This is a genomic window from Klebsiella sp. C349492, from assembly GCF_042055345.1.
Classification (GTDB): Bacteria; Pseudomonadota; Gammaproteobacteria; order Enterobacterales; family Enterobacteriaceae; genus Klebsiella; species Klebsiella scottii.
The window spans coordinates 1-113,586 of the sequence record NZ_JANQCE010000005.1 but is presented as its reverse complement, the minus strand read 5'-3'; the positions used below and the strand labels follow the sequence as shown (position 1 = coordinate 113,586).

The following is a 113,586-nucleotide window of genomic DNA, read 5'->3' as shown; positions in this document are numbered from 1 at the left end:
GCAAGCTGGGAAGTGCAGTCCGCGCCGGTAGGCATCACCCGTCTCGGCGAACAAATTGTGGTGTGGCGTAACAAAGACGGTCAGCTGCAGGCGCTGGAAGACCGCTGCCCGCACCGCGGCGCGCGCCTGTCGATGGGCTGGAACCTCGGCGACCGCATCGCCTGCTGGTATCACGGCGTGGAAGTGGCGGGGAACGGCGAAGTGAAAGATGTCCCGGCGGTCGACAAGTGTCCGCTGGTGGGCCAGCAGTGCGTGCGCAGCTATAGCGTTCAGGAAGCGCACGGGGCGATTTTTTTATGGTTTGGCGCGACGGCGAACCAGCAGCCGGATGAGCTGAGCTTCCCGGAAGAACTGGCTAACGGCGACAAATACAGCAACTTTCTCTGCACCGCCGCGTGGAAATGCAACTATCAGTACGCGCTGGAAAACGTTATGGACCCGATGCACGGCACCTACCTGCACTCCTCTTCACACTCGATGGCGGAAGGTGAGCGTAAAGCGGACATGGTGCTTCAGCCGACCAAAACCGGCTTTATCTTTGAGAAAAAAGGCCAGAGCGGCGTCAACTTTGACTGGGTGGAGCTGGGTAACAGCGGGGCCTGCTGGATGCGCCTGTCGATCCCGTACCAGAAACGCTTTGGGCCAGGAGGCCACTTCTTTATCGTCGGCATGGTGGTACCGGAAGATAATGACAACTGTCGGGTCTTTTTCTGGCGTATCCGCGGCGTACAGGGCTGGCAGCGCGATATGTGGCGCTTTATGTACCGCAACCGTCTGGAAAAACTGCACTGGGAAGTGCTGGAGCAGGATCGCGTGGTGCTGGAGAGCCTGGCGCCGAACGCCCGCGACCATGAATACCTCTATCAGCACGACGTCGGGCTGTCGCGCCTGCGCCGCATGATGCAAAAAGCGGCCAAAGAGCAGCTGGCGGCGCGGGATGAACAGCAGGGCGCCGCCTGATGAACGGACTGCTGAACGGAAAACGCATCGTCGTGACCGGGGCCGCGCGCGGGCTGGGCTATCACTTCGCCAAAGCCTGCGCGGAGCAGGGAGCGAAAGTCGTGATGTGCGACATCCTCGAGGGCCAACTGGCCGAGAGCGCGCATGGGCTCAGCGAACGGGGTTTTGCCATCGAGTCTTACGTTATCGATCTGGCCGATCCGCGCTCAATCGAGCAGGTTTTTAGCGCGATTGGCGAACGGGGCTCCATCGACGGGCTGGTGAATAACGCCGCAATGGCCACCGGCGTCGGCGGCAAGAATATGATCGATTACGATCCGGATCTGTGGGATCGGGTGATGTCGGTTAACGTCAAGGGCACCTGGCTGGTCACCCGGGCGGCGGTACCGCTGCTGCGTGAAGGCAGCGGGATCGTTAACGTGGCGTCGGACACCGCGCTGTGGGGCGCGCCGCGTCTGATGGCCTACGTCGCCAGCAAAGGTGCGGTCATCGCCATGACCCGCTCAATGGCGCGGGAGCTTGGCGAGAAGCGCATTCGCATTAACGCTATCGCTCCGGGGCTGACCCGGGTTGAGGCAACCGAGTATGTTCCGGCTGAACGTCATCAGCTGTATGAGAACGGCCGGGCTCTGAGCGGCGCCCAGCAGCCGGAGGATGTTACCGGCAGCGTGGTGTGGCTGCTCAGCGAGCTGTCGCGGTTTATCACCGGACAGCTGATCCCGGTCAACGGCGGATTTGTTTTTAACTAAAGAGGCGAGGCGGTATGGCAAACGAGCGGGAAGTGAAGTACCTGGTGCCGGGCCTGGAGCGGGGGCTGGAGCTGCTGCTGGCATTTGGCGAGCAGCATCGCGATCTCACCTTTGCCGAGCTGCATCGGCTGGTGGATATGCCGAAAGCGACCGCCTATCGCGTGGTGCAGACGCTGGAATATATGGGCTTTCTGGAGCGCAATCCGCGCACCAATACCTTTTCGCTCGGGATGAACGTCCTGCGTCTTGGCTTTGAATATATCGCCTCCCTGGATGTGGCGCAGGTCGGCCAGCCGGTGATTGAACAGCTGCGCGATACCAGCCAGTGCAGCAGCCACCTGGCGATCCGCGACGGGCGCGACATTATCTATATCGCCCGCGTCAGCGCCGCCGGCTCGCGCATTAATCAGGTCAGCATCGGCACCCGGCTGCCGGTCCACTGCACCTCGCTTGGCCGCATGCTGCTGACCGACGTCTCCCGCCGCGAGTTTGAACAGCTGTTCCCTGACGAACGGCTGCCGGGCAATACGCCGGGGCAAATTCACGACCGCGAGGCGCTGTGGCAGATGGTGCAGCAGGATAAAGCGCGGGGCTTTGTGATTGGCGAGTCCTTCTACCGTCACGGGATCTCCTCCATCGTTTACCCGGTCTACGATCGCAGCGGACGGGTGGCGGCGGTCGTCAGTATCCTGGTGCCGTCGGATGAGATCCCGCAGGCCGACCGCGAGCGGCTGCAAAACGATGTCAGCATGGCGGCGGACAAAATTTCAGGCTTCCTCGGGCATTTAGCTCAGGCTATTTAAATCAATACGTTAACTGCAGGCGCTTGGGTGCGTCGGGCATGTTTTACGCCCAAATCCGGGCGACAGAACGGTAAAGAGGCAACGAACGATGAGTGTAACCGGAATTGAAAAGCTGGAATTTGGCGTCGACGACCTGACCCATAGCGCCAAATTTATGCGTGATTTTGGCCTGACGAGCGATGCCGACGGCCGGCGTTTTACCACCCTGAGCGGCGCTCAGGTGCTGCTGAACCCGATCAACAGCCCGGATCTGCCGCCCGCCTTTGAGGCGGGTAATACCCTGCGCCGGATGACCTGGGGCGTGGCGGACCAGGCGGCGCTGGATGCGCTGCGTCCGAAGCTGGCGCAGCAGCCGGCCTTTCGCGAAGTGGACGGCGCTCTGGAGTGCCAGGACCCGAACGGCATGACGCTGCGGGTCCAGGTGAGCCGGCAGACGCCGGTCGCGCTGGAGGTCGAGCCGATAAACCAGTGGGGCGACGTGCGGCGGATCGATACGCCGAGCCCGGTTTATGACCGCGCTCAGCCGATCAACATCGGCCACGTGGTGTTCTTCGTTGAGGAGCTGGCGGCGGTAGAGACCTTCTACCGCGAGGTGCTGGGTTTCCAGGTTTCCGATCGCTATATCAACCGCGCGGTGTTCCTGCGCTGCGGCGTCCGCGGCGGTCATCACAATCTCTTTTTATTACAGCTGCCGACCCGCAAGCGCGGCCTTAACCACGTCGCCTTTACGGTGCGCGATATTCACGAAGTGATCGGCGGCGGGATCGCGATGAACAAAAGCCAGTGGAGCACCTTTATCGGCCCCGGCCGCCACCCGGTCTCTTCGGCCTATTTCTGGTACGTCAACAGCCCGACCGGCGGGGCGTTTGAGTACTACACCAACGACGACTATCTGACGGAAAACTGGCAGCCGCGCGAGCTGGAACACTCCCTGGTTTCCTTTACCGAGTGGGCGGTGGAGGGCGGTATCGACCACGATACCCGCCGCCAGCAGAAAAAGCCGGAGGCGGTATGACGGTGCGGATAGTGATTATCGGCGGCGGCCAGGCCGGCGGCTGGGCGGCAAAAACGCTGCGTGATGAAGGCTTTGACGGCGAGATTTGCGTCATCGCCGAAGAGGAGTGGGATTTTTACGAACGTCCGCCGCTATCGAAAGCGGCGCTGCTGGAGGCCGAACCGGCGCTGCCGCGTCTGTTTAGCGCGGAAGCTCAGCAGGCGCTGAACCTGAAGTGGTATCGCCCGCAGCGGGCGGAGGCCATCGAGCGCGAGAGCAAAACCGTGCGCCTGAGCGGCGGCGAGCGGCTAACCTACGACCGCCTGCTGATCGCCACCGGCGGCCGCGCCCGCCTGCCCGGAGAGGCCTGGGCGCAGCATCCGCAGGTCTACACCCTGCGCCACTGGCAGGATGCCCGGCGGCTGAAGCAGCGTCTGGCGGCCAGCACCCGGCTGGCGATCGTCGGCGGCGGCTGGATTGGCCTGGAGATTGCCGCCTCGGCGCGCAAAAGCGGCGTCGAGGTCACGCTATACGAACAGCAGCCGGCGCTGTGCATGCGCTCGGTGAGCGGCGAAGTGTCGCAGGAGCTGGAATGGCTGCACCGGGATCAGGGGGTCAACGTCCGCACGGGGTGCGGCGCGCTTGGCCTCGAAGATAGCGACGGCCTGCCGGTGATCCGCTGCGACGGCCGACGTCAGACCTTCGATGCGGTGGTGGTGGGGATCGGCGTCGATCTTAATCTGGAGCTGGCGCAGGAGGCGGGCCTGCCCGTCGATCGCGGGATCGTGGTCGATGCCCAGGGACGAACCGCCGATCCGGCTATTTTCGCCGCCGGCGATGTCGCCCGCCATCACCAGTACGGCCTGTGCATTCAGTCGTGGGCCTTTGCCCAGAATCAGGCGGTGGCGACGGCAAAAGCGATGCTCGATCCGCAGGCTGAGGGCTACGACGAAGCGCCGTGGCTGTGGTCGGATCAATACGCGCACAATATTCAGATCCTCGGTATTCCGCAGCCGGGAACCCGGACGGTGGTTCGCCGCGATCCCAAAGGGCCGCTGTTTTTCTCGATCGCTGGCGACGGCCGCCTCAGCCAGCTGGTGGCGTTTAACGATGCGCGCACCGTCAAGCTGGCGAAGCGCTGGATGGCGGCGGGGAGGGATCTTTCCGCCGTGCCGCTCGACGATCTGACCTTTTCGCTGATGTCATTGCGATAACATCCGCGCACCCTTAAGGGGGAGAGATGACCACATTAGAGACCAACACCGCGCCCTCCGTGGCGGGCGGTGAGGGCGTCCACGCGCCTGAAAAAGCGGTTCGCTGGGCCATTCCGCTGTCGTTACTGGCCTGCGTGCTGCTGGCGTTCTTCGACAAAATCAGCATCGCGGCGCTGTTTTCCGATAGCCATTTCCAGCAGGCGATGGGCATCGATTTTGATACCACCCGCCTCGGCATCCTGATGAGCGCTTTTTTACTGAGCTACGGTTTCTCCTCGGTTCTGCTCAGCGGGCTGGGAGACCGCATCGCGCCGCTGCGCCTGCTCACCGGCATGATGGTGGTGTGGTGCGTATTGATGGTGATGATGGGATTCACCCACAGCTACAGCGCCATGATCGTGCTGCGCGTGCTGCTCGGTATCGCCGAGGGGCCTCTGTTTCCGCTGGCCTTCGCCATCGTGCGCCACACCTTCCCGCAGCGTCTGCAGGCGCGCGCCACCATGCTGTGGCTGCTCGGGACGCCGGTTGGCGCGGCCATCGGCTTCCCGCTCTCCATCTGGCTGCTCAGCACCTTCGGCTGGCAAAGCACCTTCTTTGCGATGGCGATGCTGACGGCGCCGGTGCTGATTTTTGTCCGTATCGGCCTGCGCGGCATCCAGCTGGAGGGCAAAACGTCCGCAGCCGAGAGTTCGCAGGAAGAGCGGCGTAGCGCCCGCCGGGAGCTGTTTGTCAGCCCGCACTTTTGGATGATTTGCGTCTTCAATATCGCCTTCCTCGCCTATCTGTGGGGCATCAACGGCTGGCTCCCCGGCTACCTGATTAAGGGCAAGGGTATCCACCTGGAGCACGCCGGCTGGCTGTCGTCGATGCCGTTTATCGCCATGCTGCTTGGCGAAATTATCGGGGCGTGGCTTTCAGACCGGGTGGATAAACGCGCGGCCGCCTGTTTTATCTCGCTGGCCGGGGCGGCGGTGGGTCTGGCGGCGGTGATGCACTTCACCAGCCCGCTGACGGTTATTGCGGCGATGAGCTTTAGCACCTTCATGTGGGGAACCGGCGCCCCCAATATTTTTGCGCTGCTGGCGAAGGCGACCCATCCCCGGGTCAGCGCCACGGCGGGTGGGATTTTCAACGGGTTGGGAAACTTTGCCGGCGCCCTGTCGCCAGCGGTGATGGGCGCGCTTATTGCCTTCACCCATAGCATGGATTCCGGACTGATCTTTCTGGCGGTGATGGCGGTCGTGGGCTGTCTCCTGTTGCTGCCGCTGCTAAGACGTTACTGAGGAGAAGACGATGACAGATACAAGCGTAACTGCAAAACAGGGCCTCAAGCCTGAGCACCTGACGATGGAAGAGTGGATTGAGTCGCGCATCGCGCGCTTTGAGGGACGCAAATATGACTGGAACGCGCTGAAGTTTCAGGCCGATTTCGACCCGAAATACCGCCGCGCCCAGATGCGCTACATCGGCACCGGCGCCACCGGCGTCGCCAGCGATACCAATACCGTGGCGGCGGAGAATTTCACCTTCTCCACGATGGTGCTGCCGGCGAAGTGCGAAGGGCCGCTGCACCTGCACGACGATGTCGAAGAGGTGTTTTTCATGCTCAAGGGGCAGATAACCCTGATGGTTCAGGACGGCGATAGCTACACCGAAACCGTGCTGCGCGAGCGCGACCTGATCTCCGTCCCGCCTGGGATCTATCGCGGGCTGTTTAACCACGGCGAGGAGGAGGCGTTGATGTGCGTGATGCTCGGCACCCGCAAGCCGAATATCCCGACCTACCCGGAAGATCATCCCCTGTCGAAAGTGAAGCGGAATTAAGGAGGCGGTATGACGGGTTTTCGTCAACAGGGGAGCGGCACGCCGCTGATGCTGCTGCACGGCATCAGCTCCGGCGCGGCCTCCTGGCATAAACAGATGGCGCTGCCCGGCTATCGCGTGCTGGCCTGGGATATGCCCGGTTATGGCGAAAGCCCGATGCTGCCGGTCGCACAAGCCGATGCCGGCGACTATGCCGAGGCGCTGGCGCGCCTGCTGGACAGCGCCGGCGTTGAGCAGGCGGTGCTGGTGGGCCACTCGCTGGGCGCGCTGGTGGCCAGCGCCTTTGCGGCAAAGTATCCCGGGCGCGTTCTGCGCCTGGTGCTGGCCGATGCCGCTCAGGGCTACGGCCGGGCAGAAGCCGCGCAGCGTGAAAAAATCTGGCTGGGCCGCCGGCAGCAGATGGCCTCCGGCGGCGAAGCGATGGCGCAGAGCCGGGCCGCGAAGCTGCTGCACCCCTGTACGGATGAGGCCAACGTCGTCGTCGTCGCCGCCGGCATGCGCAGGCTGCGCGCCGAGGGCTATCTTGCCGCGGCGTGGATGCTGGCCCATGACGATATTCACCGCTGGCTTGGCGATTTTGGCGGCCGCTTTGAGGCGTGGTGCGGTGAGCAGGATGCCATTACCCAGCCGGAGCTGGTGCAGGGGCTGGCGCTGCGCTACGCCATGCCGTTCGTCGGCATCCCGCGAGCGGGGCACGCCAGCTATCTCGATAACGACATATTTTTCAATCAACAGCTTTTACGGGTAAGGGAAGAGGTGCGCGATGAATGCACAAATTGAAGGCCGCGTAGCGGTGGTTACCGGCGGGTCGTCAGGGATTGGCTTTGAAACGCTGCGCCTGCTGCTGGCCGAAGGGGCGAAGGTCGCCTTCTGCGGTCGCGATCCGGATCGGGTCGCCGGCGCCCACGCGGCGCTGCAAAACGAATATCCCGGCGCGGAGGTCTTCTCTTACCGCTGCGACGTACTGAAAGAAGACGAGGTGCGGGGCTTTGCCGAGGCGGTAGCGGCCCGCTTTGGCGATGCCGACATGCTGATTAATAACGCCGGCCAGGGGTACGTGGCGCACTTCGCCGATACGCCGCGGGAGGCGTGGCTGCACGAGGCGGAGCTCAAGCTGTTCGGGGTGATTAACCCGGTGAAGGCCTTTCAGGCGCAGCTCGAGCGCTCGGATATCGCCTCGATCACCTGCGTGAACTCGCTGCTGGCGCTGCAGCCGGAGGAGCACATGATTGCCACCTCCGCGGCGCGCGCGGCGCTGCTCAACATGACCCTGACGCTGTCGAAGGACCTGGTTGCCAAAGGCATTCGGGTGAACTCCATTCTGCTCGGCATGGTGGAGTCCGGACAGTGGCAGCGGCGCTTCGAGAACCGCACGGACAGGAGCCAGAGCTGGCCCGAGTGGACGGCGGATATCGCCCGCAAGCGCGGGATCCCGATGGCGCGCCTCGGCAGGCCGAACGAGCCGGCGCAGGCGCTGCTGTTCCTCGCCTCGCCGCTGGCGTCGTTTACCACCGGTGCGGCGCTGGATGTCTCCGGCGGCTTTTGCCGTCATCTGTAAGGAGTTGAGATGAAAAAGATCATGCTCATCGGCTATGGCGCAATGGCGCAGGCGGTGATTGAACGGCTGCCGCCGCAGGTCGCCCTGGGCTGGGTGGTGGCGCGCGAGGCGCACCACGCGGCGATCCGCCAGCGCTTCGGCGATGCGGTAGCGGTGCTGGAGGACCCGCAGGCCTGTACGCAAACCCCGGATCTGGTGCTGGAGTGCGCCAGCCAGCAGGCGGTGGCGCAGTTTGGCGAAGGGATCCTCAAGCGCGGCTGGCATCTGGCGGTGATCTCCACCGGCGCGCTGGCGGATAGCGAGCTGGAAAAACGTTTAACGAACGCCGGAGGCCGGCTAACCCTGCTTTCCGGCGCGGTGGCCGGTATCGACGGCCTGGCGGCAGCGAAAGAGGGCGGTCTTGAGCAGGTGACCTACCGGTCGCGCAAAAGCCCGGCCAGCTGGCGCGGCAGCTATGCGGAAATGCTCATCGACCTCAACGCGGTCAGTGAAGCAAAAATCTTTTTTGAAGGCAGCGCGCGCGAAGCGGCTCGTCTGTTTCCGGCGAACGCCAACGTTGCGGCAACCGTCGCGCTGGGCGGCATCGGGATGGACGATACCCGGGTACAGCTGATGGTCGATCCGACGACCAAACGCAATACCCATACGCTGCATGTACAGGGCGCGTTTGGCGAGTTCCACCTGGAGCTCAGCGGATTACCGCTCGCCAGCAACCCAAAAACTTCCACCCTGGCGGCACTGAGCGCGGTTCGCGCCTGCCGCGAACTGGCATAGCGCAAAGAGGCGGCGATGGATGAGTTAAAGATTTTTATCGGCGGTCGCTGGCGCTACGGCGGCGGCAACCTGATGCACAGCCTGTTTCCGGCCGACGGCTCGGTAAACGCCACGCTGCATGCGGCAAGCCTTGACGATCTGCATGAGGCGATCGCGCTGGCCGAAAGCGCCTGGCGCCAGCCGGCGTGGCGCAGCATGCTGCCCCATCTACGGGCAAAGATCCTGCATAGGGCGGCGGATATTATCGAATCCCGCCTTGAGGAGCTGACGCGGATGCAGAGCCGCGACAACGGCAAGCCGCTGGCGGAGGCGCGAGGCCTGGTGATGAGCGCCGCGGGCAGCGCCCGCTACTTCGCCGCCGCCTGCGAGCTGCTGGAGGGCGAACTGCCGACCCCCCGGCAGGCGGATCTGCTGACGCTCAGCCGCTACGAGCCGCTGGGCGTGGTGGCGGCGATTACGCCGTGGAACTCGCCGATCGCCAGCGAAATGCAAAAAGTGGCCCCGGCGATCGCCGCCGGTAACGCGGTGATCCTCAAGCCGGCGGAGGCCACGCCGCTGATGGCGCTGGAGCTGGCGCGGATCTTCGAACAGGCCGGCCTGCCGGCGGGCCTGCTCAGTGTCCTGCCGGGTAAAGGATCGGTAATTGGCGACGCGCTGGCCCGCCACCCTCTGGTGCGCAAAATTTCCTTTACCGGCGGCACCAGCACCGGACGTCATCTGGCGCACGTAGCGGCGGAAAAGCTGATCCCGGCGTCGCTGGAGCTCGGCGGAAAATCGCCGACTATCGTGCTGGAAGATGCCGATATTGAGCAGGCGGCTCGGGGCATCTGCTACGGCATCTTTAGCTCCGGCGGCCAGGCCTGCATCGCCGGTTCGCGGCTGTTTGTGCATGAAAAGGTCTACCCGCAGCTGATGGCGCGCCTGCTGGAGCTGACCCGCGGACTCAGAATCGGCCATCCGTTTAGCGCAGAAACCCACGTCGGGCCGCTGATTAATGCTAAGCACCGCGACAGCGTGCTGGAGTACGTCGAGCTGGCTAAACGCGAAGGCGGCCGGGTGCTGTGCGGCGGCGAGATCCCGGCGGACCCGGCGCTGGCGGCAGGCAGCTATTTTCAACCGACCATCGTTGAAGGGCTGACCAACGCGGCCCGCGCCTGCCAGGAGGAGATCTTCGGCCCGGTGCTGGTGGCGATGACCTTCAGCGATGAGGAGGCGCTGATCCGCGAAGCCAATGATTCCGTCTACGGCCTGGCGGCGGGGATCTGGACGCGGGACAGCGGACGCGCCCTGCGCTTAAGCGATCGTCTGGAAGCCGGGACGGTGTGGATCAACACCTACAAGGTTTTCTCCATTTCCACCCCGTTTGGGGGCTTTAAAGAGAGCGGCCTGGGCCGCGAAAAAGGGATTCAGGGGCTCAAGGCCTGGATGCAACAAAAGAGCATTTATCTGGCGACGGGTAATAGCGTCAACCACTGGTGCGACTAAGAGAAGGGTGTGCAATGAGCGAAATGATAACCGTCGGCGAAGCCATCGCCAGAACGCTGGAGCAGTACAACGTTGAGGCTATTTACGGCGTCATCTCTATTCACAACCTGCCGATCGCCGATGCGGTAGGCCAGCGCGGAAATATCCGCTTTGTTCCGGCGCGCGGTGAGGCCGGAACGGTCACTATGGCCGACGCCCACGGGCGCTTTTCCGGACTGGGCGTGGCGTTGACCAGCACCGGCGCGGGGGCCGGCAACGCGGTAGGGGCGCTGGTGGAGGCGATGAACGCCTGTACGCCGCTGCTGCATCTCACCGGCCAGGTGGAGAAAACCTGGCTCGATGCCGACACCGGCTTTATTCACGAAACCCGCGACCAGCTGACCTTCCTGAAGGCCAGCTCGAAGCGCGCGTACCGCATCAGCAACGCCAGCCAGGCGCTGGCTATCCTGCATAAGGCGATTCAGGAGGCGCAAACGCCGCCGTGCGGGCCGGTTTCGGTTGAAATCCCGATTGATATTCAGGGCGCTAAAATCCCGGCATCGCTGGTGACCGCCGCGCTGAAAGCGGCCCCGGCTGCGGCTGCCGATAGCGCCGCCGTCGATGCGCTGTGGGCGCAGCTCAGGCAGGCTAAACGGCCGCTGCTGTGGCTGGGCGGCGGAACAATAGGCAGCGCGGCGGCGGTGAAAAAACTGGCCGATGCCGGAATGACCGTGATCTCCAGCACCCACGGCCGCGGCGTGCTGCCGGATAGCCATCGCGCCAGCCTGCGCGCGTTCCACAATTCGCCGTCCGTTGAAGCGCTGATGGCGCAATGTGACTTTACCCTGGTGGCGGGCTCGCGCCTGCGCAGCAACGAAACCCGCTCCTGGACCCTGGAGCTGCCGTCGCCAAGGGTGCAGATTGATATCGATCCGGCGGCGGCCAGCCGTAACTATCTGATGGATAACACGCTGATCGCCGACTGTGCCACTTTGCTGGCGGCGCTGGCGGAAAAAGCGCAGGGGCGTGAATGGGGTAATGTCCAGTGGGATGCGCAGGTCAAAGAGGCGGTCGCGCTGGCGGATAGCGGGCTGCGCGAGCAGTGCGGCGCCTACGCGCAGCTGAACGACGCCATTGCGCAGGCGCTGCCTGACGACGGGATCCTGGTGCGCGATATCACCGTTTCCGGCAGCCTGTGGGGGAGCCGTCTGTTCCGCGCCCACGGCCCGTTAATGAACATCCATTCGCTGGCCGGGGCGATTGGGATGGGATTGCCGATGGCGATCGGCACGGCGATTGCCAACCCGCAGCGTAAGGTTGTCGGCCTCGTCGGCGACGGCGGGCTGAGCCTGAATCTGGGGGAGCTGGCGACCCTGGCGCAGGAAAAAGCTAACGTCACTCTGCTGATTATGAACGACGGCGGCTACGGCGTGATGCGCGGGATTCAGGATAAGTATTTCGGCGGCCGCCAGTATTACAACGAGCTGCATACCCCGGATTTCACGCTGCTGGCGCAGGCCATCGGCCTGCAGGCGTGGAGCGTTGAGCGGGCGGAGGATTTCCAGGCGGTGATGACCGAAGCGCTGGCGATGCCGGGGCCGTCGGTGGTGGAGATCAAAATGGGAGAGATTGGCGCCCTGCGCTTTGCCGGGCCGCCGCAGAAAACGCTGTATTAAGTCGTTCCCCCTCTCTGGCGCGTGCAGAGAGGGGCGCCGGGATTATTTAATGCCGTCCGCCTTCATGCGATCGCGGATGTGCTGAGCGCGCTCCTGCGATGCCGGGTGATCGTCAAACATGGTGCTTTGACGCCCGGCTTCCAGTTTAGCCAGCTTCTCGAAGCTGGTGGCCAGTCCCGACGGATTGATCCCGCGCTTACGCAGCAGATCGTAGGAGTAGTCGTCCGCTTCGGACTCCTGGCGCTGGGAGAACTGCGAGTTCACCAGCTTTTCGCCCAGAGCGCCCAGCTGAGACTGCGACAGGCTGCCGACGATACCGCCCGCCGACGCGGCGGCGGCGCGAACGGCGTTGGTGCCGAGCGCCACCTGCATGCCTTTCTTCACATGACCCAGCGCGACGTGGCCCATTTCGTGGCCGATAACCGCTTCCACTTCGTTATCGTTCATGATGTCCATCAGGCCGCTATAGACGCGGATGCAGCCGTTAGCCATCGCAAACGCGTTGACGTCTTTGGTTTCATAGACTTTGTAGTTGACCGGCTGGCCGTTGATATTGTCGCCCAGCGCGGCGGCGATTTTATTCAGACGCTTGCTGTATTCGCTGCCGGCCGGCGAAAGGGTAGCCTTGCTATCCATCTCTTTACAGGCCTGGTCGCTGAGGGTTTTGACCTGCGCGTCGCTCAGAGAATAAGCCTGAAAAGCTTCGGCGCCGGAGCTGAGGAGGGCGTTGGAGTCCATGTTCTGACATCCGGTAAGGGTTGCTGCAATCCCAAGGGCAAGAATAGTTGAGCGAATTTTCATTTTTATCTTCCACAATCTTACGATTTTTTGTCTGAAAAAGGCGACGATAAGCATGTCGCATCCTGCACAAATTATAAAGAGTATTGCGTGATACGGGCGAGAGGATTCCGGGGCAGCACAACGTGTTCCGGAGATTTCTTAAACCACAAAAGGATGCTCCATGTACATGCTTTGTCGCTTGGGTTACATTGTTGACACTTTTTTCTGGCGTAGCCCAAAACGCGCTCTCGTCAAGTCGTTAAGGGTATGGCCTTCAACAGTCCGAACTGGAGTCAAAATGTCCTCACGTAAAGAGCTTGCTAACGCTATTCGTGCGCTGAGCATGGACGCGGTACAGAAAGCCAAATCCGGCCACCCGGGTGCCCCGATGGGTATGGCTGACATTGCCGAAGTCCTGTGGCGTGATTTCCTGAATCATAACCCGAACAACCCGACCTGGGCCGATCGCGACCGCTTCGTGCTGTCCAACGGCCACGGCTCGATGCTGATTTACAGCCTGCTGCATCTCACCGGTTATGACCTGCCGATTGAAGAACTGAAAAACTTCCGTCAGCTGCACTCCAGAACCCCGGGCCACCCGGAAGTCGGCTACACCGCCGGCGTTGAAACCACCACCGGCCCGCTGGGCCAGGGGATTGCCAACGCGGTCGGGATGGCGATTGCCGAAAAAACCCTGGCGGCGCAGTTCAACCGTCCGGGCCACGATATCGTTGACCACTTCACCTACGCCTTCATGGGCGACGGCTGCATGATGGAAGGCATTTCTCACGAAGTGTGCTCCCTGGCCGGTACCCTGAAGCTGGGCAAGCTGGTGGCGTTCTATGACGACAACGGCATCTCCATCGACGGTCACGTTGAAGGCTGGTTTACCGACGATACCGCTAAACGTTTCGAAGCCTACGGCTGGCACGTGGTGCGCGGCGTGGACGGCCATGACGCCGACGCCATCAAACGCGCGGTGGAAGAAGCGCGCGCGGTGACCGACAAACCGTCCCTGCTGATGTGCAAAACCATCATCGGCTTCGGTTCGCCGAACAAAGCCGGTACCCACGACTCCCACGGCGCGCCGCTGGGCGACGCGGAAATCGCGCTGACCCGCGAGGCGCTGGGCTGGCATCACCCGGCGTTTGAAATCCCGTCTGACATCTACGCGCAGTGGGATGCAAAAGAAGCCGGTCAGGCAAAAGAAGCGTCCTGGAACGAGAAGTTCGCGGCCTACGCCAGCGCCTTCCCGCAGGAAGCGGCTGAATTCACCCGTCGTATGAAAGGCGAGATGCCGGCCGACTTCGGCGCGAAAGCGAACGAGTTCATTGCGAAGCTGCAGGCTAACCCGGCGAAAATCGCCAGCCGTAAAGCGTCGCAGAATGCGATTGAAGCCTTCGGCCCGCTGCTGCCTGAATTCCTCGGCGGCTCAGCTGACCTGGCTCCGTCGAACCTGACTATCTGGTCCGGCTCGAAGGCGATTAACGAAGACACCGCGGGTAACTACATCCACTACGGCGTGCGTGAGTTCGGGATGACCGCGATTGCCAACGGTATCTCCCTGCACGGCGGTTTCCTGCCGTACACCTCCACCTTCCTGATGTTCGTGGAATATGCCCGTAACGCGGTGCGTATGGCGGCGCTGATGAAACAGCGTCAGGTGATGGTCTACACCCACGACTCCATCGGTCTGGGCGAAGACGGCCCGACGCACCAGCCGGTCGAGCAGGTGGCTTCCCTGCGCGTGACGCCGAACATGAGCACATGGCGTCCGTGCGACCAGGTGGAATCGGCGATTGCGTGGAAATACGGCGTGGAGCGTCACGACGGCCCGACGGCGCTGATCCTGTCGCGTCAGAACCTGGCGCAGCAGGAACGTACGGAAGAGCAGCTGGCGAACGTCGCCCGCGGCGGCTACGTGCTGAAAGATTGTGCCGGCCAGCCGGAGCTGATCTTCATCGCCACCGGTTCAGAAGTTGAGCTGGCGGTTGCCGCGTGGGACCAGCTGTCTGCGGAAGGGGTGAAGGCGCGGGTAGTTTCCATGCCGTCCACCGATGCTTTCGACAAGCAGGATGCGGCGTACCGTGAATCGGTGCTGCCGAAAGCGGTTTCGGCTCGCGTGGCGGTGGAAGCGGGTATCGCCGACTACTGGTTCAAATACGTGGGCCTGAACGGCGCTATCGTCGGCATGACGAGCTTCGGCGAGTCTGCGCCGGCCGAGCTGCTGTTCGAAGAGTTCGGCTTCACCGTTGAGAACGTTGTCGCTAAGGCGAAAGCGCTGCTGTAGTTCTGAGCAACGCGCGCCGCGACGCGAGTATAAGAATGAGCCGGGCTAACGCCCGGCTTTTTTGTTGCTGTTATTCCCGATGCTCGTCATGAAGCTGCATATTATTCCAGTGAAAATGTGATGTAGGTCAGATTACAGGCTTCTTGTGCTGGACAAGCATTCCTTTTATTCCTCGTTTGGCTTATTCTAGCTGAAGCGTTTCAGTCGTCTAAATGTTCGACAATTAATCAATCAGTCGCAGTTTGCGACGGGTAAGGTTTCCCTCCGGGCGTTGCTGGATTACTCTGTCAGCCACCTCACATCAGGGATAACCTTGCAGGAGACCTATGACCATACGCATTGCGATTAATGGCTTCGGTCGCATAGGACGCAACGTGGTTCGCGCTTTATATGAATCCGGGCGTCGTGCGGAAATTACCGTGGTGGCAATCAACGAGCTGGCGGATGCTGCGGGCATCGCGCACTTGTTGAAATATGACACCAGCCATGGGCGCTTTGCCTGGGACGTTCGCCAGGAGCGAGAGCAGCTTTACGTTGGCGATGACGTCATTCGCCTGCTGCACGAAGCTTCAATAGAGGCGCTACCCTGGCAAGAGGTGGCGGTTGATATCGTACTTGATTGTACCGGGGTTTACGGCAGTCGTGAGCATGGCGAAGCCCATCTTCAGGCTGGGGCGAAGAAAGTCATCTTTTCGCATCCCGGGGGTAACGATCTCGATGCCACCGTCGTGTTCGGCGTTAACCATGATGAGCTACGTGCAGAGCACCGTATTGTCTCCAACGCCTCCTGCACCACCAACTGCATTATTCCGGTCATTAAACTGCTAGATGATGCCTACGGCATTGAGTCAGGGACGGTAACGACGATCCACTCCGCCATGCACGATCAGCAGGTTATAGACGCCTATCATCCGGATTTACGCCGTACGCGTGCGGCCAGTCAGTCAATTATTCCGGTTGATACTAAACTTGCGGCGGGGATCGCGCGTATTTTCCCTCAGTTTAACGACCGTTTTGAAGCGATTGCGGTTCGTGTACCGACGATAAATGTGACGGCGATCGACCTGAGCGTAACGGTGAAAAAACCGGTAAAGGCTAGTGAAGTCAACCAGTTGCTGCAAAAAGCAGCGCAGGGAACATTTCATGGTATAGTTGACTATACGGAATTACCGTTAGTCTCGACAGATTTTAACCACGATCCGCACAGCGCCATCGTTGATGGCACCCAGACGCGGGTGAGTGGAGCGCATTTGATCAAAACGTTGGTCTGGTGCGATAACGAATGGGGCTTTGCTAACCGGATGCTCGACACGACGTTAGCGATGGCCGCTCAAGGTTTCAGGTAAGACTTACCGTGTACGGAATCTTCAGGTTGCGTCGAGGCGGCAGCTGAATGAATCCCAGGCGTTTACAAAGTAGGTGACTGGGGTGAGTGGGGCAGCCAGCGAAGAGGCAGCTTGCAGGATGAAGCGCATGGCGTCTGCAAAACTTTATGAATCAAATTGAGAGGATTCACCATGTCTGTAATTAAGATGACCGATCTGGATCTGGCTGGTAAACGCGTTTTTATCCGTGCCGATCTGAACGTACCAGTTAAAGACGGTAAAGTAACCAGCGACGCGCGTATTCGTGCTTCTCTGCCGACCATTGAGCTGGCTCTGAAGCAGGGCGCTAAAGTGATGGTCACTTCTCACCTGGGTCGTCCGACCGAAGGCGAGTACAACGAAGAATTCTCTCTGCTGCCGGTTGTTAATTACCTGAAAGACAAACTGTCCAGCCCGGTACGTCTGGTTAAAGATTACCTGGACGGCGTTGAAGTTGCCGCCGGTGAACTGGTTGTTCTGGAAAACGTTCGCTTCAACAAAGGCGAAAAGAAAGACGACGAAGAGCTGTCTAAAAAATACGCCGCGCTGTGCGACGTGTTCGTTATGGATGCATTCGGCACCGCCCACCGTGCCCAGGCTTCTACCCACGGTATCGGTAAATTTGCCGACGTAGCCTGCGCCGGCCCTCTGCTGGCTGAAGAGCTGGACGCGCTGGGTAAAGCGCTGAAAGAGCCGGCTCGCCCGATGGTTGCCATCGTCGGTGGTTCTAAAGTTTCCACTAAGCTGACCGTTCTGGACTCCCTGTCTAAAATCGCTGACCAGCTGATTGTCGGTGGCGGTATCGCCAACACCTTCGTCGCCGCTCAGGGCCACAACGTCGGCAAATCCCTGTACGAAGCTGACCTGGTTGACGAAGCTAAGCGTCTGCTGACTACCTGCGACATCCCGGTTCCGACCGACGTTCGCGTAGCGACTGAATTCTCCGAAACTGCGACCGCAACCCTGAAATCTGTTAACGACATCAAAGATGAAGAGCAGATTCTGGACCTCGGCGACGTTTCCGCGCAGAAGCTGGCTGATATCCTGAAAAACGCCAAAACCATTCTGTGGAACGGCCCGGTCGGCGTGTTCGAGTTCCCGAACTTCCGTAAAGGGACTGAAATCGTGGCTAACGCCATCGCCGACAGCGAAGCTTTCTCCATTGCAGGCGGCGGCGATACCCTGGCTGCAATTGACCTGTTTGGCATCTCGGACAAAATTTCCTACATCTCTACTGGCGGCGGCGCGTTCCTCGAATTCGTGGAAGGCAAAGTACTGCCAGCAGTAGCAATGCTCGAAGAGCGCGCTAAGAAGTAAGTTTGTACAGGCGGGTAACACCGCCTGTTTTTCAAATTCTATTCAATTGTCGCTCTAAATAATTCGCGTTGCCGGAAGGCAGCGACACGGCGAACCCCGGCGGCTTACGCAAGTTAGCGGCGGCGGTAAGCGAGAAGAGCCAACGCACTGGCAGCACGAATTGTGACGAGCAGAAACGGCCGAAGATACAGGACTACGTAACATGTCTAAAATTTTTGATTTCGTAAAACCTGGCGTGATCACTGGTGATGACGTTCAGAAAGTGTTCCAGGTAGCTAAAGAGAATAACTTCGCACTGCCAGCGGTTAACTGTGTGGGTACTGACTCCATCAACGCCGTTCTGGAAGCAGCTGCAAAAGCTAAATCTCCGGTTATCGTTCAGTTCTCTAACGGCGGCGCTGCGTTCATCGCGGGCAAAGCGGTTAAAACCGACGTTCCTCAGGGTGCGGCAATCCTGGGCGCTATCTCTGGCGCGCATCACGTTCACCAGATGGCTGAACACTACGGCGTGCCGGTTATTCTGCATACCGACCACTGCGCGAAGAAACTGCTGCCGTGGATCGACGGTCTGCTGGACGCGGGTGAAAAACACTTCGCCGCTCACGGCAAACCGCTGTTCTCTTCCCACATGATTGACCTGTCCGAAGAGTCCCTGCACGAAAACATCGAAATCTGCTCTAAATACCTGGCGCGCATGGCCAAACTGGACATGACCCTGGAAATCGAACTGGGCTGCACCGGCGGCGAAGAAGACGGCGTGGACAACAGCCACATGGACGCTTCTGCCCTGTACACCCAGCCGGAAGACGTTGATTACGCGTACACTGAACTGAGCAAGATCAGCCCGCGTTTCACCATCGCTGCTTCCTTCGGTAACGTACACGGCGTGTACAAACCAGGCAACGTGGTTCTGACCCCAACTATCCTGCGCGACTCTCAGGAATATGTTTCTAAGAAACATAACCTGCCGCACAACAGCCTGAACTTCGTCTTCCACGGCGGTTCCGGTTCTTCTGCTCAGGAAATCAAAGACTCCGTAAGCTACGGCGTGATCAAAATGAACATCGATACCGATACCCAATGGGCAACCTGGGACGGTATCCTGCAATACTACAAAACTAACGAAGCTTACCTGCAGGGCCAGCTGGGCAACCCGAAAGGCGAAGACCAGCCGAACAAGAAATACTACGATCCGCGCGTATGGCTGCGCGCTGCTCAGACGTCCATGGTGACTCGTCTGGAGCAGGCATTTAAAGAGCTGAACGCGATCGACGTTCTGTAAGAAAATTCCGTTTCTTACCCTGAAGCCCGCTTAATTGCGGGCTTTTTCGTTTCTACTCAAAAGGATATTCCAGGGAGAAACTGTGATCGGCTTGGCAAAATACGTGCTTATTGTTTACCCTTAACCTACCTGCCGTTTTGCAGGCCTGGTTTTTTATTTCCCGCCCGGGTATTTATAAGGAATGTTAAATGGAAGATTTGAACGTTGCCGATAGCATACACAACGCCAGCTCATGGCTGGTGCGTAATCAGGAGCTGCTCCTGAGCTATGCCGTCAACATCGTCGCGGCGATCGCGATTATTATCGTCGGGATGATCGTGGCGCGCATGGTGTCGAACACGGTTAATCGTCTGATGCTGGCGCGTAAGATTGATGCCACCGTTGCCGATTTTCTTTCCGCGCTGGTGCGCTACGCCGTTATCGCCTTTACCCTGATTGCCGCCTTAGGCCGCGTAGGCGTGCAGACGGCGTCGGTGATTGCCGTACTCGGTGCCGCCGGTTTAGCCGTTGGTCTGGCGCTGCAGGGCTCGCTGTCTAACCTCGCCGCTGGCGTGCTGCTGGTGATGTTCCGCCCGTTCCGCGCGGGTGAATACGTCGATCTCGGCGGCGTGGCCGGTACAGTGCTGAACGTGCAGATTTTCTCCACGACCATGCGTACTGCCGATGGCAAAATTGTGGTGATCCCGAACGGTAAAATTATCGCCGGTAATATCATTAACTTTTCGCGTGAGCCGGTTCGCCGCAACGAATTTATTATTGGCGTTGCCTACGATGCCGATATTGATAAAGTGAAACAGCTGCTGACCAATATTATCGAATCAGACGATCGTATCCTGAAAGATCGTGAAAGGACCGTACGCCTGAATGAGCTGGGCGCGTCGTCGGTTAACTACGTGATCCGCGTCTGGAGCCAGAGCAGCGATCTGCAAAGCGTTTACTGGGATGTTCTGGAGCGTATCAAACGCGACTTTGATGCCAACGGCATCAGCTTCCCGTACCCGCAGATGGACGTGCACGTTATCCGTCCGCAGGAGCAGGCGGAGTAGCTCAGCGCCAGCAATAACCTAAGGCCAGCACCTGCTGGCCTTTATTGTATCTGTATTATTAGTCTGGCTTATTAATGATTAATATTATCAATTTCCTCTAATGATTTGTTCGCGCTATATTCACCTGCATTAACGACCTCATCGGAAAAACCACTATGTTATCGTATTACTTTCAGGGGCTTGCCCTGGGAGCGGCTATGATTTTGCCGCTTGGCCCGCAGAATGCGTTTGTAATGAATCAGGGGATTCGCCGCCAGTATCATCTGATGATTGCGCTGCTGTGCGCCATTAGCGATCTGCTGCTGATCTGCGCCGGTATCTTTGGCGGCAGCGCGCTGCTGATGCAGTCGCCGTGGCTGCTGGCGCTGGTAACCTGGGGCGGCGTGGCCTTCCTGTTATGGTATGGTTTCGGCGCGCTGAAAACGGCTTTTAGTAACAATCTGGAACTGGCGAGCGCGGAGGTGATGAAGCAGGGGCGCTGGAAAATTATTGTCACCATGCTGGCGGTAACCTGGCTGAATCCGCACGTCTATCTCGATACTTTCGTGGTGCTCGGCAGCCTGGGCGGGCAGCTGGCGGTTGAGCCGAAGCGCTGGTTTGCGCTCGGCACCATCAGCGCCTCGTTCCTGTGGTTCTTCGGCCTGGCCCTGCTGGCGGCCTGGCTGGCGCCGCGTTTACGCACCGCCCGGGCGCAGCGGATCATTAACGTGCTGGTTGGCCTGGTGATGTGGCTGATCGCCGTCCAGCTGGCCAAAGACGGCTTTTTACACGTACAGGCGCTGGTCAACCAGGCTTAGTCCGATGGACTTTTCGCTTATACGCGTTAAGCTTGCTGGCATGCGTCCGTATATGGGCGACCAATGTAGATGGAGAAACGACAGTGAAGTTAAAGCTCATGGCCCTGGCGGCAGCGATCGGATTCAGCTCAATGGCAGCTCAGGCAAATGAATTGCCAAATGGCCCCCACATTGTGACTTCGGGGACCGCCAGCGTTGCTGCGGCGCCCGATATTGCGACCCTGGCAATTGAGGTCAACGTTGCCGCGAAAGATGCCGCATCGGCGAAAAAGCAGGCCGATGACCGCGTTGCGCAATACCTCTCTTTCCTGGAAAAGAACGGCATCGCCAAGAAGGATATCAACTCCGCGAACTTACGCACCCAGCCTGACTATGATTACCAGAATGGCAAAAGCATCCTGAAAGGCTACCGTGCCGTGCGCACTGTCGAAGTGACGTTGCGCCAGCTGGACAAGCTTAACGGTCTGCTGGACGGCGCGTTGAAGGCCGGTCTGAACGAAGTTCGCTCCGTATCGCTGGGCGTTGCGCAACCGGATGCCTATAAAGATAAGGCGCGTAAGGCGGCGATCGACGACGCCGTGCACCAGGCTCAGGAGCTGGCTGCCGGCTTCCATAGCAAGCTGGGCCCGGTTTATAGCGTTCGCTACCATGTCTCGAACTATCAGCCGAGCCCGATGGTTCGCATGATGAAAGCCGCCGATGCCGCGCCGGTTTCCGCCCAGGAAACCTACGAGCAGGCGACGATTCAGTTTGACGATCAGGTGGATGTGGTCTTTGAGCTGCAGCCAGCCCAGCCAGCCCAGCCAGCCCAGCCAGCCCAGCCGGCGGCGCCGGAGAAACCGGCCGCCGCGGCGCAGTAAGCCAGATGCAAAAAAGCCACTTCAGCTGAAGTGGCTTTTTTTATGCCCGGCGTTTAGTCCTGGCGCAGCACCTTGTGACCGTAGGCAATCAGCGCATCGGTGACCCGGCGCATCATCCGGCTTTCCGGCGCGAAACGATGCCAGTAGAGCATCCGGCGCTGGAACAGGCCCGGCGTTAAATCGATAAGCTCGCCGCTGTTCAGCTCTTTCTCAATCTGCAGATGCGGGATCATACAGCAGGTGGTGCCCTGACGGGCGAGCTGCACAAAGGCCTCCGATGAGTTAACGATATGACAAGGCACGCTGCCCGGCGGCAGATCGAAGTTCTGCTGCAAAAACGCCTGGTGCATGTCGTCGAGATGATCGAAGGCCACCACCGGCGCTTTGAGCAATGCCGAGCGGGTTACGCCATTGGGAAAATAGCGTTGCGCAAACTCTTTCGAGGCGACAAACAGGTAGTCCAGCGCCCCGAGCTGATCGACCAGGCAGCTTGGCAGCGCCTGCGGCTGAATACTGACCGCCCCGACAACCTCGCCGCGGCGCAGGCGCTCCTGGGTGCGGGTTTCGTCTTCCACCTGCAGGTTCAGGCGAATAGGGGAGTCGGAAAGCACGCTGGAGAGCGCCGGCAGCAGCCAGGTCGCCAGACTGTCGGCGTTCACCGCCAGCGACAGCAGCAGCGGCGTGGATCCGGTTTGCTCATCGCCCAGCCACTCTTCTTCCAGCAGCTCAACCTGGCGCAGCAGGGCCAGCAGCTTCTGCCCCTGCTCGGTAGGACGCGGCGGTACGGTACGCACCAGCAGCGGCTGGCCGAACATGTTTTCCAGCTGTTTAATACGCTGAGAGACGGCGGACTGTGTAATGCATAGCTTCTGCGCGGCGCGCTCAAACCCACGTTCTCTTATCACCGCGTCCAGCGCTTGTAGTGTTCTGTAGTCCGGTCGTTTCATTGCTCTGGCGTACCCCCATAACTTTTCATTAACTTGCACTATGACATAAATTTCTTTTTGATGAAGACGAAAATAGTCTGCTCAGATGTGTGATCCCCGTCGCAGGGACAATAACACCCCCGATGTTCTATAATGCGCCTCAGGTATTCACATCTCGGACCATAATCATGACGCAAGATGAACTGAAAAAAGCAGTAGGCTGGGCGGCATTGCAGTATGTACAGCCGGGCACCATCGTCGGTGTCGGCACCGGCTCCACGGCCGCGCATTTTATTGATGCGCTGGGCACAATGAAAGGGCAGATCGAGGGTGCCGTTTCCAGCTCCGATGCCTCCACCGAAAAACTGAAAAGCCTTGGTATTCCGGTTTTCGATCTCAATAGCGTCGACCGTCTGGGAATTTACGTTGACGGCGCCGATGAGATCAACGGCCATATGCAGATGATTAAAGGCGGCGGCGCGGCGTTGACCCGCGAGAAGATTATCGCCTCGGTTGCGGACAAGTTTATCTGTATCGCCGACGCCTCCAAGCAGGTCGATATCCTCGGCAAATTCCCGCTGCCGGTAGAAGTTATTCCTATGGCTCGTAGCGCCGTGGCGCGTGAACTGGTGAAGCTCGGCGGCCGTCCGGAGTACCGCCAGGGCGTGATCACCGATAACGGTAACGTTATCCTCGACGTTTTCGGCCTCGAAATCCTCGACGCGATCGCGCTGGAAAATGCCATTAACGGTATCCCTGGCGTAGTGACCGTGGGGCTGTTTGCCAACCGTGGCGCCGATGTCGCGCTGATCGGCACCGCCGATGGCGTTAAAACCATCGTAAAATAATCCGCTCGGAGGGAGCGCGAATCGCTCCCTCGCAAATATTTTTTCTCCAGGCTGAATTTGGTGACTTCTGTCACATTTATGCAACTAGCCTGAGTAACAATCTACCTTTCTTTCCCTTTCTGGTTTTTTGTCCTGCTATTTCCCTCTGAGTGATATTTCTTCAGGACGTCGACGCAAACGTTCATATTGCCGCGATAGTTTTTTTTGATATGTTGCTGGGATGAAGTGTCGTTCCGCACGACATCAGATAAGACAAAAACAGGACGGGGAAATGGCTAAGGTATCACTGGAAAAAGACAAGATTAAGTTTCTGCTGGTTGAAGGTGTGCATCAAAAAGCGGTGGATAACCTCCGCGCTGCAGGCTATACCAACATTGAATTTCACAAAGGCGCGCTGGATAGCGAAGCGCTGAAAGCATCGATCCGTGATGCCCATTTCATTGGCCTGCGCTCCCGTACTCATTTGACGGAAGAGATTTTCGCTGCCGCAGAAAAACTGGTCGCCGTCGGCTGCTTCTGTATCGGAACCAATCAGGTTGATTTGGACGCTGCGGCCAAACGCGGTATCCCCGTTTTTAACGCCCCGTTTTCTAACACCCGCTCCGTTGCCGAACTGGTCATTGGCGAGCTGCTGCTGATGCTGCGCGGCGTCCCTGAAGCTAACGCCAAAGCGCACCGCGGCGTGTGGAACAAACTGGCGGTCGGCAGCTTTGAAGCGCGTGGCAAAAAGCTGGGTATTATCGGCTACGGCCATATCGGTACGCAGCTGGGCATTCTGGCCGAATCGCTGGGGATGCACGTCTATTTCTATGATATTGAAAGTAAACTCACGCTCGGTAACGCCACCCAGGTGCAGCATCTCTCCGACCTGCTGAACATGAGCGACGTGGTGAGCCTGCACGTGCCGGAAAATGCCTCCACCAAAAATATGATGGGCGCGGAAGAGCTGGCGCTGATGAAGCCTGGCGCGCTGCTGATCAACGCCTCTCGCGGCACCGTGGTCGATATCCCGGCCCTGTGCGATGCGCTGGCAAGCAAGCATCTGGCAGGCGCGGCAATTGACGTCTTCCCTACCGAACCGGCGACCAACAGCGATCCGTTCACCTCGCCGCTGTGCGAGTTCGACAACGTGATCCTGACGCCGCATATCGGCGGCTCTACCCAGGAAGCGCAGGAGAACATCGGTCTGGAAGTGGCGGGCAAGCTGGCGAAGTATTCCGACAACGGCTCAACCCTTTCTGCGGTTAACTTCCCGGAAGTGTCGCTGCCGCTGCACGGCGGCCGCCGTCTGCTGCATATCCACGAAAACCGTCCGGGCGTACTGACCGCAATCAACCAGATCTTTGCCGCTCAGAGCATCAACATCGCGGCGCAGTATCTACAAACCACCCCGCAGATGGGCTATGTGGTTATCGATATTGAAGCCGAAGAGGATGTGGCGCAGCAGGCGCTGCTGGCAATGAAGGCGATTCCGGGCACCATCCGCGCGCGTCTGTTGTTCTAATCTTTTTGCGACTGGCGGGCCGGCTAGCGGCCTGCCTGAATCAGCTTAAAGCGTCATCCGCGTCGGTTAACCCGGCGCTTTACCAGCTCCAGGTTTTCGACGGCGTAACCACCGCGGGCAGCGGGATATCCCACTGCTCCGTCGGCAGCGCGTCGACCTGCTGGCAGTCGTGGGCGTAGCCGACGGGCTGCAGATGATACTGCCGCCAGTTTTGCAGCGTCCTGTCGTAAAATCCCCCACCCATTCCCAGGCGCTGACCGAGCGCGTCAAAGGCGACCAGCGGCGTAATCAGCACATCAAGCTGGGACAGCGGCAGAACGTCGCGCACGTCAAGCTGTGGCTCGTGAATTTTCAGGCGGTTTATCACCAGATCGCTTTGCGGATGGTAGTGCAAAAACAGCAGGTTTCCCGGGCTGAAAGGGTGGAGCACGGGGAGATAGACGCGTTTTCCCGCCCGCCACAGCTGTTCAATCAGCGGTTGGGTATCCAGCTCGCCGTCAAATGAAAGAAACAGCGCGACGGTTCGCGCGAGGGTCACCGGCGGATAGGCCATCATGCGGTTCGCGCCAAGCCCGGCGAAGCGTGCCTGCTGTTCAGGCGTCAGCGCGCGTCGAAGCTGGCGGATGTGTTGGCGAATCTGCTGTCGGGTTGAGCGGGTATCAGAAATTTGGGTCATGATAGATCGCCTGATTTGGCATTATCACGTCACGACGTGAGCCGGTTATGCATGTAGGCGTAGTGTAATACACAGAAGGTGAAATGCTGAAAGCGAAGTCGTGCGAAATGAAGCGCTAAAAGAAGGGAATCTCCGAGATGCCGCCGCAGGCTGTAACCCTTGAACCCTTGGTTCAAGGTGAATGCGTCGTCACAGTTTTAAGGCTTCTCGGACGAACCGAGCATGCTCACCAACCGTGGAGCGCCACATTCTTGTGGTATGAAATATCGGCTCAGGGGACTGGCCCGCTTGCAAACATCTCAGAGAAATTTTGTTCTTGCGATTACTCTAACACAGTTAATTGCAAAGTGTTATTCAAACTTCGGCCCGGTTCTTTCGCTTATGCGACCTTGCTCAAGCAACGCTTGTTCGATGGTCTGCTGAAGCATCCGAATACGCTGTTCCATACTGGAGGCGTAGTCGCGGGTTTTCGCTTTTTCCTGAGTTAACTCATAGCTGATGTTCAACGCGGCGATGAAGACCAGCTGCTCAGTATTTGTGACTCTAGTGCGTTCTTTTAAATCTTGCAACCGCTGATTCAGGTCGTCAGCTGCCTGACTCAAGGCATCCCTTTGTTCAGGCGGGCAATTCACGCGGAGTGAACGGCCAAAAATTTGGAGATCGACGGGTTGTGCAGACATGCCACCTTCCTGCTGATTGACTGCGCGGCCTTCACGCCCATACCCCGGGCTACGAAGGGGCGACACTATAGCTACCCTGATGCGAAGGTACAAGCCCTATTCTGGTTCACCAGGGTCCAAAGTGGTAGCATATCATGAATATTCCTCCCAACGATGACGAATGCGCATGTCTATACAGAACGAAATGCCTGGTTACAACGCCGTAGACCAGTTACTGAACCAACAGGGCGTGGGCTTAACCCCGGCCGAAATGCACGGTTTGATCAGCGGTATCCTGTGCGGCGGCAATAAAGACAGCAGCTGGCAGCCGCTGGTGCATGACCTGACTAACGAAGGTCTCGCGTTTGGCCACGAGCTGGCGCAGTCTCTGCGCAACATGCATTCCGCAACCAGCGACTCGCTGGAAGACGATGGCTTTCTGTTCCAGCTCTATCTGCCGGAAGGGGATAGCGTGACCGTATTTGAACGCGCCGATGCGCTGGCCGGTTGGGTTAACCACTTCCTGCTAGGCCTTGGGGTGACTCAGCCGAAGCTCGATAAAGTCAAAGATGAAACCGGCGAAGCTATCGACGATCTGCGCAACATTGCGCAGCTGGGCTACGACGAAGACGAAGACCAGGAAGAGCTGGAGATGTCGTTAGAAGAGATTATCGAGTACGTACGCGTTGCCGCGCTGCTGTGCCATGAAACCTTCTCGCGCCAGCAGCCAACCGCACCAGAAGTACGCAAGCCGACACTACACTAATTACAATTTGTTGAGGGGGCGTCATGACACAGCAGGAATTTCTTTCTCGTCGCCAGGCTCTGTTAGCGCAGATGCAGCCAGGCAGCGCGGCGCTCATTTTCGCCGCGCCGGAAGCGGTACGCAGCGCAGATTCAGAATATCCCTACCGGCAGAACAGCGATTTTTGGTACTTCACAGGCTTCAATGAGCCTGAAGCCTTGCTGGTGTTGATTAAAAGCGACGAGACCCATAACCACAGCGTGCTGTTTAACCGCGTCCGCGATCTGACGGCGGAAATCTGGTTCGGCCGTCGCCTTGGGCAGGACGCCGCGCCCTCGAAGCTCGGCGTCGATCGCGCTCTGGCATTCAGCGAAATTAACCAGCAGCTGTACCAGCTGCTGAACGGCCTTGACGCCATCTATTTTGCGCAGGGCGAATATGCCTACGCCGATAAAATCGTCTTCACGGCGCTGGAAAAGCTGCGTAAAGGCTCGCGCCAGAACCTGCAGGCGCCAAATTCCGTCATCGACTGGCGGCCGATAGTGCATGAGATGCGCCTGTTCAAATCGCCAGAAGAGCTTGATGTGCTGCGCCGCGCCGGAGAAATTTCCGCGCTGGCCCACACCCGGGCGATGGAAAAATGTCAGCCGGGGATGTACGAATATCAGCTGGAAGGCGAAATCCTTCATGAATTCAACCGCCACGGCGCCCGCTTCCCTTCCTATAACACCATCGTTGGCGGCGGTGACAACGGCTGCATTCTGCATTACACCGAAAACGAGTGCGAGCTGCGCGATGGCGATCTGGTGCTGATCGATGCCGGCTGCGAATACCGCGGCTATGCGGGCGATATCACGCGCACCTTCCCGGTGAACGGCAAATTTAGTCCGGCCCAGCGCGAGATTTATGACATTGTCCTCGAATCGCTGGAAACCGCGCTGACGCTCTATCGCCCGGGAACCTCTATTCAGGAGGTAAATCAGAAAGTCGTGCGGATAATGGTCGTCGGCCTGGTACGCCTCGGCATCCTTAAAGGGGATGTTGAAGAGCTGCTGGCTAACAATGCGCACCGCCCGTTCTTTATGCACGGCCTGAGCCACTGGCTGGGGCTGGACGTGCATGATGTCGGAAACTACGATGTCGACCGCTCGCGGGTTCTCGAACCGGGCATGGTGCTGACCGTTGAGCCGGGGCTGTATATTGCGACGGACGCCGACGTGCCGCCGCAGTATCGCGGTATCGGTATCCGCATCGAAGACGATATTGTGATAACCGCTGACGGCAATGAAAATCTGACCGCCGGAGTGGTGAAAAGCGCGGACGACATCGAAGCGCTGATGGCCGCGGCACAGCGATCATGAGCGTGCTGATCGTTGGCGGCGGAATGACCGGCGCGACCCTGGCCCTGGCTATCTCCCGGTTGACCGACGGCGCGCTGCCGGTTCATCTGGTGGAAGCGGCGGCGCCGGACTCCTCGCAGCATCCTGGATTTGACGCCAGGGCGATTGCGCTGGCGGCAGGCACCTGCCAGCAGCTGGCGCGCGTCGGTATCTGGCAGGAGATCGCCGACTGCGCGACGCCGATTCAGCGCGTGCACGTCAGCGACCGCGGCCACGCGGGGTTTGTCACTCTGGACGCGCAGGACTATGGCCTGGCGGCGTTGGGCCAGGTCGTCGAGCTGCACGACATCGGCCAGCGCCTGTTTGCGCAACTGCGCGATGCGCCGGGTATTACTTTGCACTGTCCGGCAAAAGTAGAAAACGTCAGCCGATGGGAGGAGGGCGTCAGCATCACGCTGGACAGCGGCGAAACGATCGACGGCAGGCTGCTGGTGGCGGCGGACGGATCGCGCTCGACGATCGGCGCCCGCTGCGGTATCAGCTGGCAGCAGCAGCCCTATCAACAGCTGGCGATTATTGCCAACGTCAGCACCGCTTTGCCCCACGAGGGGCGCGCCTTTGAGCGGTTTACCGAGCACGGTCCCCTGGCGATGCTGCCGATGTCGCAGGGCCGCTGCTCGCTGGTGTGGTGCCATCCTCAGTCACGGTATGACGACGTCCTGAGCTGGTCTGATGAACGTTTTTGCCACGAGCTGCAGCAGGCGTTTGGCTGGCGGCTGGGGCGTATTACCCACGCCGGGGCGCGCAGCGTTTATCCGCTGGCGCTAACCACCGCCACCCGCGCGGTTTCCCATCGCCTGGCGCTGGTCGGCAACGCGGCGCAGACGCTGCATCCCATTGCCGGGCAGGGGTTTAACCTTGGCCTGCGGGATGTGATGAGCCTGGCTGAAACTGTGGCCCAGGCCAGCGGCCGCGATCCCGGCGATTATGCTTTGCTTGACCAGTATCAGGCGAGGCGAGCGGATGATAAGTCCGCCACTATCGGCGTGACCGATGGCCTGGTTCATCTGTTTGCCAACCGCTGGGCGCCGCTGGTAGCGGGGCGCAACGTCGGCCTGATGGCGATGGAATTATTTACTCCGGCGCGCGATGCGCTGGCGCAGCGTACCCTCGGTTGGGTCCCCCGTTAAGGAGTTGAACGTGCAAAGTGTTGATGTGGCCATTGTGGGCGGTGGCATGGTGGGGCTGGCGGTGGCCTGCGGATTGCAGGGCAGCGGGCTGCGCGTAGCCGTACTTGAGCAGGCTGAACCACAGCCGTTGAGCGCCGATGCGCGGCCAGCGCTGCGGGTCTCAGCGATTAACGCCGCCAGCGAGAAGCTCCTGAGCAAGCTTGACGTCTGGCCAACAATTATCGCCCGGCGCGCCAGCTGCTATCACGGTATGGAAGTGTGGGATAAAGACAGCTTTGGCCGCATCAGCTTTGATGACCAGAGCCTGGGCTTCAGCCACCTCGGGCACATTATTGAAAATGCGGTCGTTCACCACGCGCTGTGGCAAAAGGCGCAGCGCTGTTCTGACGTCACGCTGCTGGCCCCGGCGCAGCTGCAGCAGGTCGCATGGGGTGAGAACGAAGCGTTTCTCAGCCTGCAGGACGGCAGCATGCTGACCGCCCGGCTGGTGGTCGGCGCCGACGGCGCCAACTCCTGGTTGCGCAACAAAGCCGATATTCCGCTGACCTTCTGGGACTATCGCCATCACGCGCTGGTGGCCACTATCCGCACCGCAGATCCGCATCAGGCTATTGCGCGCCAGGCCTTCCACGGCGACGGTATCCTCGCCTTCCTGCCGCTCAGCGATCCGCACCTGTGCTCTATCGTCTGGTCGCTATCGCCGCAGGAAGCGGAGCAGATGCAGCAGGCGGATGAGGCGGCGTTTAATCAGGCGCTGAGTATTGCCTTCGATAACCGCCTTGGCCTGTGCCAGCTTGAGAGCGAGCGCGAAGTGTTCCCGCTCACCGGCCGCTATGCGCGCCAGTTTGCCGCCCATCGGCTGGCGCTGGTTGGCGATGCCGCTCACACCATCCACCCGCTGGCCGGGCAAGGGGTGAACCTGGGCTTTATGGATGCCGCAGAGCTTATCGATGAGGTCCGGCGCCTGCATGCCCAGGGCAAGGATATTGGCCAGCATCTGTATCTACGTCGCTATGAGCGCAGCCGCAAGCACAGCGCCGCGCTGATGCTGGCGGGGATGCAGGGCTTTCGCGAAATGTTTGCCGGCAGCCATCCGGCGAAGAAGCTGCTGCGCGATATCGGTCTCAAGCTGGCCGATACGCTGCCGGGCGTGAAGCCGCAGCTGATCCGCCAGGCGATGGGGCTAAACGACCTTCCGGCCTGGTTACGTTAAGCGCGTCACACTTCTCTCTCCCGGCCCTCGCGCCGGGTTTCCCCCTCTCATTTGAAATAATCTAATCTCACCCGTTTTTTCGCATTAGTTTTATTAATGCCTCTCTTTTTTTGTGAAAGAAATCAGGCCCGTTTATTCGCATAAAATATCATCATCACCTGCTTTGTTCTTTTGTTATGTTAATTTTATGTGGCATAAATCGCTTTTTGCCAGTCAATAATTCTGTAGAGTTTTCGGCGAGATTTGGTCATAAGCTAATGTGATGTCCTGATTTACCTTATGGTTTAACGCCGGTTTCGGTGGTAAGTTCAGGCAAAAGGTAACGTTTGCGTCGGCGCCAGCGAAGGGCGTCGATGCCGGATTTCGCGGGGCGAAATCGCCGCCAAAAAAAGTAGCTGGTTCCGTTTTATTCGACGAGGAAAAGATGGCTCAACAGACTCCGTTGTATGAACAACACACGCTGTGCGGCGCTCGCATGGTGGACTTCCACGGCTGGATGATGCCGCTGCACTATGGTTCCCAGATTGATGAGCACCACGCGGTGCGCCGCGATGCCGGCATGTTCGACGTCTCGCACATGACCATCGTCGACTTCCACGGTAGCCGGGTTCGCGAGTTCCTGCGCTATCTGCTGGCTAACGATGTGGCGAAGCTCACCGTCCCGGGCAAAGCGCTATACAGCGGAATGCTGACCGCTTCGGCGGGCGTTATCGATGACCTGATTGTCTATTTCCTGACGGAAGACTATTTCCGCCTTGTGGTTAACTCCGCGACGCGCGAAAAAGACCTCGCCTGGATCGGCCAGCAGGCTGAACCTTATGGCCTGGAGATAACCGTGCGCGACGATCTGGCGCTGATCGCCGTTCAGGGGCCGCAGGCGAAAGAGAAAGCCGCCACCCTGTTTAACGAGCAGCAGCGCCAGGCCGTCGCAGGCATGAAGCCGTTCTTTGGCGTGCAGGCGGGGGAGTTATTTATTGCCACCACCGGCTATACCGGCGAGGCGGGCTATGAGATTGCGCTGCCGAAAGAGCAGGCCGCAGATTTCTGGCGCAGCCTGCTGGACGCGGGCGTGAAGCCCTGCGGCCTCGGCGCTCGCGATACGCTGCGTCTGGAAGCCGGGATGAATTTGTACGGCCAGGAGATGGACGAAGGCGTCTCCCCGCTGTCGGCAAATATGGGCTGGACCATTGCCTGGGAACCTGCCGATCGCAACTTTATTGGTCGTGAGGCGCTGGAGCTGCAGCGTGAAAAAGGCACCGAGCAGCTGGTTGGCCTGGTGATGACCGAGAAGGGCGTGCTGCGCGGCGGTCTGCCGGTGCGCTTTACCGACGCTGACGGTAATCAGCAAGAGGGTATTATCACCAGCGGGACGTTCTCCCCTACGCTGGGCTACAGTATTGCACTGGCACGCGTACCGGCAGGCATCGGTGAAACGGCCGTCGTACAGATCCGCAACCGCGAAATGCCGGTAAAAGTGACTAAACCCGTTTTTGTTCGTAACGGCAAAGCCGTTGCGTGATTCCCCCTTTTGGAGATGAATTGATGAGCAACGTACCAGCAGAACTGAAATACAGTAAAGAACACGAATGGCTGCGCAAAGAAGCCGACGGCACCTACACCGTTGGCATCACCGAGCACGCGCAGGAGCTGCTTGGCGATATGGTTTTCGTCGATCTGCCGGAAGTCGGGACGGCCGTTGACGCCGGCGATGACTGCGCCGTTGCGGAATCGGTAAAAGCGGCCTCGGATATTTATGCCCCGATTAGCGGCGAGATCCTTGCGGTGAACGAAGAGCTGAACGACTCCCCGGAGCTGATTAACAGCGAACCGTACGCCGCTGGCTGGATTTTCAAAATCAAAGCCAGTGATGAAGCTCAGGTCGCGGCGCTGCTGGACGCGACGGCCTACGCCGCGCTGTTAGAAGACGAGTAAGTACCTCCATCCTTCACGCCGCAGGCTTTTGTCAGCACCAGGGGTGTCGCTGCCCGCCGCGTGAATGATTTTGCGTATTAAAGCCCGGCGAGCATTAGTGCTCCACCGGGCGAACCAGTCAGACAATTACGATTCACTGCACGTTTCAGGAACCATCGCTCATGACTCAGACTGTAGGTCAGCTTGAAAACCGCGGCGCCTTTATTGAACGTCACATCGGTCCGGATGCTCAGCAACAGCAGGAGATGCTGAAAACCGTTGGCGCCGATTCGCTTAACGCCCTGATTGGCCAGATTGTGCCGCAGGATATTCAGCTGGCAACGCCGCCGCAGGTCGGCGATGCGACGACGGAATTCGCCGCTCTCGCGGAACTGAAGGCGATCGCCGGGCGTAACAAGCGCTTTAAGTCTTACATCGGCATGGGCTACACCGCCGTGCAGCTGCCGCCGGTTATTCAGCGCAATATGCTGGAAAACCCGGGTTGGTATACCGCGTATACCCCTTATCAGCCGGAAGTGTCGCAGGGCCGCCTGGAATCGCTGCTGAACTTCCAGCAGGTCACGCTCGATCTGACCGGGCTGGATATCGCCTCCGCCTCGCTGCTGGATGAAGCAACCGCCGGCGCAGAAGCGATGGCGATGGCGAAGCGCGTCAGCAAGCTGAAGAACGCGAACCGCTTCTTTGTGGCTGCCGACGTGCATCCGCAAACGCTGGACGTAGTGCGCACTCGCGCGGAAACCTTCGGCTTTGATGTTATCGTCGATGACGCGGAAAAAGCGCTCGATCATCAGGACGTTTTCGGCGTGCTGCTGCAGCAGGTCGGTACTACCGGCGAAGTGCACGATTACTCAGGCCTGATTGCCGAGCTTAAAGCGCGCAAGGTCGTGGTGAGCGTCGCCGCCGACTTTATGGCGCTGGTGCTGCTGACCGCTCCGGGCAAGCAGGGGGCCGATATCGTCTTCGGCTCCGCCCAGCGTTTCGGCGTGCCGATGGGCTACGGCGGTCCGCACGCGGCCTTCTTTGCAGCAAAAGATGAATTCAAACGCTCCATGCCTGGCCGTATTATCGGCGTATCGAAAGATGCCGCCGGCAACACCGCGCTGCGCATGGCGATGCAGACCCGCGAGCAGCATATCCGCCGCGAGAAAGCGAACTCCAATATTTGTACTTCCCAGGTGCTGCTGGCCAACATCGCCAGCCTGTATGCGGTCTTCCACGGACCCGCTGGCCTGAAGCGTATCGCCAGCCGCATCCATCGCCTGACGGATATTCTGGCCGATGGCCTGCAGAAGAAAGGGCTCAAGCTGCGCCACGCGCACTACTTTGACACCCTGTGCGTCGACGTTGCCGACAAAGCCGCGGTGCTGGCGCGCGCCGAGGCGCTGGAAATTAACCTGCGCAGCGACATTCACAACGCGGTCGGCATCACCCTTGATGAAGCGACCACCCGCCAGGATGTGCTGAACCTGTTCCGCGCGATCCTTGGCGACGCGCACGGGCTGGATATCGATGCGCTGGACAAAGACGTGGCGCTCGACAGCCGTTCGATCCCTGCCAGCATGCTGCGCGACGATGCGATCCTGACCCACCCGGTATTTAATCGCTACCACAGCGAAACCGAGATGATGCGCTACATGCACTCGCTGGAGCGTAAAGATCTGGCGCTGAATCAGGCGATGATCCCACTGGGATCCTGCACCATGAAGCTTAACGCCGCGGCGGAAATGATCCCGATCACCTGGCCTGAGTTTGCCGAGCTGCACCCGTTCTGCCCGGCGGAACAGGCGGAAGGCTACCATCAGATGATCGCCCAGCTCTCCGACTGGCTGGTGAAGCTGACCGGCTATGACGCCGTCTGCATGCAGCCGAACTCCGGCGCCCAGGGGGAATATGCGGGCCTGCTGGCGATTCGCCACTACCACGAAAGCCGCAATGAAGGCCATCGCGATATCTGCCTGATCCCAAGCTCGGCGCACGGCACCAACCCGGCATCCGCGCAGATGGCAGGGATGCAGGTAGTGGTGGTGGCCTGTGATAAAAACGGCAACATCGATCTCGCGGATCTGCGCCTCAAGGCGGAGCAGGCGGGGGAAAATCTCTCCTGCATCATGGTGACCTACCCGTCAACGCACGGTGTTTACGAAGAGACCATCCGCGAAGTGTGCGAGATTGTGCACCGCTTCGGCGGCCAGGTTTACCTCGACGGCGCGAACATGAACGCTCAGGTGGGGATCACCTCTCCGGGCTTTATCGGCGCGGACGTGTCGCACCTCAACCTGCATAAAACCTTCTGCATCCCGCACGGCGGCGGCGGCCCGGGCATGGGCCCAATCGGCGTGAAGGCGCATCTGGCGCCGTTCGTGCCGGGCCACAGCGTGGTGCAAATTGAAGGCATGCTGACCCGTCAGGGCGCGGTTTCCGCGGCACCGTTCGGCAGCGCTTCTATTTTACCTATCAGCTGGATGTATATCCGCATGATGGGCGCGGAAGGGCTGAAGCAGGCCAGCCAGGTGGCGATCCTCAACGCTAACTACATTGCGACGCGCCTGAAAGAGGCTTTCCCGGTGCTCTATACCGGCCGCGACGGTCGCGTGGCGCACGAATGTATTCTGGATATTCGTCCGCTGAAGGAAGAGACCGGCATCAGCGAGCTGGATATTGCCAAGCGTCTGATCGACTTTGGTTTCCATGCGCCGACGATGTCCTTCCCGGTGGCCGGTACGCTGATGGTTGAGCCGACCGAATCGGAAAGCAAAGTTGAGCTGGACCGTTTTATCGAGGCGATGCTGGCGATTCGCGGCGAGATCGACCGCGTGAAAGCGGGCGAGTGGCCGCTGGCGGATAACCCGCTGGTTAACGCCCCGCACACCCAGGGCGAGCTGGTTGCCGAATGGGACCATCCGTACACCCGCGAGCTGGCGGTGTTCCCGGCAGGCCTGGCGAACAAATACTGGCCGACGGTGAAGCGTCTGGACGATGTTTACGGCGATCGTAACCTGTTCTGCTCCTGCGTTCCGCTGAGCGAATATCAGTAATTAGCTGATTAGACTATCTTTTAAAGGCGCTGCGGCGCCTTTATTTTTTGGGAGAATGCGATGACGGTAGCACTGATTAGCGGCGCGAGCCGCGGAATTGGCAGGGCGACGGCGCTGCTGTTGGCGCAGGAAGGCTATACCGTGGCGGTGAATTATCATCACAACGTGAGCGCGGCGACGGAAGTGGTGAATGAGATTATTGCCCAAGGCGGCAAGGCTATCGCGCTGCGCGCGGATATCAGCGACGAAGCGCAGGTGATGGCGATGTTTGCCGGCATCGACCGCCTTGGCGAACCCCTGGGCGCGCTGGTGAATAATGCCGGTATTCTGTTTACGCAGAGTTCTGTTGAAGACCTGACCGCCGAGCGGATTAATCGGGTGCTGAGCACCAACGTCACCGGCTATTTCCTCTGCTGTCGCGAGGCGGTGAAGCGGATGTCGCACCGTCACGGCGGCAAGGGCGGGGCCATCGTCAACGTCTCTTCGGCGGCGGCGCGTCTGGGCTCACCGGGGGAATACGTTGATTACGCCGCGTCGAAAGGGGCGGTCGATACGCTGACCACCGGCCTGTCGCTGGAGGTGGCGGCGCAGGGCATTCGCGTTAACGGCGTGCGTCCGGGGTTTATCTATACCGACATGCACGCCTCCGGCGGCGAGCCGGGGCGCGTAGAGCGGGTGAAAGCGGCGCTGCCGATGCAGCGCGGCGGGCAGCCGGAAGAGGTCGCCCAGGCGATCGCCTGGCTGCTGAGCGATAAAGCTTCCTACGTGACCGGCAGCTTCCTTGAGCTGGCCGGAGGAAAATAACCTCCGGCCAGTGCGCAATACGAGCGGCGGCCTGCGCTTTGCCCGGGTTCATGAGGTTATGACGCCAGCCATAGCCGCAGGCGCACTCCCCAGCCGCTGCTCCAGCCGGTGGCGATGGATTTCACCTCGCCGCGAGAAATCACCTCCAGGGCTGGCGTGACCTGCACGTCCCGCTGGCCTGAAAGCCGCCCGTCGGGGTCGTTAACCGTCGGCAGCGCCATTTTTTTGCGCGCCAGCCACCTCTCCAGCCCCGCCATACGCTGCGCATACCAGCACCACCAGACAGGCAAGGACTACAAGAAGAATGGCTTTTCGCTGTCGCTTAATCATGATCGCCTCAGTTATTCACATGGCCTATCTTCGCAGGTGGAAGCGTTTTGGCAATGCGAAGCTGTAACGACGTGTCCGGGCGGGGCGTGACTCCTCTCCCGGCAGGGGGAGAGGAGGAGGCAGAGCATGAAATCAGAGCTTTTCGCCGTTGCTGGCAATCACTTCTTTATACCAGTTGAAGCTCTTCTTACGCGAGCGGGACATATCGCCGGTACCGTCATCGTGCTTATTGACGTAGATAAAGCCGTAGCGCTTGCTGTACTGGCCGGTAGTGAAGGAGACGCAATCGATGCAGCCCCACGGGGTGTAGCCCATCAGCTCGACGCCATCGTAAGTGACCGCTTTTATCATCTCTTCAACGTGGGCGCGCAGGTAGTCGATGCGGTAGTCATCGTTGATGCTGCCGTCCTCTTCTACCTTGTCATAGGCGCCAAAGCCGTTTTCAACGATAAACAGCGGCTTCTGATAGCGTTCGTACAGCTCGCACAGCGAGTAGCGCAGGCCCACCGGGTCAATCTGCCAGCCCCAGTCGGAGGCCTTAACGTGCGGGTTCGGTACGCTGCCTTCAAAGCCGGAAATGGCATCGCCGCTGCCGCCTTCGGCCTTCACCGCGTTGGTCATGTAGTAGCTGAAGCCGAGGTAGTCGCAGGTGCCTTCGCGCAGGATCTGCTCATCGCCCTCTTCCATCCTGATGCTGAAGCCGCGTCGCTCCCACTCGTTCAGCACGTAGGTTGGGTAGTAGCCGCGCAGCTGCACGTCGGTGAAGACGTAGCGTTCGCGCATCGACTCCTGAGCGAACATCACGTCTTCCGGCTTGCAGGAGAACGGGTAGAGGGCGACCATCGCTAGCATGCAGCCAACCTGCATCTCCGGGTTGATGCGTCGCGCCGCCTTCACCGCCAGCGCGCTGGCCACGAACTGATGGTGCAGCACCTGGTACATGGTCTCTTCCGGGTTTTCATGCTCGGTATAGACCACGCCTGAGCAGCAGTAGCCGAACAGCGGCGCACGCCAGTTACGCTGGTTGTTGATCTCGTTAAAGGTCATCCAGTATTTCACTTTGTGCTTATAGCGCTCGAAGACCACTTCGGCAAAGCGCACGAAGAAATCGACGACTTTACGGTTCGTCCAGCCGCCGTACTGCTGCACGAGGTGCAGGGGCATTTCAAAGTGGGAGAGGGTGATAACCGGTTCGATGTTGTACTTCAGCAGCTCATCGAACATGTCGTCATAGAATTTCAGCCCCTCTTCGTTCGGCTGAGTTTCGTCGCCGAGCGGGAAGATGCGGGTCCAGGCGATGGAGGTGCGGAAACATTTGAAGCCCATCTCGGCGAACAGCTTGATGTCTTCTTTGTAGCGGCCGTGGAAATCAATGGCTTCGTGGTTCGGGTAATATTTACCCGGTTCTACCTGGTGGGTAATCTCGCGCGGCACGCCGTGGGCGCCGCCGGTCAGCACGTCGCAAATGCTCGGGCCTTTGCCGTCTTTATTCCAGCCGCCTTCCACCTGGTGCGCCGCGACCGCGCCGCCCCATAAAAAATCTTTCGCTAAAGGTATTTTTTTCATTGTTGCTAATCTCGTCTGATGTTTCGTTGTTTTCGAGTCTAGCAAAGAGCATATAAATGTCACGATATAACAATTTCCCGCGCCTGGAATATGTTACATCGAAAAAACAGGGTGTTATTTTCAGGCTATTTTGCGGGCTAATTTACGCCCCAGACTTTCAAGAATATAAATAACCGGAATTTGCGTCGTAATATCGTAGACGCCGCCGATGCGCGTTTGCGGTATGTGCCAGGAGAGGTTGAAATCAGCCAGCTTCGCCAGCCGCGAGTGTTCGTGGCTGGTTATCGACATCACTTTACAGCGATGCAGGCTGAACTGGCCGGCAAAGCGCAGGATCTCTTCGGTTTCACCGGAAACGGAGAGGACGATTGCCAGCGCGTTGCGCGCCATATCGTTAGTCACCGGAAAATAGGGATCGTCGATATGGTTGCTGAATTTCCCGACGTTGGAGAAGAACCGTGCGCCATATTTCGCCAGCGCGCCGGAGGTTCCGGCACCGACGAAAATAATACGCTCTGAGGCGAGGATAATATCCACAGCGCGTTCGAGTAAATCATCAAATTCATCGTTATTGACGCTTTTAAAAAAGCTCATAATTTCGCTGGCGCCGATATTTGCCTGTTGAGGCTCATTCTGCTCCAGATATAATTTAAAGCGTATGCGAAACTCTGAGTACCCCTCACACTGCAGCTTGCGGCAGAAACGCAGCACGGTGGTGGTGGAAACGCCGGCGGCTTCCGCCAGCTCGCGGATGGTCATATACATCACTTTGTCACGATTCTTAATGACGTAGTGGTAGACCATCATCTCAAGATTATTGAGACTGGCAATAGCGGCGTGGGAGAACATACTCACAGTAATAACTCACAATTCAGAATGACCAGGACGGAATTATATCATGCAGCCGAATGACATAACCTTTTTTCAGCGCTTTCAGGACGACATCCTTAGCGGCCGCAAAACGATCACCATCCGCAATGCCGCGGAGTCGCATTTCAAAGTCGGGGACGTGCTGCGCGTCGGGCGCTATGAAGATGACGGCTATTTTTGCACGATTAGCGTGGCCGCAACCTCAACGGTAACCCTGGCGACGCTGAGCGAACGGCACGCGCAGCAGGAAAATATGACCCTTGCGCAGCTGCGGCAGGTCATCGCGGAGATCTACCCGGATGAAGACCAGTTTTATGTCATTGAATTCAAACTGCTTTGATAAATAGCGAACGACTGTTAGGTGAAATTTTGATGTAACGTTATGATTTTAAACTACTTACAAATATTCATCGTTTTATTTTAGCTAACAGGTGTTCACTGGAATCATTCTCAGTTACCCTAGGTGAGCGTTGAAAGCTTTCACGTTTTCGGAGTCAAATATGGTTCGCAAACCATTAATCACCCAGGGATATTCTCTGGCAGAGGAAATTGCCAACAGCATCAGTCACGGGATTGGGCTGGTGTTTGGTATCGTTGGCCTGGTGCTGCTGCTGGTGCAGGCGGTGGACGCTAACGCCAGCGCTATGGCGATTACCAGCTACAGCCTCTACGGCGGCAGCATGATTTTGCTGTTCCTCGCCTCTACGCTTTATCACGCGGTTCCGCATCAGCGGGCGAAGCTATGGTTGAAAAAATTCGACCACTGCGCCATTTATCTGCTGATTGCGGGTACCTATACTCCTTTTCTGCTGGTGGGGCTCAACTCGCCGCTCTCGCGTGGCCTGATGATCGTTATCTGGAGCCTGGCGCTGCTGGGGATCTTGTTTAAGCTGACCATCGCGCACCGCTTTAAAATTCTGTCTCTGGTCACCTATCTGACGATGGGCTGGCTGTCGCTAATCGTGGTTTATCAGCTGGCGATTAAGCTAGCGGTTGGCGGGGTGACGCTGCTGGCGGTCGGGGGGATCGTCTATTCGCTGGGGGTTATCTTCTACGTCTGCAAGCGGATACCCTACAACCATGCCATCTGGCACGGCTTTGTTCTCGGCGGCAGCGTTTGTCACTTTCTGGCGATCTATCTGTACGTCGGGCAGGTTTAAATAACTCAGCCTGCCCGGGCGCGGCGAAGGTTTTGTCGCGTGGGTCGCGTGGATAGTAGCGTCAGCGCAGAGCGCTGGCGCCATTATCCGCGAACGGAAAGCTACTCTTCTTCCAGCGAGTACGGCAGCGGGGTGATGCTTAACGTTCCGGCATCATCGCGTACGCGGAACACGCTGTCCGCCTCCATGTCGTTATTCATCACCACCTGTACCAGCAGATGACCATCATCTAACTGTACGGCGGCCAGCACGGTGCCGGTTCGGCGCCAGTTCTCGCCCATCTGCAGCTCAAGATCTTCCCCGGCCTGCGGAACGCGGCTGGCTTTCCCGGTTAGAGACCACAGCGCCCGCTTGTTGGCTCCGCGGAATTTTGCCCGGGCGACCATCTCCTGCCCGGTATAGCAGCCTTTTTTAAAGCTGATGCCGCCCAGCGCCTGCAGGTTGGTGGCCTGCGGCAGAAACTGCGCGCTGTTGGCGCTATCGATGACCGGCAAACCCGCTTCAATATTCAGCGCCAGCCACTGCTGGCTATTATTCAGCTGCGCATCGCTGCGCAGGGCTTCGGTCACCCGGATGGCGGTCTCAGCGTCGGTAACCAGCAGGAAACGTTCCGCCGGATGCGCAAACCACAGCAGGCTGGTCGCGCCGTCGGTAACCACCTGCTTATCGGCATTCGGCAGTTCGCTGAACAGCGGAGCCAGCGCGGCGCGGGCCTGGAAACCGGCGACGCCCAGCAGGACGTGTTCATCATCCGCGGCGATGGTCACTTTAGAGAACACCGCGTACTTTTTCAGTTCGGTCAGCTGCGCGTCGCGCAGGCTGCGGCGCTCAATCCACGCGAAGCCACCGTCGCGGTGAAACACGCGCAGGTTGCTCCACATTTTACCCTTGGCGTCACAGTGCGCGGCCAGCAGGTGGCGATCGTCAGTCAGCGCGCTGACATCAGCGGTGATCTGCCCCTGCAGATATTTCTCCGCATCCTGACCGGTGATTGTCGCCAGCGCCCAGTCATCCAGGGTCATCAGCGTTAACGGCAGCCGCGCGGAAGAAGAGGGCTGACGTGGAGGAAAAGGTGTAAAAGCCATAGTCATGTCCTGAATAGCTTAACGCAGAGTGAATGACTAATGGTAAAAGAGCTATGGTGCAATGCAAGCGCTTTCGGCAGGCCATTTGTGCCCTAAGGACGTAAGGAGGCGAACGAAGGAAATGGATAAAACCATAATAAATTTACGGTTTTTGTGGAATGCTGCTCGCGCTTCTCGATAATGCTGTAAAGTAAGAGCTAAAAACGGGTTAAACTAACCTATAGCCTAAATAATTCGAGTTGCAGGAAGGCGGCAAGTGAGCGAGTCCCCAGGAGCTTACTCGGGTAAGTGACTGGGGGGAACGAACGCGGCTAACGCACATGCAACTTGAAGTATGACGGGTATATCCCTTTACGCTGGAAGGATAACATGGACATTACTAACAAAGCCCGCATCCACTGGGCATGCCGCCGGGGTATGCGTGAACTCGACATCTCCATCATGCCGTTTTTCGAGTATGAGTACGATACGCTCAGCGATGAAGACAAGCTGCTGTTCATCCGGTTGTTAGAAAACGACGACCCGGATCTGTTCAACTGGCTGATGAATCACGGCGAACCCTCCGACGCGCAGCTGCAGCGGATGGTAAAATTAATCCAGACTCGGAATCGGGAACGTGGTCCTGTGGCAATCTGATTTACGCATTTCCTGGCGTTCGCAGTGGTTCTCGCTGCTGCTCCACGGCGTGGTGGCGGCTATCGTCCTGCTGATGCCCTGGCCGCTCAGCTACACCCCGCTATGGCTACTGCTGCTCTCTCTGGTGGTGTTTGACTGCGTACGCAGCCAGCGACGGATCCACGCCTGCCAGGGAGAAATAAAGCTGATGACCGATTCCCGACTGCGCTGGCAAAAAGCGGAGTGGGAGATCGTCGGCATACCGTGGGTGATCAACAGCGGGATGCTGCTGCGTCTGCGCCATACGCAAACGCGTCGCAGCCAGCACCTGTGGGTGGCGGCTGATAGCATGGATGCGAGGGAGTGGCGCGATTTGCGCCGGCTGGTGTTGCACAAACCGGCGCAGGACTAAGAGCCTGGCGCGTCAGGCTCGCCGCTAAACTCAGGCGAACTGTTCGGCCATTTCCCCAAGGATTTGCTCGCACCAGCTCTGGATACGATCGTCGCTCAGGTCATACTGGTTCGTTTCATCGAGCGCGAGGCCAACGAACAGTTGGCCATCGGCGACGATCGGCTTCTGGCTGGTGAACTCATAGCCTTCGGTCGGCCAGTAGCCGATAAACTTCACGCCCCGGGTAGCCAGCCTGTCGTGCAGCATGCCCAGCGCGTCGAGGAACCACTCGCCGTAGCCCAGCTGGTCGCCCATGCCGTACAGCGCCACTATCTTATCCTGCAGATCCAGCGTCCCGAGCTGCGGCCAGATAGCCTCCCAGTCTTCCTGAATCTCGCCGAAATCCCAGGTCGGGATGCCGAGGATCAGCACGTCGTAGCGGGTCATCAGCTCAGGGGAGTCATCTTTCAGATTGTGCAAGGTCACTAATTCAGGGCCGATAATATCGCGGATTTTCTCCGCAGCCATTTCGGTGTAGCAGGTACTGGAACCGTAAAAAAGGCCTATGTTCATTGCGTAAACATCTCAATTCATGCTGTGACTTTGCGTCTAGTCTACCAGAAAGGTGATGATACCCGTCATACTTCAGGCAGCCCGTCGCCGCCGTTTTTGTCCAGTCGTGCGGCTTATTTGGGTATACTGGGGACGATTTAACGAGCAAAGAGGCCGATGTGGAACAGGATCTGGCACAAATCGAACAGTTTCTTGATGCCCTGTGGCTGGAGCGCAACCTCGCGGAAAATACGCTGAGCGCCTACCGTCGGGACCTGACGATGGTCGTGGAATGGCTGCATCATCGCGGGCTGACGCTTGTCAGCGTCAGCGGGGAGGATCTCCAGTCGCTGCTGGCCGAAAGGCAAACCGGCGGCTATAAGGCCACCAGCACCGCGCGTTTGCTAAGCGCGGTGCGCCGTTTTTTCCAGCATCTGTATCGGGAAAAAATCCGTACCGACGATCCCAGCGCGCTGCTGGCGTCGCCAAAGCTGCCGCAGCGTCTGCCGAAAGATCTCAGCGAAGCGCAGGTGGACCGCCTGCTGCAGGCGCCGCTGGTGGAGCAGCCTCTGGAGCTGCGCGACAAGGCCATGCTGGAGGTGCTGTATGCCACCGGCCTGCGCGTCTCGGAGCTGGTGGGCCTGACGATGAGCGATATTAGCCTGCGCCAGGGCGTGCTGCGGGTGGTGGGGAAAGGCAACAAAGAGCGGCTGGTGCCGCTCGGCGAAGAGGCGGTGCTGTGGGTTGAGAACTACCTTGAGTACGGACGTCCCTGGCTGCTGAACGGCGTAGCTTCCGATGTGCTCTTTCCCAGCCAGCGCGCGCAGCAAATGACCCGACAGACGTTCTGGTATCGAATTAAGCACTACGCGGTGCTGGCGGGGATCGACAGCGCGAAGCTCTCCCCGCACGTTTTACGTCACGCGTTTGCGACGCATTTGCTAAATCATGGCGCTGACCTACGCGTGGTGCAGATGCTGTTAGGACACAGCGATCTCTCGACGACGCAGATTTACACCCACGTGGCGACCGAGCGTCTGAGACAACTTCATCAACAGCACCACCCGCGGGCGTGAGTGCTGAATAAAAAGGATTGAGTATGAAAAAAGGTTTACTGATGTTCACCCTGCTGGCGGCAACGCTCTCCGGCGCAGCGCACGCCGACAGCGCGACGATCAAGCAGTCGCTGGCCAAGCTGGGCGTGCAGAGCACGGACATTCAGCCTTCGCCGGTTAGCGGCATGAGCACCGTACTGACCGACAGCGGCGTGCTGTACGTGACCGACGACGGTAAGCACGTAATTCAGGGACCGATGTATGACGTCAGCGGCGCCCAGCCGGTTAACGTCACTAACTCGCTGCTGGTGGGTAAGCTGAACGCGCTGGAAAAAGAGATGATTATCTATAAGGCGCCGCAGGAAAAACACGTCATCACCGTCTTTACCGATATCACCTGCGGCTACTGCCACAAGCTGCATGAAGAGATGAGCGACTACAACGCGCTGGGCATCACCGTTCGTTACCTGGCCTTCCCGCGCCAGGGGCTGCAGAGCCAGACGGAGCAGGATATGCAGGCCATCTGGTGCGCCAAAGATCGCAACAAAGCCCTGGATGACGCGATGGGCGGCAAAGGCGTACAGCCGGCCAGCTGCGGCGTGGATATCAGCAAGCACTACACGCTTGGCGTGCAGTTCGGCGTCAACGGTACGCCGGCAATGGTATTGAGCAACGGCTACGTGCTGCCGGGCTATCAGGGACCGAAAGAGCTGAAAGCCTTCCTCGATGAGCATCAAAAACAAACCAGCGGTAAATAATTCGCGTGAAACAACAGACACAACTGCGCCGCCGTGAGGCGGCCGATGGCGCGGAGCTTCCCGCCGACCTTTCGCCGCTGCTGCAGCGGCTCTACGCGAGCCGCGGCGTACGCAGCGCGCAGGAACTGGAGCGCGGCGTTAAAGGCATGCTGCCGTGGGCGCAGCTGAACGGCATCGATAAAGCCGTGGAGATGCTCTACGACGCATTCCAGCAGGATCTGCATATTACGATCGTCGGCGATTTTGACGCTGATGGCGCCACCAGCACCGCCCTGAGCGTGCTGGCGCTGCGCGCGCTGGGCTACGGCAACGTCTCCTATCTGGTACCGAACCGTTTTGAAGATGGCTACGGTCTGAGCCCGGAAGTGGTCGATCAGGCCCACGCCCGCGGCGCGCAGATGATTATGACCGTCGACAACGGCATCTCCTCGCATAGCGGCGTCGATCGCGCGCACGATCTGGGGATCCCGGTGGTGGTTACCGATCACCACCTGCCGGGCGACACGCTGCCGGCGGCGGAAGCTATCGTCAACCCGAACCTGCGCGACTGCGGCTTCCCGTCAAAATCGCTGGCCGGAGTCGGGGTGGCGTTTTACCTGATGCTGGCGCTGCGCACCTTCCTGCGCGATAAAAACTGGTTCGAAACGCGGGGAATTGCCGCGCCTAACCTCGCGGAGCTGCTGGATCTGGTCGCGCTGGGAACGGTGGCTGACGTGGTGCCGCTGGATGCTAATAACCGCATCCTCACCTGGCAGGGGCTGAGCCGCATTCGGGCGGGCAAGTGCCGTCCGGGGATTAAGGCGCTGCTGGAAATTGCCAACCGCGACCCGCAGAAGCTGGCGGCCAGCGATCTCGGCTTTGCCCTTGGCCCGCGGCTGAACGCGGCGGGAAGGCTGGACGATATGTCGGTCGGCGTGGCGCTGCTGCTGTGCGATAACGCCGGCGAAGCGCGGGTGCTGGCCAACGAGCTGGATGCCTTGAACCAGACGCGCAAAGAGATTGAGCAGGGGATGCAGGCGGAAGCGCTCACGCTGTGCCAGCAGCTTGAACGCAGCAGTGAAGCGCTGCCGGGCGGGCTGGCGATGTATCACCCGCAGTGGCATCAGGGCGTGGTCGGTATCCTGGCCTCGCGAATTAAAGAGCGTTTTCACCGCCCGGTTATCGCCTTCGCGCCGACGGGCGACGGGCTGTTAAAAGGCTCCGGCCGCTCTATCCAGGGGCTGCACATGCGCGATGCGCTGGAGCGTCTCGACACGCTGAACCCGGGGCTGATCCTCAAATTTGGCGGCCACGCGATGGCGGCAGGGCTGTCGCTGGAAGAGGCCCGCTTCGAGGAGTTTCAGCAGCGCTTCGGCGAGCTGGTGACCGAGTGGCTGGATCCCGCGCTGCTGCAGGGGGAGGTGGTTTCCGACGGCCCGCTGGACGTCGGGGAGATGAGCATGGAGGTGGCGCAGATGCTGCGTGAGGCCGGGCCGTGGGGGCAAATGTTCCCGGAACCGCTGTTCGACGGCCGTTTCCGCCTGCTGCAGCAGCGTCTGGTGGGCGAGCGACACCTCAAGGTGATGGTCGAGCCGGTTGGCGGCGGGCCGCTGCTGGACGGGATTGCCTTTAACGTCGATACCTCGATTTGGCCGGATAACGGCGTGCGCGAAGTCACTCTGGCCTATAAGCTCGATATCAACGAGTTTCGCGGCAACCGCAGCCTGCAGCTTATCATTGACCATCTTTGGCCGGTCTGATGAAAAAACCGTCAACAAAGAGGCCGCCTGAAGGCTGAAGTGTGTATAAAAGAGAGCGGGGATCCGGTACAATTCCGCTCTTATCACCGCATTTTGACCAATCCATTAAAAGAAAATCGATCATGTTTGAAATAAATCCGGTAAAAAACCGTATTCAGGACCTCACGGAGCGCTCCGACGTTCTCAGGGGGTATCTTTGACTATGATGCTAAGAAAGAGCGTCTGGAAGAAGTAAACGCCGAGCTGGAACAGCCGGACGTGTGGAACGAACCCGAGCGCGCACAGGCGCTGGGTAAAGAGCGTTCTTCACTGGAAGCCATCGTTGACACCCTCGATCAGATGTCCCAGGGCCTGGAAGATGTTTCCGGCCTGCTGGAGCTGGCCGTTGAAGCTGAAGACGAAGAGACCTTCAACGAAGCCGTCGCCGAGCTTAACGTGCTCGACGAGAAGCTGGCTCAGCTTGAATTCCGCCGCATGTTCTCCGGTGAGTACGACAGCGCCGATTGCTACCTCGATATTCAGGCCGGCTCCGGCGGCACCGAAGCGCAGGACTGGGCCAGCATGCTGACGCGCATGTATCTGCGCTGGGCCGAAGCGCGCGGCTTTAAGACCGAAATTATCGAAGAGTCTGAAGGCGAAGTGGCGGGCATCAAGTCCGTGACCATCAAGATTATCGGCGATTACGCCTACGGCTGGCTGCGTACCGAAACCGGCGTTCACCGCCTGGTACGTAAGAGCCCGTTCGACTCCGGCGGCCGTCGCCATACCTCCTTCAGCTCCGCGTTCGTTTACCCGGAAGTCGATGACGATATCGACATCGAGATCAACCCGGCGGACCTGCGTATTGACGTTTACCGTGCCTCCGGCGCGGGCGGTCAGCACGTTAACCGTACCGAATCCGCGGTGCGTATTACCCACATTCCAAGCGGGTTAGTTACGCAGTGCCAGAACGACCGTTCACAGCACAAAAACAAAGACCAGGCCATGAAGCAGATGAAAGCCAAGCTTTATGAACTGGAAATGCAGAAGAAAAATGCCGAGAAGCAGGCGATGGAAGATACCAAATCGGACATCGGCTGGGGCAGCCAGATCCGTTCTTACGTGCTGGATGATTCCCGCATTAAAGATCTGCGCACCGGGGTGGAAACCCGCAACACTCAGGCGGTGCTTGACGGCAGCCTGGATCAATTTATCGAAGCAAGTCTGAAAGCAGGGTTATGAGGAACCAACATGTCTGAACAACAAGCACAGGGCGCTGACGCGGCAATTGACCTTAATAATGAACTGAAAAGCCGTCGTGAAAAGCTGGCTGCGCTGCGCGAGCAGGGTATTCCGTTCCCGAACGATTTTCGTCGTGACCATACCTCTGACCAACTGCACGCTGACTTCGATGCGAAAGAAAACGAAGAGCTGGAAGCGCTGAACGTTGAGGTCTCGGTGGCTGGCCGCATGATGACCCGTCGTATCATGGGTAAAGCCTCCTTCGTGACCCTGCAGGACGTCGGCGGCCGCATTCAGCTGTACGTGGCGCGTGACGATCTGCCGGAAGGCGTCTACAACGAGCAGTTCAAAAAGTGGGACCTCGGCGACATCATCGCCGCGCGCGGCAAGCTGTTCAAAACCAAAACCGGCGAGCTGTCTATCCACTGCACCGAGTTGCGTCTGCTGACCAAAGCCCTGCGCCCGCTGCCGGACAAATTCCACGGCCTGCAGGATCAGGAAGCGCGCTATCGCCAGCGCTACCTGGATCTGATCTCCAACGACGAATCCCGCCACACCTTCAAAGTGCGCTCGCAGATCCTGGCCGGCATTCGCCAGTTCATGGTCGGTCGCGGCTTTATGGAAGTTGAAACCCCGATGATGCAGGTGATCCCAGGCGGCGCCTCCGCCCGTCCGTTCATCACCCATCACAACGCGCTGGATCTGGACATGTACCTGCGTATCGCGCCGGAACTGTACCTCAAGCGTCTGGTTGTCGGCGGCTTCGAGCGCGTGTTCGAGATCAACCGTAACTTCCGTAACGAAGGCATCTCCGTACGCCATAACCCTGAGTTCACCATGATGGAACTCTATATGGCGTATGCGGACTATAAGGATCTGATCGAGCTGACCGAATCCCTGTTCCGTACCCTGGCGCAGGATATTCTCGGCAACACCGCGGTGCCTTATGGCGATCAGACCTTTGACTTCGGCAAGCCGTTTGAAAAGCTGACCATGCGCGAGGCTATCAAGAAATACCGTCCGGAAACCGAGATGGCGGATCTGGATAACTTCGACTCTGCGAAAGCGATTGCCGCCGCCGTCGGCGTCAAGGTTGAGAAGAGCTGGGGTCTGGGCCGCGTTGTGACCGAGATCTTTGAAGAAGTGGCCGAAGCGCACCTGATTCAGCCGACCTTCATCACCGAGTACCCGGCTGAGGTTTCTCCGCTGGCGCGTCGTAACGACAACAACCCGGAAATCACCGACCGCTTTGAGTTCTTCATCGGCGGACGTGAAATCGGTAACGGCTTCAGCGAGCTGAACGATGCTGAAGATCAGGCGCAGCGTTTCCTCGATCAGGTGAACGCCAAAGCCGCCGGCGACGACGAAGCGATGTTCTACGACGAAGACTACGTGACCGCGCTGGAGCACGGCCTGCCGCCGACCGCTGGCCTGGGCATTGGTATCGACCGCATGGTGATGCTGTTTACCAACAGCCATACGATCCGCGACGTGATCCTGTTCCCGGCAATGCGCCCGGTTAAATAAGACCGATCGCGAATGATAAAACCCCGGCCTGCGTGCCGGGGTTTTTTATTGGTGCGCCGCGATCCTGCGCGATGGCCGTATGAGGCGAAGCTCAGCTCAGTGACGCAACGTATTTTTGCAGCGCCGCGCGGGCGTCCTCATCCGTGGCCTCCAGCACCATCCACGGGCTGAAGGCCCACGGCGTTATCGCCAGCGCGTTTAGCAGATCCTCCAGCCTGCACCATTGATAGTCCATAACCTCATCGCTATTCGGCCGCAGCGGGCCGGTGACGCGGGCGGCGTATACCGGGCAAACTTCGTTCTCGACGATGCCGTTGGGGGCGACGGCCCGGTAGCGGAACCGAGGCGCGACCGGCGCGATGCCGGTAATTTCGATGCCGAGCTCAAAGCGGCTGCGCCGCGTGACGGCCTGCTCGAACGTTTCGCCCTCCTGAGGGTGCCCGCAGACCGAATTGGTCCACACGCCCGGCCAGGCTTTCTTCTCCAGCGAACGCCGGGTGACCAGCAGCTGGCCCCGTTCATCAAACAGCCAGCAGGAAAACGCGAGGTGTAGTGGGGTATCTAAGGTGTGAGCGGCATACTTTTCCAGCATGCCGGCTGGCTTATCCTGTTCGTCCAGCAAAATGACGTGTTCCCCGGTCATGACGACTCCTGAAAATAAAAAATGACCCGGTACAAACCCGCCGGGCCATGTACTCAGGCCGTTAGGGTAGATCATTTGCGGACGAAAGGCATTATCAAAACAAGCCCAGGCTCCTCGCGGACGGCGGGAAGGCGCTATATTGGCCGCTCTCCGCCGGGCGTTTAATCCTTAAGGATAAGAGGCGTATCGATTGGGGATCCGGCTATGGGCTGGTATGATATTCGTCCATTCTGACGAGGTGAGAGTTTGTGTTGAGTGCAGGACGCCTGATGAGAAAACGCTTTTATATCACGATGATGTTGGTTAGCAGCCTGGTGATTGCCGGATGCTCCAGTTCATCTGATTCTGGTTCCGCCTATACCGTCAAACGCGGTGATACGCTGTACCGCATTTCCCGCACCACCGGCACCAGCGTCAAAGATCTGGCCCGGCTGAATAATCTTTCGCCGCCTTATACCATTGAAGTGGGACAGCGCCTGAAGCTGAACAGCGCGTCGGGAGCGAGCGCCGGAAAGGCCGCTAAGAAAAGCAGCGCGACCCGCACCGCTGCGGCTAAGCCGCCGGCTGCCCTGCCGCCGGTATCGTGGCCGCCGGTAGGGCAGCGCTGCTGGCGCTGGCCGACCAGCGGTAAGGTCATCCTGCCTTATTCCTCAAACGATGGTGGCAATAAGGGAATTGATATCGCCGGTACGCGCGGCCAGCCGGTGTATGCGGCCGGAACGGGGAAGGTGGTGTACGTCGGCAGCCAGCTGCGCGGCTACGGTAATCTGATCATGATTAAGCACAGCGATGATTACATCAGCGCCTATGCGCATAACGATAAAATGATGGTCAATAACGGCCAGAGCGTGAAGATAGGCCAGCAGATCGCCACGATGGGCAGCACCGATGCCGACTCCGTGCGTCTGCACTTCCAGATACGCTACCGGGCAACGGCCATCGATCCGCAGCGCTATTTACCGCCGCAGGGCAGTAAGCCTAAGTGCTAACGGGTTATTTTATCAGCAGTTAGCATGGTTCAGTCTTGTCAGACGGTGCGTAAGGTCTATAATGACCCTCGCACCTCTTTGCGGGCGTAGTTCAATGGTAGAACGAGAGCTTCCCAAGCTCTATACGAGGGTTCGATTCCCTTCGCCCGCTCCAGATCTCCTGAATCATCAACAAGTTAGATTATTCAGTTAGTTACGTTGCCCTGCTTTACAGGTACAACTTTAACTACCCGTTGAACTACGCCCGCACCTGTCGCGTGATTGGTCTGTGGTATATGGGGAGCATACCACCACGCTGGCGGTGGTTCCGGGTTCTTACCGCGATAGCACAACAACGAACAAAAAGCCGTATACCTGGCCTGGCACAATTCCCGAAGCAGATTGATTACATGCATTTAAGCCCGATGTGTGGCTCTATGAGCCACGTAAACAGGTGAATAGTGGAACGCCCCGGTAGCTACAGAACCGGCTCTGCCAACGCTTCGCTCACGCTCCTAACGGTACACGAGCACCCGATAAGGCGTGATCCCTCTGGCAATCTGATGAAGTCGCTACGCTCCACTTGTCTCCTTACCACTAACGGGGCTTTATGGCTTCTATTGCCTAAAATCAGAAATTTCTTTGAAGATATCTTTCCCGTATCCGATTGCGTAGGTGTACGATTAACGATCAATACCTATGTTAAATAAAGGGTTATTGTGGCTCTACAAGGAAAGTTGATACTGAACGGGGCAGATTATGCACCTTTCAACCTGTACGGCGTGGGTGTGTTCATGGCCCACTCTGGCAAAGGCATATATCGCAATAAGGGTGGCTGTGGAGCCGTACCCGATAATGGCCCGATTCCACCTGGCAAATACTGGATAGTTGAACGTGGATCAGGTGGTTTAGGATCGTGGGCGAAGGCTAAAGCGCAAGACTTATTCAATAAGATGTACTACGGAACCGAGTTTGGGCGTGATGAATGGTTTGCTTTGTATAAGGATGATTGGGGCATTGATGATGGTACCTGGATAAACAATGTTCACCGTGGATTGTTTCGGCTTCACCCTGGCACTGTCTCTGAAGGTTGCATAACGATAGCTCATAGCTCAGATTTTGCCACCATCCGAAACGCGCTATTAAATAAACACATCCCCTATTCAGGTTCCCTGTATGCATTCTCTTATGGCTCGTGGTTGGGTTGAGGTGGTAGCCAATGACTCGAACACTTGCCCGTAGAGTTATCAAAGTAGCATTTTACATCCTTTTATCTTTGGTTGTTGGTCGCACACTCGGAAATCCTGAAACATGGATGAGCCATGAACTAGCCAGCCAGATTGGGCATATAGTTTACGGGCCTGGAGAGGTTGGAGCCGACAACTTTTATGATCTCTATTTTTATATATCTGTAATCGTTGTTTTTTCTATAACAACTGTTCTTTACCGTTTAACAATGATGTTACTTAGAAAAATAAGGAGCAAATAAAATGCCAATTCCCCCGTATATGTGGCTTAAAGACGATGGCGGTGCAGACATAAAGGGATCTGTTGACGTTCAGGATCGTGACGGCAGCATTGAGATCATCGGACTGAGCCACTGAATCAACTTACCTGTAGACAATGCCAACGGTAAGATCACCGGGACCCGTCAACATTCATCAATGATGATTGAAAAGGAAGTTGATAGCTCTACTCCGTATCTTTATAAGGCCGCTACAACTGGTCAGACACTGAAAAGCGCGGAGATTCGTTTCTAGCACATCAACGACGCAGGGCAGGAAGTACCGTATTACTCTGTGCTGATGGAAAACGTGAAAATCACAGGTGTTAACTGCGGTGTTCCTAACTGCAAACTTGCAGCTAATGACAAAATGAACCACGTTGAAAGTGTCAGCTTGCAGTACGAGAAAATCACATGGAAGATTCACGACGGGAATATTCAGTTCACGGATGCCTGGAACGAGCGACCAACCGCATAACCTCAGAGGGGGGGTAATTAAATTTTGCTGAGACTGTTACGCGGCAGATCGGTTTGTCTTTGGCCCGGTTGCTGTCAACTTCGAAGAGATATTCATGCCCTGGATTATCAGCGCGGCGCTGTGCAACTAGTTCGAGCGCTCTCGCTGCCAGCATAATAGAACGGGTTTTCCCGGTCTTTTGCTCCTTCAGGTTCAGAATGTTGCCTTCCAGATGATTAAAATCTGCATATCGTAATTTGAGTGCGTCACCAGCTCGCGCGGCTGTCTGGTTCAGGAATACCCACAAATCACCATAAATAGGGCTGCTATTACCTCAGCGCTTTATAGCTTTCAAAACCGTGTCGGCACAAACAAACGCAGCTCCAGGAAAGCCCTTGAAATGCTATGCCATCACAGACCCTGTAAATAATTCTGTGTAACTGCCACCGTATTAAAGGCGATCGCTCAGGCGGTCACCGAACTCGATAATAAAACGGCTCATTGCCAACCGCCAGTTCTGGAGCGGCATACTCCATTTTTGACGCATCCCGGCGCCATCATTGATAACGCCGCACCTTGCGACTGGTTTCTTTTGACGTTTTGTTATTTTGCGCAAGATCGGTCAGGCAAATCAAATCGCCTTTGCGCATATTAAGAGGCACGGAGGAAGCCATGTGTGATAACAAAACCGATAGTTACGCCAGACGTTTTAATCAGGTTTTCGATTATATTGACCGCCATCTTGACGACGCGCTGTTGCTGGAAAAACTCAGCGAAGTGGCTCACTTCTCGCCATTTCATTTCCATCGTCAGTTTTGCAGCTATTGTGGGATGCCCCCTGGTCGTTACATCCAGATGATGCGCTTAAAACGCGCCTCTTATCGGCTGGCTTTTAATCCGTTAGAGAAAATCACCGATATCGCGTTCGACGCCGGTTTTCAGCACTCTGAATCATTTAGTCGCGCTTTCAGACAAATGTTCGGTCTATCACCGACGCAATTTCGCCAGCAGCCTCCTTGGATCGATTGGCATAAGCGCATATCCGAACCCTATAAAGCCAGGAGACAAACGATGCAAGGCCAGGTCAAGATCGTCAATTTTCCCGCGACATCAGTCGCCATGCTGACTCATTATGGGCAGCCGGAGCTCATAAACGAAACTGCGGCCCGCTTTATTGAGTGGCGAAAAACCACGGGTTATTCGCCCGTTGCCAGCAGCCAGACGTACGGTCTTGCTCCGGACGATCCGGCTACAACGCCGTCGGATGAATTTGCGTTCCATATTTGCGGAACGGTAACCTCACCGATTGCCGAAGACAATCGCTTCGGGGTGGTTAATAGCGACATCCCCGCGGGTCGATGCGCGGTGCTGCGCCATCAGGGATCGCACGATGCGTTAACCGGGCTGGCGCAGGCCCTGTATCGCGACTGGCTGCCCGGCAGCGGAGAAGAGCTGCGCGATTTCCCGCTCTTCTTTCACTACCACAACTTTGTCCATGAGGTGGCGGAACATGAATTGCTCACGGATATCTATTTGCCGCTGAAATAAGCCGATCCTGCTTACCGTCGCCGCAGGAGTGAGACTTCCCCCGAGCAGCTCTCCCATCTTTCTTTCGGCCGGGAGAGCTTCTTATCGGTTCGTCTCTCTCTTATCCCCGATTAAAGCGCGTTTTCGCTGCTTCCGTTACCGGAGTATAAAGTGAAATCAACGAGCCTTCGGGATCGCGAAACTGTGCCGTCCTGTTTCCCCAGGGTAAATCTTTAGGGGGATGAACCACTTCAACTTGTTCTTTTAAAAGATTAAATTCGGCATCGACATCTTCGACCCTGAACTCCAAAATTACCGAGCGATTCAATGCGGGCTGGGCGCTGCCCTCTTTGAACAGAGCTACCGTCTCAACGCTACCTATGGCGATAACGGCTACCGGCGTGACGATTTCCGCAAAAACCGGGGCTAACCAGTCAGCCTTGCTGCGGGTAACTAATTCATAAAACTGCACAACGTCTTTGATGTTTTGCGCAATCAGGCGGACAGATACGAATTTCATAGCGAAGCTCCATTATGGCGGCGAATAGCGCGGCCTCTGAAAAATATCTTCACTCAGGTATGCTGACAGCGTGGTGGCAACAGGATGAAAAAATGCGACGTGCAGACAGGCTGTTTCAGATTCTCCAGATACTCAGGCGTTCGACGCTTCCGGTCACCGCGGCGAAATTGGCCGAAGAGCTTGAAGTATCAAAGCGAACCATTTACCGGGATATTGCGGATCTCGCAGGGCAAAGGGTTCCGGTAGAGGGGGAGGCGGGTTGTGGCTATGTTTTAAGTGCAGATTACGACATGCCGCCTTTGATGTTTACGGCCGAGGAGCTGGAAGCCATCTTTCTTGGCGCAGAGCTGGTGCGGCGCTTACCGGATGCGACTCTGGCGAATAACGCCAGCGACGTGCTGGCAAAAATCGCCTCGGTAGTTCCCGCGCGGCTGCTCGGTTGTTTATCTTATTCGGCAGTAGGGATAAAGCCGGATGAGTCTGACAGGTTCAAACCCGATACGCGGAATATACGCATCGCCATTCGGGAAGGCAAAAAGCTGTTGCTGGATTACTGCTCCAGCTCCGGTGACATCACTCAAAGAACCGTTTGGCCGGTGGTGTTGGGCTATGACCAGAACTGCTGTCTCCTTATTAGCTGGTGCGAGCTACGCGGCGGCTTTCGTCACTTCCGGGCTGAGCGCATACGCCAGGTGACGATATTGCATGAAGATATTGGCACCAGCAGGAGTGAGCTCAGGAACCGTTGGGAACGCTGGCGGGATAATGAGATGAGACAGCTCAATGCAGAGTAATGTACAGGCACCCTCGGCTATTCGAGGACAAGAAGGTTAACTCGCCGCCTGGGAAAAATCAGGCCGATCTCCGTTCGCAAATATCTCTCATCATCCCCGATAGGTCCGGGCGACGGCTCCGCTATCATTTTTTGTGCGGGCCCTTTTCCCGGTTCAGCTAAATCCTAACGCACGCTACCAGCAGCCTCTCCGCTACCTGTCCATTTCCCATCTGCCCGCCGTTGCTCAGTTCACCACAACCTTTTGTCAGCCAGCGGCTAAGCATTTTCTTGTTCCGTCCAGCTTTCTCCACTCATTGTTGCTTACATCACAAAAACAACTGATCAATTAACGATCAACATCACGTTAATATTTCACTAACACATCTACCATTGGTATTACCACTACAGACCACTGGTGAGATCACATGGAAATCAGGCGCGAAAAGACAGAAGCCGGCAGCGGCTACGACCGAGTTGTAAAGTTTTTGCGGGATCAGCTACTCAATGGCGAACTGAAAGCCGGAGATAGCCTTCTGCCGGAGCGTGAGCTTTCGGCAAAGTTAGGCGTGAGTCGCCCCGTACTTCGCGAGGCGCTGCGGGCGCTCGCCATGGTCGGGGCGGTGGAGATCCGCCACGGCATTGGTACCGTGGTAACCAAACCTGATGTCTCAATTCTCGGCGAATTCTTTACTTTCGTTCTTGCCCACCAGCCCAACGTGGTAGATGACGTCATGCAGGCACGAATCGCTATTGAGCGTCAGGCCGTTCGTTTAGCCTGTCGCCGCGCGACACAAAGTGACTACGATCGCCTGGCCGCCTGTCTCGGTGAAATCATCGAAACCATTCGTACCCCCGAACTCGGTGCCTTGGCGGATTTCAGGTTTCATGAAAGCATCGTCACCGCATCCGGTTCGCCCACGCTTATCAATATTTACCAGTCCATCAGCATGTTGATGCGTCGTTCACACCTTGACCGCCGCGAGCAGATCATTCAGGTCGAGGGGATTGAGGAATTCCTCATTAACCATCACCGCGCCATTTTTTCCGCCATCGTCGAACGTGATGAGAATAAAGCCGATGAGTTACTTGGCCGTCACTTTGAGATTGGCTCAGATTTTCGCCGCCGCGCCACCATCCTCAAGGCCAGCAGCAGTTCATCGACCTTCACTACTCCGTAAAAGGAAAACAGCAGATGCAGATTGTGATTGGCAGTGACCACGCAGGATTTCACCTCAAGCAGGAGCTTAAACAGTGGCTGCATCAAGCCGGATATCAGATTGACGATGTCGGCAGCCACGACCCCGAACCGGTTGATTTTCCGGATATCGCCTTAGCGTTATGCAGCAAGGTGCGCAGCAGCGCAGATCGGCGCGGCATTCTGGTATGTGGCACCGGCGTCGGGGCGGTTATCGCCGCTAACAAAGTAAAAGGTATCCGCGCGGCGGTCTGCCACGACGTGCACTCCGCGCACCAGTCGGTAGAGCATGACGATGTCAACGTCATGTGTATGGGGGCGCAAATTGTCGGGCCGTGGCTCGCTCGCGATCTGATTATGGCTTTCCTCGAAGCGAAGTTTGTGCATGACGACGACTTTGTTCGTCGCGTCGCGAAGCTCGCTCAACTGGAACAACTTAACTAACCATCAACCTGGAGCATAACGATGAGTAACAGCACTTCCGGCATTGTCGGGTTTATTGGACTTGGCGTCATGGGCCGCGAGATGGCGCGTAATCTGGCTCAGGCAGGTTTTACCGTTCGCGCGTTTGATGTCGTCACAACAGCAGGTGATGCGCTCCGCCAGTATGGCGTGGACGTAGTCAGCGATCTTTCCAGCGCTATCAGCGATGCCGATATCGTCATCTCCATGCTGCCCGACACCCCGCAGGTTGAAGAGATAGTGCGCGGTGCCGGCGGACTGCTGAGCAACCCGCCGCGCGGGAAACTGTTTGTTGATATGAGCACTATCGCACCCGCCGCGACGCGTCAGCTAAGCGAATCTCTGGCAACAATTGGCGTCACGATGCTGGATGCACCGGTTTCCGGTGGCCCGGTCGGCGCAAAAAACGGCAATCTGACGATCATGGTGGGCGGCGCCGCCGAGGGCTTTGCTCAGGCTACTCCTTATTTGCGCGCGATGGGCACCACGCTCAATCACGTTGGCGCATCCGGCGCGGGGCAGACGGTAAAACTATGTAACCAGCTGATTTGTGGCATCAATATTCAGGCGATTTGTGAAGCGTTAGCGCTGGCGCGCGCCTGGGATATCAATCTTCCTCAGATGCGCGAGGTGCTGATGGGCGGTTCGGCAGCCTCCTGGATGCTCGATAAGCTGGGGAGCGCCATGATTGACGGTGATGTCTCCGCAGGATTTCGCATCGACCTGATGATGAAGGATCTGCGTCTTGTGCTGGAGGCCGCTCAGAAGCATCCGGTCCCACTGCCCGCTACCGCGCTGGTCGCCTCACAGTATCAAAACGCGCAGGCCTATGGCGAAGGTGCCAACGGCAATCAGGCGCTCTTTAAAGTTTACGACCGCCTGACCGGCCAGCAAAACAGCGTAACAAAATAACCGGGGTTGACCTTATGATGCTCGATTTCACAGCAATTCTCGCGCAGTGGCAGCTTCTGTGGAGTGGCGCGCTACTCACCGCCAAACTGGCTTTGGTGACGACGTTAACCGGTTTTCTGATCGGCACGCTTTGCGCAGCGGCGCGTCGTTCTGATTCGGTTTGGTTGGCGCGCCTGACGGGCGTTTATGTCGAGTCGATTCGCAATACGCCTTTTCTGGTGCAGATCTTCCTGGTCTATTTTGGTCTCTCCAGTCTGGGCTTCTCATTCAGCGCTTTCACGGTTTCAGTCATTGCACTCACCATTAATGTCGGGGCGTATACGGCAGAGATTATGCGCGCCGGCTTCGAGTCGATTCACAAAGGCCAGTGGGAAGCCGCCGAAACGCTGGGGCTGAATCGCTGGCAGCAATACTGGCATGTGGCGCTGCGCCCGGCGATTGAGCGCGTTTACCCCTCGCTAACCAGCCAGTTTATTTTGCTGATGCTGGCATCATCGGTGACATCGCAAATTTCAGCGGAAGAGCTCACGGCAACGGCCAATTTTATCCAGTCAGAAACCTATCGCCCCTTTGAAACGTTCTTCATCGTGGCCTGTATTTACATCGCGCTGTCGCTGTTGATGCGAGTGATATTCTGGCTATTTGGTCAGGTGATTTTCCCTCGCCGCCGCCGTCTTGGCACGTCGATTTAAGGAGAGTCGTAGATGAATATTCCTCTTAACTTTGCCCATCTACAGTTTCTGCTTGATGGCACGCTGTGGACGGTGATTTTGTCACTAATGGCCTTTGGCGGTGGCGGTCTGGTGGGGTTCCTCATTGCGCTGGGACGCATTGCGCCTTTGAAGCCGCTGCGTCTTCTGGTCAGCGCATGGGTGCAGCTAATTCAGGGTACGCCGCTACTGATCATCATGTTTATGGTCTACTTCGGCTTACCTCAACTCGGTTATTCGATAGCTCCTCTGCTGGCAGCAGGTATCTCTCTTACCATTTATGCCAGCGCCTATCTCGGTGAGATCTGGCGCGGCTGCATACAAGCGGTTCCACGCGCACAGTGGGAGGCGGCCGAATGTCTGGCACTGTCGCGCACTCAGCGCATGTTCAAAGTGATTATGCCGCAAGCAATCAAGCTGGCAACGCCACCTACCGTTGGATTCTCGGTACAGATAATCAAAAACACCTCGCTGGCGTCGGTGGTGGGTTTTGTCGAGCTGGCGCGTGCTGGCCAGCTCATCAACAACTCGATTTTCCAGCCCTTTATTATCTATCTGATCGTTGCCGTCATTTACTTCTGCCTGTGTTTTCCGGTTTCAGCATTAAGCCGCAGGCTGGAACGCGGAGCACCACAGAAACAGGCTAAGCGCCTGCAGGCCATTGCGGCGCGCGTTAATCGAGGATAAGGATAAAGTTATGTCAATCATTACCTTAAGCAACGTACAGAAGAGTTTTGGTCATAATTCAGTGCTGAAAGATGTCTCGTTTTCAGTGAATCAGGGCCAGGTCGTGGCGCTGATTGGTGCCAGCGGCTCGGGCAAAAGCACTGCGCTCCGCTGTATTGATCGGTTGGAAACCATCAATGGCGGCAGTATCGAAGTGTGTGGCTATAAAGTGGAGGATCCCAAAGTCGATTTGCGTAAGTTACGCCAGGACGTTGGCATTGTATTTCAGAGCTACAACCTGTTTCCCCATCTCACCATTGAGCAGAACGTTACGCTTGGTCCGGTCGCGGTGAAAAAAATGCCGAAAGCAGAAGCCAGAAGGCTAGCGCTCTCTGTTCTGGAACAGGTCGGGCTCGCGGATAAAGTGGACAGCTATCCTGAGCAACTCTCCGGCGGGCAGCAGCAGCGTGCCGCTATCGCCCGCTCTCTGGCGATGAAACCAAAAGTGATGCTTTTTGATGAGGTCACTTCGGCGCTGGATCCTAAATTAACCGGCGAAGTGCTGCGCGTTATTGAGCGGCTGGCTGGGAGCGGCATGACGATGATCATGGTGACGCATGAAATGAATTTTGCACGCAAAGTCGCCGATAAAGTGATCTTCATGCATCAGGGAAAAGTGCATGAAAGCGGCAGCGCCGCCATTTTGCAAGCGCCGGAAACCGAGGCCTTAAAGGAGTTTATTGCCAACGATCTGTAATTCACCCGATACCCTGTACCCATCCTCATCAGGAGAATAATAATGAAATACGCAAAATCGATTGCCCTACTCGCCAGCATGGTAACAGCACTTATCGCCCAGCCGGCCTCGGCAAACGCGCTGGAAGACATTCAACAACGCGGCGAACTGCGTGTCGCCACCGATATGTCACTGCCGCCTTCAGGCATGCTGGACGCCTCGATGAAGCCGGTCGGCTCCGATGTCGAAACCGCTGAACTGCTGGCGAAGGATTGGGGCTTAAAGCTGAAGTTTATTGAAACAACCGGACCGACGCGTATTCCGAACCTGCAAACCGGTAAGGCAGATATCGTCATTTCAACCCTGTCCGTCACGCCACAGCGTGCGCATGTGATTGATTTTACTCGTGCTTATGCAGGCTTGCGCTCTGTTATTGCGGCACCTGCCGCCACCAAAGTCAGTGACTGGGCCGATTTAAAAGGGCATGCAATTACCGTTACGCGCGGCACCACTCAGGACTCAATGCTGAGTCAGGATGCGATGAAAAAGGGCTATAGCATTCAACGCTATGATGATGATGCAACCTTAGTCACCGCCGCCGTTAGCGGTCAGGCATATGCGGTCGCCACTTCCGCCACGCTGGTTAACCAGATTAAAAAACAGAATCCTAAATTAAGCTTTGAGCCCAAATTAACCCTAACGGTATTTGATTTAGCCATCGGAGTTAAAAAAGGTGAACCGGAGTTGAAAGAAAAATTAAATGAATGGATTGTCACCAATCTTAAAAATGGAAAACTAAACGCCATTTACGAAAAATACCACGGCGAAGCTATCCCGGCGGAAATAATAAACCGTAAATAGTTTATCGCCCCTTGTCACAGGGTAATTGCAGGCAGCGCATCCATTTAGCTAACCCGGGTGGAGGAGGGGGACTTGCCGACGAAGCTAACGGCTCCAGGCTGCAACCCGGGGAGGTAAGGGCCGCTTACCGGCCCCGATAGCGCGCCTGCCTGCCCCTGGTTAAACCAGCCGGTTCTCCCCATCCTCAGCGGTGATTTTCCTCCACAGCGCTTCGCCAACGGGAGGATCTTGCTGAAAATAGTCCATCAGGAAATCGATGCATACCTTCAACCCCTGTGCGATCCCCACACCAGCGCCATGCCTTCGCTCCCCGGGCGCACCAGCTGAAAGCCAAATTTTTTATACAGCTCGGGAACGTCGGCGACCAGGCTGACGTAGGCGCCCGCCGGCGCATGCAGCTCAAGCCAGGCCATCAGATGCTCCATGATTTTTCGCCCCAGCCCCTTTCCCTGATGCGCCGGATCGACGGCAACATCGACGATCTCGAAGTTAAGCGCGCCGTCGCCAACGATGCGTCCCATGCCGACAATCAGCCCGGAATACTCCACGTATACGCCGTGGCAGCTGCGGGGCAGCGCGCGTTTAGCCGCCTCAAGAGGGCGGGGCGTTAAACCGGAGATGACGCGCAGGCGACAAAAATCGTCTGCCGGGGGAACGGTTTCCACAAAAGCGTATGCTGCTGACATGTATTGATCTCCGTATTAAGCGTTCCCCTGTTTACCATCAACAACTCATTCGCTCAACCGCTACGCGCGTCGCCGGCAAACCGGCTCATTACCGATCCGCCGGCAAAAATAGAAATGAATAAAAACGGATCCAGGCGCGTTTACCGGCTATCGACACTGAGGATAACCCACTATGACGCGCACTGTTTCCGCTATGGCCTTCGGGCTCTTGCTCGGCCCGGCGCCGCTGTACGCGATGCCGGTTAGCTACGGCATCAGCACCCCCGACACCGCTATCGGGCTTTCATGGCACGCTTTCGGCGGCACCTCGCAGGCGCATCTTGCCGGCGTAACGGGGGAGCTGACGCTGGATATGGACAATGACATGGACGATCGTCTGAGCGTCTCCATCCCGGTCGCCACCCTCGCGGCCTCCAATAACCTGCTGACCTGGCAAATGAAGGGCCGTCTCTTTTTCGATGCCGATCGCTATCCGGCGATCCGCTTTACCAGCAGCCGCGTGGTGGCGCTGGGGGGCGGACGCTTTCGGGTCTTTGGCTACCTCGGCGTAAAAAATATTCTGCGCCCGGTCATTCTCGAGGCGACCCTCCAGGAGCCGACGGGCACGCCTGCCGGCCGGGAGGGGCTATCGCTGCATGCGACGACCGCCATCTCACGTGCGGCTTTTAATATGGCCAGCATGGCGGCGCTGGGGGGGGATACCGTCACCATTGATATCGCCATCGAGGCTAAAGTCCGGCATCGGGCCTAAACTCCCCCGCGCGCTATTCGCGCGGGAGGGCAGGGATTAACGACCGGGCAGCATGCGGGACAGCACGTTATCGCGAAACAGGTAGTGGTGGGCCAGCGCCGCCAGGGCGTGGGCGCAGGCGAGAATAATCAGCGCCCACGCCACGTTGTTGTGCCACTCCCCCAGGCTATGCCTGAGCGCGGGATCGATGCTTACCCAGCCGGAGAGATCGAGCCCGCCAAAAAAGCGGAACGGCTCCTGCTGAGCCCAGCGAAACAGAAAGCCCAGCGCGGCCTGGGCGAACAGCAACAGGTACAGCGTCCCGTGGACGGCGTGCGCGGCAAGCTTTATCGGGCGCGAATCCCGGGTCGGCGGCAGGGCGTAGCGCGGGGAGCGCTGGCTGATAATACGCCACAGCAGGCGCACGACGATCGTCAGCGCCAGCACGATGCCGCATGAGATATGCAGGGCCTGCAGCTCTTTTCGCAACGGCGTGCCGCGTTCCAGCCACGCCCAGATGTGGGCGCTGGAAAAGAGAAAGATGACGCAGGCGGCGGTCAGCCAGTGCAGCGTCAGCGTCAAGCCGTCATAGCGCTGGCGCTGCGCGGTGGGGGATAGTTCTGTCATAACAAGGGACTCCATCAGCGGTGTTGGTGATGGGTAAACGCGGCAGGGGGAACATCTATTCGGAAAATTTTTCTATCGGGCGATCTTCTGTACGGAGCGGTTTATTGCAATTTTGTTACATGCATTACATAACGGCGGCTGCGGCATTGCCTGCGCCGCGGTAACAGGCATCATAAAACGACCTTCCGGCAAGAGTATTTCATCATGATCAAAGTCGCCCTGGTGGATGACCATGTGGTCGTTCGATCCGGTTTTGCCCAGCTATTAAATCTGGAAGACGATCTTATCGTGGCGGGACAGTACAGCAGCGCCGCCGAGGCGTGGTCCGCGCTGATGCGCAGCGAAATTGACGTTGCGGTGCTCGACGTCGCCATGCCGGACGAGAACGGCCTGAGCCTGCTCAAACGCCTGCGCCAGCAGCACCCCGGATTTCGCGCCATTATTCTCAGCATCTATGACACCCCGGCTTTTGTGCAGAGCGCCATCGATGCCGGGGCGAGCGGTTATCTTACCAAACGCTGCGGCCCGGAGGAGCTGGTGCAGGCGGTACGTTCGGTGGGGATGGGCGGCCACTATCTGTGCGTTGATGCGCTCAAAGCGCTGCGCGGCGGCGAATCATCGCCAAAAGCGCTCGACGTCCTGACCCCGCGCGAGCGGGAGATCTTCGAGCTGCTGGTGAAAGGGGAGAGCGTTAAGGCGATCGCCTTCAGCCTGGCGCTGAGCCATAAAACCGTCCACGTGCACCGGGCTAACGTGCTGGGTAAGCTGCAGTGCGGCAGCACCATTGAGCTGGTGCATTTCGCTCTCGATAATCAGCTGCTGACGGGCCATTGATGAAACGCGCGTCCCGTCATCTGATCCTGACGCTGTTTATCACCCTGGCCTGGGGAAGCGCCTGGCTGATGCTGTGGACGCTCAGCTTTTATTTGACCCACAACGGCCAGCAGGCGGTGCTGTTCCTGCCGCAGGGCGTCTATCTGGCGCTGCTGATCCTGCTGCCGCGCCGCTTTTGGCCGGCGGTTGTCCTGCCGCCGCTGGCGGCGATCGTCTGGCTGCGAAGCGAGCAGCTGCTGACCGGCTACACGATTGCGATCGTCCCGCTGGTGGGCATGCTGTCGGCGTATATGGCGCAGCGTTTCTGGTACCGCTTTCCGCTCTACTGGCAGCGGCTGTCGCTGCTGATTGCGGCGGTCAGCGCCAACGCGCTGCTCCAGACCCTGGCCCTGATCGCCTTTTTGCAGAGCCCCGCGACGCTGCTCGGGCTGGCCTCGTTTACCGGCGGCGTGCTGCTGGCGCCGTTTGTCTATCTGATGTTCGAGTTTTTGCGCCAGCAGCATCGCTATCAGCTGCTGGGGCTGGATACCAGCAACCCGCCGCTGCGCGCCTCGCTGATTATCTGGTGTAGCCTGTTTTTTATCATCGGCATCGGCACCCAGATGGTGCTCTCCCCGGCGCTGGAGCGGCTGCTGCTGATCGTGGTGTTTTTGCCTAACGTGGTGATGGCGTGGAAGTTTGGCTGGCAGGGCGGCGTGCTGTCCGGTCTGCTCGGCAGCATGATGATCGCCATCGCGCGCCAGGTGGGCGGCGGATTTACGGACCTGCTGGAGCTTGAAATTTTCCTCGCCACCCAGTCGCTGCTGGGGATCGGCCTTGGCATCGCCATCAGCCGCCAGCAGCATCTGGCGCTCAATCTCGATCGCTATCGCCGCCGGCTGGAGCAGGAGCTGCAGACCCGGCGCGAGCTGACGGAGAAGCTGATCCACACGGAGGAGGATACCCGCAAGCATCTCGCCCGCGAGCTGCATGATGAAATCGGGCAGAACATCACCGCCATTCAGATCCAGTCGCAGCTGGTCAAACGGGCCGGCGGCACCGCCCTGGCGATTGAGGCCGCCGGACAGATCGGCGAGCTGGCCCAGCGCATTCACCACTCCACCCGCCAGCTGCTGCGCCAGCTGCGCCCCCCGGCGCTGGACGAGCTGTCGCTCAGGGAGGCGCTGCACCATCTGGTGAAGGAGTTCGCCTTTGCCGAGCGCGGGATTAACTGCCGCTTTGACTACCGGCTGGCGGCCCCGCCGGCCAACGAAACCCTGGTCTTTACCCTCTATCGCCTGCTGCAGGAGCTGCTCAATAACGTCAGCAAGCACGCCGGCGCCAGTGAGGTGGCGATCCTGCTTTGCCAGCAGGGCGACGGCCTGTACCTCGAGGTGCGGGACAACGGCAGCGGCCTCGGACCGCAGAATACGCCGGGCTTTGGCATGCAGGGCATTCGCGAGCGCGTCCACGCCCTCGGCGGGGAGCTGACCCTGGAATCACGCGGCGGCACGCGCGTAATTGTTAACCTGCCCACATTTTCGTCACAAACACTTCGTTAACCAGGAAAAAGTCTTAGCCGCACCGGACTTTCTCTCATCCATTTTGCCCCGCGCTTTTATATCGTCAGCTTAAACGGAGAACGCCATGCCCTCACTGTCTGCTGCACAGATCGCTCAACGCTACCGAACCCAGCGCCCGAGGCTGCTGCTGTGCATGGTGATTGGCTACGCCGCGTTCTACCTGACGCGTAAAAGCATCAACTACGTGCTGCCGGTTTTGCAGCTGGACATGGGGCTGAGCAAAAGCGACATCGGGCTGATCGGCTCGCTGTTCTATCTGAGCTACGGCCTGTCGAAATTTGCCGCCGGATTGTGGCATGACGGCCACGGGCAGCGGGCGTTTATGGGGATTGGCCTGCTGGCGACCGGAGTCCTGAACGTGCTGTTCGTGTTTAGCCACTCCCTGCCGGTGCTGCTGTTTATCTGGACGCTAAACGGCTTTTTCCAGGGATGGGGATGGCCGCCCTGCGCCCGGCTGTTAACCCACTGGTATTCGCGCAACGAACGCGGCTTTTGGTGGGGATGCTGGAACACCTCCATCAATATCGGCGGGGCGATCGTGCCGCTGGTTTGCGCCTTAGCCGCCCACTTTTTCGGCTGGCGGGCGGCGATGCTGGCGCCGGGGATCATCAGCATCGTGCTCGGCATCTGGCTGACCACGCAGCTGCGGGGCACGCCGCAGGAGGAGGGGCTGCCGACGGTGGGCGAATGGCGCAACGATCCGCTGGAGCTGCGCCAGGAGCTGCAAAGTCCGCCGATGGGGCTGTGGCAGATGCTGCGCACCACCATGCTGCAGAACCCGATGATCTGGCTGCTGGGCGCCTCATACGTGCTGGTGTATCTGATCCGCATCGCGCTTAACGACTGGGGCAACATCTGGCTGGCGGAGAGCCACGGCGTCAACCTGCTGAGCGCCAACGCCACGGTCATGCTGTTCGAGGCCGGCGGCCTGCTCGGCGCGCTGTTTGCCGGCTGGGGTTCTGATTTGCTGTTCAGCGGCCAGCGCGCGCCGATGCTCCTGCTGTTCACGCTGGGGTTAATGGTCTCGGTCGCCGCGCTGTGGCTGGCGCCGGTGCACCACTACGCGCTGCTGGCGATGTGCTTTTTTAGCGTCGGTTTTTTTGTCTTTGGTCCGCAGATGCTCATTGGTCTTGCCGCCGTTGAGTGCGGGCACAAGCAGGCGGCGGGGTCGATCAGCGGTTTTCTCGGCGTATTTGCCTATCTGGGGGCCGCGCTGGCCGGGTGGCCGCTGTCGCAGGTTATCGAACGCTACGGCTGGTCGGGGATGTTCAGCTTGCTCTCGCTGGCCGCCGTATTGATGGGTTTATTACTGATGCCCCTGCTGATGGCGGGCGTCACCGTTTCTCGCAATCACACAACATCCTGAAGGGCTGAATAATGAAAATAACGCTTCTCTCTACCCTCATTGCTTCCGGGCTCGCGCTCGCCGCCCTTACCGGCGCGGCGCAGGCTAAAGGCCGCCTGGTGGTCTACTGCAGCGCCACCAACGAAATGTGCGAAGTCGAAACCAAAGCGTTCGGCGAAAAGTACGATGTTAAAACCTCATTTATCCGCAACGGCTCCGGCAGTACCCTGGCGAAGGTGGATGCGGAGAAGAAAAACCCGCAGGCCGACGTCTGGTACGGCGGAACGCTGGACCCGCAGTCGCAGGCCGGTGAAATGGGGCTCCTGCAGGCCTACCCGTCGCCAAATCTGGCGCAGATCATGGAGAAATTCCGCGATCCGGCGAAGGTGAAAGGCAACCTCTCCTCGGCGGTTTACGTCGGGATCCTCGGCTTCGGCGTCAACACGCAGCGGCTGAAAGAGAAGAATCTGCCGGTGCCAAAATGCTGGAAAGATCTGACCAAAGCGGAATACAAAGGCGAGATCCAGATTGCCGATCCGCAGAGCTCGGGCACCGCCTACACCGCGCTGGCGACCTTCGTTCAGCTGTGGGGTGAAGACCAGGCGTTTGATTATCTGAAACAGCTCAACGCCAACGTTTCCCAGTACACCAAATCCGGCATCGCCCCGGCGCGTAACGCCGCGCGCGGCGAAACGGCGATCGGCATCGGCTTCCTTCACGACTACTCGCTGGAAAAAGAGCAGGGCGCGCCGCTGGAGCTGATCTCCCCGTGCGAGGGAACCGGCTACGAGATTGGCGGCGTCAGCATTCTGAAGGGCGCGCGCAACGCGGAGAACGCGAAGCTGTTCGTTGACTGGGTGCTGTCGAAGGATGCCCAGGAGCTGGCGTGGAAGAAGGGCAAATCTTATCAAATCCTCACCAACACCACGGCGGAAACCTCGCCAAACTCGCTGAAGCTCGATGACCTCAAGCTTATCAGCTATGACATGGATAAGTACGGCTCAACGGAAGTCCGCAAAGCGCTCATTAACAAATGGGTCGCCGACGTGAAGATGGGTCAATAAGCCCGCGACAAGTGGTTATCGCCCGGCGTCCGCGTCGGGCCAACAACACCCGGAAAACTTATGTCACACACATTAGCTCTTCATCCCGCGAAAAAACGGGATGCGGTATTCCTGTGGGTTTTACTCGGCTGGCTGGCGTTTGCCCTGCTGCCGGGCTGGAGCCTGGATTACGGCCTGCTGGAGTCGACGCGCGATGAGATCCTCGCCGCCTACGGCTGGTCGCAGGTCAACGTTAGCTGGCTATGGTATCTGCTCCCGAGCCTGCTGCTGGTCCGCCCGCTGAGCGAAGCGCGCCGCGAGCAGCGGGCCCGCCACTATTTTGACGCCGGCTGGGCGCTGCTGTGCATGGCCTTTATCGTCATCAGCGCCAGCGTAGAGGGCCGGGGTTTAGGCTACGCCGCCATCGTGCTGTTCGTGGCGCTGGGCGCGATCATGACCCTGGCGCTGACGCGCCTCGAATGGCTGGGCGGCGACCGCTTTGTGATTGGCTCGCTGATTACCATCATCGCGCTGATCGGCATTTTTATCGTCTGGCCGAGCATCGCCATTTTTATCCCGATGTTCACCAATGCGGCCGGGGAGTTCGCGCCGCTGGCGTTCCTCAGCGTCCTCTCCCAGGCGCATATCGTACAGGTCATTATCAACTCGATCCTGCTGTCGATTGCCGTCGGGATCGGCTGTACCTTCTTCGGTCTGGTGCTGGCGATTTACACCACCCGCATCGCGAAGCGCAGCGCCATTATCGGGCGCATCTTCTCGATTCTGCCGATCGTCACTCCGCCGTTCGTGGTGGGGCTTGGCGTTACGCTGATGATGGGGCGATCCGGCTACGTGACCGAATTTATGGTGACCTGGTTTGGGCTGACCAACACCAACTGGCTGTACGGTTTTACCGGCATCTGGCTGGCGCAGGTGCTGGCCTTTACCCCGATGGCGTTTATGATCCTCGACGGCGCCATTAAGACCATCCACCCCTCGCTGGAGGAGGCGTCGTATACCCTGCGCGCCAGCCGCTGGCAAACCTTTAACGGCGTATTCGTCCCGCTGCTCAAACCGGCGCTGGCGAACGCCTTCCTGATTGTTATCGTGCAGTCGCTGGCCGACTTCAGCAACCCGCTGGTGCTGGGCGGCAACTTCGACGTGCTGGCGACGCAGATCTACTTCTACATTACCGGCTCGCAGCTGGACTATCAGGCCGCCAGCACCCTCGGCGCGTTCCTGCTGCTGTTCTCGCTGCTGGTGTTCTGCGTGCAGTATATGTGGATTGGCAAGCGCTCCTACGTGACCGTTTCCGGCAAGTCCTACCGCGGCGACGTGCAGCCGCTGCCGGCGATGCTGGTGCGGGGCGTGGTGGCCCTGCTGGCGATCTGGATTGCCTTCAACGCGCTGCTCTACGGCAGCATTTTCTACGGCAGCTTCACCGTCAACTGGGGCGTGGACTATACCCTGACGCTGGATAACTTTATTAAGCTGTTTGGCCAGGGAATGAGCGACGGCGCGTGGCCTTCGCTGCTTGATACCCTGCTGTATGCCGGGATTGCGGCGCCGATCACCGCCGGTTTTGGCCTGCTGATCGCCTGGGTCGTCGTGCGCCAGCAGTTCAGGGGCAAAAAGACCATCGAATTTACCACCATGCTGTGCTTCGCGGTTCCCGGCACCGTGGCGGGGGTGTCGTACATCCTGGCCTTCAACAGCGCGCCGGTTTACCTCACCGGTACGGCGGCGATTGTGATTATGTCGATGGTGATGCGCAACGTGCCGGTCGGCATTCGTGCGGGCATTGCCGGCCTGGGCCAGATCGATAAATCGCTGGATGAGGCCTCGTTGAGCCTGCGCGCCGGGAGCCTACGCACCATTACCCATATCCTGCTGCCGCTGCTGCGCCCGGCTATTTTGTCGGCGCTGATCTACAGCTTCGTGCGCGCCATTACCACCGTCAGCGCGATTGTTTTCCTCGTCACGCCGGATACCCGGGTGGCAACGGCCTACATTCTCAACCGGGTAGAAGACGGCGAATACGGCGTGGCGATCGCCTACGGCTCCATTCTGATAGTCGTGATGCTGGCGATTATTTTCCTCTTTGACTGGCTGATCGGCGAGGCGCGAATCTCCCGCTCAAAAGCCAAAAATCAGGCGTAATTCTATGACTCAAAAACATTTCGTTGAACTGCGCAATGTCGCCAAACGCTTTGGCGATAACACCGTTATCGAAACCATTAATCTTGCCATTCCGCAGGGGCAGATGGTGACGCTGCTCGGGCCGTCCGGCTGCGGGAAAACCACGGTGCTGCGGCTGGTGGCCGGGCTGGAAAAACCCACCAGCGGGCAGATTTTTATCGATGGCGAAGACGTCACCCACCGCTCAATTCAGCAGCGCGATATCTGCATGGTGTTTCAGTCTTACGCGCTGTTCCCCCATATGTCGCTGGGGGAGAACGTCGGCTACGGCCTGAAGATGCTCGGCGTATCGCGCAGCGAGACAAAAGCGCGGGTGAAAGAGGCGCTGGCGATGGTCGACCTGGAAGGATATGAAGATCGCTTTGTCGATCAGATTTCCGGCGGGCAGCAGCAGCGCGTGGCGCTGGCCCGGGCGCTGATCCTCAAGCCGAAGGTGCTGCTGTTCGATGAGCCGCTGAGCAACCTTGACGCCAACCTGCGCCGCAGCATGCGGGATAAGATCCGCGAGCTGCAAAGGCAGTTCAATATTACTTCGCTGTACGTCACTCACGATCAGAGCGAGGCCTTTGCGGTCTCCGATACGGTGCTGGTGATGAACAAAGGCAGCATCATGCAGATTGGCTCGCCGCAGGCGCTGTACCGTCAGCCCGCTTCGCGCTTTATGGCCAGCTTTATGGGCGACGCAAACCTGTTCCCGGCCAGCTTCAGCGCCGATTGCGTGGAGATCCACGGCTATCGTCTGCCGCGTCCGCCGCATTTTACCGCCAGCGGAAGCGGCACCGTTGGCGTCCGCCCGGAGGCGATTACCCTCAGCCAGCAGGGGCTTGAGAGCCAGCGCTGCGTCATCCGGCACGTGGCCTATATGGGGCCGCAGTATGAGGCGATCGTTGAGTGGCACGGCCAGCAGATTTTGCTGCAAATCAACGCCACCCGCCTGCAGCCTGACGTCGGGGATAGCTACTTCCTGCAGATTCATCCGTACGGGATGTTTATTTTACAGGACGCCGTATAGGCGTCTGGCCCCCTGCTTAGCGGCGGGGGGCCGCTGGCACCCGACGACCGGCGCCAAATCAATAGCCGTATTTATCAGCCTTTCCCGACACAGACTCTGCCAACCGCGTATTTACCCTACTTTTAATCACGTTATTCCGCCGCCGCTGGCTATCCATCTTTGCTGAATGGATATTCATTAACTTTATGTTTATAAACAATAAAATTATAAAAATCCCCGAGATGGCAATGTCAACAGCATTCACGCCTGGACCAACTTAAAATCTATAAAAGTAGACGTTTGTCGACTTTTCATCTAAAAAGTCTGGGTAAGGGGCTAGACAAAACCACTATCCGGTTATCAAATGGTTAAATAATATTAAATTTTAAGTAAATGATTGGCCAAATGAAAAAATGGTCAACGCGCTTTCCGCGATTTACAGGCGCTTCGGCGCACCTTATTGGGAGAAGTTATGCATTCCTCTGTTAATAAAAACGAAAGTCGGACCTTCTTTGGTCATCCCTATCCGCTAGGGTCGCTGTTTTTTACCGAAATGTGGGAGCGATTCTCTTTTTACGGCATTCGCCCGCTATTAATCCTGTTTATGGCCGCCACCGTCTATGACGGCGGAATGGGGCTGGCGCGCGAAAACGCGTCGGCGATCGTCGGCATCTTCGCCGGCAGCATGTACCTCGCGGCGCTGCCGGGCGGCTGGCTGGCGGATAACTGGCTGGGTCAGCAGAAGGCCGTCTGGTATGGCTCGATTCTGATTGCGCTCGGCCATCTGTCGATTGCCCTCTCTGCCTGGATGGGCGACACCCTGTTCTTCATCGGGCTGATGTTTATCGTGCTCGGTTCCGGCCTGTTTAAGACCTGTATCTCGGTGATGGTCGGCACGCTGTATAAGAAGGGCGACGCGCGCCGCGACGGCGGATTCTCGCTGTTCTATATGGGCATCAATATGGGCTCGTTCATTGCCCCGCTGATCTCCGGCTGGCTGATCAAATCCCACGGCTGGCACTGGGGCTTTGGCATCGGCGGTATCGGGATGCTGGTAGCGCTGGTTATCTTCCGCCTGTTCGCCGTTCCGGCCATGAAACGCTATGACGGTGAAGTGGGGCTGGACTCCACCTGGAATAGTCCGGTGGCGAAGAAAAACGGCGTCGGCGCCTGGCTGCTGGCGCTGGCGATTGGGGTTGCGGCGGTGATTACCCTGATTGCTCAGGGCATTATCGTGATTAACCCCGTGGCGGTCGCCAGTACGCTGGTGTACGTCATTGCGGCGTCGGTCGCGCTGTACTTTATCTATCTGTTCGCCTTTGCCGGCCTGAGCCGCAAAGAGCGCGCTCGCCTGCTGGTGTGCTTTATCCTGCTGGTCTCAGCCGCCTTCTTCTGGTCGGCCTTCGAGCAGAAGCCAACGTCGTTTAACCTGTTCGCCAACGACTACACCAATCGCACCATCGGCAGTTTCGAAATTCCGGCGGTATGGTTCCAGTCGATTAACGCCCTGTTTATCATTCTGCTGGCGCCGGTATTCAGCTGGGCATGGCCGGCGATGGCGCGTAAAAACGTCCGTCTGAGCAGCATCACCAAGTTTGTTATCGGTATTCTCTGCGCCGCCGGCGGCTTCGGTCTGATGATGCTGGCCGCTGAAAACGTGCTGAGCAACGGCGGGGCAGGGGTATCGCCGCTGTGGCTGGTCGGCAGTATTCTGATGCTGACGCTGGGCGAGCTGTGCCTGAGCCCGATTGGTCTGGCGACCATGACGCTGTTGGCTCCGGAAAGAATGCGTGGTCAGATGATGGGGCTCTGGTTCTGCGCCAGCGCGCTGGGTAACCTGGCCGCCGGCCTGATTGGCGGGCACGTGAAGGCCGACCAGCTGGATATGCTGCCGGACCTCTTCGCCCGCTGCTCGATCGCGCTGCTGATCTGCGCCGCCGTACTCTGCGTGCTGATTGTTCCGGTACGCCGGATGCTGGAAAATACCCAGACCAAAACCGCACAGCAGCCGGCGGCGAACGCCTGACGGTAAAAGAAGCGAGATCCTGCAAGCCGGCGCCTGATGCGCCGGCTTTTTTTCGTCTGCGAGCTACGGCTCCCGGCGCGTGCAGCGGTAAATGAGCGGCACGGCAAACGCGTACAGCACCACCACCGACAGCCAGATGGCCCCGGGCCACCATGTTCTGAGTCCGAAATAGAGCGACGAAAAGGCCAGCGGCGCGACGATCGACGCCAGGCTGACGGTGGAGGCCAGTACGCCCTGCAGCTGCCCCTGCCGATCGGCGTTGACCTGGCGGGTTGCCAGCGCCTGCAGGGCGGGCGCGCCGATGCCCCCGAGGGCGATCAGCGGCATCACCGCAAAGACAACCCAGCCCTGGTGGGCCAGCGACAGGATAATCAGCGCTATGCTGGCACTGGCGATGCCGCAGAGAATAGCCCCGCGCTCGCCGAGCCTGCGGGCTGCCGGGCCGGGCAAAAAGGCCTGCGCCAGCGTCTGGCACACGCCGAACGCGCCCAGCGACAGGCCAACCCACAGCCCATTCCAGTGAAACATATCCTGCCCCCACAGCGTCCAGCAGGTACCGTAGACCTCCCCGGTGGCGCTTAAGAAAAAGAACACCAGCGCGATGCTGAGCAGCCCTTTGGCCGAGAATAGCCAGCGCATAGGCCGGAGGGGATTGAGTTCGGCGAGCGCCATTTTGCGCTTCGCCGGCCGGCGCGACTCCTGCAGGGCCAGCAGCGCCAGCAGGAAGTTAGCGCCGTTCAGCACTGCGGCGACGAGGAACGGCAGGCGCAGGGCGTAATCGCCCAGTACGCCGCCGAGCACCGGACCGATAATAAATCCCGCGCCGAAAGTGGCGTTGAACAGCCCGAAGCGGCCGGCGCGCTTTTCCGCCGGCGTCACGTCTGTCAGCCATGCCATCGCCACCGAAATGTTGGCGCTGGTGAGGCCGGCGATAGCCCGCCCGAGCAGCAGCGGCCAAAGATGGCTGGAGAAAGCCATCAGCAGATAGTTGAGCGCCGCCCCGGCCAGTGAAATGAGCAGTATCGGGCGGCGGCCGAAATTATCGCTTAGCGCGCCGAGCAGGGGGGCGAAAATAAACTGCATCAGGGCGTACAGCGCCGCCAGAATGCCGATATAAGGGGCGATATCGGCGGTGTGAACCACCTCTTTAAGCAGCTGCGGCAGCAGCGGGAAAATAAGCCCGATGCCGACGGCGTCGAGCCAGATAGTGATAAAAATAACGCTCAGGGTTCTGTTCATGGTCGGCTCAACGCGGGGCGCTACGCATAGGGAGTATCCTGCGCGGCGGCGCTGGCGGCATGAAAACTACGTTCGAGAAGCGCGAGGAAATGCTCGCGAACGGCGTCTGCGGGCTGGTCCTGCTGCAGGCGCAGCGCGTCGCTAAAGGCAATGCGCCAGCCGTTGAGCACGATGCTGGCGATCAGCTGCGCCAGCGGGTCCCGGTCGGGCCGCTGAAGGCGCGACGAGATCATGGCGCCTAGCGCCTGGGTCAGGAGGGCAAACTGCTCAAGCGCGTAGGCCTGCAGCGACGGGCTGGCGTGAACGCCCTGCCAGAACGCCGCCACCCGCCGATCCATTCTGACCAGCGGATGCTGCTGGCTCATCAGCTCCTGGACCAGCGCGGAGAACACCGCGACCGGCGCCAGCCCGGGATGCCGATCGAAGGCCTGCTGCAGCAGCTGGTGGATTTCGTCGATGCGATCGAAATAGAGTTCCTCTTTACGCGGGAAATAGTTGAACACGGTCATTTTCGAGACGCCGGCCGCTGCGGCAATATCGGCAATGGTGACGTTATCAAAACCGTGCTGAATAAACAGTTCGGTGGCGGTATTGGAGAGCTGCTGACGCGTAAGGCGCTTTTTTTGCTCACGCAGCCCCTGCGTATGTTGGGGGGTATTCACGTATTTGCTCCGTCGGGCTGATGTCGATGTCGACAGGATAATTTTATGTCGGGTAAAATATTATGATCGATATAAAATTAAGTCCAGCGCTATGATGCATAGCCGGCAGGCGTGCGGGTGAAGTTAAGCGAGAAGTTAAGTCAGAAGTTAAGCGGCAGAAGGCGTGCGGAAGAAGGGCAATACCAGCCGAACCGCGGGGTGAAGGCGGCCCGGCTTCAGGGTTTAGCGGTAGACGATGCCGCCATCGATCAGGATCGCCTGACCGGTAACGTAGTCAGAGTCCGGGCCCGCCAGATAGGAGACCAGGCTGGCCACGTCGTCCGGCGTTTCGGCACGGCCCAGCGCGATGCCTTCCACGTATTTTTTGTAGGTTTCACCGACCGGCGTGCCGGTAATCTCGGAGAAACGTTTGTCGATTTCGGTCCACATGCCGGTACCGACAATCCCCGGACAGTAGGCGTTGACCGTGATGCCGCGGCTGGCATACTCTTTGGCCGCCGCCTGGGTCAGCGCGCGTACGGCAAATTTGGTCGCGGAATAGATCCCCAGCAGGGCGAAGCCATCGTGTCCGGCAATGGAGCAGGCGTTGATGATTTTACCTTTCTGCTGGCGGTCGATAAATTTTTTCGCCGCCGCCTGAATGCCCCACAGCGTGCCCTGGACGTTGATGCGCATGATGCGATCGACCTCTTCCGGGGTCACGTCGGCCAGCGCCTGCACCTGAGCAATACCGGCGTTGTTAACAATAATATCAAAGCCGCCCAGCTGCTTTTCCGCCTCGTCAATTGCGGCGTAAACCTGATCGCGGTCGGCAATATTCGCCACGAACGTGGCCGCCTTGCGGCCCAGGGCCTCGACCTCAGCCGCGACGGCGGCAATTCCTTCCGGGTTGACGTCGACGAGCATCAGCGACGCGCCATCTTTAGCCAGACGTAAAGCAATCCCGCGGCCAATGCCCTGACCCGCGCCGGTGACCAACGCCACTTTATTTTCGATAGCCATTCTGTACTCACCTTGAACTGATTAATAAACGATGGCGGCCCGATGCGTAGCAGGCCCGGCGCGAGAAGGGCGCAGCGGGCCAGGGGAGCATCAGCGCCAGAGAATGGAACTACTGTATAGCGGCGGATAAACGTGGCCTACCCCCCAGCTGGGGGGGATAAGGGGGCCAGCGACGAAAAGGCGGGCAGCGCCCTGGGATCGCAGCGATGGCTTGGTTCAACCTCCTCTCCTTGAGTTACACTCGGGGGATGGACTGGATGAAAAGGTAACGGCACGATGGAATTTTTGCCCTTAACGGATGACTCGCTGAGTGAATTTGTTCCCGAACAACCTTTGGGTTTTACACGCAAACTGCCGCTTATCGCCACCCGCTTTACGCCGCCTCGTTCACCCGGCTCGCTGCAGCTGCGCGACCGCCTGCTGCAGCGTCTGGATGCCGCCGCCGGCAGCGCGCTGACGCTGGTGTGCGCCCCGGCCGGGTTCGGCAAAACGACCCTGCTGGCCCAGTGGTACCATCATCGGCAGCAGCAGGGGGATGCCATCGCCTGGCTGAGCATTGATGAAGACGACGGCCCGCCGCCGCTGTTTATGCGCTATCTTCAGGCGGCGCTGGCGCCCTTGTGGCAAGGGTGGAGCCCGGCGTTTCTCCAGCAGGCTGATGACAGCCTTGCGGCCGATTTCACGCTGTTTCTGGCGGAGCTGGTTAACCAGCTCCACCGCTGCTCGCACCCGCTGTATCTCATTGTTGATGACTACCAGAACATCTCCCACCCGGCGATCCATGCGGGGCTAAGCTGGCTGCTGAACCACGCCCCGCCCGCCCTGCACCTGATTATCGGCAGCCGCTGCCAGCCGACGCTGGCGCTGAGCCGGCTGCAAATGCAGGATCAGCTGGTGGAGGTGGATGATAGCGAGCTGCGCTTTAACGTCGGCGAAGCCAGCGCCTATTTTTCCGCCGCGCTATCGCCGGGATACAGCCAGCAGGAGATCCCCCGGCTGGTGGCCCTGACGGAAGGCTGGGTCGCGGGGATGAAAATGGCCACCTTATCCAGCGGCCGCGCGCCTTCCCATCCGGCTGCAGGCGGGCTGAACGCCGGATCGCGCTCAATCGCCCGCTATCTTGACGAAGTCATTTTTGCCCCTTTGCCCGCCGAGGTGCTCGACTTCCTTCTGCAAACGTCGGTGCTCAACCGGCTGCATCCGGCGCTGTGCGACGCCGTGACCGGCAAAGCTAACGGCGAAGCGATGCTGGCATGGATTGCGCAGCGCAACCTGTTTCTTTCCGCCCTCGACGAGGGCGGGCTGTGGTTTCGCTACCATCCGCTGATGCGCGACGCGCTGCTTTCTCGCCTGCAGCACGGCGGCGAGGAGGATATTCGCCAGCTGCACGAGCGCGCCGGCAGCTGGTTTGCCGGACAGCAGCTGTGGGCAGAGGCGATACGCCACGCCCTTGCCGCGGGTAAGGGCGGCGCCGGGCATGCGGAAGCGGGGGCGCAGTCGCTGGCGGAAGAGGGAGATATCGACACGATGGTGCGCTGGCTCGGCTATCTGCCGGCGGATCTGGACCCTTCGCGGATCGAGCTGCAAATTAACCTCGCATGGGCGCTGGCGCACCGCTTTCGCTTTCAGGATGCCCGCCGGCTGCTTGATGCGCTCGAAACGCTGGCGACGGCCAGCGGCGAAGGATTAGCCCACAGCTCGTGGGTGAAGCTGCGCGTGGTGCGGGCGATTTGCGAAGCCTTTGCCGAGAATATTCCGCAGAGTATTGCCATCGTCGAGCCGCTGCTGCGGGAGGTGCCCTGCGGCGACGTGTGGGTCGATGGCCTGGTGTGCAATATTCTCAGCTACTGTCATCTGGCCAACTCCCGGCCTCAGCAGGCGCTCGACGTGCAGCAGCGGGTATCGGGCGCGCGCGAGGCCAACCGCAATCTGTTCGTCGGCGTGTACCGGGCCTTCGTCATGGCCCAGGGATACCTGCGCCAGGGCAATCTGGCGGAGGCGGAACGCCAGGCAAGCCGGGCGCTGCATGCTGCGGAACGGCAGACCGGCGCCCGCTCCAGCAGCGGCGCGACGCTGGCGCCGATCCTCGCCGAAATCGCCTGGGAGCAGGGGGAGACGCAGCGCATTGATGCTCTGCTGACGCTGCGCCTGGAGATGATCGATGATTTTTGTCCCCCCGACGGCTTCAGCCGCTGCTACATCGTGCTGGCGAAGCTGGCGCGACTCAACGCCCGCAGGGAGGACGCGGCGTCGCTGCTGCTGCACGCCGAAGGGCTGGCGGTTCAGCGCGGGTGGCTGCGGGCGCAGGCTCCGCTGCTGGCCGAGCGAATCAGCCAACTGCTGCAGGACGGCGATACCTCCGCCGCCGAAGCGCTGCTCTCCCGGCTGCAGGCGCTGGCCGGCGACGCGGGCAAAAGCGATGTGGCGCACGCCTCGCTGGCCTTAAGCCACAGTCGGGTGCTGATGGCCCAAGGGGAGCCGATGGCGGCGGCGCAGCGGCTCGATGCGCTGGCGACCGCCCAGGAGCGCTGCGGGGAGTGGCTGTTCGCCGTGCGCCTGCGGCTGCTGCAGGCGCAGGCCCTGTGGCAGGCGAATGCCCAGGATCAGGCCGTCGCGGTCGGCGTTCCCGCGCTGCGGCGGGCAATACGCCAGAAGCTGCTGCGCAGTCTGCTGGACGGCGGCCCGGCGCTGGCGTCGTTACTGCAGCTGATCGCTAAACGCGGCGCGGCAGGGGCGGAGTTCAGCGCCGATCTGACGCAGCTTTTGGCGCAGTTTGCCGCCGCCGGAGTCCCGGTTAACGCCGGGCGCTCCGCGCCGGTAGCCGTACGCTTAACCGAGCGGGAACGGCAAACCCTGCGCCTGATTGCCGAAGGCTACTCGAATAAGGGAATGGCGCGGGAGCTGGGGATTTCGGCGGAAACCGTGAAATGGCATCTCAAGCAGCTGTACGAAAAGCTGCAGGTCAGCGGCCGCATCCAGGCGGTCAATCAGGCGCGAGAGTGGCAGCTATTAAACTAAGCGCGCGGTCACTTCTGCGGGGCTGCGTCCGCCGCCCCGGACGCGTTACTTCGCGCTGATTTCAGCCAGCGGGCTGCGATAGTCGCCGCCCAGCGCTTTGATCAGCGTCACGTCGGTGCTCAGGCGCTGGGCCTGGATATCCAGCAGCATCAGCCGCTGGGCGATGGCCGGCCGACGCGCTTCCTGGGCGGCGTAGTAGCTGATCAGCCCGCGCTGATAGTGCGCGCTGGCGCTGTGGGTGGTGGCCAGGGCGGCGGTCACCTTCAGCTTCTGTAGCGCCGCCTGCTGGTTGAGATCGTTGAGCTGGCTTGAGCTTATCGCCACGTCGCGAACGGCGTCGAGAACGGCCTGGTTGTACTGCTTAATCAGAATATTGCTGGCGGTGCGCACCGAGCGCAAATTGGCGTTCAGGCGGCCGCCGTCGAAGATCGGCAGATAGAGGCCGGGCAGCAGGTTGATCTGCTGGAACGTCGATTTAAACAGATCCCCGACGCTCAGCGCGTTATATCCCCAGAAGGCCTTGATATCAAAGTGCGGGTAAAATGCCGCCTTCGCCGCATCGACCTGGCTTAACGAAGCGCTGACGTAGCCGCGCAGCGCCTGCAGATCCGGGCGGCGGGCCAGCAGCTCGAAGGAGAGCGAGTCGGGCAGCGTTTCCTGCAGCGTCGGCAGCGGAACCGGGTGGAGCTCCGGCATGCTGTGCGCGTCGGCGCCAATCAGCGCGCGCAGGGTTTCGCGATACTGGGTCAGGGTGCCTTTGGCGGCAATCGTCTGCTGCTGCGCCGCCAGCAGCTCGGCCTGAGCGTTGGCGATATCGACGCTATCCTCCACGCCCCGGCGGGTGCGGTGCTCGTGCGCCTGCACCGACAGGCGGGCAATCTCTTCCAGCTGGTTGAGCAGCTCGATTTTCTGGAAGGTGGCCTGCATCGCGAAGTACAGCTGCGCCACGCTGCTGGCGAGATCCAGCTCGATACCGGCGGTTTCCGCCTGGCGCGCGTTCTTCTCGCCGATGGCCGCCGCGACGTGGGCGCGGTCGGCGCCCCATAAATCGATATTCAGCGTCGCGCCGACGCCCACCGTATTCAGGGTGTACCAGGGGCCGTTTTTATCGACCGGCAGAGAGTAGGAGTAGGGCCAGGTGAACTGCTTATTGGTCACCCGCAGGCGGTTTTGCGCCGCCACCGCGGTGGCCTGCACGCCCATTGCCGACTGCGCCAGCTCTACGGTTGACTGCGATTGCGAAATGCGCAGCCGGGCGGCCTGCATGGTCGGGGAGTTCTGCAGCGCGCGGTTCACCAGCATGTTGAGCTGGGCGTCGTCATAGCCTTCCCACCATCTGGCCGCCGGCCAGCCGCTGTTCGCCAGATGAATCACCTGCGCGAGTTCCGCCTGCTGAGGGTTGACTATCCTGACCTGCGCGGGCTCGTCCTGAATCAGCGCGCACCCGGCGAGCAGGAGGAAAGCGAGGGGTGAGTAGCGCAGATAGCGTGCTGCGGTGTCCATTTTTCTCATGACTTATCTGCCTGTCGCGGAATAGCTGAAGGTGCGGACGACCACGTCGGTAATGTCGTCAGTAATGTCGCCAGCGGCGGACCAAAGGGATTGCGGCGATCCGGATGAAGCCCGCGGAGCGGCTCCGGCGCGGCCTGCTGGCGTTCGATATCATCAGCGTAGGCCTGAAGCTGCGCGGCGCTGCGCTGCAGGAAATCATCTCCCGGCGCGGCGTACAGCCGGTAGCCTTCGCTTAAGCGCACGATCTCCTGGGCCTGGAGCCAGGTCGCTTTGACCGGCCAGGTTTTGGCCTCCGGATGCGGGTGGGCCCAGGCGTTGAGCGGCTCGGCCGCCACCCGATGCATCAGCGTTTCGGCACCGTTCAGGGAGTGGAACAGGGGCACCAGCTTGACCTCATCATCCCCGGCGCGCAGGTAGCCGGCGATCTGCCGGTAGAGCCGCGCCAGGCGAGATTTTAGCTGCACGGCTTCGCTATCCGGCCACAGGTAGAGGTGGACGATCGAAGAGACCAGCACCCCGAGCAGGATGCCGATAACCCGATCGCGCAGCTCGGTTAAATTGGCCAGCGGCCCGAACCAGTTGAGGAAGGCCAGCGAAAAGGTAAAGCCAATCTGGATCCCGGCGTAGGCGATGCGCTCCGAGCCGGCCGCGATCCAGGCCGACAGCGCCATCACCGGTAGAGTCATCCCCAGCAGCCCGACGATAGACTCGGTATGCGGCTGAACGTAGACGATCAGCAGCAGCGCCAGCAGGGTCGCGAGCAGGGCGCCGCCGATGCGCAGCCAGGTCTTCTGCAGGGTCGCCCCTAGCCCCGGCTGGGCGACAATCACGCAGCTCAGCATAATAGTATGAATACCCTGCCAGTCGGCGGCGGTATAAAAAACGTAGCACAGCAGGGTCGCCAGCAGCGTTTTGAGGGCGAAGTGCAGGTAGGCCGGATTGCTCCAGGCATCGGGCAGCAGCAGCGGGGCTTTTTCCTCTTCCCCGGCCGGTAGCGCAACCGCTTCGCTGCGGGCCAGCTTGCCCAGGGTGGCGGCCATCTCCTGCAGGATCACGCCGTTGGCGGTATCCCGGGCGACGATCTCCGGCTGCGCGGGCAGCGCGTCGGGGTGCAGGTTCCCGGCCAGCGCCGAGAGCGCGGCGGAGAGCTGCTGGCGTTCTGCGGGATGGTCATCCCCCGGCTGAAGCAGTGCGGCAAGGTGATAGCAATGCAGCGCGGCGGCCATCAGCGATTGCCACCCCTGAGGGTCGGCGGCAATCTCCGGACTGGAGCGGGTGGCCTGCTTATAGAGCGAGTTTAGCTGGGCAAAGTTTTCGGCGATCTCTTTAAACGTCGGCTGGTTTTTCAGCGGCCCCGGCTGAACGAGGAGCTGCGCAACCTGGCGCAGCAGCACGACGATCCGCGCCTTGAGCTGGTAGCCGGGAAACGCCTGCTGAAAACAGGCGTTAACCAGTAGCGTGACCACAATGGCGGTATTAATAACCACCCACAGCCACAGCAGCAGGCGCACCAGAATCTCGCTCTGGCTGGTCATCGACGGGAAGGTTTGCGCGTAGATAACCACCAGCGCCACCACGAAGAAGGCCATCCCCAGCTTGCCCAGCACCCGCATCAGGTAGATCGCGCCGAAAAACAGGAATACCGAGGCCACCAGGCGGATCAGCGGATAATCATAGGTCCATTTGATGATCAGCAGCACGCTGCCCAGCGCCACGCTGACGGTGATAAAAAACACCACGCTCACCAGCTTAATCATCAGCACGTTAGGCTGGCTGACGTAAAACACCACGATCAGCGCGACGGCCAGAAAGGGGATCTGCAGGGTCATAAACAGGACGATCAGCACCGCGCAGCTCAGCGTCAGGCGCAGGGTATAGTTGGCCCGGCCCGGCACATCGCGGAGTTCCCGGCTCAGAAATGACCACATGTTTTGCATGCCTTCCCCTTACTGCGGCTGAAGCACGGCGCTGGCGGAGGCGCCCATGCGGAACAGTTCAGGGTCGGGATCTTTGACGGCGATCTTCACCGGGAAGCGCTGGGAAACGTGGACCCAGTTGATGCTCTTCTGAATAATCGGCAGGCCTTCAATCACGCTCCCGCCCTCGGGCAGCACCCCGGAGCCCACGGAGTCCACCACCCCGGCGAAGGATCTGTCGTGGTTGGTCATGACGGTGACCCGCGCCGGAACGCCGGGGCGGACGTTTTTAAGATCGGTTTCGCGGAAGTTGGCGATCACGTACCAGCGGTCGTCATCCATTAAGGTAAATACCGGCTTGAGCGCCGAGGCGTACTGGCCGACGGTAGTTTTCAGCGCCACCACCACGCCGTTGAAGGGGGCATGGACTTCGGTAAATTCAAGATGCAGTTCCGCCAGCGCAATCTGCGCCAGAATCCCCGCCCGCTGGGCAACCATCGCGTCTACGCCGGAGACGGCGGCGGAGGCCTGCTTCGCCTGCAGCAGCGTCGCCTCCAGTTCGGCGCGGGCGGCCTTTTCCGCGGTTCGCGCCTGGTCGAGATCTTCCTGCGAGGCAAAGCCCTGCGGCACCAGCGGCTCAAGGCGGGTGCGGGAAGAGGTGGTCTGCTTAACCAGCGCCCTGGCGCGCTCTACGGCGGCGGCCACCGACCGGGCGTTGTACTCCTGGGCCTTAACCGTGCGCTGGGTCAGCATGATTTGCGCATCGAGGGTCGTCAGCCGGGCTTTGGCATCGTCGAGCATCGCCTGGTAGGGGCGCGGATCGATGCGGAACAGCAGATCGCCTTTTTTCACCCGCTGATTGTCGCGGATCGGCATCTCGACGATCCGCCCGCTCACTTCCGGCACCACGTCAATGGTGTCGGTATAGACGTAGGCGTCGTTGGTGGCCGGCGAGGTCTGGAGCTGCCAGATAACCACAATAAGCGCCACGATCGCGGCGAGGACGAGGGCCAGCAGGGGCCACTTTTTCCGTAATACGCTTGGGCTGGAGTTTGTCATAGCGGCTTAGTTAACAAAGAAAAGGAACCACAGGATCGTGGCGAACAGGAACATCAGCGCCAGGTAGCTGAAGACCAGCGGCGAAAATCGCGACTGCCAGCCCCGGCGGACGATCAGGATATGGCAGGGAATGAGTAAAAATACGCCGCCCAATAAACAGAAGAACCAGCCTGGAAATGCGGCGCCTAATACCGGGATCGCCGGCGATAAAGAGCAGCCGGAAATTAAAGGCGAGGTTAATAATAGTGCCGGAGGGGCCAGCTTCACTATACGATTCAAGGGAGGGTACCTGCGCGCTCATATCATTGTGGAATGAGTTTAATCCCCCTGCGCGCAATCAGGAAGACTCAAGGCCTATATTTCTGCCTCCGGTTGAGGCTCGGTTTTACAAAACTGGTGAATATCAACGCATTTATTTTGCATTAATGGCGCCGGGGCCGGCGAAATAGAGGCGGAGGGTTTCTGTTGCTGCCCGTAGTCAGCGCCTCCCGCCAGGACTATGCTTAGGATCTGAACAATAAAAATAATGGGGTAATGTCATGGATAAGCAGCTACTGGACGCGGGGTTTCGCGCCTACAGGGGAGAGAAAATCGATGTCTACTTCAATACGGAAATTTGCCAGCATTCGGGGAATTGCGTACGCGGTAGCGCGAAGCTCTTCAATCTGAAACGTAAGCCGTGGATCGTGCCGGATGAGGTGGATGTCGCCACGGTCGTGCGCGTCATTGAGACCTGCCCGAGCGGCGCCCTGAAGTATCGCCAAAAATAAGTGAGGACGTGATGGAAATACTGGAAGGTCACAACAAGTTTTACGTCAATGACGCCGAGGGCAATCAGGTTGCCGAAATTGTTTTTGTGCCCACCGGGGAGCATCTCAGCATTATTGAACATACCGACGTGGACGCGAGCCTGAAAGGGCAGGGCGTAGGTAAACGGCTGGTGGCGAAGGTGGTGGAAAAAATGCGCGGCGAGCAGCGTAAAATTATCCCGCTATGTCCGTTTGCTAAACATGAGTTTGATAATACCCGCGAATACGATGATATCCGCGCCTGATATAAATACGCCGGCTTTCGCCGGCGCTAAATTTCAGGGATGAACGCAGGCGCGCTCCTCGCATCCGGGATCTATTTTTTGGCGCTTATTTCGTTGAGAAAGAGCTTAGCCATAATTTTTTGCCGGAGCCGTGCCCGTCAATATTATTTCAGCAGCACGTTTCCGGCTTCGCGCATAAAGTACGCCGCATCTCCAGGCTTTGTTTCTGCTATCAGCGGGTGCCTTCATTTTCCAGCTTCTGCCTTTTACGCAGATGCGGGAAAATGGTCATCCATACCGCCACCACCACCAGCGTGCCAATCCCGCCAAGCGCCGCGGCCGGTACGGCGCCCATCCACGCCGCCAGCAGGCCGGATTCAAACTCGCCAAGCTGGTTTGAGGTATTGATGAAGATGGCGTTCACCGCGTTCACCCGGCCGCGCATATCATCCGGCGTATCCAGCTGCACCAGCGCGCCGCGAATGACCATGCTCACCATATCGAACCCGCCCAGCGCGGCCAGCGCCAGCAGGGAGAGCCACAGCTTTGTCGAGAGCGCAAACAGCAGCGTCGCCAGGCCAAAGCCGGCCACCGAGGCGAACATGATCAGGCCCACGTTCTTCTCCAGCTTGTTGCGGCTGAGCCAGACGCCCACCAGCAGCGCGCCGACCGATGGCGCACCGCGCAGCATCCCCAGCCCCCAGGGGCCGGTGTGCAAAATATCCTGGGCGAAGATCGGCAGCAGCGCCGTCGCCCCGCCGAGGAGCACGGCAAACAGATCGAGCGAGATCACCCCCAGCACGTCTTTTCTCTCGCGGATAAAATGCACGCCGGCAAACAGGTTCTTGAGGTTCATCGGCAGGCGGGTTTGCGGCGGCCGCTCGTAGCGCAGCCGGCTCACCAGCACAATCGAGAACAGATAGAACAGGGCGGAGACGCCGTACACCACTTCCGGACCCGCCACGTACAGCAGGCCGCCCAGGGTTGGGCCGATAATCACCGCCGCCTGTCCCCCAACGGAGCTGGCCGCCATCGCGCGGGCGAGGATCGGCGGCGGCACCAGCGCCGGCAGCATCGAGGTGATCGCCGGCCACTCCAGCGCTTTTGCCACCGAGATTAAGAAGACCAGCCCCCAAATCTCAATTTTGTCCGCCCAGTGCAGCAGCGTCAGCGCCACCAGCCCGAGTAAGGCCGCCCATTCGATGAACTGGCCTAACAGCACAATGCGCCGGCGATCGAACTGATCCGCGAGGTGTCCGGCGGGCAGGGCCAGCAGCACTGAGGGGAGGAACTGCATCAGGCCGATCATCCCCAGCGCCATCGCGCTGTGAGTGATGGCGTAAATTTGCCAGCTAACGGCAACCGAAAACATCTGAAAGCCAAACGATGAACAGGTGCGCGCCAGCCAAAAAGTGACGAACGACCTGTGCCGCAGCAGCGAATCGTCCGCTGCGGATACCAGTGAACCCATAGTCTTATCCCATTCAAAGCCAATATTCCGGCCAGCATCGTGGTACCGGCCTGGTGAGCAGCCCGTAACGGGCGCTTGTTATCTTTTTTTGCACATTGCAGAGTGCGGCATCTTGTCCGTGCGGACAGTGGCGAGGCGTGCGCTTAGCATGCGGTTGATTATCTTAAATGGGTTTCAGCATGCGCGTCTAAGTATTAACAGGCCTGTAATCTGGGGGGAGCGGCAGGTAAATGGTTTCGGTTACGGCGGGAGGTCAGGGCCGCCGCAATGAGTGGCGCCGGATATCGCACCTGCGTGCGGCCGCGGTCCTGCAAAATGCCCGTATGCTATAGTTTTAAGCTTCTCGGTGAATGAGAAGACGTTTAATCCCCCCACCACGACAGGAAATGTAATTTGCCTCAACCCCCGGAACGGTCGATGCGTCGGACCGCATTTATTGCAGATACCGCTGCGCTGATCCTCTTCTTCACGACAACCGGCATTATTAACGAACGGGTGATAGCCGGTATGACGTGGGAGCAGGTTCTCCACGCCCGTCTTCTGGGAGCGGCCCTGATGGTTCCGGTCGCAAGACCCTACGGCATCTGGCGGGATTGGCTGATGCGGCGCGCCGGCCCTGGGCGGGTGTCTCAGCTGCTATGGGACAGCGCGGCCCTGGTCAGTTTCCAGGTGCCGATCTATGCGCTGATCATTGCCTTCAGCGGCGCCTCGGGAAGCGGGCTGATTCGAGGCACTCTCGGCGCCGCGCTGATGATGCTTTGTCTGGGCAGGCCTTACGGCGCGTTTCTGAACTGGGTGCGTCGGTTATTTGGCCTGCCTCCTGGGGGGAGTAAGCCGATGTCATTGAACAGCTGAGCGGGGCTACGACCCGCTGCGCCTTTAGAGTCCGGGCCACATGCCACCAACGCGGCCCATCGGAACCTGGGCGAACATGGGAAGCACCGACCGGTCAATGTCTTCCCACCGCGCATCGTAAGCCAGCCCGATATTTTTAGCCGTTTGACGAAAGGCTTTATCCAGGCTGGAGCTATGAATGGTGCCGGGTGAAACGGTATTCACCGTTTGCAACCGCCCCGAACAGGAATAACGTTATGTAATCTCCCGGCCTTCGCCGCAGCATAATCTGGCCTCTTGTCCGGCGGCATCAGCGCTGCCAGGCTCGAAATATTAATGACTCTTCCCCATGCCTGAGCGCGCATACCCTTTCACCGAGATTTCTTTCCGCTGGTTTTCTGCACCATCGTGCCGGTCCATCGCCACCAGGTATAGATACGGGGTGCTTACACCTTCATTGACTCCGTAAAAACAGGCGGTGAAAAAGATCGGTCAACAGGTTAGAGACAATAAACACGCAGGCGGCGAAAATGGTGGTGCCAATCACTACCGGGAAATCGCCGTCCAGCGCCGCATCAATCGCCAGCCGTCCGACGCCGTCGAGGCCGAACATCTTCTCGGTGACAATTGCGCCGCCCATAATCGCCGCCAGCTCCAGCCCGGTGAGCATCAATACCGGGCTAAGCGCTGGCTTTAACGCGTGATCGAAGTATACCCGCCACTCGCGCACCCCTTTTGCCCGCGCGGTACGGATATAGTCCTTGTGCAGCACGTCGAGCATACTGCTGCGCAACACGCGTTGAAAAATAGCTGTTTCAGCCAGCGTCAGCGTCAGCCACGGCAGCGCCAGATGCCGCGCCCACTGCCACGGGTCATCGCGCAGGGCCACATAGCCGCCAGCAGGAAACCAGTTTATGTTATGCAGCGACAGCTGATAAAACAGGAAGAAGATAATCAGCATCCCGCTCAGGAAGGTGGGTAGCGACAGCGCGACGTAGGCGAAGAACGCCAGCAGGCGGTCGACAAAGCGGTCGCGGTAGCGTGCCGCCAGCACGCCGGTGAGCAGCGACACCACCGTCCAGATAACCAGCGCGCCCAGCGCCAGCGACAGCGTAACCGGCACCTTCTCCAAAATCAGCTGGGTGACCGGCGTCTGGAAACGGAACGAGTAGCCCAGCGCTGGCGGCCAGTGCAGCATGCCCACCGGCGCGCCCTGGATCTCCGGGCCACGCAGCAGGAAATAGCGCAACTGCTGATACCAGGGATCGTTGAGGTGCAGCGCCCGGGCTATAGCCTCAACGGCCTCTGGCGTGGCGTTTCGCGGCGCCAGCATCACCGCCGGATCCTGATAGGCGATACGGGTGAGTAAAAAGGCGACGATCAGCACCAGCAGCAGCGTCAGGGCGCTACGCAGCAGCGTGTTAAACAGAGTGGAAAAAGTCATGACTATCGTCGCTCCAGATGAGGGTCCAGTACGTCACGCAGGCCGCTACTGAGGCAGTTAAAACCGAGGACGATGAAAAACAGCGCCAGCGCGGGTGCAGCCAGAAACCACGGCTGTACCTGATACATCGCCGAACGCTGCACGTCGGCAATCATATTGCCAAGGCTTGCGGCGGGTGCGGGAATACCTACGCCAAGGAAGGAAAGGGTGGCTTCAGCGATGATGTTGGTAGGTAGCTGGATGGCCCAGTACACGCCCATCGTCGGCAACACGCCGGGAATGATATCGCGCCACAAAATGCGCCACTGGCTTTCACCCATCAGCACCGCGGCAGCCACGAACTCCTGCTGGCGCAGATCCAGCACCAGCCCTCGGCTCAGGCGCGCAAAGTAGCCCCAGGAGAAGAAGGTAATCACAAAGATCACGACCCACACAGGGTCGACGCGAGGACCGCTCTCGCCGCCTTGATTCAGCGCCAGCAGGCTGAGCGCCGTGACCACGAACGGAAACGAAAGTACCAGATTGATCAGCTGTTGACACAGCGCGTCAATGCGCCCGCCGCGATAGCCGCCAAACAGCCCGACGAACAGGCCAATCAGCATTGCCAGAGTGGTGGCGGGGACGGCGATCAGCAGCGAAATGCGGGTGCCGTACAGGGTGCGCACCAGCACGTCGCGACCGTTATCATCCGCGCCGAGCGGAAACGCTGCACTCGGCCCTACGGGAAGGCCCATATCCGACAGCGCGCTATCACGGAACTGCCCGGTTTCGCTATGACCTAGCCATGCGGCGACCATTGGCGCAGCTAGCGCCGCAAGTACCATCAGCGCCACAATCACCAGTCCACGACGGGCGCTCGGTTCCCGCCACAGCCTCTGCCAGAACGTCACAGGCGGGAGGGCGAACGGCTCAGAAAGCAGCGGCTGACTCATAGACTACCTCCTCGCTAAAACGATGGCCGGTGCCGGGAATGGCCGCAAGCAGCAGGCGCGTCCATGCGTGCTGGGGCCGCTGGAAGATCTGCTCGGTGCTGCCCTGTTCGATAATGTGCCCTGCCTGCAGTACCAATACGCGGTCGCACAGCGCCGCCACCGCATCGAGGTCGTGCGAAATAAACAGAAGTGACAGGCCATAGCGGCTACGTAGTCGGGTAAACAGCTGAATGATGCGGTGCTGGGTGGTGATATCCAGCGCCGACACCGCCTCGTCGGCGACGATAAGCTTCGGTTTCATCGCCAGCGCACGGGCAATAACCACCCGCTGGCGCTGGCCGCCGGACAGCTGCGACGGGTAGCGCGAGGCCGCTAAAGCGGGCAGCTCCACCTGCGCCAGCAGATCGTCGATAGCCGCCCTTAGCGCCAGCGGCGACAGCGGCTGGCCGCGTTCGCGCAGGGCGGTTAGCTGCAGCGGTTGAGCCAGCGTGTCGTCAACGCGCCGCCGTGGATTGAGGCTGCTGTAGGGATCCTGAAACACCATCTGCACCGCGTGGCGTTCCGGGTGATGGCTACCCGGCTCCTTCCACGGCTGGCCCGCCAGCGTCAGCGTGCCGCCGTCCGGGCGGTCCAGTCCGACGACGATGCGCCCCAGCGTGCTCTTCCCGGAGCCGGACTCGCCGACCAGGCCGAGAATTTCCCCCTCATGCAGACTAAAACTGATGCCATCCAATACCGGCGCGGCCGCTTTTCCCGGCCAGAGCCGCGAGGGTCTGACAAAGCTGCGCGAAACCTGACTCACCTCCAGCAGCGGCGTCGCCTCGTCGTAACGGAAGGGAGACGGGGCGCGCGGATGCCAGCCCGCCTGCAGCAGTGAGCGGGTATAGTCATGCTGCGGCGCGTCGAAAAGGGCGCGTGCTGCACCCTGTTCGACAACCTGGCCGTGCTGCATTACCACGATCCTGTCGGCAATATCAGCCACCACCCGTAGGTTGTGGCTGATAAACACCAGCGCGCAGCCATGCTGGCGCTGGAGCCGCTTCAACAGGCGCAGAATTGAGGCCTGGACGGTGGCGTCCAGCGCGGTAGTTGGCTCATCAGCGATAATCAGCGACGGATTCAACGCAATGGCGATGGCGATCATCACCCGCTGGCGCTGGCCGCCGGAGAACTTCGCCGGACGCTCGTGATAGCGGCGGGCGGCATCCGCAATGCCTACCTCCGCCAGCAGCGATAGCACCTGCGTGCGTAGGGCCTTACGCCCCACGCGCCGGTGAGCGAGGATCGCCTCCTCGATTTGCCGCCCGACGCTTTTCAGCGGGTGCAGATTGCTTAGAGGGTCCTGCGACACGTAGCCTATCTGCGCGCCGCGCAGCTGGCGCTTTTGATTCGCCGTAAAGGCGTGCAGCGGCTGGTCGTTAAAGACAATCTCTCCCTGCACGCGCATCTGCGTCGGTAACAGGCCAAGCACCGCCAGCAGGCTCAGGCTTTTCCCGGATCCTGACTCGCCCACTACCGCCAGCGTTTCTCCCGGCTCGACGTGAAAACTGACGCCTTTGACCAGCGTACTACGCGGGTCAAGGCCAATTGTTAAGTCGCGTACATTGAGTAATGGCATGACGCCCCCTTAAGGCTTCAGCGCAATATTGGTGATATCGGCCTGGGTCGCCAGCGAAGACCACGTCCAGTTTGTGACGCGCTCAGACGTCACCGCAATGCGGCGTTTCTCAAACAGCGGGATCCACGGCAGGTCAGCGGAGACCAGGCGGTCAGCTTCCTGCCAGATAGGGCCTGGGTTGTCCGAGCTGTAGGCCTGCTTCGCTAACTGGTTCAGCTTGTCGTTGCTGTAGCAGATGGCGTAGACGTTGCCGCGCCCGCATGGCGAGGCATCTGAATTCAGCCAGCCTCCGAGCAGCATGCGCGTCGCCGGACCTTGCCAGTCAGGGGAGGTCTGACCGAGTGCAAGATCCCAGCGGTTTTCCGGGCTTTGTAAATACGACATAAACTGCGGCGGCGGCACCGGGATCAGGTTCAGGCGAATCCCCGAGCGGGCCAGATCTTCTTTGAGGATCACCGCCAGGGTGCTGAACTGGTTATTGGCGCGATAGACCAGATCCAACGTCAGCCCATCCGCCAGTCCGGCCTCTTTCAGCAGCGCTTTGGCTTTTTCCGGGTCGCCTTTACTGTCCGTGGTGGCGTACGGATCGAACGGCTCATGGCCGAGCAGGGTGCTGGTGATAATCTGCCCCAGCGGCAGCGCGGCGATTTTCCCACCCTGCGCCTGCACCAGGTGCGACTTGTTCACCGCGTAGGCCAACGCCTGGCGCACGCGCAGGTCGCGCAGGGCTGTTGCGCCGGCGCTCTTCGCCTGCGGCTGAGCGTTAATGGCGATGAAGTTCGCCGCACCGCTGTTGGCGGCGTGCAGATACGGGCTCTTTTTCAGCAGATACTGACGAACCGCGGCCTGCGGCGGTACGTCAAGGTACAGCGACAGATCCGCATCGCCCGCCTGAATACGCTGCATCACGCTGTCTTCGTTGTTGCCGGTAAAACTCACCTCGATGGCGTCAACCCAGGCTTTACGCGCCGGGTCTTCCGCGTGGTTGTAGTCTTTCACTTTGCTTAATACCAGCTTCTGGCCGCTGGCGTAGCTGGCGACTTCATACGGCCCGCTGGACGGAAAGTTTTTGCGAAACTCCTGTGAGTCCGGGAAGTAGCGCGAAGCGACCTCTTCCGGCAGCGGGGTGACGAAGTTCATCGACAGAATGTTGAGGAAGTCGTAGTTTTTGCTGTCGGAGCGCAGTACCAGCGTTTTGTCGTCTGGCGCGCTGACGCCTGCAATCTCGTGGCCGTCAATGAACGCCTTGCTGGCGGCAAGATCGCCGGTAGCGACTTTACTGAACGCCTGGCAGTAATCGGCAAACCCGGAGAAAGCGAGGTTAAAGTAGTTCACCGCCGCCACCTGCTTGTTGGGATCGCAGAAACGCTTGATAGCGTAGACGAAGTCTTTTGCCACAATGGGGCGCGTCGTCGGCCCGGCGAAGCGAATACCGTCGCGCAGGTGGAAGGTGTAAGTTTTGCCATCGGCGCTGACGTCCCATGATTTTGCCAGATCGCCAACCAGCGTGGTGTCATCCTTCAGGCTGCTGGTCGAGCCGGGGTAGGTGACCAGCTGGCGGGTGACCGCCCGCAGGATCTCCCACGAGTCAACCGAGTAGCCGGTCAGCGGATCGAAGGCGTCAAGATCCGGCTGTAATGAGGCAATCTTCAGCGTGCCACCGGGCTGCGGCGCAGCCTCTTCGGCAAACGCCGGAACCATTGCGCTAGTGATGAAGGCAACAAAAAGGGCCTGGCCCATCAGGGGCCAACGAATGCTGTGCATCAAAAAATCTCCAGAAAAAGTTAGAAGAAAATTCCCGACCAGGGATGTTCATGACAGGCCAGCAAGCGCGTCAAACGCGCGGTGGACTGCGAATGGTGAGGCTGAATACGGCGTGCGGCCACGAGCTGGTGAGCGGTGTATTCGCCGAGCAGCAGCATGGCAAGCGCATCGATACCAAGCGAGATATCCGGTTGGCCGGCGCTGCGCTGAATGCCGCCAGACGATAGCCGCCAGACGCCGCGGTTTGCCTCAATCAGAGGGTCATCAATCGCCAGCGTGAGCGCCTCGCCGTCGCCAAGGGCTCGGGCGTTAAACGTCCGCTCGACGTTGAGGATTCGCAGCCAGCTTTCGTCGACGCGCCTGACTTGCTGCACCGCGCGAGGATTTGCCAGCAGCAGCGGCAGGGCGTCATCCACCGGGCGGTGCGGCAGTTCGATATAGCGCGCGATATCAAGCTGCAGCAGATAGCCGAACAGCTGCGCGGCTATCTGCGGGTCAGCGGCGTGCAGATCGTCAACCACCAGCGTGCGCTCAGCGCTGTACAACCAGTTGTCGTCGGGCCTGGCGTGATAACGCACAAAGCCCTGAGGCTCGCCATCCTTGAGCGCCAGCGCCACATAATGGTTCAGGCTGCTGTGCGCCAGACGATGCTGCTGGAGCGCCCACCACTGCGGCCAGCGGGTCAGCGTGCCGGCGTGGCGCTGCGGGTAGCGCGTCACGACGGTTTGTTGCGCCTCCCAGGCGTCGGCGTGAGGCAGCAGGCGAATATCACCTTCGGCGGCGGGCAGCGATGACAGCTCGCGTTTGTCAACTCTAAGATCCTGAATAGCCGTGGCGATACCGTAGCCGAAGCGCCCGTAAATGGTGCCCTGCGAAGCGCGCAGCGTGGCGACGGCTACCCCCTGCTGGTAAAGATCGGCCAGCTGTTGGCTGAATAGCGCCCGCAGCACGCCGCGACGGCTGAAGTGGGGCAGGACGCCGACGTGGGTGACGGCGGCATGCGGCACTCGCTGGCCGCCCGGCAGAGTCAGTTCGCCGGGGAAACTGTTGCTGGTGCCCGCTAATTGGCCGTCGAACGAAGCGGTATAAACGCGCCCCGGCACCACGTAGCGTTCGGCCCACGCCTCCACCGGCGTGACGCCCCCGGGGAGGCCGAACATCGCCTGGCGAAACAGCGTCGCGGCAGCGAGCAGCTCGGCGGGGTCATAGATAATCCGAATCTCCGGCATCGTCGCTTCCTTAGCGTTTCGGCGGCGAGTAGACGCGCGGCGTCGGCAGCTTGCCGCTCAGCACGTAGTCGCCCACTTCTCGCGTACGATAGGTCACCGGATCGTGCAGCGTGTGGGTACGCACGTTACGCCAGAAAACGTCCAGCCCGTACTGATTGCTGGTGGATCGCCCGCCGGTCAGCTCAAAGATCTCGTTGCTGATTTTTAGCGCCACGTTGTTGGCAATGACCTTGGCCTGGTCGGTTAGTAGCGCCAGTTCGCCCCATTGGGTTTCGGTGAGATCGTCGCCGGCATGGAAGGCATCCTGGAAGGCGTGCGCGGTTTTTTCCGCCAGCGCGATCCCGGCGGCGAGATCGGAGGAGAGCTCGCCCGCTTTCAGCCGGTGATACGGGTCTTCCAGCGCGCTCTCCACGCCGGACTCCGGCCACGGGCGTACGGTGTCACGGAAATAGGCGGCGGCCTGCTTCAGCGCGCCTTCGGCAATGCCGAGGTAGAAGTGGACAAAAATCAACTGGCTGAACTGGTTGCGCAGGGCGTTGCGCAGCAGCGCGCTCTCCGGCTTCTCCTCCAGCCCGGTGAGGCGATCTTTCTCCTGAAGACGCACGCGGTTGAACTCCAGCGTACCGCTGGCGGTCAGGCGCTGGCCGAGGTTGTCCCAGTCATCGTTAAAGACGATCCCCGGCCGATCGGCGGTAACCTGGTACTGCACCAGCCGATCCTCTATCCATACAGCGATGGTCATTACCTGCGAAACGGCAGCGCCAGTGGCAAAAGTGCGACGCCCGGTGACGTAGAGATCGTTACCGTCCCATTCCAGCTTCAGGCGCGGGTCACGCGGGTTGCTGATGCTTGACTGGAACCAGCCTTCGTTGGCGACGCCGCGGGCGATAAACTCCCACTGCTCGCGGTTGCCGAGAATGTAGCTCCAGACACCGTTGGAGTAGTGGTAGGTGATCAGCTGGCCGATCGAGCCGTCGGCAGCAGAGATAATGCGGCCAATCTCCAGCGCCTGCACCAGATTCGCCCCTCCACCGCCCAGCGACTTCGGCACCGCCAGCTTGAGCAGGCCGCTCTGACGCAGCCAGTCTATCTCTTCAAACGGATGTTTATTGGCGCGATCGCGCTCCAGCAAGGTGGCATAGAGACGGTCCGCGACTTCCTGAGCCACTACTTTCCAGTGGACGAATTCCTGGTGGTTAAGTCCTGCATAAATGTCCTGAGCATGGCTCATAGTTCCTCTCTTAGGGGCGATGTTTTTTTATGGTTGGAGTGGTGAGTGCAGCAGTCCGCTGCGGCGTAGCAGGGCACCTGCGCCCTCGGCAAACCAGTAAGCTTCTTCAAGATGCGGCTGACCGGATAAAATAAAGTGTTCAATGCCCAGCGCGTGGAAGGCCTGGATCTTCTCCGCGACCTGCTGGTGGCTGCCGACGATGGCGGTACCTACGCCGCCGCGCACCAGCGCGTATCCGCTCCAGATGTTAGGGGCGATCTCCAGCAGACGGACGTTTTCCGGCGTCACCTTCTCGGCCTGAATATCGTCAAGCAGAGCACTCATGCGCTTTTGCCCGACGGATTCGGTGCGCCCCAAAAGCAGCTGGGCGCTTTGAATGCGCTCCGGGGTTATGCCGAGCAGCAGGCGGGCGGCCTCACGCCAGGCCTCTTCTTCGCTGTCGCGGCTGATGACGTGAAAGCGGATGCCGAAGCTCGGCGTACGCCCTTGGGCGGCGGCCAGCGCGCGCACCGTCGCCAGCTGCTGCGCGACCTGTTCGGGAGGTTCGCCCCAGCTAATCCAGGTGTCGGCCTGCGCGGCGGCAACCTGCTGGGCAGCCGGGCTGGAACCGCCGAAGAACACCGGCGGCACTGACCACGGCGAGGGTAGCAGGGTGGCCTGCTCAAGCTGATAGTGCTCGCCGTGAAAATCGAACGGCTGGCCGCTGCTCCTGGCGTGACTAACGCCTTTAAACGCGGCGATAAACTCGCCGCTGCGGGCGTAGCGCTGGTCGTGATCCAGCCGGTCGCCGTAGCGGCGCTGCTCAACCGGATCGCCGCCGGTGACGATATTGATCATCAACCGTCCCTCGGTCAGCCGCTGGAAGCTTGCCGCCTGATGAGCGGCCAGCGTTGGCGAAATAAAACCCGGACGGAAGGCAACGATAAACTTCAGCCGCTCGGTGTGTTGGCTAATAGCCATGGTGCTGAGCCATGCGTCTTCGCACCAGCTGCCGGTCGGTGTCAGTACGCCTTCAAAGCCCAGGCGCTCTGCGCTGCGGGCAATATCGATCAGATAATCGAGGGTGGCGGGGCGGAACTGACCGCTGATGCCGCTGATGTGCTGAGAGTCATCGCCTGCGCCGACGATCCCCCGGCTGTCGCCATTGGTCGGCAGGTACCAGTGCAGATGGATGCTCATTGCACCTCCTGAGGATAGCCGTCTGTTAGTTGACGAAAGCGGGTGCCGGGGTGATCGTCGCGCAGCCGCTGCTGCCCGCGACCCTGCAGGCGTTCGCGTAGGGTGAGCGACGTACCGTCCGCCTGACGCATGCGTCCCCGCGCCTGAAGTTCCGGCACCACCCAGCGGACAAAATCTTCGAAACTGCCGGGGCTGATGGCGTAGGCGAGGTTGAAGCCATCAACCCCGGAGGCGTCGGCAAAGGCTTCCAGCTGGTCGGCGACGCTCTGCGGACTACCCACCAGCGTCGGGTGAATTCCGCCGATGCCGATGTAGTTACTGATATCGCCCACCGTCCACTGGCGCTCAGCGTCAATGCGCGTCAGCCCGGCCAGCGCCGAACGGCTGGCGTTGGTTTCGATATATTTGAGCGGCTCGTCCAGCGACCAGCCGGACCAGTCCACTCCCGTCCAGGCAGAGAACAGCGCCAGCGCCGCTTCCTGACTGGTGTAGTTGAGGTAGTCCTGGAATTTGGCGTGAGCCCTGGCATCGTCCTCATCGACCACCACGCTGATGGCGGTGATAAAGCGAATTGCCTCGGCGCCGCGCCCCTGTTCATGCGCCAGCGTGCGAATTTTGTCGATATTCTGCGCGATCGACTGCGGCGTGGTGCCGCCGAGGAACACGACTTCGGCATTCTGTGCGGCAAACAGACGACCCCGGTCAGAGGTGCCTGCCTGGAACAGCACCGGCGTTCGCTGCGGGCTGGGTTCAGAGAGGTGCGCGTCCGGCACGGTAAACCAGCGCCCCTGATGGCGGATCGGGTGGACTTTGGCGGGGTCGGTATAGACGCCCGCCTCGCGGTCACGGCGTACCGCATCGTCTTCCCACGAGCCTTCCCACAGCTTGTAGGTCACCTCAAGGAACTCCTGCGCACGCTCGTAGCGTTCGTCGTGGTCCATCTGTTTTTCCAGCCCGAGGTTACGCGCGGCGGACTCCAGCACCGACGTCACGATGTTCCACGCCACTCGCCCCTTGGTCAGGTGGTCGAGCGTGGTGAACTTGCGCGCCAGCAGATACGGATGCTCGTAGGTGGTTGAAACGGTGATGCCAAACCCCAACTGTCGGGTGGCGGCGGCCATCGCCGAGACCAGCAGCAGCGGATCGTTGACCGGCGACTGCGCGGCGGTACGCAGCGCGGCATCGGGTTTGCCCTGGTAGACGTCTATCTGCCCCAGCGCGTCGGCGATAAACATAGCGTCAAAACCGGCCTCATCGAGCAGGCGCGCAATGTGCAGCCAGTAGTCGAGAGTCGTGTATTCGCTGGCTCGGTCATCGGGGTGCCGCCACAGTCCGGCGGAGACATGGCCGACGACGTTCATCATAAAGCCGTTGAATAACAGCTGTTTTTTTGCGGTTGTCATGGTGCGTCCTTATTAAAATGGGTCAGGCAAAACGTTTTAATGCCGCGTCCGTCGTGCCCGTTGGCAGCAGGTAGCTGGCGGCCAGCAGTTGCCGGGTGATCGGATGACGATCCGCGGCGTACAGCGCGTGGCGCGGGAAATCGTCCACTATCTGGCCGCGGGCCATCACCACAATGCGCTGGCAAAACTGCGCGACCAGGGCCAGGTTGTGACTGATAAACAGGCAGGTCAGGGCGTGCTGGCGATGCATACGAGTGAGCAGCGCCATTACCTGCGCCTGTACCGTGAGATCCAGCGCGGAGGTGGGTTCGTCGAGCAGCAGGAAGCGGGGATTCACCGCCAGGGCGCGGGCGATATTGGCGCGCTGGCGCTGACCGCCGGAGAGCTGGTGCGGATAGCGCTGCAGCAGTGCGACGTCCAGCCCAACTTCGCTAAACAGGGACCTGGCGCGCGCTACCGCCTGCGGGCGCTGTGCGACCGTGCCAAGACGGAACTGCGGGCGAACCAGCTGCTCTTCCAGCGTCAGACGCGGGTTGAATGAGGCCAGGCTGTCCTGAAAGACGCACTGAAGCTGACAACGCAGGGCGGTGATGCTGTCCTTATCCTTGTTGCTCACCAGCTCGCCGGCAAAGCGCATTTCGCCGCGATCGCCTGGGATCAGCTGCGCCAGCAGCCGCGCCAGGGTGGATTTTCCGGACCCGGACTCGCCGATAATGCCGACAATTTCGCCGCGCTGAACGGTCAGGCTGACGTCGTTAACCGCCGTAACGGCCACCTTTTTCGGCCACCATCCCCGCGTCTCCCGGCGCCAGAAATCTTTTCCCAATCCGCGGGTTTGCAGCAGCGGCGCGTCTTCGTCGTGGTATTCGGCCACCGGCGTGGTGTTCGGCCACTGTACCGCCGCCAGCAGCGATTGGGTATACGGGTGCTGCGGCGCGGCGATAAGGTCAGCCGTTGACCCCTGCTCAACGATGCGCCCGTGCTGCATAACTGCGACGCGGTCGCTTAACGCGGCCACCACGCCGAAATCGTGAGTAATGATCAGCAGCGCCATCTGCTGCTGCTGGCACAGCTCTTTGAGCAACTGGAGCACCTCGCGCTGCACGGTGGCGTCCAGCGCGGTGGTGGGCTCATCGGCAATCAGCAGCCGCGGGCGGCACATGGCGGCGAGGGCAATCAGGATGCGCTGGCGCATACCGCCGGAAAGCTGGTGCGGATAGAGCGCCATTACCTGCTCCGGCTGACGGATTTTCATCCGGGTAAGCCACGTCAGCGCCTCATCACGCAGAGCACGCCGCCCCAGCGCCGGATGCAGGCGGCGCAGATTGTGCTGCAGCTGCTTGCCCACTCGCCATGACGGGTCGAGCGTGGAAAGCGAGTTCTGAAACACCATCGCAATATCGTGTCCGCGCAGACGATTAAGCCGCGCGGTGGATTGGTGCAACAAGGGCTGGCCGTCAAAAGCGATGCTGCCGTTGACCGTCGCCTGGCCCGCAGGCAGCAGGCCGAGAATGGCGGCGGCGGTGACGCTTTTTCCGGAACCGGATTCGCCCGCAAGCGCCAGCACTTCGCCGGGAGCAACGGTCAGGGAGACATCGTCCACCGCCTGCACGTTCTGGCGGTGAAAAAGCACGTTAAGGTGGGCAATCTGCAGCAGGCTCATGGTTGCCGCTCCTTATTGGTAAGGGTCAAGGAGATCGCGCAAGCCGTCCCCCAGCCAGTTAAAAGCCAACGACAGCAGCACGATCGCCAGGGCTGGAGCGGTAGCGACGTGCGGCGCACCGAGGATCATCATCTGCGCGCCTTCGCCAACCATGCGTCCCCAGTCCGCCTGCGGTGGCTGTACGCCGAGGCCGAGGAAGCTGAGGCCGGCCAGAAATACCACCATGCCGCCGAGCAACGAGGTGGTGTAAACCAGCAGCGGCGTCGCCACGTTGGGCAGGATTTCACGGAACAGAATGTCGACGGTCGACGCCCCCTGGGCGCGTAGCGCCTCGACGTACTCTTTCGCCGCCTCGGCGCGAGTATCCCGATAGACCACGCGGGTGAGGTAGGGAATGACGCTGCAAATCAGGGTGATGATGAGCGTCGGATAGCCGCTGCCCAGCACCGCTGAGAGGCCGATGGCCAACAGCACCATCGGGAAGGCGAACAGCATGTCCATACTGCGCATAATCAGTTCGGAAAAGGCCGAGGCGCGAAAACCTGCCAGCATGCCGAGCGCGAGGCTAATCAGCGCGGCGAAGATAATCGGCAGCACCGAAGCCGTAAGCAGGCTACGCCCGCCCCAGATGATTCGGCTCAGTACGTCGCGTCCCTGATTATCCAGGCCGAGTAAATGACCCGGCGTTCCCGGCGGCGCCAGGCGCAGGCCGTCAAACGAAGCGAGCGGGTCGTATGGCGAAAGCCACGGAGCCAGCAGAGAGATCAGCAGCGCGGTGAGCAAAATAAACAGGCCGAACAGTGCCAGCCCGTGTCGGGAGAGCCGGCGCAGGAACAGGGTCGTGGTCATGATTAGCGGGCTCCCTGGTGGCGCGGGTCGAGCCAATCCTGCAGGATGTCGCTGAGCAGGTTGACGGCGAGGAAGCAAGCGGCAATCAGCATCACCCCGGTCTGAATGGTGGGGTAGTCCTGGCCAGCCGCGGCGTTGTACAGCTGGGTGCCAATGCCGGGCCAGGCGAAAATTTTCTCGATAAAAATGACGCCGCTCAGCAGGTAGCCGATTTGCAGCCCGGTAATGCTGACAATTGGCGCCAGAAGATTGCGTCCGAGGTGCCGCCATAGCAGCAGCGCGGTGGGATAGCCTAGCGCACGGTAGGTGCGGATGTAGTCGGCATTCATAATGCCAATTACGCTGTTACGCACCTGACGAGCGAGGATCAGCATTGAGATCAGCGCCGTCGAAAGCGCCGGTAAAAACAGATGGTGCAGAAGATCGCCGAGTCCGCGATCGCCTCGCATGTCGTACATGCCGGAGACCGGAAACCAGCGCAGCTTGACGGCGAACAGCCAGATGAAAAACACCGCCAGCCAAAAGATGGGGACGTTGTGGCCGAGCTGCACCAATAGCATCACCAGACGGTCACGGCGGGTGTTCTGCCACAGGCCGCACGCCACGCCGACCGCCACTCCGGGGATCAGGCACATCAGCACCGCGGCGCCGGTAAGGATGGCGGTATTGGCGAAGGCGCTACTCAGTACCTCTACCACCGGCGCGCGCAGGGTCAGCGAAGTTCCCCAGTCACCGCTGAACAGATTTTTCAGCCACAGCAGGTACTGGACCGCCGCCGGTTTATCCAGCCCGTAGACGTGACGGATCTGCTCGATAGCTTCGGCGGAGAGCTGGCCGGCCAGCGCGTTGGCGATCGGGTCGCCGGGTACCAGCTTAGCAATCAGGAACACCAGCAGCGAGATCAGAAACAGCAGCGGGACGGCCTGCGCCAGCCGAAGCAGTACGATGCGTATCATGATTTCAGCCACACGCGGGTCAGGTCGTAGAAGTTCTGCGCCGGTACGTTAAAGCCCTGGACGGCAGGCGATGTGGTAAACACGCGGTTCAGCTCCAGCAGCGGGACGAACGCCGCCTGCTGCTGGAACTGCTGGTTGACCTGGTGCCACAGGGTCAACGCTTTCTGACGGTCGATGGTTACGCTGGCCTCGGCAATCAGCGGCGCGACGCCGGTAATCACCTTTTCGCCTTTGCCCCGCGAAACCACGTAGTTTTTCCACGCCACGTTCAGCCACTGCGGGCTAATCAGCCCCCACTCCATGGTGAACAGCCCGGTATCATCGGCGAGGTTGGCCAGATGCGAGCTGTAGGTGATCCACTCCTGCGACACGACCTTCACGGTAATGCCGACCTTGCTGAGATCGCGCTGGATCCACTCGATAACCGGCTGGTTCTGGTCGTAAGTGATGATGGTGAAGCTCACTTCGCCGGGCTGGTAGCCCGCATCGGCCAGCAGCTTTTTCGCCCCTTCCGGGTCGTAGGCATAGTCTTTCTGCTCGGCCAGAAAAGCTTCATTAGAACGGTTGAGTATGCTGTAGCTCGCCACCGCGTGGCCGTTGAGCAGCGATTTCACCAGCTCTTCGCGGTTGATGGCCTTAATCACCGCCTGACGGACCGCCAGCTGGCTGGTATATTTATTGGCAAAGTTCCAGCCGAGGAACAGCTGGTTGGCCTCTGTGCTGTCGTGCACCGTATAGCCGCTTTGTGAGAGCAGATCTACCGCGTCGGTCGGGGTACGTGACAGGATATCCACCTGGCCTGATTGCAGCGCGCTGACGCCAGTGCTGCCGTCGAGAATTGGACGGAAGATCAGCCTTTCCATATACGGCTTTTTCCCCCACCAGTCGTCGTTGCGAACCAGCTCGGTGCGGTCGTTGCGTACCCGCAGCACAAAGCGGTACGGGCCGGTGCCGGTAGGGTGCTCCGCCAGCCCGTCCTGACCCCATTTTTTCAGCGCCTCCGGGCTGAAAATACCGGAAACCCAGTTGCCCTGCGGCAAGAAACGCAGGAAATCAGGGAAAGGCTGGTTGAAGGTGTAGCGGACGGTAAGCGGATCAACGACCTCAATTGCTTTCAGATCGTGATAGACCTGAGCCATGGTGGCCTGTGAGCGGGCGTCATAGTATTCAAACTGTGGATCGGTATAACGGCGCACGTTAAAACGCACCGCTTCGGCGTCAAACGACGTGCCGTCATGGAACTTGACCCCTTCGCGGAGATGGAAGGTAAAGACGGTTGCATCATCATTGATTTCCCAGCGGGTCGCCAGTCCGGGGACGATCGGCGGGGTGCCCTGCGCCGCGGGTACGGAGAGATCTTCTGCGACCAACGACTCGTAAATATGTTTATCAACCCGGTAGGTTTCATAAGAATACTGTCGGTTAGGATCGTAAATCGTCGGTTCCAGAGCCTGACCAATAATTAAGATTTTGCCATAACGAGATTTCTCATCGCTATCCTCAGCAAAGGACAAACCGGGCAGTCCTAATCCCATTAATAATGTGGTGGAAATAGCCGTAAGCTGTAATAGCTTACGACGAGATAATAATATCCCGGATGGAAAGTTCTTGTTTTTCATGGCGATGTCCAAGTTTTGAATGCAGGTCTTTGTAATATTTGCCTGAATTTTTTGTCTTTCCATCAGGTCTGAAGGCGATGTTAGCACTGGAAAAAAAAGAGCATAAATGCGCATTTGTGATTTTATATTCTATTTTTTTAATTTGCGGTTTTCGACTTTGGTTTGCCGGATTTAATAATTGTCGATAAAAATGGTTTTATTTATTGTCAGTTCTTTTTATTTCGGTAAATGACATGCGCAATAACATTATTCTCAGCGGGTTTACGATGGCGGCAGTTTCACATATTAACTACGGTATGTGGCGCGACCCGCAGGACCAAAGCCATCGTTATACCGATATTGAGTACTGGGTAGGTCTGGCGAAGCTGCTGGAAGAGAACGATTTTGACTGCCTGTTTATTGCCGATGCGCTGGGGCTGATTGACAGCTGGCAGGGCAGCCCTGCGGCCTCGCTTAAGCAAGGCATCCAGTCTCCGCTTATCGATCCGCTGCTGTTGGTCTCCGCCATGGCGGCACAGACAAAGCGGCTGGGGTTCGGTATCACCGTCTCCACTACCTATGAGCAGCCTTACCTGCTGGCGCGAAAATTTACCACTCTCGATCACCTGACCAATGGGCGTATTGCCTGGAACGTCGTAACCTCACAGTTGGAGAGCGCGGCGCGCAATCTCGGACTGGAAAAGCAGATCGATCATGACGAACGCTACGAGCGTGCCGACGAGTTTCTGACAGTTAGCTACAAATTGTGGCAGCACTCCTGGGAGCGGGCGGCGCTGAAGCGTGATAAGAGGGAGGGGCTTTATACCGACCCCGCCAAAGTCCACCCGATCCGCCATCAGGGGCGCTGGTTTACCGTGCCGGACGCGCACCTCTCTGAACCCAGCCCGCAGCGGACGCCGGTCATTTTTCAGGCCGGGGGCTCGCCACGCGGCATTGATTTTTCTGCTCGTCATGCGGAGGTGGTGTTTGTCGCCGGGCTGGACGCCAGCGGCGTCCATCGACAGGTCACGGCCATTAAGTCGCGGGCGGCGGAGTTTGGCCGCTCGCCGGGGGCAATTAAGTTTATCAGCGCGGTAACGGTCATTACCGCAGAGACCGAGCGTGAAGCGCAGCAGCGCTATTCAGAACGACGCGCGCGCTATGATTTACAGGGCGCGTTGATCCATTATGGCGCCAGCACCGGCGTCGATCTTTCCGGCCATTCGCTGGATGCGCCACTGGCATGGCAGCAGACCAACTCTAACCGCTCGCTGCTGAAAATGGTCGCCGGCGAGGATGGACAACCGAGCCGCACGCTGCGCGAAGTATTTCATCCTGAGCAGGGGCTAGGGCGGCAGAAGACCTTTGTCGGCAGTGGTACCAGCGTTGCCGGGCAGTTGGCGCAATGGCTGCAAGAGAGCGATACCGATGGCATTAATCTTGCGCAGTGGCTTTCTCCAGGCTGTTTTGAGGATTTTGCCCGTTGGGTGATCCCGGAGCTGAAACAGCGCGGCCTGTTAGGGAACCCGACTGAGACGCTGACGCTGCGTCAGCGGCTATTCCCCGACGGCGGTGCCGAGCCTGCAGCCGATCATCCGTCGCAGCAAAATTAGCGCACAGAACGAAAGTCGGAAGCTGCATATCTGAGTGGTGTTAGTCCTGGGGACGCGAATAGCATTGCACCTGAGTTTAGTGGGAAGTATCTATTAGTTGAGTGTTATGAAACGAATGAAGGGCAGCAGGGAAGCAGTAATAAACTCGCCTGGCTGCAAGAATTCAACGTATTTGTCCCGGTCTCTATGCAAGTAGGTGATAAACCTGAAAGTTCAGTGAAACTGGAAAATGTTAGCGTGATACGTTAATAAGCAGCAGGCTCACCGTTTTCGTCGGTGAGCCTTTTATGACCCTGGCTCGAGTATGGTCCAGACCTGGTCAAGATTAACTGGCGGTGAGAACAATTTCGAATTTCCTCTACTCGCTCAAATCGGCCATTTAAGTCGCTAGTTAAGCGATTAGCAGAAGAACATTCCTGTCAGTGATTATAATCCCTCAGAAAAACTGTCAGCACATCTTTCGGAGGAATACCCCCGCACAAACACGATCCTTTCATTTCAAACCTTACTGGTCCAGTCCGATAATGCTCAAAACAATATTATTTTTCACTGCGCTGAAAAGCATTCAATTATTACGGTTGTTATCAGTCTGAGGGTGCTGGCGGTGGTACTGCAAAGAACTCTTTATTAAATTAAATATGAGAACTGGGCAGACTCAGAAGAGAAAAAGGCCGCCTCATGGCAGCGGCCAGTGAATGACTATAGAGGTGATACCGTCTGGACATTGTGTTGGAAAACGTAAGGATCAGATAGCAGCTCAAATTGCTCGTCATCCGGATAGGTGACTGCAATCTGGTACTGTTCGCCTGCGAATGCTTTCACGGCATCAAGATCTTTCCAGTAAGTTGCCAGGAAGAAATGCTCCCATTCACCCTGCGTCTCTCTGCGTACATATGCTCCCAGATTTCCTGGTGTCCCTTCAGAATGTTCAACACCTGTCTTTTGCAGATGATTTGCAAAGCCTTCTGCATGCCTGAACGGTACGCATCCGTGCCATGTTCTGACTACCATGCATCTATCCTCATGTTATGAAAGTTTTTAACCATAACATGGTATGGGAGGAAGTGTGATTCGCGATCGGGATGTTATGGTAGATTGCTTGTCAGTTAGAAAGCAGCCTAACCAAACAACCAGGGAAAGGAGAGTCATCGGTATGACGATTTTAGTGACGATACAGGCTCAGCTCATTACTGGAGAAGCGCAGGTGATAAAAAGCCTGGCTCCTGAGGGGATGCTGGCCGCCGTATTTGAAGACGACGGCCAGACCGGGTATTTCTACGCGCTCGATGAGTCCGTTGATGGAAACCCGATTCAGGATGCAGTACATATCTACAATGTCGAGGATATTTCAGACGGCCACATTCCTTCTGACGTTAAAATCGGCTGGTCAGAAGACAGTCAGAAGTGCGTGCTCCTTATCAACGGATATCCGCATGGAGCGTTCGATTTCGTGGGGAAAAATGGGTACTGCAGAAGCGGATTTCCTCCCCCGATAAACAAGGTATGGTCTGTGTCCGGCCATGAGTGGAGCGATTCGGTGGATGACTTTTTCCGGTGAGTTACGGTGGGCTTAACGCCTGACTTTATTCTCTATCCATATTTATAATGTCACTCTGAAGAGGGCGGACGATTTCCTGGACTCTCAGGAGATAAACTATGTATTCCGAATGTCCGCTTCTCGCTCAGCGCTGCCCTTTAGTGTTGCCGTTCACCTCGTTGCCTGTACATCTGACTCGCCACTGTGTCCAGGGTATGGGAGGAGGTGTTCGGCAGTCCGCCATTCTTGATGGAGGGCAGGGGATGCATACCATCAATGCCGCTACTGATGGCAGAAAAACGGTGTGTCCTTATTAATAATGCAACGTTACATGAAATTATATTATTCCCTGAATCCACTTCGCAATAATCAACAATGTCTATGCAATATATACTGTGTTTTTATTCAGTGCGATATAATGAAGCCAGATAAAACTTCTCTTGTCATAACTGAGGGATGGAATAAACAGGAAGGTTTTTAAAGAGCGCGGTAAGAAGGTGTACCACCACCTTTTTACCGCTAACCACAGACAACTAAACGGGAGTTGAATATGGCTGAGCAGAATTTTAAGCCAGAAAGTGCTATTGCCAAAATAGAATCTGATGAATCAGAAACTAGTGGCGAAAATTGCGAGCTGTTACGTAAAAAATCCGTTAAGCACTTGCAGAATAGATCCACAACGGAGTCATCACAACCGCTTAACCGCACGGAGTTTTATGACCGTATGCGGCATGACTATATCCCTCTCCAGGGTGACTGGCTTTCGCAGGCCGGATTTACACCGGGTATGCCGATAAAAATCAGAGTGATGCCAGATTGCATTGTGATCACCGCCCAGAACAGCCGGGAGTTGTTCGGTTGTGCCGAAGGGTTAAGCGCGGCTCATTTCAGCAAGAAGAAAATGGACTTATGGATCAAGATGTTCCCCGGTGCGCTTAATAATACCGGTGACCTGCCGGTCATCCGGCGGGAGAAGCCCCGCTATGATTGCCTGAATCGAAGCCGTGACTGATCCTTAAAGTAAAATCCCGGCGGCTCAGGCGGCCGGTTTTTTGTGAAGATCAATCAGGATCTGAAGGAGGTAATTTTCGCGAGTTGTATTTATCTATTAAATTAAAAACTATAGTTGCTAACGTAATAGCCACCCCTGCAATGCATCCAAAAACAATTGCTCTTTTTATCTGTCCTTCGGGGATCAAAAAGTAACCGTTTTTAATATGTTCGATGAATGAAGCTCCAACGCCTAAAATAAAACAGACCAATATGCAGAAAATGCAAGAGTAAATTAATAGTTTGATATATGAAATCATTTTTTCCTTCGTTATCTTGTTTAGATGTATCTTTCTGCACAGGTTTATTTAGTAACTCTTTTGTATACCCACCTAAAAACTCTGTTCCAAGTGAACCTACGGTATCAAAAGTGAAACCAGGTACTTCCTTTCCTGTTATTGAATTGATGACTCCAGGTGCATATTTACCAAAATTTCCACCTAGCCAAGCGCCTGTTGTTGCTATACCAACACTTATAGCCATCCACAATCACTTCTGTGATGTTATCACCTTCAGGCAGGTCACCTTTAGCCAGTTTATCCAGTCCAGCCTGTGTCTGCTCCACAGTAAGTACTCGTTAAAGATAAAATCCCGGCTCAGTGGCCGGGATTTTATCATTCAAGACTGATAAATTATTTCGTATTCATTCCCTAGTTCTTCACGAAGACGTTGGGCTAATTTATAGCCATCGTCAATAAACAACTTTTCTTCTTCCTTATTTTTAAAACCCGATGATGCAGGATCATCGATATTGAGAATGGCATCATATCGCTTAGCCCACTCTTCAAGACTACTTTTTAATCCTGAAGATATTGGCAATTTTTCAGGTGATATATCACCAAGTTCTTCAGGAGCTACTCCCCACAATGGATGACACTGATAATCAGCCATTAATTTTATTTTTTTCATTTTACTGAACCTCGTAAATTGGCTCCCACGATATACCCGTTATTTCCTACGGTGACAGCAATATTATATTTCTTACCGTTTATCATGGTCTCATAAATTGGACGGCCAGTGCCATTGCCTTGAAAACCAACTATTTTACCATCAGTGACGGCTTTCATTACTATATCAGGAATGCGCGCCTCTGATACACCTATTTGCGCAAATTGGCTACCATGGCTTTCCACAATATGTTGCAGCCCTGCTTTGGAGCTACCTTTTTCAAGAAAAATAATCTTGCCGCTACTGTCTTTTGCAGCACTCACAACATTTTCAGGTGTAAACTTAATACCCTGAGCTGTCATTTCATTAAATAATGACTTAGTTGTAAAACTATTTTTTGCTATCAGTACAAGATCTTTACCTAACATTCCCAGTGATACTAATGCAGCCTGATTTTCTGGATCAGATACGAACGCGGCATACTTCATCCATTCAGGACTATTTTGATCTATTTTCGTCAGATCCCGGCCGTTCCACTGCTGAACGTAGGCTTTGGCCTCATCACTGCTCATTACATCGGCACCAATGCCATTCAACCAGTCAGGGCGATCGGCCATATCAATACCGCCCTGAGCCACTTCTTTATCAACAACTACGGCTTCCAGCGGGTTATCCTTCAGCTTCTGATCGGTTTCAGCACTTTGCTTATCGCTAACTTGCTTCCACTTATCAATAACGGCCTGGCAATCACCTCCTGATTTCCGGCAATCTGCAAGCTCCTTATCAAAGGCCAATGCCTGAGTGCTGCTTAAATAATTATTTTCAACCGTCGTTTTCCCGGCCTGCGCGCCGGAAACCGCAGAGGCGCTGCTGTCACCGGCCAGCCCACCCGCCAGTCCCGCCGCCAGCGTTGCCAGCGTCGAGACGGTCTGCTTCTGAGTTTCGTCCAGTTCGCTGACCGTTTTGCCGTACATCTGTGTGGCGATGATGCCGATCAGTTCGCCGGTTGCAGCGCCCGCGGCACCGGCGAGGGCGCTCTGGTTCTGCGCGGCGGCAAGGGCGGCGTTGACCACCGCGTGCGCGGCGACCTTGCCCGCATCGTCCAGATTGCTGTAGTGGCCGATAACCTCCGCCACATACGGCGCCGCGCCGCCGGCCAGCGCTGCCTTCAGGTCGCTGCCCGCCAGCCCCTGCACGGCGGCGGTTGCCGCCTGAATCGCCTGCTGGACGCTGCTCCCGGTGCCCCATTGCTGCTGCGCGGCCTTATAGCCTTCGGTGGCGGCCAACTGAGCGTTATATTGCTCCCAGGCCTCCTTGCTGGCGCCTTTCTCCGGCTCGTGCACATCGTGGGCCGCCAGCTCGGCCTTGCCTGCGTTGATGGCGTTAATCTGTCCCTCGGTGCGCGCAATATCCGCCACCTGGTTGCCAATCTCGCCGATCAACTGGGTCTGCTGCAGGCGCTGCTGCTCCTTCTCCTTATCAAATATCGGCGACAGGGCCTGGTTGGCATGCTCTACGTCGCGGCTGAGGTTCGCCACGTCCTGCTGTTGCTTACCCTTATCCCGCACGATGATGTCACCATCGCTGACCGCCGCGCGGGTGGTGCTGCTGTCGTGGCCCTCGTTGTTCCCGCCGGTCAGCAGGCCGTTGGCCATGTTCCCCGCAAACTGGCTGCCGATGCTGCCACCGGTACTGAACCCGACGCTCTGGTGCTCGGTTTTAAAATCGGCGCGGTTGTCGATATCGCCCCAGCCCAGCGTGCCGGTGTCGAGGCGGTTTTTATCTGCGGTGGCAGTGCTGCCAATCACCGCGCCATCCAGCCGGGTATGCTCGCCGACGGTGATGTCATAGCCGCCTTTGCCGGCAAAGATGCCCGTCTGCTCCACCACGGAATCGTAGTTGCTGTGCATCTTGTCCTTGCTGAGGTTGACGCTGGCGGAGCCGCTCATCGAGCCGAAGGTGAAGCTGCCCCCGGCGCTGGCGTTCTGCTGTTTGGAGTCGTAGCGGTCGCTGTCCTGCTCGGAGGTGAGGGTCAGGTTGCGGCCGATATCGGCGATAACCGTGTCGCCGCTGACCTGGGCGCCGGTGAGGGTGGTGTCGCGTCCGCTGTTGAGGATGAGGCTGTTGCCGGCATCGACGGTGGTTTCGCTGTGGGTGGTGCCGTTGCCGCTTTCGCTGCCTTTGCCCTTGTTGGCGCTGGCGGAGACGCTGCTCCCCCAGCCGCCGGAGCCCACGCCAATCCCGACGCCGACCGTGCCGCTTTTGCTTTCGTTTTTGCCTTCAAGCAGCGAGGTGTTTTCAGCAGAGATCAGGTTCAGGTCGCTGCTGGCGGAGAGGGCCACGTCGTTGCCCGCCTTCAACTGGCTGCCGACCGCATTCAGGTCGCCTTCGCGGGCGGTGATGCTGAGATGGTGCTCTATCCGCGGTGATGAGCAGGCAAGGCTACCGCTCGCCATGATCCGCAGATCTGCCACACTCGTAGTTTAGCGAAAAATGGTGCTTTGATTCTGCAGTATTTTATTATTTATTAGTATGTTAGATAATGGTTGGCGTAACAGGATAGGGTAGATATGTTGTCGGAGGAGAAGTAGCTTCCTGGTGATCCGATACTGCATATGAACTGATTTAGGCCTAATCTGACAGTCCGCTCCGTGCCAAAACCGGAAGTTGGAGTGTCAGGGACTATCTAAACGTGAATGGTTCATTTTGCAGAGATACTTACAGTAAGTCCGGCTTCGCCATGAAGCTTTCAGTCCACTTACGAACGGCACTGTGATCGATACCAAAACGCTTTGCAGTCGCTTTCGACCCTTCCACGCCGAAAAGATAGTGTTACACAACTTAAAGCTGAGAGAATACTTGATCATAAAAAACTGCACCTTACTTCGTTGAGTGTCCAACTTTTGGGGTGCAGTTCATAAAGGCGATTTTAATAAGTGCATCTATGCGTAGACAATTTAAAAGGTGTTTAACATTAGGCATATAAATGTGAATGTTACCCAAATACTTTTTTTGTGAGGCAGTTGCCGCATGATGCTGCGATAATTCCCGCAATAGCATTAACTTCAGTTGCTGTGTAAATTGTTAAATCGAGTAAACTTTGCCAATCATCTCTAGTGATTAGATTTGCCTCTTTAGCCTTACGTAGGGCAGCTTCCGCTATCGGCCATAACGGATTCACCTCACAAGCTTTGCAAACAATATCGTCAATTGGTGGTAGGTGTATCCCACAATGAACTTGGCAGTGAAGGCCGCAATGAATTTGGCATTTTGGTGGAGGATGAATTCCGCAGTGTATAACGCAAAACCCCATGAGACTCTCCTATTTAGAATGTCCAGAGTGTTTGAGTACTTTCTGTATGATCTATACTTTCAATGGAGACTATGTTAAGTATTAATTTTCGTTCTGCATGGTTATCCTCCTCCATCAATGTCTGGTTTTTTTCTATTTTCATTAGAGGCCTCGGGTTAAGACCAATACCAAAATAATTAATCAACCCTTTAGTTGAAAGATAACTGAATAATTCATTTTGAAATGAACTATTTTCGCCGATGAAGTCGTTAATGGATCCAACCCATTCATGGCAATCATTTTTACGAATAAATTCCACAGGATGTAGTTGATAAGGGGCATCAATGCTCTTTTTTGCAAAGGCCCAAGAAAAAGCACAAACTTCGATCTTACCAATCCTCAAAGGCTTGATGATGATTTTATCTCTTTCGATATGACGAACAAGTAACTCATCACTTAATAGATTAAAATGCTTATGAAGTAAATTTATGCCTATCTTGCCATTTACACCATATGACTTTATGATTTCTCCAGCGTCATCTATATATGATTGATAGTGGCTAAGGAATTCTTTTGCTTGGAAGAAGTCAGGGAGATTTGCATAGACTATAGGATCATAATAATTACTGGCCATAGTTTACCCCAAAGAAATACACTGCCAAGTGAAAGAACCGGTCGGGAAGAAGCCATCAGGGTCTAATTTATTACCCGTTCCGGATTGCCCGACATCAATTTCTTTATTGAACTTGATAAGTTCAATTACAGGGCCAACCCCTGCAGCATGTAAAAAAGTCGATGTAGTGCCCCAATTGGCTATGGTGCCACTATTTTCGGACATCGCACTCGAAGGTGTGCAACTCCATGTATCACTTCCTGGAAAAGGATTCAAACTATTGACTATTGTAATAGTCATAGATGATGTTGATGATTTACATTCTATAGAATATGTTCGAGACATTACATCTCCTAAAATCGAATTATAACTCGATGTTTTGGTTTATTAAATGCAACTATCTATGCTGATTCTTAATGTTACGACCTCAAAGAATGTTTCAGACTATAGTTTAAAGGATACATAATGAAACAATAACCTTACGAGCATAATATAAGTTTATCGACACGTAGATGAAAGGAGGTTTGTCGATTTTATTACAATGTTTTATACTGAGTTGATATGCTTATCGGTTGATGTTTTTTAATCAGTCATGGTGATTTTATTTGCTACTTCACCATGTACATAACATTCTTGAATTTCCGTGCTTACTGAATGCTATGAATACGGCCTGAAATTACTTAAAGGCTACCAATGAAGTATAGGTCAGCTTTAATAGTCCTCGCCATGATCTGGTCTTATCGGTTTGTGCGCGCAAAGCAGTGTCGCTTTAACAATAGGCTCTTTACGGAGTTCTGTATTCCGAGTATGGCGATCCATAACTAACTTTATTGCGTTTGCATAATGTTTATCAATTATCATTCTTGGACCAATTAGTTCATTGCTAAGCATTAGCAGTTTTACCTCATCCCATAAATTTTCTTTAGTTATAAATTCAGCAACCTCAAAAAAACGAGATATTTTTATATATCTATCATGCTCATAAAGCACAACCTCAATTTCTTCTTCAGACATCTCTAAACCCTCAGAGCTATTGTTTATAAAGAGGAATGCAGCGAATGAATCGCCATCAAAAATAGATAAAATATAAGTTATTTCTTGTTTTCGCTATGCAATTTTAGGTAATGATTTTTTTATTACCCATTCCCCCTTCCTTCTCGCCATGTGATTTTGGATCGTTACTAATTATTAGTTTATGGAAAAATCAAATTCAAGGTCAGGTTTATAAACGGATTTAACATCTTTATTCCTCGTCACATGTGCGATAAAATAATTTTTTCTTTATGAGTTCTAGTAAAAGTGATCTGTTTTTAGTTGATTGAGACAGGGCGGTGTTAGTCCTGCCTCCTGGCAGTGTTAACGCATGTGAACGTCCGTTCCTCGCTGTGAGTTCAACCGATGGATGCAACACATTGATTGAACCGCTCTGCGGGTGATTCATAGTCTAGCGTTTTTCTCGGCCTTTCGTTGAGCAGTCTGGCAACACTGTTAAGTCTTTGCTGGCTGTGA

Annotated in this window: 105 protein-coding genes, 1 tRNA gene, 1 other RNA gene and 7 pseudogenes (1 of these 114 only partly in view); 67 read left to right on the top strand and 47 right to left on the bottom strand. The window is 58.3% G+C overall.

Annotation, left to right across the window (positions count from 1 at the left end; all coding sequences use genetic code 11):
- From NWP14_RS18335 to NWP14_RS18280, 12 genes are all read left to right on the top strand, one after another.
- Positions 1-960: the 3' portion of an aromatic ring-hydroxylating dioxygenase subunit alpha gene (locus NWP14_RS18335; protein ID WP_331834854.1), read on the top strand. The gene continues 63 nt to the left of window position 1, outside the view; only the last 960 of its 1,023 coding nucleotides appear in the window; its start codon lies beyond the left edge, outside the window; its stop codon occupies positions 958-960.
- Positions 960-1,709: an SDR family oxidoreductase gene (locus NWP14_RS18330; RefSeq protein ID WP_331834853.1), complete on the top strand. Its 750-nt coding sequence runs from the start codon at positions 960-962 to the stop codon at positions 1,707-1,709. The genes NWP14_RS18335 and NWP14_RS18330 overlap by 1 nt, the downstream gene beginning before the upstream one ends.
- Positions 1,710-1,723: 14 nt before the next feature.
- The gene (locus NWP14_RS18325) at positions 1,724-2,512 is read left to right on the top strand and encodes an IclR family transcriptional regulator (RefSeq protein WP_095099303.1); all 789 of its coding nucleotides are present in this window, start codon (positions 1,724-1,726) and stop codon (positions 2,510-2,512) included.
- Positions 2,513-2,600: 88 nt separating this feature from the next.
- On the top strand, positions 2,601-3,527 hold the full coding sequence (locus NWP14_RS18320) for a VOC family protein (protein WP_095099301.1): 927 nt from the start codon (positions 2,601-2,603) through the stop codon (positions 3,525-3,527).
- Complete coding sequence (locus tag NWP14_RS18315) at positions 3,524-4,720, top strand: FAD-dependent oxidoreductase (RefSeq protein WP_331834850.1); 1,197 nt, start codon at positions 3,524-3,526, stop codon at positions 4,718-4,720. Before NWP14_RS18320 ends, NWP14_RS18315 begins: the two co-directional genes overlap by 4 nt.
- Before the next feature lie 26 nt (positions 4,721-4,746).
- Complete coding sequence (locus tag NWP14_RS18310; RefSeq protein ID WP_375215788.1) at positions 4,747-6,003, top strand: MFS transporter; 1,257 nt, start codon at positions 4,747-4,749, stop codon at positions 6,001-6,003.
- A 10-nt stretch (positions 6,004-6,013) separates the two neighbouring features.
- Positions 6,014-6,544, top strand: coding sequence for a cupin domain-containing protein (locus NWP14_RS18305; RefSeq protein ID WP_331834848.1), 531 nt, complete (start codon positions 6,014-6,016; stop codon positions 6,542-6,544).
- Between the two features lie 9 nt (positions 6,545-6,553).
- Positions 6,554-7,324 carry an alpha/beta fold hydrolase gene (locus NWP14_RS18300; protein WP_375215787.1) on the top strand — a complete coding sequence of 257 codons (771 nt, stop codon included), beginning with the start codon at positions 6,554-6,556 and terminating at the stop codon, positions 7,322-7,324.
- Positions 7,308-8,102, top strand: coding sequence for an SDR family oxidoreductase (locus NWP14_RS18295; RefSeq protein ID WP_331850449.1), 795 nt, complete (start codon positions 7,308-7,310; stop codon positions 8,100-8,102). The genes NWP14_RS18300 and NWP14_RS18295 overlap by 17 nt, the downstream gene beginning before the upstream one ends.
- Before the next feature lie 9 nt (positions 8,103-8,111).
- A complete protein-coding gene (locus NWP14_RS18290) occupies positions 8,112-8,876 on the top strand; it encodes an aspartate dehydrogenase (RefSeq protein WP_375215786.1) in 765 nt (254 codons plus the stop codon).
- Positions 8,877-8,891: 15 nt separating this feature from the next.
- Positions 8,892-10,361, top strand: a complete 1,470-nt coding sequence (locus NWP14_RS18285; protein WP_375215785.1) for an aldehyde dehydrogenase — start codon at positions 8,892-8,894, stop codon at positions 10,359-10,361.
- A 14-nt stretch (positions 10,362-10,375) separates the two neighbouring features.
- The gene (locus tag NWP14_RS18280; protein ID WP_375215784.1) at positions 10,376-12,016 is read left to right on the top strand and encodes a thiamine pyrophosphate-binding protein; all 1,641 of its coding nucleotides are present in this window, start codon (positions 10,376-10,378) and stop codon (positions 12,014-12,016) included.
- A gap of 42 nt (positions 12,017-12,058) precedes the next feature.
- Here NWP14_RS18280 and NWP14_RS18275 read toward each other — a convergent pair whose 3' ends face one another.
- Positions 12,059-12,817 carry a M48 family metallopeptidase gene (locus NWP14_RS18275; protein ID WP_095100098.1) on the bottom strand — a complete coding sequence of 253 codons (759 nt, stop codon included), beginning with the start codon at positions 12,815-12,817 and terminating at the stop codon, positions 12,059-12,061.
- A gap of 277 nt (positions 12,818-13,094) precedes the next feature.
- Between NWP14_RS18275 and tkt the strand changes: the two genes are divergently transcribed.
- From tkt to NWP14_RS18240, 7 genes are all read left to right on the top strand, one after another.
- The gene (tkt, locus tag NWP14_RS18270) at positions 13,095-15,086 is read left to right on the top strand and encodes a transketolase (RefSeq protein ID WP_375215783.1); all 1,992 of its coding nucleotides are present in this window, start codon (positions 13,095-13,097) and stop codon (positions 15,084-15,086) included.
- A gap of 326 nt (positions 15,087-15,412) precedes the next feature.
- Positions 15,413-16,432 (top strand): erythrose-4-phosphate dehydrogenase, encoded by a 1,020-nt coding sequence (epd, locus tag NWP14_RS18265; protein ID WP_375215782.1) that lies wholly within the window; start codon positions 15,413-15,415, stop codon positions 16,430-16,432.
- A gap of 171 nt (positions 16,433-16,603) precedes the next feature.
- Positions 16,604-17,767 carry a phosphoglycerate kinase gene (gene pgk / locus NWP14_RS18260; RefSeq protein ID WP_095099270.1) on the top strand — a complete coding sequence of 388 codons (1,164 nt, stop codon included), beginning with the start codon at positions 16,604-16,606 and terminating at the stop codon, positions 17,765-17,767.
- A 202-nt stretch (positions 17,768-17,969) separates the two neighbouring features.
- The gene (gene fbaA, locus NWP14_RS18255) at positions 17,970-19,049 is read left to right on the top strand and encodes a class II fructose-bisphosphate aldolase (RefSeq protein ID WP_045857123.1); all 1,080 of its coding nucleotides are present in this window, start codon (positions 17,970-17,972) and stop codon (positions 19,047-19,049) included.
- Between the two features lie 188 nt (positions 19,050-19,237).
- Complete coding sequence (gene mscS, locus NWP14_RS18250) at positions 19,238-20,095, top strand: small-conductance mechanosensitive channel MscS (protein WP_095099267.1); 858 nt, start codon at positions 19,238-19,240, stop codon at positions 20,093-20,095.
- Positions 20,096-20,250: 155 nt separating this feature from the next.
- Complete coding sequence (argO, locus tag NWP14_RS18245) at positions 20,251-20,892, top strand: arginine exporter ArgO (protein WP_095099264.1); 642 nt, start codon at positions 20,251-20,253, stop codon at positions 20,890-20,892.
- An 83-nt stretch (positions 20,893-20,975) separates the two neighbouring features.
- Positions 20,976-21,752, top strand: a complete 777-nt coding sequence (locus tag NWP14_RS18240) for an oxidative stress defense protein (RefSeq protein ID WP_331850452.1) — start codon at positions 20,976-20,978, stop codon at positions 21,750-21,752.
- A gap of 53 nt (positions 21,753-21,805) precedes the next feature.
- On the opposite strand, the gene argP is transcribed toward NWP14_RS18240, so the two are convergent.
- Entirely contained in the window at positions 21,806-22,699 is an 894-nt protein-coding gene (gene argP / locus NWP14_RS18235) for a DNA-binding transcriptional regulator ArgP (RefSeq protein WP_041147167.1), read from the bottom strand.
- Between the two features lie 167 nt (positions 22,700-22,866).
- Between argP and rpiA the strand changes: the two genes are divergently transcribed.
- Both rpiA and serA read left to right on the top strand, forming a co-directional pair.
- Positions 22,867-23,526 (top strand): ribose-5-phosphate isomerase RpiA, encoded by a 660-nt coding sequence (gene rpiA, locus NWP14_RS18230; RefSeq protein ID WP_045857130.1) that lies wholly within the window; start codon positions 22,867-22,869, stop codon positions 23,524-23,526.
- A 271-nt stretch (positions 23,527-23,797) separates the two neighbouring features.
- The gene (gene serA / locus NWP14_RS18225; protein WP_045857132.1) at positions 23,798-25,030 is read left to right on the top strand and encodes a phosphoglycerate dehydrogenase; all 1,233 of its coding nucleotides are present in this window, start codon (positions 23,798-23,800) and stop codon (positions 25,028-25,030) included.
- Between the two features lie 79 nt (positions 25,031-25,109).
- On the opposite strand, the gene NWP14_RS18220 is transcribed toward serA, so the two are convergent.
- The 3 genes from NWP14_RS18220 to zapA form a co-directional block, all read right to left on the bottom strand.
- Positions 25,110-25,706, bottom strand: a complete 597-nt coding sequence (locus tag NWP14_RS18220; RefSeq protein WP_095099257.1) for a 5-formyltetrahydrofolate cyclo-ligase — start codon at positions 25,704-25,706, stop codon at positions 25,110-25,112.
- 125 nt (positions 25,707-25,831) lie between these two features.
- Positions 25,832-26,015: non-coding RNA, 6S RNA (gene ssrS / locus NWP14_RS18215), on the bottom strand.
- Positions 26,016-26,056: 41 nt separating this feature from the next.
- A complete protein-coding gene (zapA, locus tag NWP14_RS18210; RefSeq protein WP_041147162.1) occupies positions 26,057-26,386 on the bottom strand; it encodes a cell division protein ZapA in 330 nt (109 codons plus the stop codon).
- A gap of 166 nt (positions 26,387-26,552) precedes the next feature.
- On the opposite strand from zapA, the gene NWP14_RS18205 reads away from it, so the two are divergent.
- The 8 genes from NWP14_RS18205 to NWP14_RS18170 all read left to right on the top strand — a co-directional run bounded on the left by NWP14_RS18205 (position 26,553) and on the right by NWP14_RS18170 (position 36,624).
- The gene (locus NWP14_RS18205) at positions 26,553-27,131 is read left to right on the top strand and encodes a YecA family protein (protein ID WP_346430684.1); all 579 of its coding nucleotides are present in this window, start codon (positions 26,553-26,555) and stop codon (positions 27,129-27,131) included.
- Positions 27,132-27,154: 23 nt separating this feature from the next.
- Positions 27,155-28,471: a Xaa-Pro aminopeptidase gene (gene pepP / locus NWP14_RS18200; protein ID WP_095099251.1), complete on the top strand. Its 1,317-nt coding sequence runs from the start codon at positions 27,155-27,157 to the stop codon at positions 28,469-28,471.
- Positions 28,468-29,640, top strand: a complete 1,173-nt coding sequence (gene ubiH, locus NWP14_RS18195) for a 2-octaprenyl-6-methoxyphenyl hydroxylase (RefSeq protein WP_375215781.1) — start codon at positions 28,468-28,470, stop codon at positions 29,638-29,640. The genes pepP and ubiH overlap by 4 nt, the downstream gene beginning before the upstream one ends.
- 10 nt (positions 29,641-29,650) lie before the next feature.
- Complete coding sequence (gene ubiI / locus NWP14_RS18190) at positions 29,651-30,853, top strand: FAD-dependent 2-octaprenylphenol hydroxylase (protein ID WP_375215780.1); 1,203 nt, start codon at positions 29,651-29,653, stop codon at positions 30,851-30,853.
- A 424-nt stretch (positions 30,854-31,277) separates the two neighbouring features.
- On the top strand, positions 31,278-32,372 hold the full coding sequence (gcvT, locus tag NWP14_RS18185) for a glycine cleavage system aminomethyltransferase GcvT (protein ID WP_375215779.1): 1,095 nt from the start codon (positions 31,278-31,280) through the stop codon (positions 32,370-32,372).
- Positions 32,373-32,395: 23 nt separating this feature from the next.
- Positions 32,396-32,785, top strand: a complete 390-nt coding sequence (gene gcvH / locus NWP14_RS18180) for a glycine cleavage system protein GcvH (protein WP_095099238.1) — start codon at positions 32,396-32,398, stop codon at positions 32,783-32,785.
- Between the two features lie 161 nt (positions 32,786-32,946).
- Entirely contained in the window at positions 32,947-35,820 is a 2,874-nt protein-coding gene (gcvP, locus tag NWP14_RS18175; RefSeq protein ID WP_375215778.1) for an aminomethyl-transferring glycine dehydrogenase, read from the top strand.
- A gap of 60 nt (positions 35,821-35,880) precedes the next feature.
- A complete protein-coding gene (locus NWP14_RS18170; RefSeq protein WP_095099233.1) occupies positions 35,881-36,624 on the top strand; it encodes an SDR family oxidoreductase in 744 nt (247 codons plus the stop codon).
- 56 nt (positions 36,625-36,680) lie between these two features.
- Here the strand turns inward: NWP14_RS18170 and NWP14_RS18165 are convergent.
- The 4 genes and pseudogenes from NWP14_RS18165 to NWP14_RS18150 all read right to left on the bottom strand — a co-directional run.
- Positions 36,681-36,872, bottom strand: a pseudogene (locus NWP14_RS18165) (protein disulfide oxidoreductase); the annotation flags it as partial.
- Positions 36,868-36,954: pseudogene (locus NWP14_RS18160) on the bottom strand (copper resistance protein); the annotation flags it as partial. The pseudogenes NWP14_RS18160 and NWP14_RS18165, both read right to left, overlap by 5 nt.
- Before the next feature lie 132 nt (positions 36,955-37,086).
- Positions 37,087-38,520 carry a 6-phospho-beta-glucosidase gene (locus tag NWP14_RS18155; RefSeq protein WP_095099227.1) on the bottom strand — a complete coding sequence of 478 codons (1,434 nt, stop codon included), beginning with the start codon at positions 38,518-38,520 and terminating at the stop codon, positions 37,087-37,089.
- 120 nt (positions 38,521-38,640) lie between these two features.
- Positions 38,641-39,369: a MurR/RpiR family transcriptional regulator gene (locus NWP14_RS18150; RefSeq protein WP_095099220.1), complete on the bottom strand. Its 729-nt coding sequence runs from the start codon at positions 39,367-39,369 to the stop codon at positions 38,641-38,643.
- A 49-nt stretch (positions 39,370-39,418) separates the two neighbouring features.
- On the opposite strand from NWP14_RS18150, the gene yqfB reads away from it, so the two are divergent.
- A complete protein-coding gene (gene yqfB, locus NWP14_RS18145; protein ID WP_331834835.1) occupies positions 39,419-39,730 on the top strand; it encodes a N(4)-acetylcytidine aminohydrolase in 312 nt (103 codons plus the stop codon).
- Positions 39,731-39,890: 160 nt separating this feature from the next.
- Positions 39,891-40,550, top strand: coding sequence for a hemolysin III family protein (locus NWP14_RS18140; protein WP_095100095.1), 660 nt, complete (start codon positions 39,891-39,893; stop codon positions 40,548-40,550).
- A 101-nt stretch (positions 40,551-40,651) separates the two neighbouring features.
- Here the strand turns inward: NWP14_RS18140 and ygfZ are convergent, their stop codons facing one another.
- Positions 40,652-41,635: a tRNA-modifying protein YgfZ gene (gene ygfZ, locus NWP14_RS18135; protein WP_095099216.1), complete on the bottom strand. Its 984-nt coding sequence runs from the start codon at positions 41,633-41,635 to the stop codon at positions 40,652-40,654.
- Positions 41,636-42,004: 369 nt separating this feature from the next.
- Between ygfZ and sdhE the strand changes: the two genes are divergently transcribed.
- The gene (gene sdhE, locus NWP14_RS18130; protein WP_041147145.1) at positions 42,005-42,271 is read left to right on the top strand and encodes an FAD assembly factor SdhE; all 267 of its coding nucleotides are present in this window, start codon (positions 42,005-42,007) and stop codon (positions 42,269-42,271) included.
- Positions 42,252-42,662, top strand: a complete 411-nt coding sequence (locus NWP14_RS18125) for a protein YgfX (RefSeq protein ID WP_095099212.1) — start codon at positions 42,252-42,254, stop codon at positions 42,660-42,662. The genes sdhE and NWP14_RS18125 overlap by 20 nt, the downstream gene beginning before the upstream one ends.
- Before the next feature lie 30 nt (positions 42,663-42,692).
- Here the strand turns inward: NWP14_RS18125 and fldB are convergent, their stop codons facing one another.
- Positions 42,693-43,214: a flavodoxin FldB gene (fldB, locus tag NWP14_RS18120; protein ID WP_095099209.1), complete on the bottom strand. Its 522-nt coding sequence runs from the start codon at positions 43,212-43,214 to the stop codon at positions 42,693-42,695.
- A 158-nt stretch (positions 43,215-43,372) separates the two neighbouring features.
- On the opposite strand from fldB, the gene xerD reads away from it, so the two are divergent.
- The 5 genes from xerD (at position 43,373) to lysS (ending at position 49,493) form a co-directional block, all read left to right on the top strand.
- A complete protein-coding gene (gene xerD / locus NWP14_RS18115) occupies positions 43,373-44,269 on the top strand; it encodes a site-specific tyrosine recombinase XerD (protein ID WP_095099202.1) in 897 nt (298 codons plus the stop codon).
- A 23-nt stretch (positions 44,270-44,292) separates the two neighbouring features.
- Positions 44,293-45,006 carry a bifunctional protein-disulfide isomerase/oxidoreductase DsbC gene (gene dsbC / locus NWP14_RS18110; RefSeq protein ID WP_095099199.1) on the top strand — a complete coding sequence of 238 codons (714 nt, stop codon included), beginning with the start codon at positions 44,293-44,295 and terminating at the stop codon, positions 45,004-45,006.
- 5 nt (positions 45,007-45,011) lie between these two features.
- Positions 45,012-46,745: a single-stranded-DNA-specific exonuclease RecJ gene (recJ, locus tag NWP14_RS18105; protein ID WP_331834831.1), complete on the top strand. Its 1,734-nt coding sequence runs from the start codon at positions 45,012-45,014 to the stop codon at positions 46,743-46,745.
- 122 nt (positions 46,746-46,867) lie between these two features.
- A protein-coding gene (gene prfB, locus NWP14_RS18100) for a peptide chain release factor 2 (protein ID WP_143350158.1) occupies positions 46,868-47,966 on the top strand; the annotation gives its coding sequence in 2 pieces (ribosomal slippage) (positions 46,868-46,942 and positions 46,944-47,966; 1,098 coding nt in all).
- A 9-nt stretch (positions 47,967-47,975) separates the two neighbouring features.
- Positions 47,976-49,493 carry a lysine--tRNA ligase gene (lysS, locus tag NWP14_RS18095; protein ID WP_375215777.1) on the top strand — a complete coding sequence of 506 codons (1,518 nt, stop codon included), beginning with the start codon at positions 47,976-47,978 and terminating at the stop codon, positions 49,491-49,493.
- Positions 49,494-49,584: 91 nt separating this feature from the next.
- On the opposite strand, the gene idi is transcribed toward lysS, so the two are convergent.
- Positions 49,585-50,136, bottom strand: a complete 552-nt coding sequence (gene idi / locus NWP14_RS18090) for an isopentenyl-diphosphate Delta-isomerase (protein ID WP_375215776.1) — start codon at positions 50,134-50,136, stop codon at positions 49,585-49,587.
- 269 nt (positions 50,137-50,405) lie between these two features.
- Between idi and actS the strand changes: the two genes are divergently transcribed.
- The 5 genes and pseudogenes from actS (at position 50,406) to NWP14_RS18065 (ending at position 53,086) form a co-directional block, all read left to right on the top strand.
- Positions 50,406-51,125: an amidase activator ActS gene (gene actS / locus NWP14_RS18085; protein ID WP_375215775.1), complete on the top strand. Its 720-nt coding sequence runs from the start codon at positions 50,406-50,408 to the stop codon at positions 51,123-51,125.
- A gap of 80 nt (positions 51,126-51,205) precedes the next feature.
- Positions 51,206-51,279 (top strand) — tRNA-Gly (locus tag NWP14_RS18080).
- A 544-nt stretch (positions 51,280-51,823) separates the two neighbouring features.
- A pseudogene (locus NWP14_RS18075) lies at positions 51,824-52,346 on the top strand (DUF2778 domain-containing protein).
- Positions 52,324-52,593: a hypothetical protein gene (locus tag NWP14_RS18070; protein WP_375215774.1), complete on the top strand. Its 270-nt coding sequence runs from the start codon at positions 52,324-52,326 to the stop codon at positions 52,591-52,593. The pseudogene NWP14_RS18075 and the gene NWP14_RS18070 overlap by 23 nt, the downstream one beginning before the upstream one ends.
- A gap of 1 nt (position 52,594) precedes the next feature.
- Positions 52,595-53,086 (top strand): annotated as a pseudogene (locus NWP14_RS18065) (Hcp family type VI secretion system effector).
- Here NWP14_RS18065 and NWP14_RS18060 read toward each other — a convergent pair.
- Positions 53,052-53,372, bottom strand: coding sequence for a tyrosine-type recombinase/integrase (locus tag NWP14_RS18060; RefSeq protein ID WP_375215773.1), 321 nt, complete (start codon positions 53,370-53,372; stop codon positions 53,052-53,054). The pseudogene NWP14_RS18065 and the gene NWP14_RS18060 overlap by 35 nt on opposite strands.
- Positions 53,373-53,737: 365 nt before the next feature.
- Between NWP14_RS18060 and NWP14_RS18055 the strand changes: the two genes are divergently transcribed.
- Positions 53,738-54,613 carry a GyrI-like domain-containing protein gene (locus tag NWP14_RS18055; protein ID WP_375215772.1) on the top strand — a complete coding sequence of 292 codons (876 nt, stop codon included), beginning with the start codon at positions 53,738-53,740 and terminating at the stop codon, positions 54,611-54,613.
- Positions 54,614-54,713: 100 nt separating this feature from the next.
- Here the strand turns inward: NWP14_RS18055 and NWP14_RS18050 are convergent, their stop codons facing one another.
- Positions 54,714-55,112 carry a glyoxalase/bleomycin resistance/extradiol dioxygenase family protein gene (locus NWP14_RS18050; RefSeq protein WP_095099178.1) on the bottom strand — a complete coding sequence of 133 codons (399 nt, stop codon included), beginning with the start codon at positions 55,110-55,112 and terminating at the stop codon, positions 54,714-54,716.
- Between the two features lie 14 nt (positions 55,113-55,126).
- On the opposite strand from NWP14_RS18050, the gene NWP14_RS18045 reads away from it, so the two are divergent.
- From NWP14_RS18045 to NWP14_RS18010, 8 genes are all read left to right on the top strand, one after another.
- Positions 55,127-55,906 (top strand): helix-turn-helix transcriptional regulator, encoded by a 780-nt coding sequence (locus NWP14_RS18045; RefSeq protein WP_375215771.1) that lies wholly within the window; start codon positions 55,127-55,129, stop codon positions 55,904-55,906.
- A 406-nt stretch (positions 55,907-56,312) separates the two neighbouring features.
- Positions 56,313-57,065, top strand: coding sequence for a FadR/GntR family transcriptional regulator (locus NWP14_RS18040; protein WP_331834824.1), 753 nt, complete (start codon positions 56,313-56,315; stop codon positions 57,063-57,065).
- Positions 57,066-57,079: 14 nt separating this feature from the next.
- Positions 57,080-57,526, top strand: a complete 447-nt coding sequence (gene rpiB / locus NWP14_RS18035) for a ribose 5-phosphate isomerase B (RefSeq protein WP_095099174.1) — start codon at positions 57,080-57,082, stop codon at positions 57,524-57,526.
- A 21-nt stretch (positions 57,527-57,547) separates the two neighbouring features.
- Positions 57,548-58,456: an NAD(P)-dependent oxidoreductase gene (locus NWP14_RS18030; protein WP_375215770.1), complete on the top strand. Its 909-nt coding sequence runs from the start codon at positions 57,548-57,550 to the stop codon at positions 58,454-58,456.
- 14 nt (positions 58,457-58,470) lie between these two features.
- Entirely contained in the window at positions 58,471-59,148 is a 678-nt protein-coding gene (locus NWP14_RS18025; protein WP_095099165.1) for an amino acid ABC transporter permease, read from the top strand.
- A 12-nt stretch (positions 59,149-59,160) separates the two neighbouring features.
- A complete protein-coding gene (locus NWP14_RS18020) occupies positions 59,161-59,853 on the top strand; it encodes an amino acid ABC transporter permease (protein WP_095099162.1) in 693 nt (230 codons plus the stop codon).
- A 10-nt stretch (positions 59,854-59,863) separates the two neighbouring features.
- Positions 59,864-60,589, top strand: coding sequence for an amino acid ABC transporter ATP-binding protein (locus NWP14_RS18015; protein WP_095099159.1), 726 nt, complete (start codon positions 59,864-59,866; stop codon positions 60,587-60,589).
- Positions 60,590-60,631: 42 nt separating this feature from the next.
- Positions 60,632-61,429, top strand: a complete 798-nt coding sequence (locus NWP14_RS18010; protein WP_375215769.1) for a transporter substrate-binding domain-containing protein — start codon at positions 60,632-60,634, stop codon at positions 61,427-61,429.
- Between the two features lie 266 nt (positions 61,430-61,695).
- Here the strand turns inward: NWP14_RS18010 and NWP14_RS18005 are convergent, their stop codons facing one another.
- Positions 61,696-62,115: a GNAT family N-acetyltransferase gene (locus NWP14_RS18005; protein WP_331834822.1), complete on the bottom strand. Its 420-nt coding sequence runs from the start codon at positions 62,113-62,115 to the stop codon at positions 61,696-61,698.
- Positions 62,116-62,287: 172 nt separating this feature from the next.
- Between NWP14_RS18005 and NWP14_RS18000 the strand changes: the two genes are divergently transcribed.
- Entirely contained in the window at positions 62,288-62,866 is a 579-nt protein-coding gene (locus NWP14_RS18000) for a YceI family protein (RefSeq protein ID WP_375215768.1), read from the top strand.
- A 36-nt stretch (positions 62,867-62,902) separates the two neighbouring features.
- Here the strand turns inward: NWP14_RS18000 and NWP14_RS17995 are convergent, their stop codons facing one another.
- Positions 62,903-63,472: a cytochrome b gene (locus tag NWP14_RS17995; RefSeq protein WP_375215767.1), complete on the bottom strand. Its 570-nt coding sequence runs from the start codon at positions 63,470-63,472 to the stop codon at positions 62,903-62,905.
- 204 nt (positions 63,473-63,676) lie between these two features.
- Between NWP14_RS17995 and NWP14_RS17990 the strand changes: the two genes are divergently transcribed.
- From NWP14_RS17990 to NWP14_RS17960, 7 genes are all read left to right on the top strand, one after another.
- A complete protein-coding gene (locus tag NWP14_RS17990; protein ID WP_375215766.1) occupies positions 63,677-64,306 on the top strand; it encodes a response regulator in 630 nt (209 codons plus the stop codon).
- Positions 64,306-65,847, top strand: a complete 1,542-nt coding sequence (locus NWP14_RS17985) for an MASE1 domain-containing protein (RefSeq protein ID WP_375215765.1) — start codon at positions 64,306-64,308, stop codon at positions 65,845-65,847. Before NWP14_RS17990 ends, NWP14_RS17985 begins: the two co-directional genes overlap by 1 nt.
- Positions 65,848-65,932: 85 nt before the next feature.
- Positions 65,933-67,234 (top strand): MFS transporter family glucose-6-phosphate receptor UhpC, encoded by a 1,302-nt coding sequence (uhpC, locus tag NWP14_RS17980; RefSeq protein ID WP_375215764.1) that lies wholly within the window; start codon positions 65,933-65,935, stop codon positions 67,232-67,234.
- A gap of 11 nt (positions 67,235-67,245) precedes the next feature.
- On the top strand, positions 67,246-68,277 hold the full coding sequence (locus NWP14_RS17975) for an ABC transporter substrate-binding protein (RefSeq protein WP_095099139.1): 1,032 nt from the start codon (positions 67,246-67,248) through the stop codon (positions 68,275-68,277).
- A gap of 60 nt (positions 68,278-68,337) precedes the next feature.
- Positions 68,338-70,416, top strand: a complete 2,079-nt coding sequence (locus tag NWP14_RS17970; RefSeq protein WP_375215763.1) for an ABC transporter permease — start codon at positions 68,338-68,340, stop codon at positions 70,414-70,416.
- Positions 70,417-70,420: 4 nt separating this feature from the next.
- Positions 70,421-71,467 carry a ferric ABC transporter ATP-binding protein gene (gene fbpC, locus NWP14_RS17965; RefSeq protein WP_375215762.1) on the top strand — a complete coding sequence of 349 codons (1,047 nt, stop codon included), beginning with the start codon at positions 70,421-70,423 and terminating at the stop codon, positions 71,465-71,467.
- A gap of 451 nt (positions 71,468-71,918) precedes the next feature.
- Positions 71,919-73,472, top strand: a complete 1,554-nt coding sequence (locus tag NWP14_RS17960) for a peptide MFS transporter (protein WP_095099131.1) — start codon at positions 71,919-71,921, stop codon at positions 73,470-73,472.
- A 63-nt stretch (positions 73,473-73,535) separates the two neighbouring features.
- Here the strand turns inward: NWP14_RS17960 and NWP14_RS17955 are convergent, their stop codons facing one another.
- From NWP14_RS17955 to NWP14_RS17945, 3 genes are all read right to left on the bottom strand, one after another.
- Positions 73,536-74,711, bottom strand: a complete 1,176-nt coding sequence (locus tag NWP14_RS17955) for a TCR/Tet family MFS transporter (protein WP_375215761.1) — start codon at positions 74,709-74,711, stop codon at positions 73,536-73,538.
- A 20-nt stretch (positions 74,712-74,731) separates the two neighbouring features.
- A complete protein-coding gene (locus NWP14_RS17950; protein ID WP_375215760.1) occupies positions 74,732-75,373 on the bottom strand; it encodes a TetR/AcrR family transcriptional regulator in 642 nt (213 codons plus the stop codon).
- A 222-nt stretch (positions 75,374-75,595) separates the two neighbouring features.
- Positions 75,596-76,375, bottom strand: a complete 780-nt coding sequence (locus tag NWP14_RS17945; RefSeq protein ID WP_041147129.1) for an acetoin reductase — start codon at positions 76,373-76,375, stop codon at positions 75,596-75,598.
- 276 nt (positions 76,376-76,651) lie between these two features.
- Between NWP14_RS17945 and NWP14_RS17940 the strand changes: the two genes are divergently transcribed.
- On the top strand, positions 76,652-79,393 hold the full coding sequence (locus tag NWP14_RS17940; protein ID WP_375215759.1) for a LuxR C-terminal-related transcriptional regulator: 2,742 nt from the start codon (positions 76,652-76,654) through the stop codon (positions 79,391-79,393).
- A gap of 45 nt (positions 79,394-79,438) precedes the next feature.
- On the opposite strand, the gene NWP14_RS17935 is transcribed toward NWP14_RS17940, so the two are convergent.
- Genes NWP14_RS17935 through NWP14_RS17920 form a run of 4 tightly spaced genes read right to left on the bottom strand, consistent with a single transcriptional unit; the run spans position 79,439 to position 84,159 of the window.
- Positions 79,439-80,905 carry an MdtP family multidrug efflux transporter outer membrane subunit gene (locus tag NWP14_RS17935; RefSeq protein ID WP_095099119.1) on the bottom strand — a complete coding sequence of 489 codons (1,467 nt, stop codon included), beginning with the start codon at positions 80,903-80,905 and terminating at the stop codon, positions 79,439-79,441.
- Entirely contained in the window at positions 80,902-82,842 is a 1,941-nt protein-coding gene (locus NWP14_RS17930) for an FUSC family protein (RefSeq protein ID WP_375215758.1), read from the bottom strand. Before NWP14_RS17930 ends, NWP14_RS17935 begins: the two co-directional genes overlap by 4 nt.
- A gap of 9 nt (positions 82,843-82,851) precedes the next feature.
- Positions 82,852-83,880, bottom strand: a complete 1,029-nt coding sequence (mdtN, locus tag NWP14_RS17925; protein WP_331834811.1) for a multidrug transporter subunit MdtN — start codon at positions 83,878-83,880, stop codon at positions 82,852-82,854.
- 6 nt (positions 83,881-83,886) lie between these two features.
- Complete coding sequence (locus NWP14_RS17920) at positions 83,887-84,159, bottom strand: YtcA family lipoprotein (RefSeq protein WP_095099110.1); 273 nt, start codon at positions 84,157-84,159, stop codon at positions 83,887-83,889.
- 260 nt (positions 84,160-84,419) lie between these two features.
- Here NWP14_RS17920 and yjdI point away from each other — a divergent pair, with 260 nt between their 5' ends.
- Positions 84,420-84,650 carry a 4Fe-4S mono-cluster protein YjdI gene (gene yjdI, locus NWP14_RS17915; protein ID WP_346430707.1) on the top strand — a complete coding sequence of 77 codons (231 nt, stop codon included), beginning with the start codon at positions 84,420-84,422 and terminating at the stop codon, positions 84,648-84,650.
- Positions 84,651-84,661: 11 nt separating this feature from the next.
- The gene (locus NWP14_RS17910; RefSeq protein WP_095099104.1) at positions 84,662-84,934 is read left to right on the top strand and encodes a GNAT family N-acetyltransferase; all 273 of its coding nucleotides are present in this window, start codon (positions 84,662-84,664) and stop codon (positions 84,932-84,934) included.
- Between the two features lie 211 nt (positions 84,935-85,145).
- Here NWP14_RS17910 and NWP14_RS17905 read toward each other — a convergent pair whose 3' ends face one another.
- Positions 85,146-86,384, bottom strand: a complete 1,239-nt coding sequence (locus NWP14_RS17905; RefSeq protein ID WP_331834810.1) for an MFS transporter — start codon at positions 86,382-86,384, stop codon at positions 85,146-85,148.
- A 417-nt stretch (positions 86,385-86,801) separates the two neighbouring features.
- Here NWP14_RS17905 and alaE point away from each other — a divergent pair, with 417 nt between their 5' ends.
- On the top strand, positions 86,802-87,239 hold the full coding sequence (gene alaE, locus NWP14_RS17900; protein ID WP_346430709.1) for an L-alanine exporter AlaE: 438 nt from the start codon (positions 86,802-86,804) through the stop codon (positions 87,237-87,239).
- 24 nt (positions 87,240-87,263) lie between these two features.
- Here the strand turns inward: alaE and NWP14_RS17895 are convergent, their stop codons facing one another.
- From NWP14_RS17895 to NWP14_RS17830, 14 genes are all read right to left on the bottom strand, one after another.
- On the bottom strand, positions 87,264-87,443 hold the full coding sequence (locus NWP14_RS17895) for a hypothetical protein (protein ID WP_198389042.1): 180 nt from the start codon (positions 87,441-87,443) through the stop codon (positions 87,264-87,266).
- Positions 87,440-87,583 carry an SDR family NAD(P)-dependent oxidoreductase gene (locus NWP14_RS17890; RefSeq protein WP_198389041.1) on the bottom strand — a complete coding sequence of 48 codons (144 nt, stop codon included), beginning with the start codon at positions 87,581-87,583 and terminating at the stop codon, positions 87,440-87,442. Before NWP14_RS17890 ends, NWP14_RS17895 begins: the two co-directional genes overlap by 4 nt.
- 89 nt (positions 87,584-87,672) lie before the next feature.
- On the bottom strand, positions 87,673-88,662 hold the full coding sequence (locus NWP14_RS17885) for an ABC transporter permease (RefSeq protein WP_331834809.1): 990 nt from the start codon (positions 88,660-88,662) through the stop codon (positions 87,673-87,675).
- Between the two features lie 2 nt (positions 88,663-88,664).
- Positions 88,665-89,594, bottom strand: a complete 930-nt coding sequence (locus tag NWP14_RS17880; RefSeq protein WP_095099089.1) for an ABC transporter permease — start codon at positions 89,592-89,594, stop codon at positions 88,665-88,667.
- The gene (locus tag NWP14_RS17875) at positions 89,572-91,212 is read right to left on the bottom strand and encodes a dipeptide ABC transporter ATP-binding protein (RefSeq protein WP_375215757.1); all 1,641 of its coding nucleotides are present in this window, start codon (positions 91,210-91,212) and stop codon (positions 89,572-89,574) included. The genes NWP14_RS17880 and NWP14_RS17875 overlap by 23 nt, the downstream gene beginning before the upstream one ends.
- Before the next feature lie 9 nt (positions 91,213-91,221).
- Positions 91,222-92,976 (bottom strand): ABC transporter substrate-binding protein, encoded by a 1,755-nt coding sequence (locus tag NWP14_RS17870; protein WP_095099083.1) that lies wholly within the window; start codon positions 92,974-92,976, stop codon positions 91,222-91,224.
- A gap of 20 nt (positions 92,977-92,996) precedes the next feature.
- Positions 92,997-94,205, bottom strand: a complete 1,209-nt coding sequence (gene eis, locus NWP14_RS17865) for an enhanced intracellular survival protein Eis (protein WP_095099079.1) — start codon at positions 94,203-94,205, stop codon at positions 92,997-92,999.
- Between the two features lie 10 nt (positions 94,206-94,215).
- The gene (locus tag NWP14_RS17860; protein ID WP_095099076.1) at positions 94,216-95,436 is read right to left on the bottom strand and encodes an acyl-CoA dehydrogenase family protein; all 1,221 of its coding nucleotides are present in this window, start codon (positions 95,434-95,436) and stop codon (positions 94,216-94,218) included.
- Positions 95,437-95,463: 27 nt separating this feature from the next.
- Positions 95,464-96,615, bottom strand: a complete 1,152-nt coding sequence (locus NWP14_RS17855) for an LLM class flavin-dependent oxidoreductase (RefSeq protein ID WP_375215756.1) — start codon at positions 96,613-96,615, stop codon at positions 95,464-95,466.
- Entirely contained in the window at positions 96,612-98,018 is a 1,407-nt protein-coding gene (locus tag NWP14_RS17850) for an LLM class flavin-dependent oxidoreductase (protein WP_241721477.1), read from the bottom strand. Before NWP14_RS17850 ends, NWP14_RS17855 begins: the two co-directional genes overlap by 4 nt.
- 22 nt (positions 98,019-98,040) lie before the next feature.
- Positions 98,041-99,681, bottom strand: a complete 1,641-nt coding sequence (locus NWP14_RS17845) for a dipeptide ABC transporter ATP-binding protein (protein ID WP_375215755.1) — start codon at positions 99,679-99,681, stop codon at positions 98,041-98,043.
- A 12-nt stretch (positions 99,682-99,693) separates the two neighbouring features.
- Positions 99,694-100,530 (bottom strand): ABC transporter permease, encoded by an 837-nt coding sequence (locus NWP14_RS17840; RefSeq protein WP_375215754.1) that lies wholly within the window; start codon positions 100,528-100,530, stop codon positions 99,694-99,696.
- 2 nt (positions 100,531-100,532) lie between these two features.
- Positions 100,533-101,486, bottom strand: coding sequence for an ABC transporter permease (locus NWP14_RS17835; protein WP_045858055.1), 954 nt, complete (start codon positions 101,484-101,486; stop codon positions 100,533-100,535).
- Positions 101,483-103,105, bottom strand: a complete 1,623-nt coding sequence (locus tag NWP14_RS17830; protein ID WP_095100089.1) for an ABC transporter substrate-binding protein — start codon at positions 103,103-103,105, stop codon at positions 101,483-101,485. Before NWP14_RS17830 ends, NWP14_RS17835 begins: the two co-directional genes overlap by 4 nt.
- Positions 103,106-103,338: 233 nt before the next feature.
- Here NWP14_RS17830 and NWP14_RS17825 point away from each other — a divergent pair, with 233 nt between their 5' ends.
- Positions 103,339-104,697 (top strand): LLM class flavin-dependent oxidoreductase, encoded by a 1,359-nt coding sequence (locus NWP14_RS17825; RefSeq protein ID WP_375215753.1) that lies wholly within the window; start codon positions 103,339-103,341, stop codon positions 104,695-104,697.
- A gap of 699 nt (positions 104,698-105,396) precedes the next feature.
- Here NWP14_RS17825 and NWP14_RS17820 read toward each other — a convergent pair.
- Entirely contained in the window at positions 105,397-105,708 is a 312-nt protein-coding gene (locus tag NWP14_RS17820; RefSeq protein ID WP_095099064.1) for a hypothetical protein, read from the bottom strand.
- A gap of 142 nt (positions 105,709-105,850) precedes the next feature.
- On the opposite strand from NWP14_RS17820, the gene NWP14_RS17815 reads away from it, so the two are divergent.
- The gene (locus NWP14_RS17815; RefSeq protein WP_095099061.1) at positions 105,851-106,255 is read left to right on the top strand and encodes a DUF2251 domain-containing protein; all 405 of its coding nucleotides are present in this window, start codon (positions 105,851-105,853) and stop codon (positions 106,253-106,255) included.
- A 529-nt stretch (positions 106,256-106,784) separates the two neighbouring features.
- Entirely contained in the window at positions 106,785-107,246 is a 462-nt protein-coding gene (locus NWP14_RS17810; protein WP_095099058.1) for a SymE family type I addiction module toxin, read from the top strand.
- A gap of 200 nt (positions 107,247-107,446) precedes the next feature.
- Here NWP14_RS17810 and NWP14_RS17805 read toward each other — a convergent pair whose 3' ends face one another.
- The 8 genes and pseudogenes from NWP14_RS17805 to NWP14_RS17770 all read right to left on the bottom strand — a co-directional run.
- Entirely contained in the window at positions 107,447-107,767 is a 321-nt protein-coding gene (locus tag NWP14_RS17805) for a hypothetical protein (RefSeq protein ID WP_189339849.1), read from the bottom strand.
- A gap of 135 nt (positions 107,768-107,902) precedes the next feature.
- On the bottom strand, positions 107,903-108,193 hold the full coding sequence (locus tag NWP14_RS17800) for a hypothetical protein (RefSeq protein ID WP_095099052.1): 291 nt from the start codon (positions 108,191-108,193) through the stop codon (positions 107,903-107,905).
- Positions 108,190-110,562, bottom strand: a pseudogene (locus NWP14_RS17795) (hemagglutinin repeat-containing protein); the annotation flags it as partial. The gene NWP14_RS17800 and the pseudogene NWP14_RS17795, both read right to left, overlap by 4 nt.
- Positions 110,563-110,894: 332 nt before the next feature.
- Positions 110,895-111,039 (bottom strand): annotated as a pseudogene (locus tag NWP14_RS17790) (IS3 family transposase); the annotation flags it as partial.
- A gap of 459 nt (positions 111,040-111,498) precedes the next feature.
- Complete coding sequence (locus NWP14_RS17785; protein WP_375215752.1) at positions 111,499-112,098, bottom strand: hypothetical protein; 600 nt, start codon at positions 112,096-112,098, stop codon at positions 111,499-111,501.
- Between the two features lie 3 nt (positions 112,099-112,101).
- Positions 112,102-112,422, bottom strand: a complete 321-nt coding sequence (locus NWP14_RS17780; protein ID WP_375215751.1) for a hypothetical protein — start codon at positions 112,420-112,422, stop codon at positions 112,102-112,104.
- 366 nt (positions 112,423-112,788) lie between these two features.
- Positions 112,789-113,091: a hypothetical protein gene (locus tag NWP14_RS17775; RefSeq protein ID WP_155011344.1), complete on the bottom strand. Its 303-nt coding sequence runs from the start codon at positions 113,089-113,091 to the stop codon at positions 112,789-112,791.
- Positions 113,092-113,468: 377 nt separating this feature from the next.
- Positions 113,469-113,586 (bottom strand): annotated as a pseudogene (locus NWP14_RS17770) (IS30 family transposase); the annotation flags it as partial.

Bases quoted from the DNA above. Each gene is read 5' to 3' on its own strand.
- NWP14_RS18330 (WP_331834853.1), top strand. From the start codon at position 960: ATGAACGGACTGCTGAACGGAAAACGCATCGTCGTGACCGGGGCCGCG.
- NWP14_RS18325 (WP_095099303.1), top strand. From the start codon at position 1,724: ATGGCAAACGAGCGGGAAGTGAAGTACCTGGTGCCGGGCCTGGAGCGG.
- NWP14_RS18320 (WP_095099301.1), top strand. From the start codon at position 2,601: ATGAGTGTAACCGGAATTGAAAAGCTGGAATTTGGCGTCGACGACCTG.
- NWP14_RS18315 (WP_331834850.1), top strand. From the start codon at position 3,524: ATGACGGTGCGGATAGTGATTATCGGCGGCGGCCAGGCCGGCGGCTGG.
- NWP14_RS18310 (WP_375215788.1), top strand. From the start codon at position 4,747: ATGACCACATTAGAGACCAACACCGCGCCCTCCGTGGCGGGCGGTGAG.
- NWP14_RS18305 (WP_331834848.1), top strand. From the start codon at position 6,014: ATGACAGATACAAGCGTAACTGCAAAACAGGGCCTCAAGCCTGAGCAC.
- NWP14_RS18300 (WP_375215787.1), top strand. From the start codon at position 6,554: ATGACGGGTTTTCGTCAACAGGGGAGCGGCACGCCGCTGATGCTGCTG.
- NWP14_RS18295 (WP_331850449.1), top strand. From the start codon at position 7,308: ATGAATGCACAAATTGAAGGCCGCGTAGCGGTGGTTACCGGCGGGTCG.
- NWP14_RS18290 (WP_375215786.1), top strand. From the start codon at position 8,112: ATGAAAAAGATCATGCTCATCGGCTATGGCGCAATGGCGCAGGCGGTG.
- NWP14_RS18285 (WP_375215785.1), top strand. From the start codon at position 8,892: ATGGATGAGTTAAAGATTTTTATCGGCGGTCGCTGGCGCTACGGCGGC.
- NWP14_RS18280 (WP_375215784.1), top strand. From the start codon at position 10,376: ATGAGCGAAATGATAACCGTCGGCGAAGCCATCGCCAGAACGCTGGAG.
- NWP14_RS18275 (WP_095100098.1), bottom strand. From the start codon at position 12,817: ATGAAAATTCGCTCAACTATTCTTGCCCTTGGGATTGCAGCAACCCTT.
- tkt (WP_375215783.1), top strand. From the start codon at position 13,095: ATGTCCTCACGTAAAGAGCTTGCTAACGCTATTCGTGCGCTGAGCATG.
- epd (WP_375215782.1), top strand. From the start codon at position 15,413: ATGACCATACGCATTGCGATTAATGGCTTCGGTCGCATAGGACGCAAC.
- pgk (WP_095099270.1), top strand. From the start codon at position 16,604: ATGTCTGTAATTAAGATGACCGATCTGGATCTGGCTGGTAAACGCGTT.
- fbaA (WP_045857123.1), top strand. From the start codon at position 17,970: ATGTCTAAAATTTTTGATTTCGTAAAACCTGGCGTGATCACTGGTGAT.
- mscS (WP_095099267.1), top strand. From the start codon at position 19,238: ATGGAAGATTTGAACGTTGCCGATAGCATACACAACGCCAGCTCATGG.
- argO (WP_095099264.1), top strand. From the start codon at position 20,251: ATGTTATCGTATTACTTTCAGGGGCTTGCCCTGGGAGCGGCTATGATT.
- argP (WP_041147167.1), bottom strand. From the start codon at position 22,699: ATGAAACGACCGGACTACAGAACACTACAAGCGCTGGACGCGGTGATA.
- rpiA (WP_045857130.1), top strand. From the start codon at position 22,867: ATGACGCAAGATGAACTGAAAAAAGCAGTAGGCTGGGCGGCATTGCAG.
- serA (WP_045857132.1), top strand. From the start codon at position 23,798: ATGGCTAAGGTATCACTGGAAAAAGACAAGATTAAGTTTCTGCTGGTT.
- NWP14_RS18220 (WP_095099257.1), bottom strand. From the start codon at position 25,706: ATGACCCAAATTTCTGATACCCGCTCAACCCGACAGCAGATTCGCCAA.
- zapA (WP_041147162.1), bottom strand. From the start codon at position 26,386: ATGTCTGCACAACCCGTCGATCTCCAAATTTTTGGCCGTTCACTCCGC.
- NWP14_RS18205 (WP_346430684.1), top strand. From the start codon at position 26,553: ATGTCTATACAGAACGAAATGCCTGGTTACAACGCCGTAGACCAGTTA.
- pepP (WP_095099251.1), top strand. From the start codon at position 27,155: ATGACACAGCAGGAATTTCTTTCTCGTCGCCAGGCTCTGTTAGCGCAG.
- ubiH (WP_375215781.1), top strand. From the start codon at position 28,468: ATGAGCGTGCTGATCGTTGGCGGCGGAATGACCGGCGCGACCCTGGCC.
- gcvT (WP_375215779.1), top strand. From the start codon at position 31,278: ATGGCTCAACAGACTCCGTTGTATGAACAACACACGCTGTGCGGCGCT.
- gcvH (WP_095099238.1), top strand. From the start codon at position 32,396: ATGAGCAACGTACCAGCAGAACTGAAATACAGTAAAGAACACGAATGG.
- gcvP (WP_375215778.1), top strand. From the start codon at position 32,947: ATGACTCAGACTGTAGGTCAGCTTGAAAACCGCGGCGCCTTTATTGAA.
- NWP14_RS18170 (WP_095099233.1), top strand. From the start codon at position 35,881: ATGACGGTAGCACTGATTAGCGGCGCGAGCCGCGGAATTGGCAGGGCG.
- NWP14_RS18155 (WP_095099227.1), bottom strand. From the start codon at position 38,520: ATGAAAAAAATACCTTTAGCGAAAGATTTTTTATGGGGCGGCGCGGTC.
- NWP14_RS18150 (WP_095099220.1), bottom strand. From the start codon at position 39,369: ATGTTCTCCCACGCCGCTATTGCCAGTCTCAATAATCTTGAGATGATG.
- yqfB (WP_331834835.1), top strand. From the start codon at position 39,419: ATGCAGCCGAATGACATAACCTTTTTTCAGCGCTTTCAGGACGACATC.
- NWP14_RS18140 (WP_095100095.1), top strand. From the start codon at position 39,891: ATGGTTCGCAAACCATTAATCACCCAGGGATATTCTCTGGCAGAGGAA.
- ygfZ (WP_095099216.1), bottom strand. From the start codon at position 41,635: ATGGCTTTTACACCTTTTCCTCCACGTCAGCCCTCTTCTTCCGCGCGG.
- sdhE (WP_041147145.1), top strand. From the start codon at position 42,005: ATGGACATTACTAACAAAGCCCGCATCCACTGGGCATGCCGCCGGGGT.
- fldB (WP_095099209.1), bottom strand. From the start codon at position 43,214: ATGAACATAGGCCTTTTTTACGGTTCCAGTACCTGCTACACCGAAATG.
- dsbC (WP_095099199.1), top strand. From the start codon at position 44,293: ATGAAAAAAGGTTTACTGATGTTCACCCTGCTGGCGGCAACGCTCTCC.
- lysS (WP_375215777.1), top strand. From the start codon at position 47,976: ATGTCTGAACAACAAGCACAGGGCGCTGACGCGGCAATTGACCTTAAT.
- idi (WP_375215776.1), bottom strand. From the start codon at position 50,136: ATGACCGGGGAACACGTCATTTTGCTGGACGAACAGGATAAGCCAGCC.
- actS (WP_375215775.1), top strand. From the start codon at position 50,406: ATGAGAAAACGCTTTTATATCACGATGATGTTGGTTAGCAGCCTGGTG.
- NWP14_RS18070 (WP_375215774.1), top strand. From the start codon at position 52,324: ATGACTCGAACACTTGCCCGTAGAGTTATCAAAGTAGCATTTTACATC.
- NWP14_RS18055 (WP_375215772.1), top strand. From the start codon at position 53,738: ATGTGTGATAACAAAACCGATAGTTACGCCAGACGTTTTAATCAGGTT.
- NWP14_RS18050 (WP_095099178.1), bottom strand. From the start codon at position 55,112: ATGAAATTCGTATCTGTCCGCCTGATTGCGCAAAACATCAAAGACGTT.
- NWP14_RS18045 (WP_375215771.1), top strand. From the start codon at position 55,127: ATGGCGGCGAATAGCGCGGCCTCTGAAAAATATCTTCACTCAGGTATG.
- NWP14_RS18040 (WP_331834824.1), top strand. From the start codon at position 56,313: ATGGAAATCAGGCGCGAAAAGACAGAAGCCGGCAGCGGCTACGACCGA.
- rpiB (WP_095099174.1), top strand. From the start codon at position 57,080: ATGCAGATTGTGATTGGCAGTGACCACGCAGGATTTCACCTCAAGCAG.
- NWP14_RS18030 (WP_375215770.1), top strand. From the start codon at position 57,548: ATGAGTAACAGCACTTCCGGCATTGTCGGGTTTATTGGACTTGGCGTC.
- NWP14_RS18025 (WP_095099165.1), top strand. From the start codon at position 58,471: ATGATGCTCGATTTCACAGCAATTCTCGCGCAGTGGCAGCTTCTGTGG.
- NWP14_RS18020 (WP_095099162.1), top strand. From the start codon at position 59,161: ATGAATATTCCTCTTAACTTTGCCCATCTACAGTTTCTGCTTGATGGC.
- NWP14_RS18015 (WP_095099159.1), top strand. From the start codon at position 59,864: ATGTCAATCATTACCTTAAGCAACGTACAGAAGAGTTTTGGTCATAAT.
- NWP14_RS18010 (WP_375215769.1), top strand. From the start codon at position 60,632: ATGAAATACGCAAAATCGATTGCCCTACTCGCCAGCATGGTAACAGCA.
- NWP14_RS18005 (WP_331834822.1), bottom strand. From the start codon at position 62,115: ATGTCAGCAGCATACGCTTTTGTGGAAACCGTTCCCCCGGCAGACGAT.
- NWP14_RS18000 (WP_375215768.1), top strand. From the start codon at position 62,288: ATGACGCGCACTGTTTCCGCTATGGCCTTCGGGCTCTTGCTCGGCCCG.
- NWP14_RS17995 (WP_375215767.1), bottom strand. From the start codon at position 63,472: ATGACAGAACTATCCCCCACCGCGCAGCGCCAGCGCTATGACGGCTTG.
- NWP14_RS17990 (WP_375215766.1), top strand. From the start codon at position 63,677: ATGATCAAAGTCGCCCTGGTGGATGACCATGTGGTCGTTCGATCCGGT.
- NWP14_RS17985 (WP_375215765.1), top strand. From the start codon at position 64,306: ATGAAACGCGCGTCCCGTCATCTGATCCTGACGCTGTTTATCACCCTG.
- uhpC (WP_375215764.1), top strand. From the start codon at position 65,933: ATGCCCTCACTGTCTGCTGCACAGATCGCTCAACGCTACCGAACCCAG.
- NWP14_RS17975 (WP_095099139.1), top strand. From the start codon at position 67,246: ATGAAAATAACGCTTCTCTCTACCCTCATTGCTTCCGGGCTCGCGCTC.
- NWP14_RS17970 (WP_375215763.1), top strand. From the start codon at position 68,338: ATGTCACACACATTAGCTCTTCATCCCGCGAAAAAACGGGATGCGGTA.
- fbpC (WP_375215762.1), top strand. From the start codon at position 70,421: ATGACTCAAAAACATTTCGTTGAACTGCGCAATGTCGCCAAACGCTTT.
- NWP14_RS17960 (WP_095099131.1), top strand. From the start codon at position 71,919: ATGCATTCCTCTGTTAATAAAAACGAAAGTCGGACCTTCTTTGGTCAT.
- NWP14_RS17955 (WP_375215761.1), bottom strand. From the start codon at position 74,711: ATGAACAGAACCCTGAGCGTTATTTTTATCACTATCTGGCTCGACGCC.
- NWP14_RS17945 (WP_041147129.1), bottom strand. From the start codon at position 76,375: ATGGCTATCGAAAATAAAGTGGCGTTGGTCACCGGCGCGGGTCAGGGC.
- NWP14_RS17940 (WP_375215759.1), top strand. From the start codon at position 76,652: ATGGAATTTTTGCCCTTAACGGATGACTCGCTGAGTGAATTTGTTCCC.
- NWP14_RS17935 (WP_095099119.1), bottom strand. From the start codon at position 80,905: ATGAGAAAAATGGACACCGCAGCACGCTATCTGCGCTACTCACCCCTC.
- NWP14_RS17930 (WP_375215758.1), bottom strand. From the start codon at position 82,842: ATGCAAAACATGTGGTCATTTCTGAGCCGGGAACTCCGCGATGTGCCG.
- mdtN (WP_331834811.1), bottom strand. From the start codon at position 83,880: ATGACAAACTCCAGCCCAAGCGTATTACGGAAAAAGTGGCCCCTGCTG.
- yjdI (WP_346430707.1), top strand. From the start codon at position 84,420: ATGGATAAGCAGCTACTGGACGCGGGGTTTCGCGCCTACAGGGGAGAG.
- NWP14_RS17910 (WP_095099104.1), top strand. From the start codon at position 84,662: ATGGAAATACTGGAAGGTCACAACAAGTTTTACGTCAATGACGCCGAG.
- NWP14_RS17905 (WP_331834810.1), bottom strand. From the start codon at position 86,384: ATGGGTTCACTGGTATCCGCAGCGGACGATTCGCTGCTGCGGCACAGG.
- alaE (WP_346430709.1), top strand. From the start codon at position 86,802: ATGCGTCGGACCGCATTTATTGCAGATACCGCTGCGCTGATCCTCTTC.
- NWP14_RS17890 (WP_198389041.1), bottom strand. From the start codon at position 87,583: ATGCGCGCTCAGGCATGGGGAAGAGTCATTAATATTTCGAGCCTGGCA.
- NWP14_RS17885 (WP_331834809.1), bottom strand. From the start codon at position 88,662: ATGACTTTTTCCACTCTGTTTAACACGCTGCTGCGTAGCGCCCTGACG.
- NWP14_RS17880 (WP_095099089.1), bottom strand. From the start codon at position 89,594: ATGAGTCAGCCGCTGCTTTCTGAGCCGTTCGCCCTCCCGCCTGTGACG.
- NWP14_RS17875 (WP_375215757.1), bottom strand. From the start codon at position 91,212: ATGCCATTACTCAATGTACGCGACTTAACAATTGGCCTTGACCCGCGT.
- NWP14_RS17870 (WP_095099083.1), bottom strand. From the start codon at position 92,976: ATGCACAGCATTCGTTGGCCCCTGATGGGCCAGGCCCTTTTTGTTGCC.
- eis (WP_095099079.1), bottom strand. From the start codon at position 94,205: ATGCCGGAGATTCGGATTATCTATGACCCCGCCGAGCTGCTCGCTGCC.
- NWP14_RS17860 (WP_095099076.1), bottom strand. From the start codon at position 95,436: ATGAGCCATGCTCAGGACATTTATGCAGGACTTAACCACCAGGAATTC.
- NWP14_RS17855 (WP_375215756.1), bottom strand. From the start codon at position 96,615: ATGAGCATCCATCTGCACTGGTACCTGCCGACCAATGGCGACAGCCGG.
- NWP14_RS17850 (WP_241721477.1), bottom strand. From the start codon at position 98,018: ATGACAACCGCAAAAAAACAGCTGTTATTCAACGGCTTTATGATGAAC.
- NWP14_RS17845 (WP_375215755.1), bottom strand. From the start codon at position 99,681: ATGAGCCTGCTGCAGATTGCCCACCTTAACGTGCTTTTTCACCGCCAG.
- NWP14_RS17840 (WP_375215754.1), bottom strand. From the start codon at position 100,530: ATGACCACGACCCTGTTCCTGCGCCGGCTCTCCCGACACGGGCTGGCA.
- NWP14_RS17835 (WP_045858055.1), bottom strand. From the start codon at position 101,486: ATGATACGCATCGTACTGCTTCGGCTGGCGCAGGCCGTCCCGCTGCTG.
- NWP14_RS17830 (WP_095100089.1), bottom strand. From the start codon at position 103,105: ATGAAAAACAAGAACTTTCCATCCGGGATATTATTATCTCGTCGTAAG.
- NWP14_RS17825 (WP_375215753.1), top strand. From the start codon at position 103,339: ATGCGCAATAACATTATTCTCAGCGGGTTTACGATGGCGGCAGTTTCA.
- NWP14_RS17820 (WP_095099064.1), bottom strand. From the start codon at position 105,708: ATGGTAGTCAGAACATGGCACGGATGCGTACCGTTCAGGCATGCAGAA.
- NWP14_RS17815 (WP_095099061.1), top strand. From the start codon at position 105,851: ATGACGATTTTAGTGACGATACAGGCTCAGCTCATTACTGGAGAAGCG.
- NWP14_RS17810 (WP_095099058.1), top strand. From the start codon at position 106,785: ATGGCTGAGCAGAATTTTAAGCCAGAAAGTGCTATTGCCAAAATAGAA.
- NWP14_RS17805 (WP_189339849.1), bottom strand. From the start codon at position 107,767: ATGGCTATAAGTGTTGGTATAGCAACAACAGGCGCTTGGCTAGGTGGA.
- NWP14_RS17800 (WP_095099052.1), bottom strand. From the start codon at position 108,193: ATGAAAAAAATAAAATTAATGGCTGATTATCAGTGTCATCCATTGTGG.
- NWP14_RS17785 (WP_375215752.1), bottom strand. From the start codon at position 112,098: ATGGCCAGTAATTATTATGATCCTATAGTCTATGCAAATCTCCCTGAC.
- NWP14_RS17780 (WP_375215751.1), bottom strand. From the start codon at position 112,422: ATGTCTCGAACATATTCTATAGAATGTAAATCATCAACATCATCTATG.
- NWP14_RS17775 (WP_155011344.1), bottom strand. From the start codon at position 113,091: ATGTCTGAAGAAGAAATTGAGGTTGTGCTTTATGAGCATGATAGATAT.